The sequence below is a fragment of the Enterococcus sp. AMC1623 genome (assembly GCF_058216495.1).
This window is the reverse complement of the sequence record NZ_CM177096.1, coordinates 1,737,501-1,852,843: the sequence shown is the minus strand read 5'-3', so window position 1 is coordinate 1,852,843 and position 115,343 is coordinate 1,737,501. Positions and strand designations below refer to the sequence as shown.

99 protein-coding genes, 1 rRNA gene, 1 other RNA gene and 1 pseudogene (2 of these 102 cut by a window edge) are annotated in these 115,343 nt (G+C 35.9%); 78 read left to right on the top strand and 24 right to left on the bottom strand.

Features of this window, described 5'->3' with window-relative positions:
• The 8 genes from AC4BC7_RS09045 to AC4BC7_RS09010 form a co-directional block, all read left to right on the top strand.
• Nucleotides 1-1,027, top strand: the 3' portion of a protein-coding gene (locus tag AC4BC7_RS09045) for a PTS sugar transporter subunit IIC (protein ID WP_490502678.1). 266 nt of this gene lie to the left of the window's left edge; only the last 1,027 of its 1,293 coding nucleotides appear in the window; the start codon falls outside the window, past its left edge; the stop codon is at nt 1,025-1,027.
• Nucleotides 1,028-1,039: 12 nt separating this feature from the next.
• Nucleotides 1,040-2,458: a glycoside hydrolase family 1 protein gene (locus AC4BC7_RS09040; RefSeq protein ID WP_490502677.1), complete on the top strand. Its 1,419-nt coding sequence runs from the start codon at nt 1,040-1,042 to the stop codon at nt 2,456-2,458.
• A 116-nt stretch (nt 2,459-2,574) separates the two neighbouring features.
• The gene (locus tag AC4BC7_RS09035; protein ID WP_490502676.1) at nt 2,575-3,453 is read left to right on the top strand and encodes an SPFH domain-containing protein; all 879 of its coding nucleotides are present in this window, start codon (nt 2,575-2,577) and stop codon (nt 3,451-3,453) included.
• A gap of 11 nt (nt 3,454-3,464) precedes the next feature.
• Nucleotides 3,465-3,962, top strand: coding sequence for an LURP-one-related/scramblase family protein (locus tag AC4BC7_RS09030; RefSeq protein ID WP_207942409.1), 498 nt, complete (start codon nt 3,465-3,467; stop codon nt 3,960-3,962).
• A gap of 301 nt (nt 3,963-4,263) precedes the next feature.
• Nucleotides 4,264-5,358 carry a BMP family lipoprotein gene (locus AC4BC7_RS09025; RefSeq protein ID WP_207942408.1) on the top strand — a complete coding sequence of 365 codons (1,095 nt, stop codon included), beginning with the start codon at nt 4,264-4,266 and terminating at the stop codon, nt 5,356-5,358.
• A 68-nt stretch (nt 5,359-5,426) separates the two neighbouring features.
• Nucleotides 5,427-6,365, top strand: a complete 939-nt coding sequence (locus tag AC4BC7_RS09020) for a nucleoside hydrolase (protein ID WP_243430743.1) — start codon at nt 5,427-5,429, stop codon at nt 6,363-6,365.
• Between the two features lie 88 nt (nt 6,366-6,453).
• Nucleotides 6,454-7,329, top strand: coding sequence for a fructokinase ScrK (gene scrK / locus AC4BC7_RS09015; protein ID WP_207942407.1), 876 nt, complete (start codon nt 6,454-6,456; stop codon nt 7,327-7,329).
• A 21-nt stretch (nt 7,330-7,350) separates the two neighbouring features.
• Nucleotides 7,351-8,211, top strand: a complete 861-nt coding sequence (locus AC4BC7_RS09010; RefSeq protein WP_490502675.1) for an AraC family transcriptional regulator — start codon at nt 7,351-7,353, stop codon at nt 8,209-8,211.
• A 39-nt stretch (nt 8,212-8,250) separates the two neighbouring features.
• On the opposite strand, the gene AC4BC7_RS09005 is transcribed toward AC4BC7_RS09010, so the two are convergent.
• Both AC4BC7_RS09005 and AC4BC7_RS09000 read right to left on the bottom strand, forming a co-directional pair.
• Nucleotides 8,251-9,936, bottom strand: a complete 1,686-nt coding sequence (locus AC4BC7_RS09005; protein ID WP_207942405.1) for a sensor histidine kinase — start codon at nt 9,934-9,936, stop codon at nt 8,251-8,253.
• On the bottom strand, nt 9,926-11,422 hold the full coding sequence (locus AC4BC7_RS09000; RefSeq protein WP_490502674.1) for a response regulator: 1,497 nt from the start codon (nt 11,420-11,422) through the stop codon (nt 9,926-9,928). The genes AC4BC7_RS09005 and AC4BC7_RS09000 overlap by 11 nt, the downstream gene beginning before the upstream one ends.
• A 195-nt stretch (nt 11,423-11,617) precedes the next feature.
• Between AC4BC7_RS09000 and AC4BC7_RS08995 the strand changes: the two genes are divergently transcribed.
• The 5 genes from AC4BC7_RS08995 to AC4BC7_RS08975 all read left to right on the top strand — a co-directional run bounded on the left by AC4BC7_RS08995 (nt 11,618) and on the right by AC4BC7_RS08975 (nt 17,689).
• A complete protein-coding gene (locus AC4BC7_RS08995) occupies nt 11,618-13,288 on the top strand; it encodes an extracellular solute-binding protein (protein WP_490502673.1) in 1,671 nt (556 codons plus the stop codon).
• A gap of 166 nt (nt 13,289-13,454) precedes the next feature.
• A complete protein-coding gene (locus tag AC4BC7_RS08990) occupies nt 13,455-14,369 on the top strand; it encodes an ABC transporter permease (RefSeq protein ID WP_207942402.1) in 915 nt (304 codons plus the stop codon).
• 17 nt (nt 14,370-14,386) lie between these two features.
• Complete coding sequence (locus tag AC4BC7_RS08985; RefSeq protein WP_490502672.1) at nt 14,387-15,274, top strand: carbohydrate ABC transporter permease; 888 nt, start codon at nt 14,387-14,389, stop codon at nt 15,272-15,274.
• Nucleotides 15,275-15,278: 4 nt separating this feature from the next.
• Nucleotides 15,279-15,911 (top strand): DUF624 domain-containing protein, encoded by a 633-nt coding sequence (locus AC4BC7_RS08980; RefSeq protein WP_490502671.1) that lies wholly within the window; start codon nt 15,279-15,281, stop codon nt 15,909-15,911.
• 29 nt (nt 15,912-15,940) lie between these two features.
• Complete coding sequence (locus AC4BC7_RS08975) at nt 15,941-17,689, top strand: alpha-amylase family glycosyl hydrolase (protein ID WP_490502670.1); 1,749 nt, start codon at nt 15,941-15,943, stop codon at nt 17,687-17,689.
• Nucleotides 17,690-17,717: 28 nt separating this feature from the next.
• Here the strand turns inward: AC4BC7_RS08975 and AC4BC7_RS08970 are convergent, their stop codons facing one another.
• Together AC4BC7_RS08970 and AC4BC7_RS08965 are read right to left on the bottom strand one after the other, a co-directional pair.
• Nucleotides 17,718-18,701: a LacI family DNA-binding transcriptional regulator gene (locus AC4BC7_RS08970; RefSeq protein WP_490502669.1), complete on the bottom strand. Its 984-nt coding sequence runs from the start codon at nt 18,699-18,701 to the stop codon at nt 17,718-17,720.
• Between the two features lie 12 nt (nt 18,702-18,713).
• Nucleotides 18,714-20,201, bottom strand: a complete 1,488-nt coding sequence (locus tag AC4BC7_RS08965; RefSeq protein ID WP_490502668.1) for a sucrose-6-phosphate hydrolase — start codon at nt 20,199-20,201, stop codon at nt 18,714-18,716.
• A gap of 213 nt (nt 20,202-20,414) precedes the next feature.
• Here AC4BC7_RS08965 and AC4BC7_RS08960 point away from each other — a divergent pair, with 213 nt between their 5' ends.
• Entirely contained in the window at nt 20,415-22,358 is a 1,944-nt protein-coding gene (locus tag AC4BC7_RS08960) for a sucrose-specific PTS transporter subunit IIBC (RefSeq protein WP_490502667.1), read from the top strand.
• A gap of 127 nt (nt 22,359-22,485) precedes the next feature.
• Here AC4BC7_RS08960 and AC4BC7_RS08955 read toward each other — a convergent pair whose 3' ends face one another.
• Complete coding sequence (locus tag AC4BC7_RS08955; RefSeq protein WP_490502666.1) at nt 22,486-24,663, bottom strand: alpha-galactosidase; 2,178 nt, start codon at nt 24,661-24,663, stop codon at nt 22,486-22,488.
• Between the two features lie 56 nt (nt 24,664-24,719).
• Here AC4BC7_RS08955 and AC4BC7_RS08950 point away from each other — a divergent pair, with 56 nt between their 5' ends.
• The 12 genes from AC4BC7_RS08950 (at nt 24,720) to AC4BC7_RS08895 (ending at nt 35,571) form a co-directional block, all read left to right on the top strand.
• The gene (locus AC4BC7_RS08950; RefSeq protein ID WP_490502665.1) at nt 24,720-25,547 is read left to right on the top strand and encodes an AraC family transcriptional regulator; all 828 of its coding nucleotides are present in this window, start codon (nt 24,720-24,722) and stop codon (nt 25,545-25,547) included.
• 85 nt (nt 25,548-25,632) lie between these two features.
• The gene (locus AC4BC7_RS08945) at nt 25,633-26,331 is read left to right on the top strand and encodes a DsbA family oxidoreductase (RefSeq protein ID WP_490502664.1); all 699 of its coding nucleotides are present in this window, start codon (nt 25,633-25,635) and stop codon (nt 26,329-26,331) included.
• A 151-nt stretch (nt 26,332-26,482) separates the two neighbouring features.
• Complete coding sequence (locus AC4BC7_RS08940) at nt 26,483-27,556, top strand: Gfo/Idh/MocA family protein (protein ID WP_207942393.1); 1,074 nt, start codon at nt 26,483-26,485, stop codon at nt 27,554-27,556.
• A gap of 31 nt (nt 27,557-27,587) precedes the next feature.
• Nucleotides 27,588-28,334, top strand: a complete 747-nt coding sequence (locus AC4BC7_RS08935; protein ID WP_490502663.1) for a sugar phosphate isomerase/epimerase family protein — start codon at nt 27,588-27,590, stop codon at nt 28,332-28,334.
• Nucleotides 28,334-29,047: a ThuA domain-containing protein gene (locus AC4BC7_RS08930; protein WP_207942391.1), complete on the top strand. Its 714-nt coding sequence runs from the start codon at nt 28,334-28,336 to the stop codon at nt 29,045-29,047. The genes AC4BC7_RS08935 and AC4BC7_RS08930 overlap by 1 nt, the downstream gene beginning before the upstream one ends.
• Before the next feature lie 2 nt (nt 29,048-29,049).
• Nucleotides 29,050-30,018, top strand: coding sequence for a sugar phosphate isomerase/epimerase family protein (locus tag AC4BC7_RS08925; RefSeq protein WP_207942390.1), 969 nt, complete (start codon nt 29,050-29,052; stop codon nt 30,016-30,018).
• 14 nt (nt 30,019-30,032) lie between these two features.
• The gene (locus AC4BC7_RS08920; RefSeq protein WP_490502662.1) at nt 30,033-31,064 is read left to right on the top strand and encodes a Gfo/Idh/MocA family protein; all 1,032 of its coding nucleotides are present in this window, start codon (nt 30,033-30,035) and stop codon (nt 31,062-31,064) included.
• A gap of 171 nt (nt 31,065-31,235) precedes the next feature.
• Nucleotides 31,236-31,661, top strand: coding sequence for a PTS sugar transporter subunit IIA (locus AC4BC7_RS08915; RefSeq protein WP_243430737.1), 426 nt, complete (start codon nt 31,236-31,238; stop codon nt 31,659-31,661).
• Nucleotides 31,662-32,101: 440 nt separating this feature from the next.
• Nucleotides 32,102-33,187 carry a 3-phosphoserine/phosphohydroxythreonine transaminase gene (gene serC / locus AC4BC7_RS08910; RefSeq protein WP_207942387.1) on the top strand — a complete coding sequence of 362 codons (1,086 nt, stop codon included), beginning with the start codon at nt 32,102-32,104 and terminating at the stop codon, nt 33,185-33,187.
• A complete protein-coding gene (locus AC4BC7_RS08905; protein WP_207942386.1) occupies nt 33,188-34,372 on the top strand; it encodes a phosphoglycerate dehydrogenase in 1,185 nt (394 codons plus the stop codon).
• Nucleotides 34,373-34,481: 109 nt separating this feature from the next.
• Nucleotides 34,482-34,931, top strand: coding sequence for a DUF3290 family protein (locus AC4BC7_RS08900; protein WP_490502661.1), 450 nt, complete (start codon nt 34,482-34,484; stop codon nt 34,929-34,931).
• Between the two features lie 10 nt (nt 34,932-34,941).
• On the top strand, nt 34,942-35,571 hold the full coding sequence (locus AC4BC7_RS08895; protein ID WP_207942384.1) for a DUF421 domain-containing protein: 630 nt from the start codon (nt 34,942-34,944) through the stop codon (nt 35,569-35,571).
• 102 nt (nt 35,572-35,673) lie between these two features.
• Here the strand turns inward: AC4BC7_RS08895 and AC4BC7_RS08890 are convergent, their stop codons facing one another.
• Nucleotides 35,674-37,032: an Nramp family divalent metal transporter gene (locus AC4BC7_RS08890; RefSeq protein WP_207942383.1), complete on the bottom strand. Its 1,359-nt coding sequence runs from the start codon at nt 37,030-37,032 to the stop codon at nt 35,674-35,676.
• A 151-nt stretch (nt 37,033-37,183) separates the two neighbouring features.
• On the opposite strand from AC4BC7_RS08890, the pseudogene AC4BC7_RS08885 reads away from it, so the two are divergent.
• From AC4BC7_RS08885 to AC4BC7_RS08870, 4 genes and pseudogenes are all read left to right on the top strand, one after another.
• Nucleotides 37,184-37,370 (top strand): annotated as a pseudogene (locus tag AC4BC7_RS08885) (hypothetical protein).
• A 60-nt stretch (nt 37,371-37,430) separates the two neighbouring features.
• Nucleotides 37,431-39,005, top strand: coding sequence for a ribosomal protection-like ABC-F family protein (gene abc-f, locus AC4BC7_RS08880; RefSeq protein WP_207942381.1), 1,575 nt, complete (start codon nt 37,431-37,433; stop codon nt 39,003-39,005).
• Nucleotides 39,006-39,110: 105 nt separating this feature from the next.
• The gene (locus AC4BC7_RS08875; RefSeq protein WP_490502660.1) at nt 39,111-40,733 is read left to right on the top strand and encodes an alpha-glucosidase; all 1,623 of its coding nucleotides are present in this window, start codon (nt 39,111-39,113) and stop codon (nt 40,731-40,733) included.
• Nucleotides 40,734-40,890: 157 nt separating this feature from the next.
• Nucleotides 40,891-41,943 (top strand): bifunctional transcriptional activator/DNA repair enzyme AdaA, encoded by a 1,053-nt coding sequence (locus AC4BC7_RS08870; protein WP_207942379.1) that lies wholly within the window; start codon nt 40,891-40,893, stop codon nt 41,941-41,943.
• Nucleotides 41,944-41,980: 37 nt separating this feature from the next.
• Here the strand turns inward: AC4BC7_RS08870 and AC4BC7_RS08865 are convergent, their stop codons facing one another.
• Together AC4BC7_RS08865 and AC4BC7_RS08860 are read right to left on the bottom strand one after the other, a co-directional pair.
• Nucleotides 41,981-42,256, bottom strand: a complete 276-nt coding sequence (locus AC4BC7_RS08865; RefSeq protein WP_207942378.1) for an amphi-Trp domain-containing protein — start codon at nt 42,254-42,256, stop codon at nt 41,981-41,983.
• A 168-nt stretch (nt 42,257-42,424) separates the two neighbouring features.
• Entirely contained in the window at nt 42,425-44,764 is a 2,340-nt protein-coding gene (locus AC4BC7_RS08860) for an ABC transporter ATP-binding protein/permease (RefSeq protein ID WP_490502659.1), read from the bottom strand.
• Nucleotides 44,765-44,910: 146 nt separating this feature from the next.
• Between AC4BC7_RS08860 and AC4BC7_RS08855 the strand changes: the two genes are divergently transcribed.
• Both AC4BC7_RS08855 and AC4BC7_RS08850 read left to right on the top strand, forming a co-directional pair.
• Complete coding sequence (locus AC4BC7_RS08855) at nt 44,911-45,396, top strand: MarR family winged helix-turn-helix transcriptional regulator (protein WP_490502658.1); 486 nt, start codon at nt 44,911-44,913, stop codon at nt 45,394-45,396.
• Nucleotides 45,397-45,541: 145 nt separating this feature from the next.
• Nucleotides 45,542-47,275, top strand: coding sequence for a glycoside hydrolase family 13 protein (locus AC4BC7_RS08850; protein WP_490502657.1), 1,734 nt, complete (start codon nt 45,542-45,544; stop codon nt 47,273-47,275).
• Nucleotides 47,276-47,360: 85 nt separating this feature from the next.
• On the opposite strand, the gene AC4BC7_RS08845 is transcribed toward AC4BC7_RS08850, so the two are convergent.
• From AC4BC7_RS08845 to AC4BC7_RS08835, 3 genes are all read right to left on the bottom strand, one after another.
• Nucleotides 47,361-48,233 carry a sugar ABC transporter permease gene (locus tag AC4BC7_RS08845; protein WP_490502656.1) on the bottom strand — a complete coding sequence of 291 codons (873 nt, stop codon included), beginning with the start codon at nt 48,231-48,233 and terminating at the stop codon, nt 47,361-47,363.
• Between the two features lie 5 nt (nt 48,234-48,238).
• Nucleotides 48,239-49,588 (bottom strand): carbohydrate ABC transporter permease, encoded by a 1,350-nt coding sequence (locus tag AC4BC7_RS08840; protein WP_490502655.1) that lies wholly within the window; start codon nt 49,586-49,588, stop codon nt 48,239-48,241.
• 73 nt (nt 49,589-49,661) lie between these two features.
• A complete protein-coding gene (locus tag AC4BC7_RS08835; protein ID WP_490502654.1) occupies nt 49,662-50,915 on the bottom strand; it encodes an extracellular solute-binding protein in 1,254 nt (417 codons plus the stop codon).
• Nucleotides 50,916-51,212: 297 nt separating this feature from the next.
• Between AC4BC7_RS08835 and AC4BC7_RS08830 the strand changes: the two genes are divergently transcribed.
• Entirely contained in the window at nt 51,213-52,979 is a 1,767-nt protein-coding gene (locus AC4BC7_RS08830; protein ID WP_490502653.1) for a glycoside hydrolase family 13 protein, read from the top strand.
• A 438-nt stretch (nt 52,980-53,417) separates the two neighbouring features.
• The gene (locus AC4BC7_RS08825) at nt 53,418-54,470 is read left to right on the top strand and encodes an aspartate-semialdehyde dehydrogenase (protein ID WP_207942370.1); all 1,053 of its coding nucleotides are present in this window, start codon (nt 53,418-53,420) and stop codon (nt 54,468-54,470) included.
• 106 nt (nt 54,471-54,576) lie between these two features.
• On the opposite strand, the gene AC4BC7_RS08820 is transcribed toward AC4BC7_RS08825, so the two are convergent.
• Complete coding sequence (locus AC4BC7_RS08820) at nt 54,577-55,383, bottom strand: alpha/beta hydrolase (protein ID WP_490502652.1); 807 nt, start codon at nt 55,381-55,383, stop codon at nt 54,577-54,579.
• Nucleotides 55,383-56,954, bottom strand: coding sequence for a PucR family transcriptional regulator (locus AC4BC7_RS08815; protein WP_490502651.1), 1,572 nt, complete (start codon nt 56,952-56,954; stop codon nt 55,383-55,385). Before AC4BC7_RS08815 ends, AC4BC7_RS08820 begins: the two co-directional genes overlap by 1 nt.
• Nucleotides 56,955-57,074: 120 nt before the next feature.
• Here AC4BC7_RS08815 and AC4BC7_RS08810 point away from each other — a divergent pair, with 120 nt between their 5' ends.
• The 6 genes from AC4BC7_RS08810 to allD all read left to right on the top strand — a co-directional run bounded on the left by AC4BC7_RS08810 (nt 57,075) and on the right by allD (nt 65,138).
• Complete coding sequence (locus AC4BC7_RS08810; RefSeq protein ID WP_207942367.1) at nt 57,075-60,083, top strand: bifunctional FdrA/YlbE family protein; 3,009 nt, start codon at nt 57,075-57,077, stop codon at nt 60,081-60,083.
• Nucleotides 60,076-60,909 carry an oxamate carbamoyltransferase subunit AllH family protein gene (locus tag AC4BC7_RS08805; RefSeq protein ID WP_490502650.1) on the top strand — a complete coding sequence of 278 codons (834 nt, stop codon included), beginning with the start codon at nt 60,076-60,078 and terminating at the stop codon, nt 60,907-60,909. The genes AC4BC7_RS08810 and AC4BC7_RS08805 overlap by 8 nt, the downstream gene beginning before the upstream one ends.
• On the top strand, nt 60,906-61,841 hold the full coding sequence (gene arcC, locus AC4BC7_RS08800) for a carbamate kinase (RefSeq protein ID WP_490502649.1): 936 nt from the start codon (nt 60,906-60,908) through the stop codon (nt 61,839-61,841). Before AC4BC7_RS08805 ends, arcC begins: the two co-directional genes overlap by 4 nt.
• 174 nt (nt 61,842-62,015) lie before the next feature.
• The gene (gene allC / locus AC4BC7_RS08795; protein ID WP_490502648.1) at nt 62,016-63,245 is read left to right on the top strand and encodes an allantoate deiminase; all 1,230 of its coding nucleotides are present in this window, start codon (nt 62,016-62,018) and stop codon (nt 63,243-63,245) included.
• A gap of 22 nt (nt 63,246-63,267) precedes the next feature.
• Entirely contained in the window at nt 63,268-64,053 is a 786-nt protein-coding gene (gene allE / locus AC4BC7_RS08790) for a (S)-ureidoglycine aminohydrolase (RefSeq protein WP_490502647.1), read from the top strand.
• A gap of 17 nt (nt 64,054-64,070) precedes the next feature.
• Entirely contained in the window at nt 64,071-65,138 is a 1,068-nt protein-coding gene (allD, locus tag AC4BC7_RS08785; RefSeq protein ID WP_490502646.1) for an ureidoglycolate dehydrogenase, read from the top strand.
• Nucleotides 65,139-65,177: 39 nt separating this feature from the next.
• Here allD and AC4BC7_RS08780 read toward each other — a convergent pair whose 3' ends face one another.
• Entirely contained in the window at nt 65,178-66,815 is a 1,638-nt protein-coding gene (locus AC4BC7_RS08780) for a PucR family transcriptional regulator (RefSeq protein ID WP_490502645.1), read from the bottom strand.
• Between the two features lie 141 nt (nt 66,816-66,956).
• On the opposite strand from AC4BC7_RS08780, the gene AC4BC7_RS08775 reads away from it, so the two are divergent.
• The 5 genes from AC4BC7_RS08775 to AC4BC7_RS08755 all read left to right on the top strand — a co-directional run bounded on the left by AC4BC7_RS08775 (nt 66,957) and on the right by AC4BC7_RS08755 (nt 74,187).
• The gene (locus AC4BC7_RS08775; protein ID WP_490502644.1) at nt 66,957-68,171 is read left to right on the top strand and encodes a pyridoxal-phosphate-dependent aminotransferase family protein; all 1,215 of its coding nucleotides are present in this window, start codon (nt 66,957-66,959) and stop codon (nt 68,169-68,171) included.
• 38 nt (nt 68,172-68,209) lie between these two features.
• On the top strand, nt 68,210-69,463 hold the full coding sequence (locus tag AC4BC7_RS08770; RefSeq protein ID WP_207942359.1) for an MFS transporter: 1,254 nt from the start codon (nt 68,210-68,212) through the stop codon (nt 69,461-69,463).
• Between the two features lie 179 nt (nt 69,464-69,642).
• Nucleotides 69,643-70,890, top strand: coding sequence for an MFS transporter (locus AC4BC7_RS08765; RefSeq protein ID WP_207942358.1), 1,248 nt, complete (start codon nt 69,643-69,645; stop codon nt 70,888-70,890).
• A 126-nt stretch (nt 70,891-71,016) separates the two neighbouring features.
• Nucleotides 71,017-72,246 carry a dicarboxylate/amino acid:cation symporter gene (locus tag AC4BC7_RS08760; RefSeq protein ID WP_207942357.1) on the top strand — a complete coding sequence of 410 codons (1,230 nt, stop codon included), beginning with the start codon at nt 71,017-71,019 and terminating at the stop codon, nt 72,244-72,246.
• A gap of 261 nt (nt 72,247-72,507) precedes the next feature.
• Nucleotides 72,508-74,187, top strand: a complete 1,680-nt coding sequence (locus AC4BC7_RS08755; protein ID WP_207942356.1) for a ribonuclease J — start codon at nt 72,508-72,510, stop codon at nt 74,185-74,187.
• 197 nt (nt 74,188-74,384) lie between these two features.
• On the opposite strand, the gene AC4BC7_RS08750 is transcribed toward AC4BC7_RS08755, so the two are convergent.
• Nucleotides 74,385-74,552 carry a hypothetical protein gene (locus tag AC4BC7_RS08750; protein ID WP_490502643.1) on the bottom strand — a complete coding sequence of 56 codons (168 nt, stop codon included), beginning with the start codon at nt 74,550-74,552 and terminating at the stop codon, nt 74,385-74,387.
• A gap of 292 nt (nt 74,553-74,844) precedes the next feature.
• Between AC4BC7_RS08750 and AC4BC7_RS08745 the strand changes: the two genes are divergently transcribed.
• From AC4BC7_RS08745 to nagE, 9 genes are all read left to right on the top strand, one after another.
• On the top strand, nt 74,845-76,272 hold the full coding sequence (locus AC4BC7_RS08745) for a PTS mannitol transporter subunit IIBC (RefSeq protein WP_207942354.1): 1,428 nt from the start codon (nt 74,845-74,847) through the stop codon (nt 76,270-76,272).
• A 99-nt stretch (nt 76,273-76,371) separates the two neighbouring features.
• Nucleotides 76,372-78,438: a BglG family transcription antiterminator gene (locus AC4BC7_RS08740; protein WP_207942353.1), complete on the top strand. Its 2,067-nt coding sequence runs from the start codon at nt 76,372-76,374 to the stop codon at nt 78,436-78,438.
• On the top strand, nt 78,438-78,878 hold the full coding sequence (locus AC4BC7_RS08735) for a PTS mannitol transporter subunit IIA (RefSeq protein WP_207942352.1): 441 nt from the start codon (nt 78,438-78,440) through the stop codon (nt 78,876-78,878). Before AC4BC7_RS08740 ends, AC4BC7_RS08735 begins: the two co-directional genes overlap by 1 nt.
• 1 nt (nt 78,879) lies before the next feature.
• Nucleotides 78,880-80,025 carry a mannitol-1-phosphate 5-dehydrogenase gene (locus AC4BC7_RS08730; RefSeq protein ID WP_490502642.1) on the top strand — a complete coding sequence of 382 codons (1,146 nt, stop codon included), beginning with the start codon at nt 78,880-78,882 and terminating at the stop codon, nt 80,023-80,025.
• An 86-nt stretch (nt 80,026-80,111) separates the two neighbouring features.
• Nucleotides 80,112-80,813, top strand: a complete 702-nt coding sequence (gene nagB / locus AC4BC7_RS08725) for a glucosamine-6-phosphate deaminase (protein WP_490502641.1) — start codon at nt 80,112-80,114, stop codon at nt 80,811-80,813.
• 260 nt (nt 80,814-81,073) lie between these two features.
• On the top strand, nt 81,074-82,405 hold the full coding sequence (locus tag AC4BC7_RS08720) for a DRTGG domain-containing protein (protein ID WP_207942349.1): 1,332 nt from the start codon (nt 81,074-81,076) through the stop codon (nt 82,403-82,405).
• Nucleotides 82,406-82,419: 14 nt separating this feature from the next.
• Entirely contained in the window at nt 82,420-83,394 is a 975-nt protein-coding gene (locus AC4BC7_RS08715; RefSeq protein ID WP_490502640.1) for a DHH family phosphoesterase, read from the top strand.
• Between the two features lie 216 nt (nt 83,395-83,610).
• On the top strand, nt 83,611-84,456 hold the full coding sequence (locus AC4BC7_RS08710; RefSeq protein ID WP_490502639.1) for a PRD domain-containing protein: 846 nt from the start codon (nt 83,611-83,613) through the stop codon (nt 84,454-84,456).
• 2 nt (nt 84,457-84,458) lie between these two features.
• Complete coding sequence (nagE, locus tag AC4BC7_RS08705) at nt 84,459-86,435, top strand: N-acetylglucosamine-specific PTS transporter subunit IIBC (RefSeq protein WP_490502638.1); 1,977 nt, start codon at nt 84,459-84,461, stop codon at nt 86,433-86,435.
• 550 nt (nt 86,436-86,985) lie between these two features.
• Here the strand turns inward: nagE and AC4BC7_RS08700 are convergent.
• Entirely contained in the window at nt 86,986-87,324 is a 339-nt protein-coding gene (locus AC4BC7_RS08700) for a hypothetical protein (protein WP_490502637.1), read from the bottom strand.
• A 441-nt stretch (nt 87,325-87,765) separates the two neighbouring features.
• Nucleotides 87,766-89,550 carry an LTA synthase family protein gene (locus tag AC4BC7_RS08695; RefSeq protein ID WP_490502636.1) on the bottom strand — a complete coding sequence of 595 codons (1,785 nt, stop codon included), beginning with the start codon at nt 89,548-89,550 and terminating at the stop codon, nt 87,766-87,768.
• Nucleotides 89,551-89,876: 326 nt separating this feature from the next.
• Between AC4BC7_RS08695 and AC4BC7_RS08690 the strand changes: the two genes are divergently transcribed.
• Nucleotides 89,877-90,353, top strand: a complete 477-nt coding sequence (locus AC4BC7_RS08690) for a GNAT family N-acetyltransferase (RefSeq protein ID WP_490502635.1) — start codon at nt 89,877-89,879, stop codon at nt 90,351-90,353.
• Nucleotides 90,354-90,440: 87 nt separating this feature from the next.
• Nucleotides 90,441-91,469: a 3-deoxy-7-phosphoheptulonate synthase gene (locus tag AC4BC7_RS08685; RefSeq protein WP_207942342.1), complete on the top strand. Its 1,029-nt coding sequence runs from the start codon at nt 90,441-90,443 to the stop codon at nt 91,467-91,469.
• Nucleotides 91,470-91,537: 68 nt separating this feature from the next.
• On the opposite strand, the gene AC4BC7_RS08680 is transcribed toward AC4BC7_RS08685, so the two are convergent.
• On the bottom strand, nt 91,538-92,236 hold the full coding sequence (locus AC4BC7_RS08680; protein WP_490502634.1) for a MurR/RpiR family transcriptional regulator: 699 nt from the start codon (nt 92,234-92,236) through the stop codon (nt 91,538-91,540).
• A 228-nt stretch (nt 92,237-92,464) separates the two neighbouring features.
• Between AC4BC7_RS08680 and AC4BC7_RS08675 the strand changes: the two genes are divergently transcribed.
• A complete protein-coding gene (locus AC4BC7_RS08675) occupies nt 92,465-92,833 on the top strand; it encodes a YxeA family protein (protein ID WP_490502633.1) in 369 nt (122 codons plus the stop codon).
• Nucleotides 92,834-93,071: 238 nt separating this feature from the next.
• Here the strand turns inward: AC4BC7_RS08675 and AC4BC7_RS08670 are convergent, their stop codons facing one another.
• Nucleotides 93,072-93,764, bottom strand: coding sequence for a MurR/RpiR family transcriptional regulator (locus AC4BC7_RS08670; protein ID WP_207942339.1), 693 nt, complete (start codon nt 93,762-93,764; stop codon nt 93,072-93,074).
• Nucleotides 93,765-93,805: 41 nt separating this feature from the next.
• Here AC4BC7_RS08670 and AC4BC7_RS08665 point away from each other — a divergent pair, with 41 nt between their 5' ends.
• The 4 genes from AC4BC7_RS08665 (at nt 93,806) to AC4BC7_RS08650 (ending at nt 97,176) form a co-directional block, all read left to right on the top strand.
• Nucleotides 93,806-94,423 (top strand): AAA family ATPase, encoded by a 618-nt coding sequence (locus AC4BC7_RS08665; RefSeq protein WP_207942338.1) that lies wholly within the window; start codon nt 93,806-93,808, stop codon nt 94,421-94,423.
• Nucleotides 94,424-94,440: 17 nt separating this feature from the next.
• Nucleotides 94,441-95,730: a PTS sugar transporter subunit IIC gene (locus AC4BC7_RS08660; protein WP_490502632.1), complete on the top strand. Its 1,290-nt coding sequence runs from the start codon at nt 94,441-94,443 to the stop codon at nt 95,728-95,730.
• Between the two features lie 236 nt (nt 95,731-95,966).
• Nucleotides 95,967-96,092 carry a hypothetical protein gene (locus AC4BC7_RS08655; RefSeq protein ID WP_490502631.1) on the top strand — a complete coding sequence of 42 codons (126 nt, stop codon included), beginning with the start codon at nt 95,967-95,969 and terminating at the stop codon, nt 96,090-96,092.
• Nucleotides 96,093-96,174: 82 nt separating this feature from the next.
• Nucleotides 96,175-97,176, top strand: coding sequence for a Gfo/Idh/MocA family protein (locus AC4BC7_RS08650; protein ID WP_207942335.1), 1,002 nt, complete (start codon nt 96,175-96,177; stop codon nt 97,174-97,176).
• Between the two features lie 40 nt (nt 97,177-97,216).
• Here the strand turns inward: AC4BC7_RS08650 and dapB are convergent, their stop codons facing one another.
• Entirely contained in the window at nt 97,217-97,969 is a 753-nt protein-coding gene (gene dapB, locus AC4BC7_RS08645; RefSeq protein WP_490502630.1) for a 4-hydroxy-tetrahydrodipicolinate reductase, read from the bottom strand.
• Between the two features lie 10 nt (nt 97,970-97,979).
• Nucleotides 97,980-98,861 carry a 4-hydroxy-tetrahydrodipicolinate synthase gene (gene dapA, locus AC4BC7_RS08640; RefSeq protein ID WP_207942333.1) on the bottom strand — a complete coding sequence of 294 codons (882 nt, stop codon included), beginning with the start codon at nt 98,859-98,861 and terminating at the stop codon, nt 97,980-97,982.
• A gap of 255 nt (nt 98,862-99,116) precedes the next feature.
• On the opposite strand from dapA, the gene lysA reads away from it, so the two are divergent.
• From lysA to AC4BC7_RS08580, 12 genes are all read left to right on the top strand, one after another.
• Complete coding sequence (gene lysA, locus AC4BC7_RS08635; protein ID WP_490502629.1) at nt 99,117-100,415, top strand: diaminopimelate decarboxylase; 1,299 nt, start codon at nt 99,117-99,119, stop codon at nt 100,413-100,415.
• Between the two features lie 118 nt (nt 100,416-100,533).
• The gene (locus AC4BC7_RS08630) at nt 100,534-100,863 is read left to right on the top strand and encodes a zinc ribbon domain-containing protein YjdM (protein WP_207942331.1); all 330 of its coding nucleotides are present in this window, start codon (nt 100,534-100,536) and stop codon (nt 100,861-100,863) included.
• An 83-nt stretch (nt 100,864-100,946) separates the two neighbouring features.
• Nucleotides 100,947-101,642: a zinc metallopeptidase gene (locus AC4BC7_RS08625; protein ID WP_490502628.1), complete on the top strand. Its 696-nt coding sequence runs from the start codon at nt 100,947-100,949 to the stop codon at nt 101,640-101,642.
• A gap of 81 nt (nt 101,643-101,723) precedes the next feature.
• Nucleotides 101,724-102,371 (top strand): YczE/YyaS/YitT family protein, encoded by a 648-nt coding sequence (locus tag AC4BC7_RS08620; protein ID WP_490502627.1) that lies wholly within the window; start codon nt 101,724-101,726, stop codon nt 102,369-102,371.
• 111 nt (nt 102,372-102,482) lie between these two features.
• Nucleotides 102,483-102,818 carry a hypothetical protein gene (locus AC4BC7_RS08615; protein WP_207942328.1) on the top strand — a complete coding sequence of 112 codons (336 nt, stop codon included), beginning with the start codon at nt 102,483-102,485 and terminating at the stop codon, nt 102,816-102,818.
• 126 nt (nt 102,819-102,944) lie between these two features.
• A complete protein-coding gene (gene tadA, locus AC4BC7_RS08610; RefSeq protein WP_490504423.1) occupies nt 102,945-103,409 on the top strand; it encodes a tRNA adenosine(34) deaminase TadA in 465 nt (154 codons plus the stop codon).
• Between the two features lie 22 nt (nt 103,410-103,431).
• Nucleotides 103,432-103,527: signal recognition particle sRNA small type (ffs, locus tag AC4BC7_RS08605), an RNA gene on the top strand.
• A 218-nt stretch (nt 103,528-103,745) separates the two neighbouring features.
• Complete coding sequence (locus tag AC4BC7_RS08600) at nt 103,746-105,107, top strand: helix-turn-helix domain-containing protein (protein ID WP_490502626.1); 1,362 nt, start codon at nt 103,746-103,748, stop codon at nt 105,105-105,107.
• Between the two features lie 123 nt (nt 105,108-105,230).
• Nucleotides 105,231-106,616 (top strand): bifunctional metallophosphatase/5'-nucleotidase, encoded by a 1,386-nt coding sequence (locus AC4BC7_RS08595; RefSeq protein WP_490502625.1) that lies wholly within the window; start codon nt 105,231-105,233, stop codon nt 106,614-106,616.
• A gap of 63 nt (nt 106,617-106,679) precedes the next feature.
• On the top strand, nt 106,680-107,267 hold the full coding sequence (locus AC4BC7_RS08590; RefSeq protein ID WP_490502624.1) for a YutD family protein: 588 nt from the start codon (nt 106,680-106,682) through the stop codon (nt 107,265-107,267).
• The gene (locus AC4BC7_RS08585) at nt 107,268-108,041 is read left to right on the top strand and encodes a TIGR01457 family HAD-type hydrolase (RefSeq protein WP_490502623.1); all 774 of its coding nucleotides are present in this window, start codon (nt 107,268-107,270) and stop codon (nt 108,039-108,041) included.
• Nucleotides 108,034-108,681, top strand: coding sequence for a TIGR01906 family membrane protein (locus tag AC4BC7_RS08580; protein ID WP_490502622.1), 648 nt, complete (start codon nt 108,034-108,036; stop codon nt 108,679-108,681). The genes AC4BC7_RS08585 and AC4BC7_RS08580 overlap by 8 nt, the downstream gene beginning before the upstream one ends.
• Before the next feature lie 17 nt (nt 108,682-108,698).
• On the opposite strand, the gene AC4BC7_RS08575 is transcribed toward AC4BC7_RS08580, so the two are convergent.
• A complete protein-coding gene (locus tag AC4BC7_RS08575) occupies nt 108,699-109,208 on the bottom strand; it encodes a phosphatidylglycerophosphatase A family protein (RefSeq protein WP_207942322.1) in 510 nt (169 codons plus the stop codon).
• 92 nt (nt 109,209-109,300) lie between these two features.
• Between AC4BC7_RS08575 and AC4BC7_RS08570 the strand changes: the two genes are divergently transcribed.
• Nucleotides 109,301-109,543, top strand: coding sequence for a DUF1450 domain-containing protein (locus tag AC4BC7_RS08570; RefSeq protein WP_490502621.1), 243 nt, complete (start codon nt 109,301-109,303; stop codon nt 109,541-109,543).
• A gap of 40 nt (nt 109,544-109,583) precedes the next feature.
• On the opposite strand, the gene AC4BC7_RS08565 is transcribed toward AC4BC7_RS08570, so the two are convergent.
• Nucleotides 109,584-110,564: an NAD(P)/FAD-dependent oxidoreductase gene (locus tag AC4BC7_RS08565; protein ID WP_490502620.1), complete on the bottom strand. Its 981-nt coding sequence runs from the start codon at nt 110,562-110,564 to the stop codon at nt 109,584-109,586.
• Nucleotides 110,565-110,690: 126 nt separating this feature from the next.
• On the opposite strand from AC4BC7_RS08565, the gene AC4BC7_RS08560 reads away from it, so the two are divergent.
• Nucleotides 110,691-111,278 (top strand): peptidylprolyl isomerase, encoded by a 588-nt coding sequence (locus AC4BC7_RS08560; protein ID WP_207942319.1) that lies wholly within the window; start codon nt 110,691-110,693, stop codon nt 111,276-111,278.
• Nucleotides 111,279-111,361: 83 nt separating this feature from the next.
• Here AC4BC7_RS08560 and AC4BC7_RS08555 read toward each other — a convergent pair whose 3' ends face one another.
• A complete protein-coding gene (locus AC4BC7_RS08555; protein ID WP_490502619.1) occupies nt 111,362-112,522 on the bottom strand; it encodes a MalY/PatB family protein in 1,161 nt (386 codons plus the stop codon).
• Between the two features lie 89 nt (nt 112,523-112,611).
• Between AC4BC7_RS08555 and AC4BC7_RS08550 the strand changes: the two genes are divergently transcribed.
• From AC4BC7_RS08550 to AC4BC7_RS08540, 3 genes are all read left to right on the top strand, one after another.
• On the top strand, nt 112,612-112,986 hold the full coding sequence (locus tag AC4BC7_RS08550; protein WP_207942317.1) for a CvfD/Ygs/GSP13 family RNA-binding post-transcriptional regulator: 375 nt from the start codon (nt 112,612-112,614) through the stop codon (nt 112,984-112,986).
• 73 nt (nt 112,987-113,059) lie between these two features.
• Nucleotides 113,060-113,422 (top strand): hypothetical protein, encoded by a 363-nt coding sequence (locus AC4BC7_RS08545; RefSeq protein ID WP_207942316.1) that lies wholly within the window; start codon nt 113,060-113,062, stop codon nt 113,420-113,422.
• Nucleotides 113,423-114,078: 656 nt separating this feature from the next.
• Nucleotides 114,079-115,343 (top strand): 16S ribosomal RNA (locus tag AC4BC7_RS08540) (it continues 293 nt past the right edge of the window).

The following is a 115,343-nucleotide window of genomic DNA, read 5'->3' as shown; positions in this document are numbered from 1 at the left end:
AATTGGTATTGAGCTAGCGAAACTAAATAAAGTGGACGGTGTATTTTCTGGGATTGTTGCAGTGATGTCTTATTTATCAGTAAATCCAACAGTTTTTACGGTAGTGAATGAAGATATTTCGGTGGTGGCTGAAAATGTTTTGGCTAAACAATATACGGATACTAAAGGACTTTTCTTGGGAATGTTTATTGCGATTGTTTCAGTCGAATTATATTGTTGGTTGGGCAGACAAGAGAAGCTGCAGTTAAAAATGCCTGATACGGTACCGACGAACGTTGCATCAAGTTTTTCTGCATTATTTCCAACTGTTCTAACGGTAGTAACGATTGCAACAGCTGGTTTTATTGTGAAAGCTGTGACTGGAATGTATGCTTATGACATAATTTACAACATCGTTCAACGACCATTAGAAGGGATTGTCCAAGGTTTACCAGGAATTTTATTATTAATGTTTATTGCTCAAATTTTTTGGGTCATTGGAATTCATGGCAATCAAATGGTCAAACCAGTTAGAGAGCCACTTTTGTTAGCTGCTATTGCGGTAAATACCGAAGCTTTTGAAGCAGGAAAAGAGATACCGAATATCATTACGATGCCTTTTTGGGACATGCATATGAGCATGGGTGGTTCAGGAGTCACGATTGGGTTGTTGGTTGCTGTTTTAATTGCTGGAAAACGTGAGGATATGAAACAAATTACTAAATTATCGTTAGCGCCAGGTATTTTCAATATCAATGAACCAGTCATTTTTGGTATGCCAATTATGTTAAACCCAATATTGGCAATTCCTTTTATTCTAACACCACTGATTACCGGCACAATTGGTTATATTGCGACTTCGATTGGTTTTGCTGCAAAAGCCGTAGTGATGGTTCCCTGGCCAACGCCACCATTAATCAATGCTTATCTAGCCACAGCTGGGGATATTGGTGCTGTGATTACGCAAGCTTTTTGTATTATTCTTTCGATTTTAATTTATTTACCATTCGTGTTCACTACCAACCGGACAAAAAATGAAACACTTTAGAGGAGGAGAACTATGTTAGAGATACAAATTCCCAAAGATTTTATATTAGGTGCCGCTTCATCAGCTTGGCAGACAGAAGGATGGCAGGGCAAAAAAGCAGGACAAGACTCCTTTTTAGATAAGTGGTATCAAGAAGAATTTTTTGTTTGGCATGAAGGGTATGGCCCAGCGGTTGCAACTAATTTTATGGAAAGGTATCAAGACGATATTCAACTGATGAAAGAAATTCATTTGACACATTATCGTACATCGATTAATTGGGCTCGTTTTTTTACAGATTATGAACAGTTAATTGTGGATGAAGAATATGCACAACATATTGATAACGTTATTGATGCCTTAATCGAAGCAAATGTTGAACCCATGCTTTGTTTGGAACATTATGAGTTGCCTGCCTATTTACTGGAAAAATACGATGGTTGGTCTTCAAAAAAAGTAGTTGAACTTTACACAGAGTATGCGCGGATTGCATTTGAACGATATGGTAATCGCGTGAAACAATGGTTTACGTTCAATGAACCAATTGTTATTCAAACCCGTTGCTATCTAGATGCCATTCGTTGGCCACATGAACAAAATACTAAAAAATGGATGCTATGGAATTATCATAAAGTCTTAGCAAGTGCGAAAGCGATTAAGATTTTCCATGAAAATCAATATGAAGGACGCATTGGGTGTGTATTAAATCCAGAGATGGTTTATGCTCGCTCAACATCACCTGAAGATTGTCAGGCAAAAGAGATGTATGATTTATTTTACAATCGAATATTTTTTGACCCTATGATTAAAGGAGAATTTCCCCAAAAATTAATTGATTTATGCAAACAACATGCGATTTATTTTGATCCAACCGAAGAAGAGTTGCAAATTATTAAAACCAATCCCGTTGATTTTTTAGGCATTAATCAATATTATCCTAAACGTGTACAAGCACCGAAATATCAATGGAATCCAAATACACCATTTCATCCAGAAGCTTATTTTGATTCTTTTGAGTTGCCAGGCAGAAAAATGAATCATTCCAGAGGTTGGGAAATCTATCCTCAAATTATGTATGATTTAGCGATGTATCTTAAAGCTAATTATGGAGATATTCCTTGGTTAATCACGGAAAATGGTATGGGCTCTGAGAATGAGGAACATTACCTAAACGCAGACGGGACAGTACAAGATGATTATCGAATTGATTTTATTAGGAATCATTTACACTATTTATTAAAAGCTGTTGCAGAGGGAGCCAACTGTGAAGGGTACATGTTATGGGCTTTTACCGATTGCGTATCCCCAATGAATGCGTTTAAAAATCGTTATGGGTTAGTTCGGATTGATCTACAACGTAATCGTCAGCGTTCATTGAAGAAATCTGCTCATTGGTACCAGTCATTAATTGATAACAGGGTATTGCATGTAGAAGAAATGTCCTACCGATAATAAAAAAGATGGTCGTAGCCTTGAAAAAGTCGATGACCATCTTTTTAAATCCTTCTAACGCCTGATTTTCTTTTTTAAAAGTTATGCGATACTATAGAAGAAAGGGAGGTTATGTAATGAAAGAAAAGAATACATTTCATGTAAATGGCTATTTGGGTTTGTTTGTTTTAATTGGTTTAATGCTGGCAGGAATTTATGTGTTTTATGTGGGTGTAACCACAGACAGTGTTTTCCAGATTGTAGTTAGTATTGTTCTATGGATTATTTCTATCTTATTTATTAGTTCATTGACGATTGTTAGTCCTAACCAAGCCAAAGCGATTTTATTTTTTGGGAAATATTTAGGAACAATTAAATCAAATGGTTTGTTTATCACGACACCATTGACACAAAAAATTAATGTCTCATTAAAAGTTCGTAATTTTAATAGTTCTTTGTTAAAAGTAAATGATAATGATGGAAATCCTATAGAAATTTCAGCAGTCGTTGTATTTAAAGTAGTTGACACTGCTAAGGCCTTATTCGATGTTGATTATTATCAAAACTTTGTTGAAATTCAAAGTGAAACAGCTATTCGCCATATTGCGACCCAATATCCATATGATTCATTTAGTGATGATGATGTTACGTTACGAGGAAATACAGGGTTGGTTTCTGATGAACTAGCGAAAGAGTTGCAAGAACGTTTAGCAGTGGCTGGTGTTGAAGTAATCGAAACACGTCTGAATCACTTAGCCTATTCAACTGAAATTGCTAGCGCGATGTTACAGCGTCAACAAGCCAAGGCCATTTTAGCAGCACGACAAACAATTGTCGAAGGAGCAGTGACGATGACACAAATGGCATTGGAACAAATTGAAGAAGGCCAAGAAATTAATTTTACAGATGATCGCAAAGTACAGCTAATTAATAATTTACTTGTCTCCATCATTACCGATCGTGGCACTCAACCGGTTATTAATACAGGCGATGTCAAAGAAGTTAAAACAAGATAGGAGAGTAACGTATGAAAAAACTCTATATTAAACAAAAAGTTTTTAGCATTGGTGAAAAATTTACAATCACGGATGAAAATCAACAGCCACGCTATTCTGTAGAAGGTAGTTTCTTTAAAATTCCAAAAGAATTCAAAATTTTAGATGAAAATCATCATGAGATTGGCGTGATTACGAAAAAAATCTTTTCTTTACTTCCGAAATTTTTTGTCGAAGTTGATGGTGAAGAAATGATTACCATTACAAAGGAATTCACCTTTTTTAAACCCAAATATTCGATTGATTCTCAAGGGATAAGTGTTGAAGGGAACTGGTGGGATATGGACTTTGATGTACGTGCCCACGGTAAAAAAATTGCTGATATTAATAAAAAATGGTTTACGTGGGGCGACACATATGAAGTAACGATTTTAGATGAGTCAATGGAACAAGTCATCATTTCATTAGTAATCGCTATCGATTGTGTCAAAGCAGACGAAAGTGCAGCAAGTAGTGCTAGTAGTTCGTAGAGTGTAGTTTTTAGCTACACTCTTTTTTTGTTCGTGTTTTACTGTTTTGTAAGAGTTTTTATATAATTAATATTCGAATCTTGTTTACTGATAGGAATGTTTTTTGTTTTTTTAATCATTTTCTTTCGTTTTTTTGTAAAAAAAGTATTTACAATGAATAATTAACGTGTATAATAAACGAGTGCTTAGATATGAATGTACGTGTTTTATAGATTAAATGAATGTTTAAATTCTAATTACATTCGTTTTTATCTATAATTACGGAAAATACAGATGACTTTATTCGGAGGGAATACACAAAATGAAAAAAACAAAATTGATGAAATTAGCTTTAGCAACAGCAGGAATCGTTGCTGTATTAAGTGGTTGCGGAACTGGAGGAACAGATAGCTCAGATTCAAGTAGCAGTTCTTCTAGCAAAGCTAGTTCATCAGAAGTGTCACCAGTAGCCTTAATTACAGATGGTAATGGGGTAGATGACCGTTCATTTAACCAATCTGCTTGGGAAGGCATGGTTGCTTGGGGTGAAGAAAATGGCGTGGAACAAGGGGCCAATGGTTACCAATATTTCCAATCATCAGGTGAATCTGATTTTATTCCAAACATTGATCAAGCGTTAACTGCTGGATATCAAACAATTTTCGGGATTGGCTTTAAATTACAAGCAGCAATTCAAGAACAAGCAACAGCTAATCCAGAAGTAAACTTTGTTATTGTGGATGAAATTGTTGAAGGATTAGATAATACCGTTTCTGCTACATTCAAATCAAATGAATCAGCGTACTTAGCTGGTTTAGCAGCAGCTTATTCAACACAAACAAATACAGTTGGTTTCTTGGGTGGTATGCAAATTTCATTGATTGAAGCCTTTGAAGCTGGTTTCAAACAAGGTGTTGAAGATGGTGCGAAAGCGTTAGATAAAGATATTAAAGTGGTTAGCCAATACGCAGGTGATTTCTCAGCACCAGATAAAGGACGTACGATTGCTTCAGCGATTTATGCCCAAGGTGCAGATATTATCTACGGTGCAGCAGGAGCAACTGGGAATGGTTTATTCCAAGAAGCGAAATCATTAAATGAAACTCGTGATGATAAAGTTTGGGTTATCGGTGTTGACCGTGACCAAGTTGAAGAAGGTGCCTACAAAAAAGATGGCAAAGAAGATAACTTTACGTTAACTTCGACATTAAAAGAAGTTGGAGCAGCAGTAAAAGATTTAGCTGAAAAATCAAACAACGGTGAATTCCCTGGTGGTGAACACATTGTTTACGGTTTAGAAGAAAATGGAGTTGGTATAACAGATGGTCAACTTTCTGATGAAGCAAAAGCAGCAGTAAAAGAAGCTCGTGAACAAATCATTGCAGGTGACATTGTTGTGAAAGATACGTTAAAATAGAATAAATGATACGACACAGGTCAAGATTTCTCATTTGCCTGTGTCGTCTTTAATGAAAAGGAGAAATTATGAGAAAAGTTTATTTGAACCATGACGGTGGCGTGGATGATTTAGTGACTTTATTTTTAATGTTACAAATGGAAGAAGTAGAACTAGTGGGTGTCGGTGTTATTCCAGCCGATTGTTATTTAGAACCAGCTGTTTCTGCGAGTCGTAAAATTATTGATAAATTTGGTAAAGGACAACAACTTTCCGTTGCATCATCAAATTCTCGTCCTAAAAATCCTTTTCCAAAGGATTGGCGCATGCATGCCTTTACAGTTGATGCATTACCTATTTTAAATGAAAGCGGCAAAGTAGAAACACCCTTAGCTGATACGTATGCGCATCAACATTTAATTGATACTTTGCATGAGCAAGAAGAGAAAATTGATTTAGTTTTTGTGGGACCTTTAACGGATTTAGCGCGGGCATTAGAGCTTGACCCAACCATTCAAGAGAAAATTGGTAAATTATATTGGATGGGCGGGACGTTTTTAGAAAAAGGAAACGTCGAAGAGCCTGAACATGATGGAACGGCTGAATGGAATGCCTTTTGGGATCCTGAAGCGGTCGCTGTGGTTTGGGAGAGTACCATTGAAATTGTTTTAGTAGCTTTAGAAAGCACGAATATGGTGCCATTAACTAATGATATTCGTGACATGTGGGCAAGAAACCGTGCGGATGAAGGAATTGATTTCCTTGGACAAGCGTATGCGATTGTTCCACCGTTAGTTCATTTCCAAACCAATTCAACGTATTTCTTATGGGATGTATTGACTGCTGCAACATTCGGCAAAGAAGAAATGGTCAAAAAAGAAACCGTTTCGTCAATTGTCATTGCGGATGGCGTCAGTCAAGGAAAAACTGAACGCCATAGTGAAGGTCGTCCAGTCGAGTTAGTTTACCATGTAGAACATGATACATTCTTTGACTATATTACAAATCTTGCGCGTCAAGAAGAATAACAGAATAAATTTAGAAAAGGACTAGCTTTCTAGTCCTTTTCTATTTAAAATAAAAGAGAAACAACTAACAAAGGAAGTAGGTAAAATCATGTTATATGGATCAATTGAAGCAGGCGGTACAAAATTTGTCTGTGCAGTCGGCAATGAAGCATTAGAAATTGTGGAACGTGTCAGTTTTCCAACAACGGTACCAGAAGAAACAATGGCGTTAGTTATCGAATTTTTCAATAAACACAAAGAAGAATTGGTAGCAATCGGAGTAGGCTCATTTGGACCAATCGATATTCATCAAGATTCTGAAACATATGGGTACATTACATCAACACCTAAATTAGCATGGCAAAATTATGATTTTGTGGGTACATTAAAAGCAGCGTTTAACTTACCTGTGGCTTGGACAACAGATGTAAATGCAGCGGCTTATGGCGAGTATGTATTTGGTAATGGTAAAGGTTTATCAAGTGTCGTCTATTATACAATTGGTACGGGCGTTGGTGGAGGCGCTTTACAAGATGGTCGCTTTGTTGAAGGCTTTAGCCATCCTGAGATGGGCCATATGTTAGTAGTGCCACATCCAGATGATAAGTTTGAAGGCAGCTGCCCATTCCACGGCAACTGTTTAGAAGGAATGGCAGCAGGACCAGCTGTTGAAAAACGTAATGGTCGTAAAGGACAAGATATTCCAGAGGATGATCCATTCTGGGAAATTGAAGCGTATTATATTGCACAATGTGCCTACAATACAACTTTAATGTTATCACCGGATGTCATTATTTTTGGAGGCGGTGTCATGAAGCAACGCCACATGGTTGAAAAAGTTCACCAAGCATTTACCAAATTGTTAAACGGCTATGTGAAAACTCCTGAATTAGATAAATATATCGTCACTCCAGCACTAGAAGATAATGCAGGAACATTAGGTTGTTTGGCTTTAGCAAGAAACGCAGAATTACACGGACATTAATTTGATCTAAAGGGAGCTAGCATGAGTTTATATCTAGAAATTCCTGAACTAAATCAACAATTTCCTTATCGTTTTTTATTAAACGATGGCATGGCAATTGTTTATCCTCATTGGCACAAAGAAATTGAGTTAATCTATGCTAGTCGAGGAAAAATAAATATTGGCATTGGTCAAACGGTAGTTGTTTTAGAAGAAGGCGAGATGATTTTCTTTGCTAGTGGAGAACCCCATTATTTTCTGGCATCGCCCGATAGTGAACGCTATGTGTATCAATTTGATTTGAAATTATTTGACGAATCCAGCTTACGTAAAAATGAAGAGAGTCTGATTGCGTTATTTGAACAAGGGGAACGCCATAGCCGCTATTGGCCGTCAGAATTTAGTGAGACAATCAAAAATCTACTAGTGGAATTGTACGAATTGGAAACGACACAGCCGATGGGTGAAAACTATTTGATACTTGGATGTCTTTATCGTTTGATTGGTGAATTCTATCAATCACTTCCACGAAAGGCTGAGCAAGTAAAAGTTACACCGACTGCTGTACATCGGAAAGAAACGCTAGAACGATTGAATCAAGTGTTTGATTATATTGAAACGCGTTATCAAGAAGCAATTACGGTAGAAGAAGTTGCCAAATTTGTGGGATTTAGTCCCTATTATTTTACGCGTTTCTTTAAGAAAAATACCGGGCAAACATTTATCCAATTTTTGACAGAATATCGGGTGAACCAAGCGAAATTTATCTTGGCAAATGAAAAATTACCAATGGCAGAAGTCGCAGCACAGGCTGGTTTTTCGAGTGTAAAAACATTTCATCACGTGTTTAAAGAAGCTGTTGGACAATCTCCGTTACAATATCAAAAGAAGATGACTGAATAAAAAAAGGCTGAGCGAAGTTTACACTTTGCTCAGCCTTTTTTATGTTGTGTACTTAGGTAAAATAATACGTACAGTCGTTCCAACATTTAACTTGGACGTATAAACAATAGCCTCTTTAACTCCATAATATAAAGAGATTCGTTGTTTAACATTTTGAATCCCATAATGTTTTCCTTGGTGAGTTAAAATAGTGGCAGTTTGCTCAGCTGTCATTCCTCGCCCATTGTCGCTAATTTCAAATTGTAAATGATTATTTAAAACTTTGCCACGAATGGTCAATTTACCACGCCGGTCATCTTCAATATGATCAATTCCATGAAAGATGGCATTTTCAACAAATGGTTGAATCAATAAAGTAATAATTTCATATTGTTTAATTTCTTCGTCTACATCGATTGCTAAATCAAAAGAATGATTGTGCATTTTTAATTGGATTTTTGCGTAGGTAATCGTCAATTCTAATTCTTTAGCAACCGATAAGCGGCTTTTACCATTATTTAAGCTTAAACGATAAAATTGAGAAAGTAGCTGTGCCATCTCACTAATTTCTTGATTACCCGTCAATAAGGCTTTGTTATTAATTAAGGACAAAGAATTATAGAAAAAATGAGGATTAATTTGAGCTTGTAATGCACGTAGCTCGTGTTTTTGTTGTTTGATTTCAGATTTATAGACTCTATTGATAAGTTCTTGGATTTGCTGAATCATCTGGTAGAAACTTTGATAGAGTTTGCCTATTTCATCATTTGATTGATAGGTAGGTTTTAGATTCAAAGTATTCTCTGGTGAATCATTCATTTGATTCGCTAATTTTTGAATAGGTGCAACAACTGTCTTAGATAAACCAATGATGGATAAACTCAACATGATAATCGCAAATAAAAAAATCAAACATGCCACAGAAGCTAGCAGAAGTACACCATTATAAACAGAGTACATTGGTCGTGAAAAGGTAATTATCCAATCATTTTTTAATTGTTTTTGATTTTTAATTTGTGATTGGTTAAGCGTTTGCATCAAACGAGAAATAAAGCCTAATTGTTCAGGTTGTTCATTAGAGAATTGAAATAAGTTTTCTTTTTTTGCATTAGTGATTGTTAAAAGATAAGGTTCGTTGGATATATTATCTAGATTATCAAAAATAACTTCTGGTGATAGCTGGAAAACAATAATATTGGTGTCCGTGTTCTTAGCAGAAAACAGTTGACTGTATAAATAAATTTGATTCTGTTTATTATCAAAAAAATAAGAAATGTTGGTCGTATTATTTAATTTGAATTTTGAAGTAATATCACCAGGAACTATTTTTTTGACATATTTTCCATGATCGTACAAATTAATGGAAGTATATAAGGTAATATTAGCAATAGTATCTTGTTGTGAATAAATACTGCGAAATAAAGGGACAATTGTATTGGTATATAAGTCATATTGTTCAAAATTGCTTGGATTTTCAATGGATAATTCATCAATTAAAAATTGAGAACTTGTTAAAAAAGCAATGGCTTCTTCATAAGTAGTTAATCGCAAATTAATCTGTTGATACGTAGCTGTCAGATTATCTTGATTATTCGATTTTTCACGTTCAATAATAAAATGTTGAATCGTTCCTATACTGAAAAAAGTAAGCAAGAGTAATGGGAAAAGACTTGCTGCAAAAGAAATCACAATAATTTTTCTTTGAAAAGACAAGTTCTGGAAAAAAACTTTGAATTTAGTTTTCATTTTCAATTTTCCCCTTTATTTTTCGAAAGCGTTCTGGTGTCACTCCAGTATATTTTTGAAAACTTTTAATAAAATACGAATGACTGTTAAAACCTACTAATTGACTAATCTCACGAATACGATGATGAGAATGGATGAGTAACTCTTTTGCTTTTTCCATTCGTAGTTCATTTAAATATTTCGTAATTCCAATTTTTTCTTCTCGCTTGAACAAATCACTTAAATATTTAGGTGCAAGATGAACATTGTTAGCTAAAATTTCTAAATTTAAGTCTTCTTGATAATGATTCCACATATAGTTTTTTGTTTCACGAACATATTCGTTGGTCGTCTTATTCAAATCATTCAATCGTTTTTGTGCCAGTTGGAGCAATTTTGTGAATGCTTTTGGTATTTGTTCAAAGGTGGTGGCTTCCAGTATTAGTTCCAAACCAGCTCGAACTTCCATAGGGGAAATTGCTATAAGTTCGACAATATTACGATACACTGTAGCAAAGAAAAATTTTACAATACTGGGTGTTTCGCTAGCAGCTTGTTCATACTGTGAAAATAAAAAACTCATTTGCTTTTGAAGAGCTTCAAAATCTTGAAGATGGATAGTGTTTTTTATTTCATTTAAAATATTTTCCTCTTTGACAATATCTTTGGTAGGTAACGCTAATCCTAATGTAGGATGACTATCTATTTGATAGAATTTCTTAGTAATTTGTTCATTATGCTGTTGATAAACTTGGTAAATATCCACAGCTTTATGAATACGTTGGGATAATTCAAGAGTTACTTCAATTCCTAAGTCTTTTTGAAGCTGTTGTACCAACTCGCGTTTTTTTAAGACAGCCTCATGGAAAGTAGAAACGGAGAGTAAGTAAACAAAGCGTGTTAAACTTGTTCGAATCAATACAGCATCTTCTACATAGAGATAAAGAAAATTTTCCAACTTTGCTGCTTCATCATGGTTGCTGTCGATCGTTAGCAGATACGTCGTTTTTGTAAGTAGAGGAAAAGCAAGAGCCTGTTCTTCTACAGTTAATTTTTCAAAAGAAATCCCACTAAATAATTTGATTAATAAATCTTGCTGATTAATCCGTTGTTGTTGTGTGTTTTCAATTTTTGTTTTTTTGATAGACGTAACTAATTTATCTAGCTGTAAATAAAATTCTTCTGGATTAATAGGTTTTAGAAGATAATTGACTGCTTGTAAATCAAGTGCTTTTTTAGCGTAAGCAAAGTCATCGTAGCCACTAATAAATAATATGGGTAATTGTTGATGTTTTTTCCGAATTGTTTCAGCCAGTTCAATTCCTGTTGTAAAAGGCATTTGTACATCGGTAATCAATAAATCAATTTGTTGCTTAGCAAAAATATCAAGTGCTTCTTTGCCATTAATGGCTTCATAAATTATCCACTGGGTTGAATGTTTTTCTAAAAGAAAGTATAGTAGTTCACGTTGATCGAAATGATCATCCGCAATTAATACATGGTACATGTGAAAACCTCCTAAAAACTAGTTGAACAATTAAAAGTATAGTCTGAATTGCTTGTTCCTACAAATAAGAATGAAGATTCTTTTTGAAAGCGCTTCATGTTATGGAATTTGTTTTATAAAAATGGAAAATGTGCTATTTATGCGATGAAAACGATTGCGTATACTTGTATTATCAAATAACGGAGGGATACAAAAATGAAAAGTTGGAAAAAGAAAACTTTATTTTCACTTTTAGCAATTACACCGCTAGTTTTAACCGCTTGTGGTGGGGAAAAGGCAGAAGAAGCACCTACGAATCAAGATGGGGATATTATTATGACTGTAGGACAACAAACAGCTCCAAATTCAAAATTACCTCAAGGTGATAGTTACAGTGATAATGCCTATCGTCGTTTAGTTAAGGAAAAATTAGGTGTTGAATTAGAAAGTTCTTTTGAAGCGAATGGAGATGATTATAATCGTCAAGTTTCGTTGGCAATTGCTTCAGGAGATATTCCCGATATGATGGTAGTAGGACGAGATGAATTAGAAGAATTAGCCGATAACGATCTAATTGCTGATTTGACTGATATTTATGAAGAACATGCCAGTGAGTATATTAAAGAAATTTATCAATCATTTGATAATGTTCAACTCGATGCAGCGACGATTGATGATCGTTTGATGGCTTTACCTGGAACAGCAAATGATTTTGGACCAAACTTAGTATGGGTTCGCCAAGACTGGTTAGATAAATTAAACATCAAGTTGGATGAAGATGGGAACCAAGCTATTACTTTAGATGAATTAGAAGCAACAGCTAAAGCTTTTCAGGAAAAAGATGCGGGTGGCACTGGGCAAACTAAAGGAATTGCCTTTGCCAATTGGCTAACATCAGATAATCATGGTGGTTCAGGTTATACTGCTACGGCTATTTTAAATGCTTTTAATGCGTATCCTAAAACGTATTTAGAAAATGAAAAAGGCGAGTTAGTTTATGGTTCGAACACGTCTGAAATGAAAGAAGGGTTAACTCATTTAAAAAATTGGTTTGATGAAGGTGTATTAGATTCTCAATTTGGGACAAGAACATATGATGACATTAATGCAATGATGGTTAATGGTGAGTTAGGAATTATTCCTGGACCATGGCATATGCCAGACTGGGCTTTAGTTCAAGCTAGAACAACAAATTCAGAGGCAGAATTTACCCCTTTTGCAATTGAAGACAAAGATGGCAAAGTAAATGGTGTTGCTAAACCAGGTGTTGGCAATTTCGTAGTTGTACGCAAGGGATTTGAAAAACCAGAACTTGTTGTAGAAATGATTGATTTACTTTTTGATGAAGTAGCTAATTCAAAAGATATTGAAAATGAGTTTCCAGAAATTTATCAATACATGCAGCAAGCTGTGGATGGCTCTGTTCGTCCAGTCAATATTGAGATGTTTAAAAACTTAAGTGAAATCGATGATGCAGTGGCAGCCTCGGATGCTGCTTTAGGAGAAACTAATATTGAGGATATTGATAGTTTTACCGTTAGAAATAATGCCAATAAAATCAAATCCTATCTAGACAATCCGAAAGAAGCAGATCCAACTGATTGGGCAGTTTACGCTTCCCGTTTGCTAGCCGTAGATAATGTGATGAATGGTGTTCGACAAAATGGAAGTTTTAATGAAGTACATCCGATTGCTATCTTTGAAAAAATTAAAGCAAATGAACGAAATGGTGCTCAAGTAGCGAAGATAGAGGAAGAAACCTTTATCAAATTTGTTACTGGTGAAGAATCAATGGATAACTTTGATGGGTATGTAGAAAAATGGAATCAACAAGGTGGTCAGGCGATTTTAGATGAAATGAGTACAATTATCAAAGAAAATAACTAATTATGTCTGGAAGTGAGGCTGTAACATACGTCTAGTTAACAGTGAACTATCCGAACTACGTAGAACATAGCGACTCTATTTTTCGCTTCGTATTATTCGGTTACTTTATCTTGTTGTGACTTATGTCTCAGTCTCTTCTTTATCAAAACAAGTAGAGGAGAAAACTATGAAGAGAAAAAAAGAAAATAAAACTTGGTTTGCGAAAGACCAATGGCTATTTTTAGCAATGATTACTCCTGGATTGATTTTTTTAGCTGTTTTTTCATATGCACCAATGTTTGGGTTGGTTATGGCCTTTCAAGATTTTGTACCTGCACGAGGTTTTTTAAATTCTGAATTTGTGTGGTTTGATAATTTTAAATACATACTCAATCTTCCTGATATTTGGCAAGTTACCTATAATACAGTTTTTATTGCAGTAGGAAAAATTATTTTTAATACGATTATCCCAATCGTATTTGCTATTTTATTAAATGAAATTCGTGTGAAGTGGATGAAAAAATCTATGCAAACGATTGTCTATCTCCCACATTTTCTATCTTGGGTTATTTTGGCATCTGTCGTAGTGAATTTATTTAATTTGGATGGCACTGTCAATCAAATTTTAACCAATTTAGGGTTGGATTCTATAAATTTTTTAGGAAGCAACAAAGTGTTTCCTCATTTGTTAATTTGGACGGATGTTTGGAAAGGATTTGGCTATAATTCAATTATTTTCTTAGCAGCGATTACGTCGATTGATCCAGGTTTATATGAAGCAGCTACAATGGATGGGGCAAATTGGGGTCAAAAAGTGCGTCACGTCACATTACCAGGAATGATGCCCTTTATCATTTTAATGACAATTTTAGCTTTGCCAAATATTTTAAGTGCAGGATTTGATCAAGTATACAATCTATACTCCCCTCCTGTTTATGCAAGTGGTGATGTTTTAGATACGTATATCTATCGAATCGGTCTAATTGGTAGAGACTATAGTTTAGGAGCAGCAGTCGGATTAATTCGTTCAATTATTGGGTTAGTATTAATTTTAACTTCTAATAAGATTGCAGAAAAAGCGACTAATCGTGTGATGTTCTAATTAAAGGAGGGTGTTTTATGAAGGAAAAATTTGGTGTACGCCAATTGATTATTTACACTATTGTCATTTTATTAACATTATCTTGCTTGATTCCGTTATTAAATGTTTTAGCGTTGTCGTTGAGTAGCTCACAAGCAGTAGCAGGAAATCGTGTCGGATTATGGCCGGTAGAATTGACATGGGCAGCCTATGAAAGAATTGTGAATGATACCCAATTTTGGCGTTCTTTTGGGATTTCTGTGTTTCGTGTACTGGTTACGTTGGTACTGAATATCATTTTAATTGTTACATTGGCTTATCCATTATCTAAATCAGCAAAAGTATTTTATTCTAGAAAATTTTTTATGAGTCTGATTATTTTTGCGATGTTATTTAATGGTGGAATGATTCCGACCTATTTAATTGTACGTAATCTAGGCTTAATTAACAGTATTTGGTCTTTGATTTTACCAGGTGCAGTTCCAATAGGGAGTATGATTTTAGTCATGAATTTTTTCCGTGGTGTGCCTAAATCATTGGAAGAATCAGCTTTGTTAGATGGCGCCAATGCTTGGGATGTTTTATTAAAGATTTATATTCCCATTTCCTTGCCTTCATTAGCGACAGTTTCCTTGTTTAGTATTGTAGGTAGTTGGAATGATTTCTTTGGTGGATTAATTTATATGACAAAGATTGAAAACTATCCTCTTATGACCTATATTCAATCGTTATCAGTCAACATTGCAGAAACACTTCAAAATGCAGCTGGATTATCTACAGAACAACTACAAAGCTTGTTAGTTGTTTCTGATCGTAACTTAAATGCAGCTAAAATAGTGGTAGCAATTGTGCCATTGTTAGTTATTTATCCGTTTTTACAAAAATATTTTGTGCAAGGAATTGTTGTTGGAGCAGTGAAGGAGTAGAGAGATGATAGAAAATATATTTCGAATAGATGGGTTATTTTATCGAGTGATGATGAAAATTTGGCATTTATTACTACTAAACTTTTTGATTCTGATTTTTAGTTTGCCACTGGTTACCATTGGTGCTGCGCAAACAGCAGGTTTTACAGTAACTACACGAATGATTACCAAAAATGAAACACATCTTACAACTACGTTTATCTCGTCTTTTAAAAAGAATTTTAAACAAAGTACGATGGTGTGGGGAATATTATTAGTCATTAGTAGCATTTTAATTATCAATTGGAATTACGTCGTTCATTTTCAGCAATTGCATAGTTGGCTTATAGTCGGTCTAGGTTTGGTAACCTTGTTAGTAATGAATATTTCTCAATATGCTTTTTTTTATCTTTCTCGTTTTGATGATTCATTGAAGCAAATGCTACGTAATTTGTTGAAATTACTGTTGCGTTATCCAATTAGTAGTTTATTTTTAATAGGCGTTTGGCTGGCACCAATTTTTGTGATGGTGTTGTCTCCGTATGCGTTTGTTTTTGGAATGTATATGAGTTGCTTTCTTGGTATTAGTTTTATTCATTTTTTAAGAACCTATTTATTGTTGGCTATTTTTGATAAAGTTGTAAAACAAACAAATTAGATTATTTATTACGAGAAGGAGTTTTTTCAATGACTATAGTAGATACCCCGGATTATTTGAAGCATTTAGTTATTTATGAAATTGCTACTAAAAATTTTACGTCGCCTAATGGACCACAATCAGGAACATTTGCTTCTTTAACAAAGAAAATATCATATTTAAAAGAGTTAGGTATTAATGCTATTTGGTTGTCTGGACATCAGTGGTGTGATGAGAAACACTTTTTTAATATATGGACGGAATATGCTTGTATTCGACCTGATCGATTAGATGAAAGTTTAGGAAGTGAAGTTGAATTCAGAACATTCATTGAAACAGCGCACGAAGCAGGAATCAAAGTTTTTCTAGACGTTATCACACATGGTGTAATGAAAACAAGTCCACTTGTAATGGAACACCCAAATTGGTTTAATGCTGAATCTTGGGGAATGTTTGATTATGACTGGTATGGAGATCATCCTGATTTAGATGAATGGTGGATTGAAACCTGGTTTCGCTATGTGAGAGATTTTGATGTAGATGGTTTTCGTTTAGATGTTGCCCATTACCGCAATGATTTATGGGCAAAAATTCGTCATAAGTCTAAAGCGATTGGTAAGGACATTGCGATTATTGCAGAAAATGGTCCTGCAATTCGAGGAGTTGTAGACATGTTGCAACACGGTGAAGCTATTTCTCATAATTATGGGTTAAATAAGTCCTCTAGAATTCTTCATGATCCAATTGGTTATTTTAAGGATAGACAACAACGTTTAGGAGAGAATTATACGCTAAAAATTTTTTATAAAGATGGAACGGTTCAAGATAGTCAAGAGAATCATTGGTATGAAAAAGAACGTGTTCCCGAAATATTTTGGGAAGGATATGAAAGGCAGACGTGTGTTATCGGAGACGTTATGTATGAAAATCAAATTGGCAAACTAACAATAAAAAACTATTTTGAAGAAAAGAAAATTGAAAATATTCAACTAAAGGATACTATTGGTCAATTGTGGAACAGCAATATAGAATTAGAGGGAATTATTGAAGTGGATTTCCGAATCACAGTAAAAAAAGATAAAAATGAATTACAGCTAGAGTTTCCAATAAGAATTCAAGACGGACAACTTTTATCGACACAAATCAGTTGTCATGACGGTGGCTGGATTGGTTTTCCTAGTAATGAAAATCCTTATTGTGCCCAAGGTAGTCGCTATTTGATGGGATATGTGGGATTACTTTCACCTGGAGTGCCCGTTTTCATGGCGGGAGAAGAATTCAATGCAGACTATCGACCATTGCCAAATTTGTCGCCCAATTTATTTGGTGATGGTGTAACTACAGGTGCTCGCTGGTTATATGGAAATTGGTTGGATTGGGAACAACTAAATGATTCCTTAAAAAATGCGATGTTTCAGGATGTAAAACGACTCATTGCTATTCGACATAAATATTCTCATTTAATACATGGTTATAGGATGAAAGAAGCGATAATGCCGTATGCAACGATTGATTATTCTAGCGAAGAGATTTTACCAACGCCCTATTATTATCAAGACGAGCAACGGATAATTGTAGTAGCGGCTAATCCAAATATCGACCGAGCAGTTACTATTACCTTTGATTTTAGTCAAGTTCTTTCTACGAATAAGAATCAAGTAACCGTTCTTTTTGGAAATAAAACAATAAATCAACAACAGGAATTTAGTATCCATGAGCTAAACAAGACACAATGGATGATTGAAAAAGATCAGACTGTACAAGGCGGTGTATTAATTTTGGAAATACAAAAAGGATGAGCAAAGTGTAAACTTCGCTCATCCTTTTTTATGTTGTTTGACTGGGTAAGACTTTAACCGGTAATTTATAGGCAGATTCGAGTTGTTTATCTGGATAGTTGATGCGCTGAATCAATAATTCCACAAGTAATTCAGCTAATTCATCAATGGGTTGTCCAACAGTTGTTAATTGGGGAAAGTAATTCTGTATAAAGCGGGTACCATCATAACCAATTAATTTTAATTCTTTTGGAATATCTCGTTGCATTTCTTGACACAGATTATAAACAAGAATTGCCGTTAAATCATCTGTACAAAATAAGCTATCAACATCTTCTTCTTCCAAGATTCGTTTAAGGCGCATCGTTTTTAAGGCGAGAGAGTGTTCAAATGATTCAAAACGATAGACATGCTCGGTTAAATTTTTTGTTTTGAGAAAATCACGATAGCCATGGAGTCGATTATTTGTGGGGGAATCAGACGCGTTGCTACCAGTAATAATCCCAATTTTTTTAGCCCCTTGTGAAAATAGGTATTCTGTTGCCAAATAACCGCCTTGATAATTATCGCCACCCACAATGGGAATGCTGTCTGCTAAGGCTCGGTCAAAAGAAACAATCGGCAAATCGACTTGTTCATATTCTTTGATACCTAGATTATGAGCCCCAGCGATAATTCCATCGACTTTATTCGCTGCAAGCATATTTAAATAGGCTTGTTCTTTTTCTTTATTATTGGCACTGTCACATAAAATGGATTTGTAGCCGCGCTCAAAAAATTTAGTTTCAAGCTTTTCAACTAATTCACCAAAAAAGGGGTTTGCAACGGTTGGAAAGATTAATCCAATTAGTTGGGTATTTTTCCCTTGAAGTGAACGTGCTAATGAATTTGGTTGATAATTTAACTCTTTCATTGCCGCATGGACTTTATCAATTGTTTTTTGGCTTAATGAACCGTAGTTATTAATCACACGTGAAACAGTTGTTGGTGAAACACCTGCTTTTTTTGCAACATCTGTGAGTTTAATTGCCATCGTTTGGACTCCTTAATTTTGTGATGATGACCGTAACTCCCAGTAATTACCAGTATATTCACCTTGAGTGCCTTCGATAAAGAGCTGTGTTTCGCCTGTTTGTGGGAAAACACGTGAGGTTAAGGCATATTCACCATCATTAACGAAAATTTCGCAAATAGATTGATCGGCAAATACTTGTAATTTCAATGCACGGCTTTGAGTAAGTTCAACTGTGCGTGTTGTACCAAATTTTTCGTTTAAAGGTAAGCTCATTTGGGAACGGTCTAAGGTTATCTTACCATTTTTTGTGTCAAAATGAAGCGCTAACTGGTAGTTATTTTGTTCATCTGTAAAGAAAGAAAGAACCCCTTCACTATTTGCTGGTAAAGTTATTTCTAATTCATAGCAATTAGTTGTATTTTCAACAAGTGCTTGTTGGAGACCGATTGTGCCTTTTAAGGCTGTTTGCTTTTGACGTAACTCTTTGTGTTCTGCTACAGGTAATTGATACAAATGATTGTCTTTAATTGTTAATTCACGTACGAGACTTAAGCAATGTGCCCAGCCTTCTTCATCTGTTGGATACTCTAATTCGGGTAAACCGGCCCAACCAACACTTAATACACGTCCATCAGGAGCGTTAAACGCTTGAGTAGCATAGATATCAAATCCATAATCTAAGTTTTGTAACGGTTGTGGATTGATGAGTTTTACATCGTCACTATCAAAAGCATCGCCAATGACTACCATATTTGGATAAATATTATCATAAGGTGTCACAGATTGCGCCATTCCTTGAGGACAAAACAGTAACACAGGTCGTTCGTCAATAAAAACTAAGTTGGGACATTCAACCATAAAACCCATTGATTCTTTGGTAAAGTCTAGTTCTCCTAATAAGCACCAATCTGTTAAATCAGCACTTTGGTAGACCAATACTTTCCCTTCTTCTTGATCATTTTGTGCACCAATCACTAATAAATAGCCTTTTTCATAGGGAATGACTTGTGGGTCACGAAAATGAGTCGTGTAGCCTTTAGGCGGAGCTGGAATGAAAGGTTGTTCAATCTTTGTCACTTGATTATTTTTGTCCATCCAAGCACCCATTTGATAAGAAGCGCGTTCCCAATTTTCTCCACGAACATTTCCAGTGTAGGCTAGTAGTAATTGATCGCCAACAGGTAAAGCTGTTCCTGAATAAACGCCATGACTGTCATACGGATTATCTGGAAGTAAACCATATCCTTCATCTTTCCAATCTACTAAATTAGTGGAAGAAAGGTGATACCAAGACTTTAACCCATGAACTGGACCGAATGGATATAGCTGGTAAAACAAATGCCAACGACCATTAAAATAAGAAAAACCATTTGGATCATTTAATAATCCAGAGTTTGGTTGGATATGATAGTTCATATGCCAGGGAGAATTTTTTTTAGCTGTAATTAATTTTTGTGAATAATCTTTATCCCATTGTCCATATGGGCGATACCTCATTTCAGTTGTCCATTCATTCATTATCAATAAGCTCCTTTTAATTATTCTTGCTTTAAAGATAGCTTTTTTTGTTCATTTTGTCAAACGGATGACAATTCAATTAACATTTATAAATCAATAAAGATTGCGTTTTCTAAAAAAACATAAAATTTATTTTGATAAACGTTTGACAATTCTGGTTAATGCGTTATAATAAAAATCAGAAAAAGCGATTACATTCGAGGAGGAAATAAAATGGATCACAAAAAAGTTGCGTTAGAAGTGATTGAAGCAGTCGGAGAAGATAATCTGGTTGCAGCGGCCCATTGTGCAACGCGCCTGCGTTTAGTTTTGAGAGATTCAAGTAAAATCGATCAAAATGCACTGGATAACAACGATGATGTGAAAGGAACGTTTGAAACAAATGGACAGTATCAAATCATTATTGGACCTGGTGATGTAAACAAAGTGTATGCAGAAATCGTCCAAGCTACTGGTGTCAAAGAAGCATCAACGGATGATTTGAAAGAAATCGCTAGCAGCGGGAAAAAATCGAATCCGATCATGGCGATGGCTAAAGTATTATCAGATATTTTTGTCCCATTAATTCCAGCTTTAGTTGCTGGCGGTTTGTTAATGGCGATTAACAATGTATTAACGTCACAAGGTTTATTTGGACCCCAATCAGTTGTAGAAATGTTTCCGGCATTTAACGATTTTGCAAGTATTATTAATTTATTAGCGTCGGCACCATTTGCTTTCTTACCAATATTAGTAGGATTTTCAGCAACACAACGTTTTGGTGGGAATGGATATTTAGGAGCAGCCATGGCCATGGCTATGGTTATGCCAGATTTGGTAAACGGTTATGGCGTAGCAAATGCAATTGCTGAAGGAACCATGCCTTATTGGAATATCTTCGGTTTACAAGTTGCACAAGCTGGTTATCAAGGTTCTGTTTTACCAGTTCTAGCAGTTTCTTACATTTTGGCTAATTTGGAAAACTTCTTTCATAAAAGAATTCCTAAAGTATTTGACTTTACCTTTACGCCAATGCTAGCAGTAATTATTACTGGATTTTTAACTTTTACCATTGTTGGACCTGTAATGCGGACCGTTTCTGATGGTTTAACAGATGCATTGGTTTGGTTATATAGTACAACTGGTGCAGTTGGTTTAGGATTGTTTGGTACCTTCTATTCTTCAATTGTTATTACTGGTTTACACCAAAGTTTCCCGGCGATTGAGACAACATTGTTAGCAGACGTTGCTAAAACAGGTGGATCGTTTATCTTCCCAATTGCAGCAATGGCAAATATCGCACAAGGTGCCGCAACATTTGCGATATTCTTTATTACAAAGAATGAAAAACAAAAAAGTTTAGCATCTTCTGCGGGAATCTCAGCAATGTTAGGAATTACTGAACCGGCAATTTTTGGGGTTAACTTGAAGTTAAAATATCCATTTGTTTGTGCGATGATTGCTTCAGGAATTGCAAGTGTGTTCATTGGTTTGTTCCATGTATTATCAGTATCAATGGGACCTGCTGGTATTATTGGATTCATCTCAATCGCAGCTAAATCTGTACCAAGTTTCTTGATTTGTGCCGTGATTAGTTTTGTTTTAGCATTTGTCTTAACATTTGTTTACGGTAAAAAGAAAATGTCTGAATCAGAAGTAGCAGTAGTAACTGAAGGAACAACAGTAGTGACACCAGAAGCTCCAGTAACATCAGAAATGACTGTCAAAGCAGAAAAAGTAAGCTCTCCAGTGAAAGGTCAAGTAGTCGCATTATCGACAGTTAATGATCCTGTTTTTTCAAGCGAAATGATGGGCAAAGGAATTGCAGTAAAACCTGTGAGTGGCGAAGTTTTCGCACCAGTTGATGGTACCTTGACAGTAGTTTATGAGACAAAACATGCGTACGGTATTGAATCAGATAATGGCGCTGAAATTTTAATTCACATTGGAATTGACACTGTCAATTTAGCAGGTGAGCATTTCACAACAGCCAAACAAAGTGGCGATAAAGTCAAAAAAGGTGATTTGCTAGGTACGTTTGACCGTGAAGCTATTCAAAAAGCAGGTTACGATGACACAGTAATGGTCATTGTGACTAATACAGCAAATTATGCTGACATCACTCCTTTAGGAAAAACAGGCGTAGATGCAGGCGAAGAAATTTTGGAAGTTAGATAATAGAAAGCGACTTGAAAGAATGTATTCTTTCAAGTCGCTTTTTCTAACAATCAGACTGAAATTCATAACGTTTAGAATGGAATAAGAAAAACTAGTTCATCAAGCTTACTGATAAACTAGTTTACTATTATTCTATTTTTTTCCAATGAAACACATGTGTATGAAAATCTTCTTTGACACGAGGAATCAACACACCAGCTTGATTTAATTCTGCTCCGCTGTATTGTTGGTTCGTGTGAATATCTTCGTAAATTGCTTCTGCCTCAAGATAGTGCATTTTTAAATAGTTAGTTGGTAACGCCGGTCTAGATAGACCATTAAAATAAATAGCAATGGCTTCTTCGTCATTCATAAACAACCAACCACTAGCAAAATAGGTATCTGGTGCTTGCAAGCGATAAAACTTACCAAATTGGAATAAGTGTCGATGGGCTTGATAAAAAGCAATCTGTTGTTGGACTTCTTGAATATCTTCTTTGGACAATGACTGTAAATCCAACTCGTAACCCAAATTGCCACTCATTGCTAACCAGCCACGTGTTTCCAGTGGTGTGTTTCTTCCGACTTGATGATTGGGAGTAGTTGACACATGCGCACCCATCATAATGGGTGGATATAAGTAGCTATAACCATATTGAATGACGCTACGACAAAGTGCGTCAGAATTATCACTGGTCCAAGTTTGAGGCATATAATACATCATACCAGGGTCAAAACGTCCGCCACCACTTGAACAATTTTCAAATAAACAATCGGGAAATTTTTTGGTTAAGACATCTAATATGCGATACAACCCAAGTACATAGCGATGCCCAATTTCTTTTTGTTGATTAGTTGCAAAAAATGAACTACCGACTTCGGTTAAATGCCGATTCATATCCCACTTAATATAATCAATGTCGCCAGTTTTTAAATAATTAGTTAAAGTTATAATTAAATAATCTTGTACATCCGTACGACTAAGGTCAAGTACTAATTGTTGTCGTCCTTCTGTTAAAGGATAGTTAGGAACTTGAAGAGCCCATTCAGGATGTTGTTGGAACAATTGACTTTGTTTGGAAAGCATTTCAGGCTCGAACCATAGACCAAACTGCATGTCTAAGCGATGCACTTCTTTTGCTAATCCATGAATCCCATTAGGTAACTTATTTTGATTGACAAACCAATCCCCCAAAGAAGAATCGTCAGAATGGCGTTCACCAAACCAACCATCATCTAAAACAAATAATTCAATGCCAACTTCGGCTGCTTTGTGTGCTTGATTAATTAATTCTTGTTCAGATAACTCGAAATAATTTGCTTCCCATGTGTTTAAGAGAATCGGACGTTCTTTCTGCGCCCAATTAGTAGGAACTAAATGCTCTTGATATAACTGATGAAAGGTTTGGGACATGCCATTTAAGCCTTGATTTGAATAATTTAAGACAACTTCTGGTGTGTAAAAAGCATCGTTTGATTTTAATTGCCACTCAAAGTGGTCAGGATGAATCCCAAATTGGACACGAGTCGTGCCATATTGTTCTAGCTCTACTTGAGCAATGAAATTACCACTATAAACGAAATGAAAAGCAAAAACTTCTCCTTGAAATTCGGACGTATAAGGAGCAGTTAATGCCACAAACGGTTGATGTTGAGGACTACTTGTCCCACGAGTGCTTTCGATTCGATGAATGCCTGAACGTATCGGTTGGCGTGTAATGTTTGCTTCATTCGTATGGGAGCCATCCAAAGTAATTAAATCAAACTGACTTTCAGCTAAATCAATAGACATTGATCCCGCATTTTCCAAAGCGACAGTCGTCTCACTTAAATTAATGTAGACAGCTCGACGCGTGATGATGGGATAATTTTCAAATAAAGTATAAATTAAACGCATTTCTAGTTGTTGTACAGCATCTTTTAAAATAATTTCTAGTGTCGTTACATCAGCAGTGGCATGTAAGCTTGGTAAACCTGGAATTGCTGATTTACTTTCTGAAATCGAATAAGAGTCATAGCGGAAATCAGTAACATCATGCCCGTCTTGTGAACGGATTTGATAATTTGCAATGCGGTGATCGCCGTTTCCTTGCGTACTTGTTTCTAAGGGCAAAGTATTTAGTGAAAAGGTACGTTCTTCTGGAAACGGATTTGTCGCAAAGCCACGATCAATAAATTGCAATTGATTACTACCAGCATAAGAGGGCAAAGCTTTCCCCCAATAACGATGTGTAAGATAGCATTCTTTTTCAATTCCAATGACATAGCTCATTTGTTTGTTGCTTAGATGAAAGCAATGTGTTTTTTCATCAAATTTTATTGGCATAATGGTTCTCCTTTTTAGTTGAAATTCGTTATACTAAGCATAGAGGAGGGGAAAATATGACACAAGACGAAATTATTGAGGAAGATAGGACAAAATTGCGTCCCTTTTTCTCCCATCGATTTTTTTCCCCAACAACAGAACAGTTACCTTATTTAAAAGGTTTTGGATTAGATTATTCGCCTAAAGAGTATTATTGGGATGCCAAAGAACGACAAGACTCTTTCGTCGTTTTTCAATATACATTAAGCGGTACAGGGTATTTAGCAACAAAAAATAAAATTTATGAATTAAACGAACAAACTTTCTTTTTAGCAGAACTGCCGAATCAGTTTACTTATTATCGTGGTGAAGAGGAATGGAGTTTTGTTTATATTGAATTTTCTAAAGAATTTTTGCAGTGGTTATCATTGCCAATACAAATTGGCACCTGCTCAAAAGAACGTGTCGAACAAATGTTGGTACAACTTAATAAATTGGTAATTGAAGAACCATCGTTATATGTAAATTCGCGATGTGCGTATGATTTATTTTTAACTATTAAAGAAGTTTTACTAACAAAAACTGCTATCACAGAGCAAATCAAAGACTATTTAGAGACACATTACAAAGATAGCCTTTCTTTGGATGATTTAGAAGAAACTTTTCAAATTTCCAAATACAAAATTATTCGGGATTTTGAGAAGGAGTATCAGCAAACGCCGATTAATTATTTGAATAACTACCGAATGATACAGTCTTTACGTTATTTGCAAGAAGAGATGACAGTCAAAGAAATTGCTGAAGCAGTGGGTTTTTCTGATTATAATTATTTTTCTCGGGTATTTAAAAGGATTATGGGATTTACTCCCAGTAGGTATCGCAAAGAAATACTAGGGAAATTATAATGTGTGAGCTAGTCTATATGAGCGGTAAAGTTGACTACTAATTTAAAGTAAGCTATTTTGAATAAAAATAATTGGAGGTGTATCTATGAAAATTGAATTTTTTCATGATGTTATTTGTAGTTTTTGTTTTCCTATGTCTGATAGGATGCGTAGTATTAAAAAAGAGTTGCCAGAACTAACAATTATCCATAAATCATATGCTTTGGGATGGGAACCAGAAGATTTTATCGCTATGTTTGGATCAAGAGAGGCGGTCAAATCAGAAGTATTGACTCACTGGAGTCATGCTAACGAAAATGATGAACGTCATCGTTTTAACATTGAAGGAATGAAGCAAACCTCATTTGATTTTCCTACATCTAAAAATGGGTTACTAGCTGCTAAGGCTGCTGGTATGATTGGAAATCAAGAGGATTACTGGGAAGTTTTTGACAAATTACAAGAGGGATTGTTTATTAGAAGCTTAGATATTGAAGAATGTGCGGTCATTGAAACGCTAATCAAAGAAACTTCTATTGATTTTGAAAAATGGTTCGCACAATTTAATAATCCAGAAACAGAAGAAGCTGTTCGTCAAGATTTAGCTTTAGCAGCTGCTTATGGACTACAAGGAGTACCTGCGTTAGTGGTGAATGGAAAATATTTAATTAGCGGCGCCCAACCAAAAGAGGTAATTATCCAAACATTAGTATCGTTAATGGAAAAAGAGAGCGCACCATTAGAGGAAATAAATACAAATGCTGAGGCGTGTCACTTTGACAATGATAAATGGACATGTGATTAAGTAAAAATAACTTCTGAAACAGTAATTTGTTTCAGAAGTTATTTTTTAGCGCAAAATTCGGGAATTTTTTGGATGAAATCTGGGAAGAATATGGAATCGTTCTCAGTTATAATAAATTTATCAAATTAAAAACGTTTTCAGGAGGAAAGTAATGACAGTAAAAGTTGGAATTATCGGATGTGGCGGAATCGCTAAAGGAAAACATTTGCCTGCATTAGCAAATGTAGCTGAAGTAGAAATGGTGGCATTTTGCGATATTATTGTTGCACGTGCCAAAGAAGCCAAAGAAAAATATGGTACAGCAGATGCAAAGGTTTATGCAGACTATAAAGAATTACTAGCTGATAACGAGTTGGATGTCGTTCATGTGCTAACACCAAACTCATCACATGCCGAATTATCAATTGCAGCGATGGAAGCTGGTAGTCATGTAATGTGCGAAAAACCAATGGCAAAAACATCAGAAGAAGCTCGCGAAATGATTGCAGCTTCAAAACGTACTGGTAAAAAATTAACAATCGGTTATCAAAATCGTTTCCGTACAGATTCTCAACATCTACACACAGTATGTGAAGAAGGTGAATTAGGAGAAATTTATTCAGCAAAAGCGCATGCGATTCGTCGTCGTGCCGTACCAACTTGGGGTGTATTTTTAGATGAAGAAGCACAAGGTGGCGGACCGTTAATTGATATCGGTACACATGCGTTAGACTTAACGTTATGGATGATGGACAATTACAAACCAAAATATGTGGTAGGGAATACTTATCATAAATTAGCAGAAACAAAAAATGCTGCCAATGCTTGGGGACCATGGGATCCTGAAAAATTCACTGTAGAAGATTCCGCCTTTGGTTTTGTTGTGATGGAAAATGGTGCTACCATTTATCTAGAAGCCAGCTGGGCATTAAATAGCTTAGATGTTAAAGAAGCGAAAACGACGCTATTTGGAACAAAAGGTGGTGCGGATATGAATGATGGGTTAACAATCAACGGTGAAGCACACGGCTTGTTATTTGATAAAAAAGTGGAATTAGAAACAGGCGGCGTTGATTTTTACGATGGTGCTGGGGAAGACCCTGCAACATTGGAAGCTCAATCATGGATTGATGCTGTTATCAATGATACAGAACCTGTCGTAAAACCAGAGGAAGCTTTGGTCGTAACCGAAATTTTAGAAGCGATTTACAAGTCAGCAGAAACAGGACAACCTGTCTTTTTATAAGCAGAAATGAGCAGAGACTAGGAGGGAAATGATGAAACCAAAAGTTGCTTTACAGCTTTGGAGTATCCAAGAAGACTGCGCAAATGATTTTGTAGGTTCTTTAGAACAAGTCAAAGCGTTTGGTTATGATGGCGTCGAATTTGCTGGTTATTATGACAAAACGGCTACAGAAATTAATGCATTGGTAGCTGAATTGGGATTAGAAATTGCAGGATCTCATGTTCCTTATGAACAATTACGAGATAATTTGGAAGTAACCTTAGACTTTGAACAAGCCATTGGCAATCGTCGCGTAATTGTGCCGTATGCAAGTTTTTCAACTTTAGCAGAATGGGAAGAATTCATTGTGACGATGCAGACTATTTCTCAAGCAGTCACTGCTCGTGGCATGAATGTGTATTATCACAATCATGCTCATGAATTTTTAGAAATTGCAGGGACAGATGTTGTCGATTTGTTAGCTCGTAAAATTGAAAACTTGCAATTAGAAGTAGATTTATATTGGTTAGCACATGCTGGCGTCGATGTTGCTGCATGGATTAAAGCCCACAAAACAGCCATTGGTTTATTTCATATGAAAGATAAACAGGCAGTTCTCGAAGAAAGTACCGAATTGGGTGCGGGTGTACTACCATTAAAAGAGTATGTCGCCTATGCCAAAGAATTGGCATTGCCGTGGTTAGTGGTTGAACAAGAAGCTTTCCAAAATTATTCGCCACTAGAAGCTGCACAACTAAATGTGAAAACACTAAAACAACTTATTGAGGAGGTCTATTGATGACCCAAGTAACTGTGTGGAATGAATTTCGCCACGAAAAAACAGATGCAGAAGTCCGTGAAATGTACCCAGAAGGTATTCATGGACAACTAGCAGCGTTTATTAAAGAAGAATTTACTGTTCAGACAGCTACCTTAGATGAACCTGAACATGGGTTAACAGAAGCTGTATTGTCAGAAACAGATGTCCTTGTTTGGTGGGGACACATGGCACATGATGAAGTGTCTGATGAAATCGTCAATCGTGTTCATCAACGTGTTTTAGAAGGAATGGGACTAATCGTGTTACATTCGGGTCACTTTTCTAAAATTTTCAAAAAATTAATGGGGACTTCCTGTGATTTGAAATGGCGTGAAGATGGGCAACATTGCCGTATTTGGAACGTTAATCCGAGTCATCCAATTGTTGAAGGTGTCGGAGAATTTATTGAATTAGAGCAAGAAGAAATGTATGGCGAACACTTTGATATTCCTGCACCGGATGAGTTAGTTTTTGTAAGCTGGTTCCCAGGTGGAGAGGTTTTCCGTAGTGGTTGTACGTATCGTCGAGGAAATGGTAAAATCTTCTATTTCCAACCAGGTCACGAAACGTATCCAAGTTATTACAATGAAAAAGTTCAACGCGTGATTAAAAACGGTATTCGTTGGTGCGCACCAACAGAAAATAATTATCCAACTTATGGTCATTATCAAGCAAGAGAAGGAGCGAAATAAAGATGAAATTAGGCGTATTTACCCCATTATTTAACAATTTAACTTTTGATGAAATGATAGAAAAAGTAGCAGAAAAAGGCTTGCAAACAGTGGAAATCGGTACAGGCGGTTCTCCAGGTAGCGCGCATTTAGATATTGATAAATTATTAGCAAGTAGCGATGAACGAAAAGAATATTTGCATAAATTATCGGATAAAGGCTTAGAGATTTCAGCGTTGAGTGCGCATCATAATCCTATTTCGCCCATTAAAGAAGTAGCGCAAGAAGCCGATGAATTGTTACGTAAAACTATTAAACTAGCGAATTTAATGAACGTTCCAGTGGTGAACGGTTTCTCTGGTGTAGCTGGTGGAAATGCTACAGACACTCAAGTGAACTGGCCGGTCTTACCTTGGCCAACAGAATACAGTGATAGTTATGAATACCAATGGGAACAAAAATTAATTCCTTACTGGAAAGACATCAACACTGTAGCTGAAGCAGCAGGTGTGAAGATTGGGATTGAATTACATGGTGGTTTCTTAGCACATACACCATATACTATGTTGCGTTTACGTGATGCGACTGGTAAAGCAATTGGTTGTAACTTAGACCCAAGTCATTTATGGTGGCAAGGAATTGATCCTGTTGCCGCAGTGAAGATTTTAGGGAATGAACATGCGATTCATCATTTCCATGCGAAAGATACGTATTTAGATCAAGACAATATCAATATGCATGGACTAACAGATATGCAACCTTATGGAAATGTAAAAACGCGTGCATGGACTTTCCGTTCCGTTGGTTGTGGACATGACTTAAAAGTCTGGTCAGACATTATTTCTGCTTTACGAATTCAAGGCTATGACTATGTTTTAAGTATCGAACATGAAGATCCAATCATGTCAATTGATGAAGGCTTAAACCGCGCAATTACGAATTTACGAACAATTATGATTAATGACCAACCAACAGATATGTGGTGGGCGTAAAAGGAGTAAAGACAATGTCAGCAATTAATTTTGTCATTATTGGTTATGGTGGGATGGGTTCTTACCATGCCCATACATTAATGCCAACTGAAAAAGAAAAAATCAATTTATTAGGTGTATACGATGTGTTAGAAGAACGTCGTCAAGCCGCAGCTGAAAAAGGCTTAACTGCTTACGCTAGCTTTGAAGCCGTGCTAACAGACGAAAACGTAGAAGCAATTCTAATCGCAACACCTAATGACAGCCATAAAGAATTGGCGATTCGTGGTCTACAAGCAGGGAAAAAAGTTATCTGTGAAAAACCAGTTGCAATGAATGTGGCAGAACTAGATGAAATTTTAGCAGTTGCCAAAGAAACTGGTCAAACCTTTATGGTCCATCAGAATCGTCGTTGGGACCCTGACTTTTTAGTGGTTCGTGACCTTTATCAAAACCAACAAATTGGAGAAGTGTTTCAATTAGAATCACGTGTACAAGGAGCAAATGGGATTCCAGGTGACTGGCGTCATTTACCTGAGCATGGAGGCGGAATGTTATTGGACTGGGGCGTTCATTTATTGGACCAAATTTTATGGTTAGTAGATAGTCCTGTTAAAAAATTCGTCGTTGATTTTAGCTATGTTTTAGGCGATCAAGTGGACGATGGCTTTATTAGTTATCTAACATTTGAAAATGGCGTAAAAGCATTAATTGAAGTCGGAACTAGTAATTACACAACGTTACCTCGTTGGTATGTTAAAGGATTTGAAGGCACAGCACGAATCGATGACTGGGATCTTTCAGGAGAAATTATTCGTGCAACTCACGATGAGGATGCTTCAGCACCAAAACCAATTCAAGCAGGTGTAGGTTTGACGAAAACGATGGCCCCTCCTTCAGAAGAAGCAACGGAGCAAGTCGAATTCCCAGAAGCAAAAGCCGAATATCAACCATTTTATGCAAACTTCTATTCTGTTGTACGTGATGGCGCAGAACCAATCGTTAAAAACAATGAAGTTCGTGATGTATTAGAATTGATTGAGCAAATGTTTGCAGCAGCTAAATAAAAGATTGCACAGATGAGAAGTTCTTATCTGTGCTTTTTTTACAACTAATATTCCAAAGTAACAAAAAATATGCTACATTTATGTTAGCGTTTACATTTAAAAAGATGAAGAAGGGGGAAGCTACGATTACGTAAACGTGTAGCGAGAAAAAACATGGTGAAAAAAGAGATAATGTATCAAACAAACTTTCAAACAAAAGAAGAATTATTTCAAGGAGTCACGAAATTTTTAGTAGATAAAGACTGGGCAACGATGGAATTCGAAGCGGCGTTAAGAGAACGAGAAGAACGTTTTCCTACAGGTTTACCAAGTGATCCACCCGTAGCAATACCGCATAGTGATGGAACATATGCCAAAGAAGACGTGATTGTAGGTATTTTAAATGAACAGCCGCTAGAGTTCTATCAAATGGGAACCAATAAAACAACATTGTTAACACCACGCATTATTTTTGTCCTGTTAGTAAGAGATAAAGTGACCCACCTAGACCAACTCCAACGAATTATTGAAAAAGCTAAAAACCATGAGTTTCTAACGCGTTTACAAGCAGCTTCTGATGAAGCACAGTTCAAAGCGATGATCCAAGAAGAATTATAATATTTTGCAAAAACTTTGTTTGGAATAGTAGCATAAAAAATGAGGCAGCTATCTGTTTTAGTCGCTTTTTATGTCGAAATAGACAGTTTTCGTGAAGAGTTGCGCAAAAGATGTAGCCATTCTTATCTATTTAAATATGAATTCAATGCTGAAATCCAAGAATTTCAGATTCTTGATTTGTCTCGTCACAACGAAAGAGAGAGCAATCTCTCTTTTTCTCATTTTATCACCATTTTTAAGTGGAAAATAGGTTGTATTTAGAAATATGTTTGTGAAAAACGATTGTTCTAGACAAAATTATCGTTAAAAAATCGGATATTTAATGAAAATACGAACTTTTTCAGAAAAAATGAAAATAATTTTGGTTAAATCTTTTTAATTTAACGGCTATCTGCTATAATAAAAATCACATCTTATTGTTAGAAGGAGAGAAAAAAAGAATGACTGTTTATAACTTTTCTGCCGGCCCTGCCGTATTACCAAAACCTGTATTAGAAAAAGCACAAGCTGAACTTGTGAATTACCAAGGTAGTGAAATGTCCGTGATGGAAATGAGTCATCGTTCCTCCTTGTTTGATAACATCATTAAAGAGGCAGAAAAACTGTTAAGAGAAATTATGGGTATCCCTGATAATTATAAAGTATTATTCTTACAAGGTGGCGCAAGCTTACAATTTTCAATGATTCCATTAAATTTAGCTGTTGGCAAAAAAGCCTTATACGTAAATACTGGTGCTTGGGCTAAAAAAGCTATTAGTGCAGCAAAAGCAATTGATGGTGTAAAAGTAGAAGTAATTGCATCAAGTGAAGATAAGAATTTTACTTATGTGCCAGAAATCACTAAAGATATGGTGGATCAAGAGGCAGCATATCTTCATATTACTACGAATGAAACCATTGGTGGGATTTCGTATCAAACAATTCCCGATGTGGGCGATGTGCCGATTGTGGCGGATATGTCTTCAAATATTTTAGCCAATGATTATAAAGTAGAAGATTTTGGTTTGATTTATGCTGGTGCTCAAAAAAATATTGGACCATCTGGATTAACCGTCGTAATTATTCGTGAGGATTTATTAAATAAAGAAGCAATCTTTTCACCAATGTTAGATTTTGCTGTTCAAGCAGCTAATGATTCGTTATATAATACACCACCAACATATGCCATTTACATTGCGAAATTAGTCTTTGAATGGATTCAAGAGTTAGGTGGATTATCAGAAATCTTGAAACTTGATCAAGAAAAAGCGGCATTATTATATGATACGATTGAAGCATCTACGTTATTTACCAGCCCCGTAGATCAAAACTATCGCTCATTGACGAATATTCCTTTTGTAACGGGTGACGCTGACTTAGATAAAAAATTCAACCAAGAAGCATTAGCTCAAGGCTTCCAAAACTTGAAAGGTCACCGCTCGGTAGGTGGTATGCGTGCGAGTCTATATAACGCATTTCCAAAAGAAGGCGTTGAAGCGCTAGTTGCTTTTATGAAAAAATTCGAAGATGAGAATGGAGAGAAATAAATGTTTCAGATTAAAACATTCAACGCAATTGCTCAAGAAGGTATGAGTCGTTTCGATGAAGACAATTATCAAGTCAATCAAAGTGAAACTCCAGATGGTATTATTTTACGTAGTCAAAAATTACATGACTACGAATTTCCAGAATCAGTTCTAGGCGTTGCTCGCGCGGGTGCTGGGACGAACAACATTCCTGTAGAAGAATGTACTGAAAAAGGAATCGTGGTGTTTAACACACCAGGAGCCAATGCGAATGCTGTCAAAGAATTAGTGATTGCGAGCTTATTATTAAGTGTTCGTCCAATTATTCAAGGCGCTATTTGGGTTCAAGATTTAACTGGTTCAAACATTGAAGAACAAGTAGAAGCAAATAAAAAACAATTTGCTGGTAACGAACTGGAAGGTAAAAAATTAGGAGTTATTGGTTTGGGTTCAATTGGGGCGATGGTTGCTAATGATGCCTATCGTTTAGGTATGGAAGTAATCGGGTATGACCCACACGTTTCAGTTGATACAGCTTGGAGTATTTCACGTCGTGTGAAACGTGCAACTGAAATTAATGAAATTTTTTCAACATGTGATTTTATTACAGTTCACGTACCATTGCTTGAGCAAACACGTAATTTAATCAGTGACAAAGAATTAGCAATGATGAAACCAACGACCAAATTATTTAACTTTTCTCGTGGTGAAATTGTTGATCCTGAAGCAATTTTAAAAGCTGTTAACGATGGATACCTTGCTGGTTTTACTACTGATTTTGCAGATGAACGTTTATTAAATAATGAAAAAATCTTAGTGTTACCACATTTAGGTGCATCAACTGAAGAAGCAGAAATTAATTGTGCGAAAATGGCAGCCCGTACGTTGAAAAAATTCTTAGAAACTGGAACGATTAAACGTTCAGTGAATTTTCCAACTGTTGAAATGGCGTTCTACTCACCTTATCGCATTACAATCATTAACCGAAACGTTCCAAATATGTTAGGTCAAATTTCTTCAACAATTGCTGCGGCAGAAATTAATATCGATAACATGATTAATCGTGGACGTGGCGATTACGCCTATACTTTGGTAGATATTAATGAAACTGACGAAGATAAATTAGCTAACGTTGTTTCTCTTTTAGAACAAAATTCTGATGTCATTCGTGTTCGTACTATTAAAAACACAGAGACATCTTATTAATGTGAATACTATCTAAAAAACATCTGAATGAATTTTCATTCAGATGTTTTTTGTTTTGAAAAAAGACCAATTCAAGTAAACTAAAGAAAACAATTATGGGGGGAAAAACATGTCAATCAATTTTTATGGTCTCAATTATCTTGAAAACAGGGGGAGTATTAATGATGTGATTAAATATGTTATTATTTTTGGTATTTTAATTTTCTTTATATTTGTCTTTATTCGTTATTTGCGTTCACGAATTCAAACAAAATATCGTGACTTGAGTTTGATTTTATTTTTAAGTTTATTGTTTGTTTTAGGAACACAATATACGGAATATCAACAAGAAGAAGCGCAAGATGAGAATTCTTCCCAAATGGCAGGTTTCTTACATACGGTGGCGGAGCAATTAAATGTACCTGTTGAGAAAATTTATGTTAATAATTTAACGCTTAGCGATGAAACATTATTTTTAGTCGATGAGAAATATTATGTTTTACATCTAAGTAATGATCGTAATTCATTTCGTTTAGAACCAACATATCTCGCAAATACCAATGTCACGATTGTAGATTAGGAGGAAGAAGATGAGTTTATATAGTCCAATTATTATCAAATTAGCGTTAGGTATTTTATGTTTGATTGTTCAAATCAATATTATGGGAAAAGGGAACTTAGCACCCTCTTCTGCGATGGATCAGGTACAAAATTACGTACTTGGGGGAATTATTGGCGGAGTGATTTACAATGATGCGATTAGTGTATTACAGTTCGTTTTAGTATTAATTGTCTGGACGACCTTGGTTTTAATCGTAAAATTTGCAAAAGAGCATAACCGTTTTGTGAAAAATATTATTGATGGTAAACCTACAACCTTGATTCATAACGGGACAGTTGATATTGCGACGTGCCTCCAACATGGCATTTCAGCGAATGATTTAATGTTTAAGCTACGTAGTAATGGTATTTATGAAGTATCAAAAGTTAAACGTGCTGTCTTAGAGCAAAATGGTCAACTAACGATTATTGAGCAAGGGGATGAAAATATCCGCTATCCAATTATTATGGATGGACAAATTAATGAAGACCTCTTGGATATCGTCAATAAAGATGAAGCATGGCTAATCAATAAAGTCCATGAGTTATCAGGCAAAGAAGTTTCAGCGATTTATTTGGGTGAATATATTTCAGGAGAGATTAAGTTATATGAGTATTAAAAAGAGACAAGTGTAAGTGGGAGGTCTCTTTAACAGTCAACTATCCGAATAAGCTAGAACGATCCACTATTCATTCTAGCTTATTTGGTGTTGTCTTGTTTTTTAGAAAAACTGAGCGCATGTTTCAATAATTAATTCGATGTTTAAAAGAGTCAAAATAATCGTACAGCCCCAACCTAATCCAGCAACCAGTTTATTGTTTTTGAAACGTTTGCCCATGATTTTTTCAGAACTTGTAAAATAAACTAAAGGAATCATAGAAATTGGCAAAGCTAAGCTCAAAAAAACTTGCGAATAAATCAATAAATTATCTAATGCTTGTTCATTTGCTCCAAAATAAATCGTACATACTAAGACAGGGATTACTGAAAGACCACGAGTAATGATTCGGCGAGCCCAAGTGGGAATCTTCATGTTAATAAAACCTTCCATCACGACTTGTCCAGTGAGTGTACCAGTAATCGTTGAATTTTGTCCAGAAGCCAATAATGCTACTGCGAACAGCGTACTTAATACGGGGCTAGCCACTGCACCAGCAATCGAAGAATCTTGCAAGGCATTGTATAAAGCAGAAAAGGTTCCTAATTCATCGCCATGACCAAAAAATAGAGCACTTCCTAGAATTAATAATAAGCAATTGACAAAAAAAGCTGCGGATAATTGAATATTTGAATCCCAAGTTGAAAATCGCAAGGCGTTGGCAATCTGTTCTTCGTCATTACGGTTGTATTTACGTGATTGAGAAATGGAAGAGCCTAAATATAAATTATGAGGCATGACAGTGGCACCAACAATCCCCAATGCCATGGTTAATTCACCATGATGTAAGACTTGTTTTTGGGGAATTAAACCTTTCAACACATCCGGCATGTAGGGTTGAGCAATGATGACTTCATATAGAAATACCACTAAGATAACAAGAATTAAGGTCATTACAATTGCTTCAATTTTTCGAAAACCTAAACGTGTTAAAACTAATAAAAGCAATACATCAAAGATAGTTAATACAACGCCCATTAATAAAGGAATGCCAAATAATAAATTTAAAGCAATGGCGCCGCCAATGACTTCAGCAATATCAGTTGCCATAATTGCTAACTCTGTGACAATCCAAAGTACAACGCCTAATTTTCTACCTGTGAATTTTCTAGTGGCTTGGGCTAAATCCATGTGCGTGACGATTCCTAGTTTTGCGGCCATATATTGCAATAACATCGCAATTAAACTGGAAACGAGAATGACCGACATTAATAAATAGCCATACTTAGCTCCACCACCAATGGAAGTAATCCAGTTTCCGGGGTCCATATATCCTACTGCAACGAGCGCGCCAGGACCTGAGAAGGCAACTAAATTTTTCCAAAAATTCCCAGATTGAGGGACCGTGACTGTACCGTTAATTTCTTCTAAGCTCGGACCATTTGCATAGGAGACGAGTTTTTTTGTTTGTTCATTTTCCATCATCAAAACCTCGCTAAATTTTAGGTAACCCTAAATTCGTATCTATCGTACTCCTAATATTTGAAAAAAACAAGTAAAAAATAATCCGATTTGCACTAGAATTATAAATTCGCTATAATAAATAAGAACAACAAAGGAGGGAACGTATTCGATGGTATGCTTGACTAAAATAACAGCGACTGAAAATTATCAACGCTATCATATCAGCTTTAGTCACGCGATTGGTTTTACAATGGCCGTTTACGGGAGCAGTGTGTCCAAAAACAGTCAAAATAAAACAAAAATCAATGACCATTCAGTATGTTTACCCTAATTATCAACGAATTATGGATGAATAAAATAACGACAGGTCATGGATTTTCCATGGCCTTTTTGAGTGGTCTTAAAGGAGCAAGAGTATGTATATTCAAGCAAATAAGATCAGTAAAAATTTTAGTGGGACACCACTATTTGAAAACTTAACACTTCAGATTAATGAAAATGAAAAAATTGGTTTAGTGGGACAAAATGGTACGGGGAAAACGACCTTGTTTCAACTTTTATTAGGAATAGAAGGCATTGAAGAGGGCGTAATCAGCCGTAAAAAAGGGGTGTCAATCGGCTGGGTTCCGCAACAGCTAACGATGAGCGATAGAACAGCGTTTGAGTATATTAGTCACAGTTTTGTTGGATTACATGAATTACAAGCACAACTTCACCATTATGAAGCAAAAATGATGGAAACAACCGCCGATTTGGAACGTATTTTAGCGTATTATGGTCGCTTACAGCAGCAGTTTGAAGAACAAGGCGGTTATCAATTAAATGATCGAATTGTAACAACTCTAAAAGGCTTAGGTTTAGCAGAACAAATCCAGACACCGTTGCATCAACTGAGTGGTGGCGAACGTGTTCGTGTAGAGTTAGCTAAGATTTTAATTCAAGAAAATGATGTGTTACTTTTAGATGAACCAACCAATCATTTGGATTTAGCAGGGATTCAGTGGTTAGAAAATTATCTGAAGACCACGAAATCTTCGTTTATCGTGATTTCTCATGACCGAGCATTTTTGGATGCAGTTACTAAGCGGATCATTGAAATTGAAGACGGTCAGCTGATAAATTATCCAGGTAATTATAGTCGTTATATCGAATTGAAAAATGCTCGAATGGTTGAATTAAGTAAGAATTACGAGTTGCAACAAAAAGAAATTCAGCGAATCAAACGGATGATTCATCGGTATCGTCAATGGGGGAATGAAGGCGATAACGAAGCCTTCTTTAAAAAAGCCAAAGAATTAGAACGACGTTTAGAAAAAATGATCTTAGTTAAAGCGCCTGATGTCCCTAAAAAGCGTTTGCGAGCCATTGATCAAGCCTCGCGTTCTGGAAAAGAAGTTATTATCGCGCAGCAAATTGGGAAGATTATGGGTGAAAAATTACTTTTTACAGAAAGTGATTTTGCGATTTATCGTGGTGAACGCGTCGCTATTGTCGGTGAAAATGGTTCTGGTAAAACGACGTTGTTACGTTTAATTATGAATCAAGAAATAGTAGATGAAGGACAAATCAAATATGGCGCTAGTTTGAAATTGGGGTATTTACCACAACAGCTAACTTTTCCCGATACAAATCAGCGCATATTATCGTACACGAAAATGTTTATTGGTGAGGAACAAAAAGCCAGACAGATGTTGGCACAGCACGGCTTTTTTAGGGAAGATGTCACCAAACGTATTGGTGATTTATCTGGTGGTGAGCAGGTGCGTCTGTATTTAATGCGGTTATTACAACAAAAAATCAACTTTTTGATTTTAGATGAGCCAACGAATCACTTAGATATTTATGTTCGTGAAGAGATTGAAGCGTTACTTGCAAGTTTTACTGGAACGATTTTAGCTGTAACACATGATCGCTATTTTCTAAAGAAAAATTTCGAGACACGTTTACAAATTGCTGACGAACAGATTCAAAAATTACCATTGGATGACTGAACGAAATGATTGGTATCGCAAAGGTGCCAATCATTTTTTAGAGAAAATAATTACATTTTAGAAACCGTTTCCGTATAATAAGAGTAAATGGAAGGAGAGGAACAAATGAGCAAATGGTGGCAAGAAGCAATTGGCTATCAAATATATCCAAGAAGCTTTAAAGATACCAATCATGACGGTTTAGGAGATATTAATGGTATCCGTGAAAAATTAAGTTATTTAAAAGAATTAGGGGTAGATTTTATTTGGATTACGCCAATTTATGAATCCCCAAATGTCGATAATGGGTATGATATTTCGGATTATTGTGCCATTTCTGCCGATTTTGGCACGATGGCAGAATTTCAATGCTTAGTCCAAGAAGCCCATGACTTAGACATTAAAATTATTATGGATTTGGTGATTAATCATACATCAAATCAACATTATTGGTTCCAAGAGTCACGAAAAGGTGGCGATAATGATTATCGTGATTTTTATATTTGGCATCCACCGGTTGATGGTAAAGAACCAAATGATTGGCATGCTATTTTTGGTGGTTCGGTTTGGGAATATGATGACCTGCGAGGCGAATATTATTTCCATGCCTTTGCTAAAGAGCAGCCAGACTTGAATTGGGATTCACCAGCAATGCGTCAAAAAATCTTCGAGATGATTGAATGGTGGATTGAACAAGGCATAGATGGATTCCGAATTGATGCAATTTCACATATTAAAAAAGATGACTGGCATCGCCCGTTTGATTTTGCTGATGTGAATGGCAATTATAAAAATATAGAAGGTATCGATGTTTACCTGAAAGAATTAAGTGCGCTATTGAAAAAACATCAAGTGATGTCAGTAGGAGAAGCCAACGGAGTCAAAGCCGAAGAAGCTACCGCTTGGGTCGGAGAACACGGCTATTTTGATATGATTTTTGAGTTTGAACATATTGATTTGTGGCGAACACGCAACGATGAAGGCATCGATTTATTGTCATTTAAAAATGCCTTGATTCGTTGGCAAGAAGCATTAGCTGACGGTCGTGGATGGAATGCGTTATATATGGAAAATCATGATGTTCCTCGCAGTATTTCTGCTTTTGGGAATGATTCACTCGCATATCGTACGCTTTCTGGTAAGGCATTGGCAATGACCTTTATGTTATTGCAAGGAACGCCATTTATTTATCAAGGACAAGAAATTGGGATGATTAATAACCAATTTGAAAGCATTGCGCAAATTGATGCTGTTGATTCTATAAATCTCTATGAAAGTTTAATTGAAACTGGAGCAACAATCGAAGAAGCCATGCAAGTCATTTCAGGAACTACTCGCGATAATGCCCGTACTCCGATGCAATGGGATGCCTCTACTTTTGCAGGTTTCTCGGAAAAAGAACCATGGTTAGCTATTAATGAAAATAAAAACTGGTTGAATGTCGTCGAAGAACAACGGAATTCAGCATCTATTTATCATTTTTACAAGCAATTAATTGCTTTACGTAAGGAAAATCCAACATTTATCAATGGAAAATTCCATTATATTGAACTGAATAGTGCCCATCTTTTCTGTTATGAAAGAAAAGATGACCAAGCGTGCTTTACAATTGTGGTTAATTTAGGGGAAACGGAACAAACGTGCGATTATTTAAGCGCATTACAAAATCAAGAAATTATTTTAGCAAATTATGAGGAGGACGTAACCGATTGTTTACGCCCATATGAAGCCCGGTTGTATAGAAAATAAGACAGAGATGGAAGAGAATTAGTTTTCTTCCATTTTTTCTTATACTCTCTGCAATAGGTGATGGTAGACTGAAATTAAAAAATAGTTGTTCATTTTTCGAGAGAAGATTGCCCGTTTTTTTCTTATAATTAAATAAAACAATAAAGGAGTCTTTGGATTGATTACAGCAATGGATACCCGAAAAGAATATTATGAAGCACTTGTGAGGAAGGATTCTACGTATGATGGTATTTTTTTCGCAGCCATTAAAACAACCGGCGTGTTTTGCCATGCGACATGTACTGCCAAAAAACCAAAGTTTGAAAACTGTGAATTTTATCTTTCAGCTGAAGAAGCGTTATTAGCTGGATATCGACCTTGTAAGCGATGCACGCCGCTCTCTTTTCCTAAATCTTTACCCGATGAAGTGAGCGAATTAGTGGCAGCCATTGAAGCAAATCCAAACAAGCACTGGCGAGAAGCTGATTTTGCGCAATTAGGGATGACATCAGCAACTGCTAGAAGAAAATTCAAACAGATTTATCATATGACCTTTGTTCAATATGCCAGAGCTCGACGTATGGGAATGGCTTTTAAAGAAATTAAGAGTGGCAGCAAAGTGATTGAGCAGCAGCTGAATTCAGGCTACCAATCGTCTAGTGGATTTAATGATGCATTTACTAAAATTATGGGGAATCCACCCAAAAAAGGTGTCGTAAAAATTTTGTACGCTTCATTTATTTCAACGCCTATTGGTCGGATGATTAGCCTTTCAGATGATTCTTATCTATATTTATTGGAATTCTTGGATCGTCGGGGATTAGAAAAAGAAATTGAAAAAATGCGGAGAAAATACAACGCGAGAATTATTCACGGAGAGACTGTCATTACGCAAAATTTAGCCAACGAATTAGCGTTGTATTTTAAAGAAGAACTTACTCATTTTACAATTCCAATTCATACTGAAGGTTCAGCATTTCAAGAAAAAGTATGGCAGCTTTTATGTGACATTCCGATTGGGGCGACAGTGAATTATAAAGACATTGCCATCCAATTAGGGGATAAAAATAAAGTTCGAGCAGTGGGCAATGCGAATGGTGCCAATCAATTAGCTATTCTCATTCCTTGTCACCGTGTCATTAATACTAATGGAGAACTAGGCGGATATGGTGGGGGTATCGCTCGTAAAAAATATCTGTTAGATTTAGAGCGAAGAATGCGTGCTGACTAAAAAACGGACAAAGCATTAACATTGTCCGAAAAAAGCTTTATTCAATTGACATTGAAGGCATTTCTTTTTGTCCTTCAGACCAGTCGAATTCTATTTCAAAAGAATGTTTATCCGCTTTTTTTGTATAGCTGTATTCAACTTTTAGCTGTTCACTTGGCGTAATAGAAATTGCTTTGGTTCCTTGAACAAATTGAAAGCTACCTTGTTCTTTTAATTTTTTAGCAATGGTTTCTAATGTCGTAGCAAAGGCAACAAGTGACTGTTTCTCTTCATGGTCAATCAATATTTCTGTCATTGGTTTTGGTTCACGCATGGCAAAAACCTCCTTGTGTATTAGTTACTTCTAGTATAACTGAATAACACTTGTCATATCCTGTATAAAAAGAAAAATACCTGAACAATCGTAGAGAAGTGCCATAAAATATGGAGCTAGCTCTCGTTTATTCAGGTATTTATATTGTCATATTACAGGAATGTTTGACTAGTCCGCACGTAAAGCGATAGCGGCATCTTTTTTAGCTGCCATGCGTGCAGGAATATGTCCACCAATCATCGTTAATACTGTGCTGATGATAATTAAAATTAATCCATGAACTGGGTTTAAGGTTGCGACATTTTCTAGTTCAGTCAAGTTGTATAAGACAGCATTGATTGGGAAAGTTGCTAGGTAAGCAATTGCTACCCCTAATGACCCAGATGCTACTCCTAAAATAGCTGTTTCGGCGTCAAATACTCGTGTAATATCTTTTTTACGTGCTCCTAAGGCTTTTAGAACCCCAATTTCTTTGGTACGTTCTAGCACAGAAGTATAAGTGATAATACCAATCATAATCATACTTGTTACAAGTGAAATACCCGCAAAAGCAATTAAAACGTAGGTAATAGCGTCCATTAAGCCACCAGTTAATTGCGTCATCGTTCCAGCTAAATCACTGTAAATGATTGTATCTTCTTTACTTTTACCTTTGTTATACGCATCTAAATAATCTAATACTTGATCTTTTGATTTAAAGTCATTTGGATATAACATAATGCTAGATGGTGTAGTACTTGCTCCAAGATAATTCAAAAAATTATCTTTAGCTGTGTCATCTAATTGCTCATTGGTCATGACATTTATATCGCTGTCTTTTTGTGCCTTAACAATCGCAGAGTCACTGTTTTTTTCAATGATTTTTTGAGCTAGCGTATCGCTGTAGGCAATACCAGGTGCTAATAGATCCATTGTTGATGAATCTTTAATTCGTAACACGCCTGAAATTGTCAATTCTTCATTGTCGCTGTTATCATAGACCGCTTCTAAATCTTGATTTGGAATAAAGTTGCCTGTGGGTAATTCAGTGTAAAATGCATCATTATACGCTAAGGTAACGTTGGTACCAATGATATCTGAAAAGGCAATTTTTTCACCATCTTTAACGTCAAACCCTAAGTTTTTCAAAGAGTTAATGTTTGTGGTGTTGTTTTTATCAATAATTAAGACTACATCATTCGCGTTTTCAGGATAACTTCCTTCAAGTAATGAGTAGTTATCTTTCAAAAAGTTCCCTTTGTCTGGATCTAATTGTTGTGGGAATGAAGAAATCCCGACGCCAGTTTGGGCTGCCATCATGGCCATCATCGAACCAGTTTGGCTATCAGCTGCTTCGTTAGAGAATTTCACCATTTCTGGTTTACCATCGATTTCACGTAATAAATTCATATTGACTAAACGTGTATAACCAATATTATTACTCAAATCAGGATTGATATTTTCAATGTAATCGATATATTCTTGATCGATTTTATTGGTATGTTGTGCGCGGTCGGCATCACTGATTTTGGCAGTCACTTCTTTTTCAGTAGGGAAGGTTCCTTTTGACGTACTGTTTTGGAAGTTTTCGGGATCTTGTTCAGTTGTCACTTGAGAAATAGTAATTGGAAACTGTGATAACGTCTCGGACTGTGTATTATCAATTTGTTTTTGGAAGCCCGTTGATAGCGACAAGACAATCGCGATACTGATGATACCGATACTAGATGCAAAGGAAGTTAAAAAAGTTCGTCCTTTTTTAGTACGGATATTATTGAAAGATAAACGCAAGGCTGTCGTGAACTTCATTTTTGTATGTGTTAAATGAAATTCGTCTTTCTTTTCACCTTCAATGTGTGGATGGGTATCATTTTGGATGCGACCATCAGAAAATTCAATAATACGATCAGCATATTGGTTGGCTAATTCTGGATTATGGGTCACCATAACAACTAATTTTTCTTTGGATAATTCTTGAATTAACTCCATAATTTGAACACTTGTTTCTGAATCCAACGCCCCTGTTGGTTCATCACAAAGTAAAATATCTGGATCATTGGCTAATGCGCGAGCGATTGCCACACGTTGCATTTGTCCACCAGATAATTGATTGGGTCTTTTGTTCATATGATCGCCTAAACCAACTCGACGTAACGCATCTTCGGCTTTTTCGCGACGCTCTGATTTTGAAATACCACTCAACGTCATCCCTAATTCGACGTTATCAATAATTCCTTGATGGCTAATCAAGTTATAACTTTGGAAGATAAAGCCAATCGAGTTATTTCGATAAGCATCCCAATCACGATCTTTGAAAGTTTTGGTTGATTTCCCATTGATGATCATATCACCAGAATCATATTTATCCAAACCACCAATGACATTTAACATTGTGGTCTTACCAGAACCACTTGGCCCTAAAATGGCAACAAATTCCTGCTTACGAAAAGCGACCGAAACGCCATCTAAGGCTTTTGTTGTGGTTGAACCAACCGTGTAATGTTTCTTAATATCTTTTAATTCTAACATTGTGACACTCTTCTCTGTTTAAATTTACCAACAACTCTAACTAAATTCATGTTTAACGGTATCATAATAGTTAACAAAAATCAACAATCATCATTTGATAATTTTTTTAAAATCATTTAAACTAAAGGAGAAATGAGGGAACAAGGATGAAGCAACCATCAGAATTAGATATTTCGGTATTTACGGATATTTTTTCTTTTATGAGTCAGTTGATTTTTCAAGATTTAGAAGTAGATTTAGCAGATTTAAAACTAACTAAAATGGAAATAATAATAATTTTAATTGTAGCAACAAATGAAGGCATTTCTATGACAGAATTAGCCCAACAAGTGGGAACTTCTAAAGTTCAGATTAGTCGTTCCATTACTAATTTGGAAAATCGTCAAATTGTTCAACGGAAACATAATCAAACAAATCGTCGCATCGTGAATGTTTTTACCACGAAAGAGGGCAAGGCGTTATTTGCACAAAAAGAAAAGCAAGTGAAACATAAATTAGCCGAGACGTTTTCTATATTAACGCCAGAAGATTATCAAACGGTTACGAATCATTTGACAGGGGCGTTGGAAGTATTAGCGAAGTACAAACAAATGAATGTTTCAAGATGTGTGCCTACAGAGCTGTTAGAATAATAACGGCTTTCCTTTTTATCTTTTTTTGCAATCGGTTGCTTTGTTTATCTTATGTTTTTTTGAAAATACATTGTTTAACTGTTGATTATAACTGCAATCGATTGCATAATAGAGATATGCTTAATGAAAATTTAGGAGGAATAACATGGAGAAACAAGCAATTTTACACAAAACTAAAAGCAATTATGCCTATGCGTATGATGCACAAACGCTTCATTTTCGTCTGAGAAGTAAACGTGATGATTTACTCTCTGTCACTCTATTAATTGATCATGAAGATGGTTGGTTACCCAATGAAAAAGGGGTCTGGATGTGGCAGAAAAAACAAGTAACCATGCGTAAAGAATTTTCAACGGAGTTATTTGATTATTGGTTTGCAGAAATACAACCACATAATTTGAAAGCTAGATATGGTTTTTTGTTAGACGATGGACAAACACAAGTCCTATTTGTAGAGCGTGGTTTCTTTTCACCGGATGATGAATTTATTCAAAATGACATTAATAGTTATTTTTCGTTTCCGTACATCCATGAGAACGATTTGTTTGTAGCACCAGCATGGGTCAAAGAGACGGTCTGGTATCAGATTTTTCCAGAACGTTTTGCGAATGGCGATGTGACAAACGATCCGCAAAAAACACATGCTTGGTCAAGTGCATCGTCAGCGGTGTTAGGAGAATTCGAATTTTATGGAGGAGATTTGCGTGGAATCATCAATAAATTACCCTACTTGGCTGATTTAGGAATCTCGGGAATTTATCTTACGCCTATTTTTAAATCACCAACCTCTCATAAATACGATACAGAAGATTATTTTGAGATTGATCCACATTTTGGAACGAAAGAAGATTTACGAGAATTAGTAGATAAAGCACATCAATTAGGGATACGTATTATGTTAGATGCGGTCTTCAATCATATTGGCTGGACTTCTTATCAATTTAAAGATGCGCAAACCAAAGGCAAAGCATCTAAGTATTACGATTGGTTCTATTTTGAAGAAGATTCTTATTTGAATTTTTCTTATCATATGCCCAAGCTAAATACTAGTCATCCAGAAGTCATTGACTATTTGATTCGAGTAGCGAGTTATTGGATCCTCGAAGCAGATATTGATGGTTGGCGCTTGGATGTCGCTAATGAGGTAGATCATCAATTTTGGAAGAAATTTAGAGCAGCAGTCAAATCCATTAAGCCAGATGTCTATATTTGTGGAGAACTGTGGCACGATAGTCAAGCATGGCTCAATGGCGATCAATTTGATGGGGTGATGAATTATCCTTTAGCTAAGCCTATCCAAGAATGGCTTGCGACTGAACGACTGAATGGTTATGAATTTCTTGAACAGTTTGTTCATGCGTATACTCGTTATCCTAAAAATCAAAATCTGGGTATGATGACTTTGTTAGATAGTCATGATACCCCAAGAATTATCACCAGTGCGCAAAACGATTATCGTAAAGTTGATATGTGTTTTGCTTTATTGGCAACGACGCCAGGGTCCATTTGTTTTTATTATGGAAGTGAAATTTATCTCCAAGGCGAAGACGATCCGGATAATCGTCGCTGCATGAATTGGGAAGTCACGCCAACGAGCAATATTGCTCAATTAACCCAATTACGAAAAAATTATCCAACGATTGGTTATGCAGGCGAATATGACTTTTTAAGTGTCACAGACCATACGATTATCTTTAAGAAATATTCCATTGGCGAAACGATTTATTTTGTCTTTCATACAAAAGGGAAAGAGACAGTGGATGTACCTAAAGAAATGCAAGGACAAACATTTGTTGAGTTGATTCACTCTCAACTGATTCCTTTAAGCGAACAACTTCAACTAGACGAATATAGTTATTTGATTTTGAAGAAATCCTAAGAAAAAGGTATGTGCAGCGAATGGCACATACCTTTTTAAATCTAAAAAAGTAGTAGTGAAACAATTGTCTCACTACTACAAAAGATTATTCTTTTACAGAACCAGAAGTGATTCCGGCAACATAGAAGCGTTGCATGAAGATAAATAAAATCGTAATTGGGATAGCGATTAAGACACAGCCAGCGGTAAACGCCATAAACAATGAGTTGGCTGTTGTTTTTGTCATCATTGAGAACAGCCCAATCGCTACAGTATAGTTTTCAACTTTATCACCCATAATTACTTTGGCAAAGATGAAGTCCATCCAAGGTCCCATAAATGCCATTAAAGAGGTATAAACAATCATTGGTTTAGATAAAGGCAACGTAATTTTTGTGAAGATTTGCCATTTATTCGCACCATCAATCATAGCTGATTCATCCAGAGCCATTGGAATTGTATCAAAGAATCCTTTGGCAATGTAAAATCCAAGGGCTGCACCAGCAGAATAAACTAAAATTAACGCAAATTTTGTTTGAGTTAAATCCAAAGCTTTTAAAATGTAATAAATCGCAAACATGCTCATAAATCCTGGGAACATGTTCAATACTAACGCGATTTTCAAAATTGGTTTACGCATTCTAAAACGTAAACGAGAAAGCGCATAAGCCATTGCGATGGTAATAAAAGTGGATAAAATACAACTAATTGTTGCCACAAACAACGTGTTTAAGAACCAACGGACAAATGGGAAACTACCTGTTGTATTGCTTAATAAGATTTTATAGTTATCTAATGTGAACGATTTAGGGAGGATATAAGGAACAAACGCGCCACCTTCTGCACGAAAACTCGATAATATAATCCAAACAATCGGGAACATCCAGACAATAGACATGACGATTAATAAGATATAACTTCCAGTTAAGGAAATTCGTTGACTTGATTTATAGCTTTTATTTTTCTTTTTTGCTTCCATAGTCGTTAGCCCTCCTTAAATGAATTTGTTCGAGTATAGGCAATTAAACTAAATACTGCAGAGAGGATAAAGATTAAGATACCGATAACTGAAGCCAAGTTGTAGTCCATCGTATTCAAGGTTAAGTTATATAACCAAGTTACCAGTAAATCGGTTGATCCTGCTCCATAAAAATCAGAATTTGTTGGTCCACCGCCTGTTAATAGGAAAATAACATTAAAGTTATTGATATTTCCAATAAACTGTTGAATTAGAGCAGGGGTCATAACGAACAAAATTTGTGGGAACGTAATGTTTCTAAAAATTTGGAAGGCATTTGCACCATCAATGCGCGCTGCTTCAATTTGATCTTCCGGTAGATTTTGAATAATCCCTGTAGAAACTAACATTGTTGCTGGTAAACCAATCCACATGTTTACAAAAATAACAGAAATTTTCGCCCATAATGGGTCAGTTAAAAAAGGAATCGCTGTATCAATTAATCCCCAACTCATCAATGTGGCATTAATCGGGCCAGCACCGTTTAATAAGTTACGCATAATTAACAATGAAACGAATTGTGGTACAGCTAAGGTAATCACAAAAATTGTTCGCCAAAGCCCTTTAAATTTAATGCCTTTTCGATTGATTAATAATGCTAATAAGACACCAAAGAAGAAACAAGTAGCTGTTGCAATGACTGCCCAAATTAATGTCCAACTAAGAACAGGGAAGAAGGTTGCTGCCATTTTTCCATTTAAAACATTGGCAAAGTTTGAAAAACCAACCCATGTGAATAGATTCTTCGGTGGTAGATGGTTATGATCGTAGTTTGTAAATGCGATAGAAATCATATAAATTAACGGTAAAATAGTAAAGAATAAAACACCTAATAATGGAATGGTCATCAAAGTTGCATGGAAACGTTCATTTAACAAACTAGACAAATCTTCCATTGTTGTAGGTGCTTTTTGACCTGCTTGTTTTAATTCATAAAGATGACGTGCACTTTTTAGATTTACGATATAAAGAACAATCATTAAAATACAAAGTAAAAGAGCTGCAATACCGAAAAGTAAAATGAGCATCGAGTTGTCGCCTTCTTGAAGCACAGGAATTCCTAACTTCTTATCCATGACTAACCCTTGTTCTTTTGTTCCTAATGTTGATAGCATACTTAATGCTGTTAATCCGTTGCGAATTAACCAAAAAAGAAAAGCAACTTGTGTCCCTAGGAAAATCAATCCTTTAAGCCATTGTTTATTGGCAAAGTTTGCAGATCCCATAATAACAAATGACAATTTTGTCATTGCATCGCCTTTTTTGAATAACTCACGAAAGGTTGTTTTCTGTACATATTTTTTTCTTGTAAACATAGCCTTCCACTCTCTTTCATTATTTTACAAAGGAAGGCGAAAGAAGGGCTCTTTCGCCTTAAATGTTCGGTTGTTATTCTGCTGGAGTACCTACATCATTGATTAGTTTGTCTAATTTTGATTGATAATCAGCTGGTTTGATTTTTCCTTTGTAAGTATCGTTGATTACGGCATCCATCGCTGGCCAGAATGATACGATTTCAGGAATTTTAGGCATTACAACGGTGTGTGTTGGTTGAGTCATTTCAACTACAGCAGTAGAGACAGCATCTGCTTTGACAGTGTCACTTTCTTGAGCTGCTTTGTTTGAAGGAACGATTCCGTTACTTTCAAAGACAGTAAGTTGTGAGCTTTCATTACTGATATAGTCAGCTAACGCCATTGCTGCTAAAGGAGCTTCTGTTTGTTGGTTTACAGCAAATAGTTTTACACCCATGAAGGCTTTTTGTTGTACTGGACCATTACCAAAGTCAACAGTTGGGTAAGCAGCTACTGCCATATCATCGCCAATGGCTTTGATAACGTCATTTTTAGACCAAGGACCAGATAAGAAGGCATCAATTTTACCAGATTGTAAGCTTGCTAAAGTTTCAGCGTTTGATTGAACAACACCAGGATTATTTTTTTGATCAGCAATCCATTGCATAACTTGAATACCAGGTTCTGTATTAAAGTCTGTTCCTTTTGAATCTTCACCATTTTCACCGTATAAGTGTAAACCGTTACTCATAAACAATGGAGCGAAGACATAATTGGCACCAGCTTCTCCAAAGTTTGCGCCTAATTTACCTTTAGATGTTAGGCTTTCCCAAGTTTTCACATCATCTTCAGATAATTTTGATTTATTGTAGTAAAGGAATTGTGATTCCACACCATAAGGATAGCCGTAAAGTTCACCTTTCCAAGAAGCACCTTCAATGGCTGATTCAACGTTATTCTCTTTGACATCATCTGCGTATTTAGTGTTTGGATAAATTAAGCCAGCTTCAGCCATTTGTCCTAATTGATCGTGTGGCATCATAAATACGTCGGCTGCTGCTTTAGGGTCTTTGGATACATCTTTTTGAGCATCAGTAGAAGTACCTTCTGTCAATTCAACTTTTACATCTGGATATTCTTTCTCAAAATCAGCAATGATTTCTTTATATGCAGGAAGGAAGTCACGGTCTACCCAAAGTTTTACATTTCCTTCAACTTTAGGTTCTTCATTTGATGAAGCGTTTGCATCCTCTTGTGTATCAGAGTTACCTCCACCGCAAGCTGCTAATAATAACGCGCTACCTAACATTAAGCCAGTTGTCACATATTTTTTCCAATTTGTCTTCATTTTGTTGTCCTCCATAAATAATATTTCTTCTACACATGTGATTATGCAACCGTTTGCTGAAATAGTCAAGCTTTAAGTTGCAAAAAAATAAAAAAAGTATAAATAGCTGATAACTCTAGTGTTTATAGGATTACGACAAAATGAGAAAATTCAGAAACTTTCTAATAATTAAAAGGAAAGAAACAGCAATTGTTCAGTTTGAAAAATTAAATGCAACCGATTGCTGTAAAATCGTTGCAACCGTTTTTCTTATGTGTCATAATAATAGTGAAAAATTGAAAAGGAGAAATGAATTTTATGAATACAGCAGCTATTTATCATCGCCCAGAAAGTGAATTTGCTTATCTATATGATGAAAAAACAATGCACGTCCGTTTAAGAACCGCTAGAGGAGATGTTCGCGAGGTTTCTTTATTACATGGAGATCCGTACTTATTGAATAAGGAAAAATGGCATAAAAAACCATTACGTATGACGTTGTTAATGTCGACGGATTTATATGATTATTGGTTTGTTGAGGTGACGGCACCTTATAAACGTTTGTCTTATGCATTCTCATTAGTAGGTGTAGATGGCTTGCCAGTCTTTTATGGCGACCATGGGGTTTATCCATTAACAGATAAATTTTTAGAAATGCCCAATAATTATTTCAGAATGCCATTTTATCAAGAAATTGACCGCTTTAAAGCACCAGAATGGGTGAAAGAAACGGTCTGGTATCAAATTTTCCCAGAACGTTTTGCAAATGGAGATAAGAGTAATGATCCAGAAGAGACATTACCGTGGGGGTCTAAAGATCCTAGCTACAAAGATTTCTTTGGCGGCGATTTACAAGGTGTAATTGATCATTTGGATTATTTAGAAGACTTAGGTATTAATGGTTTGTATTTCTGTCCGATTTTTGAAGCGTATTCAAATCATAAATATGATACAATTGATTATTTAAAAATTGACCCAGCATTTGGCGATGCAGAGACATTTAAAAATTTGGTAGAAGAATGTCATAAACGTGGTATTAAAATTATGTTGGATGCAGTGTTCAATCATATGGGAGACACGTCGCCTCAATGGCAAGACGTCTTGAAAAATGGCGAAAAATCTAAGTATGCTGATTGGTTCCATGTAAATGAATTTCCAGCAAGTTATCAAGAAGGATCATTCTTTGAAGAAGCAACAGATATTACGTATGATGTGTTTGCTTTTACGCCCCATATGCCGAAATTAAATACAGCTAATCCAGAAGTACAAGAACATCTCTTGGCTATTGCTCGTTATTGGATTGAAGAATTTGATATTGATGCTTGGCGTTTAGATGTTGCCAATGAAGTCGATCATGCGTTTTGGAAAAAGTTCCGTCAAGTTTGTGATGAGGCCAAGGATGATTTCTATATTTTAGGTGAAATTTGGCATTCTTCTCAAAGCTGGTTGCAAGGCGATGAATTCCATGCTGTGATGAATTATGCTTTCACAGATGCCATTATGGGATATTTTGTTAAAAACGAATTAAGCATGAGTAAAATGGTTTCTGAAATGAACAATCAATTGATGTTGTACCGCGATCAAACCAATCAAATACAATTTAATGTTTTAGACTCACATGACACACCACGTCTGTTAACTGAAACAAAAGAAGATAAAGAGTTAATGAAACAAGTTTTAGCCTTTACCTATATTCAACCTGGTGTTCCTTGCCTGTATTATGGGGATGAAGTAGGGATGACTGGGGAAATGGATCCTGATTGTCGTAAATGTATGATTTGGGAGGAAAAAGAACAAGATTTGAATTTACATCAATTTACCAAAGAGCTAATTAGCGTACGTAAAACAAATCAAAAAATTCTTTCAGAAGGAACCATTCATTGGAAACAAGTGTCGGAAGATTCAGGGGTCATTGTTTTTGAACGAAAATTAGATGGCGTGGTTCTAACAGGAATTTTCAACACAGGAACGAAAGAAGTTCGCGCTGAAAAAGCTGGTGATATTCTTTTAAGTAATTTAGTGGAAGCATCTGACACAACTGTGGAAGTTGCTCCAAGAGGTTTTGCATTATTTATCCAAGAATAAAAAAGACAAAGGAAACAAGGCGAAGTCGCTCTTGTTTCCTTTGTCTTTGATTATTAAATAGGAAGTTTTTCCTATACACGTTGCGAAGAATCTTCCCCAAAATTCTTCTTAACTCAATTATAGAACAAAGTTAGTGTTTTTCACAAATAAAAACATTTTGCTAGGTACTCTTTATTCTTTACAAGGGTAGTTTCCCTTTCGTTATTTAATGAGAAAATTCTCATATATTTGATGCGTTGGAAACAAGAGGTATAACGTTTCTTAAGGAAAAACACTAAAGTTATTTTCCTTGAATTATAAAGGTTTTTATAGATAATTATCTTTTTATCACAGGGGTTTTAAATGAGAAGTATAAAAATTTTCAGACAGAACGCTAGAAATTTCTAAGAAGTATGATAAAATAATGAAAATGTTGAATTAATTAAAGGAGTGTTTTAGATGGAGTCAGGATATCGTATTGCGGTGGTAGGAGCTACTGGTGCAGTAGGAACAAAAATGATTGAAATGTTGGAGCAAACTGTGCTACCTATTAAAGAGGTAAAATTATTAGCATCTAAGCGCTCTGCGGGAAAAAAAGCTACTTTCAAAGGAGAAGAACTGGTTATTGAAGAATTAGTGCCAGAATCGTTTGAGAATGTTGACATCGCTTTGTTCAGTGCTGGCGGCGGCATTTCGAAACAATTCGCCCCAGAAGCTGTTAAACGTGGTGCAGTTGTTGTTGATAATACTAGCCATTTTCGTATGGACCCAGAAGTGCCATTAGTGGTGCCTGAAGTAAATAAAGAAGCCTTGAAAAATCATAAAGGAATTATCGCTAATCCAAACTGCTCAACAATTCAAATGATGGTTGCTTTAGAACCGATTCGCCAAAAAGCTGGTTTAGATCGCGTGATTGTGTCTACATATCAAGCAGTCTCTGGTGCTGGAGCGAGTGCTATTCGCGAATTAGAAGAACAAACACAAGCGTATTTAAATGATACACCAGTTGAAGAATTGAAAGCTGAAATTTTACCTTGTGGCGGAGATAAAAAACATTATCCATTAGCATTTAATGCCTTACCACAAATTGATGTATTTGCTGAAGAAGGATACACTTATGAAGAATGGAAAATGATTCGCGAAACGAAAAAAATCATGGAAGACGACACAATCAAAGTATCAGCAACTTGTGTACGTATCCCAGTCGCTAGTGGTCATTCAGAATCTGTTTATATTGAGACAAAAGATGAATTAACTGTCGCTGATATTCGTGCATTAATGGAAGCTGCACCAGGTGTTGTTTTAGAAGATGATCCAAGTCAACAAATCTATCCGCAAGCATTAAATAGTATTGGCAAAAAAGAAACTTTTGTCGGACGTATTCGTAAAGATGTTGATGTGGATAATGGTTTCCATTTATGGGTAGTTTCAGACAACTTGTTAAAAGGTGCTGCATGGAATTCTGTCCAAATTGCAGAAACATTGCATGAGATGGACTTAGTACGTGTATAATCAAAACGACTAAGTGGTCACGCAAAATATCCGAACTATATAACAAAACCCTGTGCAAATGCAGGAGGATGTTCTATATAGTTCGGATATTTTTATTTGGCTTGTGTTAGTTTAACCAAGTAGCTAGTTGGTTAAATACTTTTTGCACTTGTTCATCTTCAGGTTGCTTTAAAAAGTCATGTTCTAAATCATAAACAGGAACAAATTTGCAGTCGGGAATCAAACGTTTTAATGATTTACTATATTTAAAAGGAACTTCTGCATCAGAAGTACTGGCTGTGCTAAAAGTAGGCGGAAATTGTTTCAATAATTCTGCAGAAATAGTAAAATCATCGATTGTTTGTTCAGACACTTGATAAAAATCATTTAATTGTTGTTGCTGCACACCATACATATATAATACATAACGTTGTAATAGCGGGTCGTCCCAAACGGTCTGGGTTTGATCGATACCTGCAATCATTTCTGGTGTAATTGTAGTGCTTGTTAATTGGCGTTTTGTATGGATAAATTTCAAATCGTAATAACCATAAAAATTAATTAGACATTCTGGTAAAGTCGCATTTGTTTGTAACAAATGAGCAGTTAAAGATAACAGTGCATAACCGCCTGCCGAGCGTCCGCAAAAACTAAAGGGGGCATCTTTAATTATCGTCTCTTTTATTTCAGCAAAAGAATCATAAATACCTGTTAAAATGTCTTTTAATGAATGATTGGGCGCTAATAAATAGTCCATCGCTAAAATCGTATATCCAGCATCCAAGAATTGCTGTGCCAATGCTTGGGGTAAGTCATTTTTACTTCCGTATACAAAACCACCCCCATGTAAATACACCATATATTTTCCATTGGTTGTAACTGGTGTATTTACGGCGATTTGACAGCCGTTATTTAACGTGAGAATTTCAGTCATTATTTGTCTCTCCTTTTTGTTTTCAATAAATACGTCCCAATCTCATAATTAACCAATTGAATTGGATTTGTCAAATCGATGTTTAACAAATGTTCAATTTTATTAAGACGATAACGAATCGTTTTTGAATGCAAAAAGAGCGTCTCAGCTGTTTTTTTGTAATTTCTTCCTACTTGGAAAAAGGTATATAACGTAAGAAATAGCTCTTCGTGTTTTTCCCATAGAAGATGCAACTGCGGTGGCACTAGTTTTTCTAGTTGTTCAGCTTGGTTTTCCCTCATGAAATAACGAAAGATTCCTAAATCATTAATCGACACAATCGGATCAATATGAAAATGTTGATTGAAACGAATGGCATCAAGGCATTCCAGCAAGATTTCTTTTAATTCCCCTTTTTCTTTAACCAAACTGAAAGAAATAGTGATTTCTTCCGATTCAAGAGTTGTTGCATCGATAATTTTTTTGATTTCTTCTTTTTTAATTTCTTGTTCCATTTTTTCAAGATTGTACAAAATAACCGTATAGTTGTAATGTTCAAAGAAAATTGTGTTTGAACGCAACGCATAGAGTCGTGTTAAGATTTCAGAATTATGAGGATATGTTTCTCCAGCTTTAGCGGAAAAAGTAATCCCTTGATAATAACGAAAATTATTCATTTTTGCTTCTTCTAATAAACTATTTAATTCATCCAAACTTGTGGGGGTATTTTGTAAAATAGCATCTGCCAAATTATTCATCCGGGCATAACGTTCTTTTTTCAAAAGATATTCCATTTGAAGACGTTCATGAATAATATCAATGACATTTTCGATAATCATCATATGCGAGGCTTCAATTGTTTGCTTCAATTGATAAACAATCAGCGTACAAGGGCTACCAAACCGTGTCGTAATTTCAGTTTGTAAAGCAGTTGCTTGTTGTGAACCATCTAAAGAAAATAAATTCAGGCGTTCATAATAATTTTTGGTAAACTCGTTGGTTTCGATATAATCTTTTTTTTGCACAATGTATTGTTCAAAAGAAGGGCCTTTGTGTATATCGAGTGACAGAGCTGGAATGCTAAGTGTGCAAGGCAATTGAATTAATTGATAAAAAGTTTCCATAATTTGTTCAAATGAATGCAGATTACGTTCGACTTTGGTAAAACGCTGACGAACATCATAATACGTTCGCAATAAGTGCCCTTGATGATTTAATAATGGTTCATAGATAGTTAACATGATTTTTTCGTAACTAATTTCTTGTTCCACTTTAATTAAAGGAATTTGATGTTCAAAACAAAGTGTGACAAGCCAATCGGGCAAAACCGTAATCAAACGATCCATTTTAACGACTAAACCACTAACTCCTAAATTTTTCATCTTTTGGAAAAAATTAATTAAATCAGTTGTCGGCAAATCTTTGAAAGCATACAGTGAAGTTAAAATTAATTGATTTTTTTTGCTCCAATTTTCAATATCTAAAGCTTCTAATACCATGGCAGAATCAACTTCATTGGTTAATCCAATATCTCCAGTTAAAAGTTTGCAGGTTTTAAAAAGTTCTAAAGACATAAGTTCTTTAATTGTCATAGTTGTCTCCTTTTGCGCTTTTTGGATAAAAAATGTAAAATAAATTTAGACTTTTGTCCAGTGTAAACGCAAACAACAAAAATTACAATAAGGATGTAAGCAATAAAAGGAGGAAATATAATGTTAAATACTGTTATTTTGAAAAATAACTACCAAGATTCAATCAATTTGATGCTTTTGACGAACAAGATCAATGAATTTGAGAACGTTACAATGAGCCAAATTATGATGGGGACAGATGCAAACAAAGACATTTTGCGCAATACTAATCTATTATCAACAGAAGCTGAAGCAGCATCAGCAAACGATTTGATGATTGTTGTAGACAGTGAAGATGATAATATTATGGACGAAGTATTACCGGCTGTCGATGAATTTCTAAGCGATTTATCTTCTAAAGGTGGATCAGAAGCCAAAGCTGCATCAACTTCTTGGGCAGAAGCTTTAGAAGCATTACCTGATGCAAATGTGGCATTGTTTAGTATTCCAGGTGAATACGGTGCACCTGAAATGGAAAAGGCTTTAAAAAATGATTTACACGTCTTTTCATTTACAGACAACATTGCAATTGAAGATGAAGTACGCTTGAAAAAATTAGCTCACGAAAAAGGTCTTTTAATGATGGGACCTGACTGTGGAACAGGGATTATCTCTAGTATTCCAGTTGCCTTTACTAACGTAGTATCACCAGGAAACATCGGTGTTGTTGGTGCATCAGGTACAGGAATCCAAGAAGTAACAACTATCGTTGACCGTTTAGGCGGCGGTGTGGTTCACGCAATTGGAACTGGTGGTCGTGACTTAAGCGATAAAGTTGGCGCAATTACAATGAAAGATGCCATCGTTGCTTTAGAAAACCACGAACCAACAGATGTGATTTGTGTTATCTCTAAACCACCTGCAAAAGAAGTACGTGATGAAGTGGTTCAATTATTACAAAGTATTTCTAAACCAGTTGTTGCTATTTTCTTAGGTGAAAAACCAACTGCCCATGAAGGAAAAGTTTATTTAGCACACACATTAGAAGAAACAGCTCGTATTGCGGTTGATTTAGCGAACGAAGAAGCTATTAAAGCTAACTATTTAGAAGCAATTGCTAAACCAGATGCACCTGTTTTACCAGAAGATAAAGTGGTTAAAGGGTTGTATTCAGGCGGAACACTGGCTTCTGAAGCAGGTATGTTAATTTCTGAGGCATTAGGTTTGGAAGGCTTAGTGAAAAAAGAAGGCTTTGTCTTGAAATCACATGGTTATGAAGTAATGGACTTAGGGGATGATATCTATACACAAGGTAAACCACATCCAATGATTGATCCAGAAGTTCGTATTCAAAAAATCAGAGAATATGCAACCGATAAAGATACAGGCATCATCTTATTCGATGTTGTGTTAGGTTACGGTGCACATGCAGATATGGCAAGTGCGTTATTACCAGCGATTGAAGAAGCGCGCCAAACAGCAAAAGCTGATGGACGTGAATTACACTTTGTAGCAACTGTATGTGGAACAACTAAAGATCCACAAAATTATCATGAGACAGTAAAACGACTAAAAGATGCAGGGGTATTTGTTGAAGAAAGCAATGCTAAAGCAGTTCGCTTAGCGTTATTACTAAAAGGCATTGAATTTACTGAAGAAGATAAATCAGTAGTTGCATACGAAGGCGAAACAGTTGAAATTCCTGAAGTTAGCGAAAAAGTGATGGAATTATTGAATACAAAACCACGTATTATTAACGTTGGCTTACAAAGCTTCAACGAATCAATCGTTGAATATGGCGGAAAATCTGAGCAATTTAACTGGCGCCCACGTGCGAATGGAAACAAAAAAATGATTCGCATTTTAGATGCTCTTGAAGATTATGAAGAACAAATTGCAACAGAAAACCAAAAAGTAATTGATAAAATGCAAAATTCACAACCATTCTTAGTGGATGTCGTTCCAGCGAAAACAGTTATTCCAGAGTTAAACGAAGAGAAGAAAACCTTACTTCATGCCGGACCGCCAATTAAATGGGAAGATATGACAAAACCTATGCAAGGTGCCTGTCTAGGGGCAGCATTATTTGAAGGTTGGGCAACAACTGAAGAAGATGCTTTGAAACTGTTTGAAAATGATGAAGTTCGCTTCATTCCTTGTCACCATGTTCAAGCCGTTGGACCAATGGGTGGTATTTCTTCAGCAAACATGCCAATGTCTGTGATTGAAAACCGTTCAGAAGGAAACCGCGCATTCTGTATCTTAAATGAAGGTATCGGAAAAGTGTTACGTTTCGGCGCTTATTCAAAAGAAGTAGTTGACCGTTTAATCTGGATTCAAGATGTTTTAGGACCAACTTTATCTAAAGCATTACAAAAAACAGAAGAAGGCTTGAACTTAAACGTATTGATTGCTCGTTCAATTACAATGGGAGATGAATTCCACCAACGTAATATTGCAGCATCATTAAACTTCTTAAAAGAAATGGCACCATTAATTACAACCTTAGATATTTCTGAAGAAGAAAAATATGAAGTAATTAAATTCTTATCAGACACTGATCAATTCTTCCTAAACATCATGATGGCAGCAAGTAAAGCTATTGTTGATGGTGCACGTAAAGGCACAAAAGGAACTGTTGTAACAACAATGGCACGTAACGGTGTTGACTTCGGTGTACGTATTGCAGAAACAGGTGATACTTGGCACATTGCTCCAGTAAATACGCCTAAAGGCTTGTACTTCACTGGCTTCTCAGAAGAAGACGGTAATCCAGATATTGGTGATAGTGCAATTACTGAAACAATTGGTGTAGGTGGAATGGCTATGGTTGCTGCTCCAGGTGTTACACGTTTCGTTGGTGCTGGTGGATTCCAAGATGCCTTAGATATTTCAAACGAAATGGCAAAAATTTGTATTACCCACAATCCAACATTCACAATTCCAACTTGGGACTTTAAAGGAACTTGTCTAGGTATTGACATCCGTAAAGTAGTTGAAACTGGTATTACACCATTAATCAATACAGGTATTGCGCACAAAGAAGCAGGGCGTGGTCAAGTAGGTGCTGGTACAGTTCGCGCACCTCTAGGATGTTTTGAAAATGCTTTAGAAGCTTATGCGAAGGAATTAGGCATTGACGTTGAATAACGTAAAAATTAGCGACGGTATTTTTCCCATCGACCAATTCGGTAAGATGGGAAAAATCCATAGCGCTTTTGATCGTTCCTTTAATCTTAAAGTGGGCGATCGTTTAGTAAATGTGGCTAATTATGCAGGTTACCTATCAAGTTTTGGAATTTATTTACCAGATGATCTTTTTCAAGCGATTACTCCTTATGTGCAACAAGATAATCTCGTGAAAATTTTTGCGAATGGTTTGACGTTGTATAGTCGCAATGGAATCAAAAAAATTACATGGTCAGAATATGAAGTTGTCAGCCTTCAAGTTAAACAGTTTCAATTAACAACTGTACAACGACAATTGTTAAGAAAAGTTTTATTGGAAGCAAACTTAGAACAGCAAATTGGTTTACCCTTAGAAGAAAAAGAACAAATTATTTTCCAAAAAATGCGCCAAAGGAAACAACAGACATTACGTGAGTGGCAAGAAATTGTTGCCTATCTTGTTGGTAGAGGAAAAGGATTAACACCTAGTGGGGATGATATTCTAGTTGCTTATTTAGTTATGCTACATGTCATGAAAGATACCCGAGCAAAAGAAGTTCTCACTGCTTTGCAACAACCACTTTCAACTACTGATATCAGTAAGGAATACATTTGGTACTCCATTAAAGGCTATGTTAATTCGCTTGTTTATCAATTATATGTAGATTTAGAAGCGAATAAAGAAAAAACTGTTATTAAAAAAGATGTACAGCACGTAATGCGAATTGGGCATTCTTCAGGAAAAGATTTAAGTTATGGCTTATTATTGGCGCTCGATAATGACGAGAAAAAGGAGAGAATAACGTGAGTTTAAATGTTATTGCATTAGGTGGAAACGCTATCTTAGATACGGATCCTACAGATGTCGGTCAAAAAGAATTTATTAAAAAAGCTGCAAAATATATTGTTGATTTTGTAGAAAAAGGCGAAGATGTTGTCATTTGTCACGGAAATGGTCCTCAAGTAGGGAATTTATTATTACAGCAAAAAGCTGGTGAAAGTGAAAAAAATCCAGCATTGCAATTAGATTCTTGTGTCGCTATGACACAAGGTAGTATTGGCTATTGGTTACAAAATGCGTTGAATAATGAATTTTCTAAGCGTAATGTATCAAAACCAGTAGTATCAGTTGTAACACAAGTAGAAGTTGATGCAAATGATCCTTCATTTAAAAATCCAACAAAACCAATTGGTCCTTTCTTCACAGAAGAAGAATCAAAAATCGAAGCAGCAAAAGATAATTCAACTTTTGTTGAAGATTCAGGTCGAGGCTATCGCAAAGTGGTTCCTTCACCACAACCACAAAGTATTGTTGAAAAAGATGCCATTCGCACAATGACTCAAGGCGGTGTGGTAACAATTAGCGCTGGTGGTGGCGGGATTCCAGTTGTTGCTCAAGATGGTGGTTATGTGGGTGTTGAGGCAGTTATTGACAAAGACTTTACGTCAAAAGTCTTAGCAGAAAATGTCAAAGCAGATCGTTTAATTTTATTAACGGGTGTTGATAACATTTATATCAACTATAACAAACCAGATCAAAAAGCGTTAGAAACAATCAGCATTGCTGAAGCAGAAGGATATATTGCAGAAGGGCATTTTGCTGCTGGCAGTATGCTACCAAAAATTGAAGCAGCATTGGACTTTGTTAAAGCGGCAAGCAACCGTAAAGCAGTAATTACTTCAATCGAGAATTTAGAAAATATTCAGGATGATGCTGGCACAACGATTGTTTCAGATTAGCAAAATGAAAAAATAGATGGGAAGAACTTGGATATTTTCAAGTTCTTTTTTTTATAACATAAATTATATGGCAAGTTAGCACAAAAAGTCATTTGATTTTGTTACAAATGTACAATGATAATTCGTTTAAAAACGATTACAATAGATATAACAAACAAAGGAGATGTTTAATATATGGATTTAGAGAAAGTATTAGCAGATAATATCGAAAATCTATCAGCGATTGGCAGCGATCCAACTGGAGGGATGACGCGCCTTCTTTATACTGATTCTTGGTTAGAAGCGCAAAAATTTGTAGAAACACAATTAACCAATGCAGGACTAACAGCTTCATTTGATGAAGTAGGAAATTTATTTGGTCGTGTAGAAGGAACAAAATACCCAGAAGAAACCATCTTATCTGGTTCACATATTGATACAGTTGTGAATGGTGGAAATTTAGATGGACAATTTGGTGTGATTGCAGCATATGTGGCGATTCAATACTTATTAGAAACTTATGGCAAACCATTACGTTCTTTAGAAGTGATTTCAATGGCTGAAGAAGAAGGTAGTCGTTTCCCAACTGTTTTCTGGGGCAGTAAAAACTTCGTCCGTGAAGCAAAACGTGCTGATGTAGAAGAAATTGCTGATTTTGAAGGGAAAAAATTTGTCGATGAAATGCATCGCCAAGGATTTGATTTCCGCGATGAGAGCACACCGAAAAGAGAAGACATCCGTGCTTTTGTTGAAATCCATATTGAGCAAGGAAATGTTTTAGAAAATGAAGAATTACAAATTGGTGTAGTCAACAACATTGCAGGACAACGTCGCTACACGATTGTATTAAAAGGTGAAGCAAACCACGCTGGAACGACACCTATGGGCTATCGTAAGGATGCTGTATACGGTTTTTCTAAGATTTGCTCAGAGATTATCGATCGTGCGTTAGTCGTCGGAGATCCGCTTGTAGTGACGTTTGGGAAGGTTGAACCAAAACCGAATACGGTAAACGTTGTTCCAGGAGAAGTATTATTCACCATGGACTGTCGTCATACAGACAAAGATGTGTTAAAGAACTTCACAGAAGAAGCCGAAGCGTTAATGAAAGAAGTTGCTGAAAAACATCAGTTAGATATTGATATTGATTTATGGATGGATGAAACACCTGTACCTATGAATGAAGAAATTGTAGTGACTGTAGAAAAAGCAGCCAAAGAAGAAAACATGAAATACAAAGTGATGCATAGTGGTGCAGGACATGATTCTCAAATTATTGCGCCTCATTATCCATCAGCAATGATTTTTGTTCCAAGTATTAAGGGGATTAGTCATAATCCAGCAGAAGCAACCAACCATGAAGATTTAGTTGCAGGTGTAAAAGTGTTAGCAAGAGCCCTATATGAATTAGCATATAAAGAATAAACGTAGAAAGCAGGGAATAGGCATGGGTTACAAAAACAACAACACAGGGTACTTAGATGGATTATTACAATCTAGAGCAGTGATCAAGAAGAATAATTTTGCTATTCTTCCTCATGATGGCTTAGTTAATAATGTGATACCAGGATTTGAAAACTGTGATTGCTCAATTTTAGGTTCCAAACAAATTGGAGCAAATTTTGTTGATTATATTATCACAATGAAAAAAGATGGCGAAAACAGTCGCGGTTTTGGCGGAGAAGGTGTGGAAACACTAGTCTACGTGATTGAAGGAGCATTGGAAGTTCGTGATGATAAAGAAACACATAAACTTACAAGCGGTGGTTATGCGTATTTTCCTGCAAGTCAATTAATGTACTTGAAAAATGCTCAAGAAAAACCAACAGAAATTTTCCTTTACAAAAAACGTTATCAACCATTAGAAGGTTACGAAGCTCATAAAGTGGTAGGTAACATTGAAGATATTGAACCCGTTCAATACGAAGGTATGGAAGATGTTTTATTATGGGACTTTTTACCAAAAGACCTTGGTTTTGATATGAATTTCCATATCTTATCATTTGAACCTGGTGCAAGCCACGGTTATGTTGAAACACATTATCAAGAACATGGTGCTTACTTGCTTTCAGGACAAGGTATGTACAATTTAGATAATGAATGGTATCCCGTTGAAAAAGGAGATTATATTTTTATGAGCTCTTATGTCCAACAAGCAGCCTATGCTGTTGGTCGAGGAGAACCATTATCTTACGTGTACTCAAAAGATTGCAATCGCGATCCTGAAATTTAAGGCAGAGGAGCATATAAATGGAAGAAACAGTTATTGTACAACCAAATGAATTACATCAATTAATCCAAACAAAATTAGAAAAAGCTGGGCTAAAATCAGAACATGCCAATGAAGTTGCCAATCATCTTGTGTTTGCAGATGCAAATGGCATTCACTCACATGGCGCTGTTCGTGTAGATTATTACGCTGAACGAATTGCTAAAGGCGGTGTCAATCTTGACCCGGAGATTAATTTTGAAAAAACTGGGCCAAGCACAGGAATTGTTCACGGAGAAAATGGTGTAGGACAATTTGTTGCGTTGAAGAGCTTAGAATATGCAATGGATGTAGCGAAAGAATCCGGAGTGGCGGTTGTTGGGATTCGTAGAATGAGCCACAGCGGCGCACTATCTTATTATGTAAAAAAAGCAGCAGAGCAAGATTTAATTGCCATTTCAATGTGTCAATCAGATCCGATGGTTGTACCATTTGGTGGTAAAGAAAATTATTTTGGAACAAACCCAATTGCTTTTGCCGCTCCACGAAAAGTAGGTGATCCGGTAGTCTTTGATATGGCCACTACGGTACAAGCATGGGGCAAAATTTTAGATGCACGTTCTAAAAATAAAGATATCCCAGATACCTGGGCAGTTGATAGTGAAGGAAAACCAACAACAAATCCTCATGACGTGCATGGGTTATTACCAATTGCCGGACCTAAAGGGTTTGGCTTAATGATGATGGTGGATATTTTATCAGGAATGTTATTAGGTTTACCGTTTGGGAAAAATGTGTCATCAATGTACAACGATTTAACAAAAGGACGTGATTTAGGACAAATCTTTATTTTAATCGATCCAAAACGCTTCACTGATTTAGAACAATTCAAAGAAAATATCGAAACCATGGTAAGTGATTTACATGCCATTCCTGTGGCAGAAGGTTTTAAACAAGTGTACTATCCGGGTGAAATCAATCAATTGAACTTCGAAAACTACATGGAAAATGGTATTCCTGTTGCTGCGAATATTTATGATTATTTGAAGAGTGACACGGTTCATTTCAATCAATATGGTGGTTCAAACGCTTTTGCAGAAAAAGAGTAAGAAAAAAGGAGAACAAGATTTCTCTTGTTCTCCTGACACTTATTGATCCAAAGTCTCTTCTGATAATTCCAACGCAAGTCGAATATCAAGACTAGTGACTGAATCATGAATGTCTTTTCCAAGGAGTTGTGAACAACGCTCAATACGATATTTAATCGTATTTCGATGGACAAACAATGCTTTGGCTGTCTGAGCAATTTCACATTGAAAGTCTAAATAACATTTGAGTGTTTTCCGTAATTCGATAAAAGAGTCTTCTGAAGGATAAGCCAATTCTTTCAAAGTACTCTCGCAAAAATAGTGGATATCCGTCATATTAATTTTTTCAAATAAATTTCGCATCCCACGTGGTTGATAATGAGCAATTGGTTTCTCTAAGTCAATCGTTGTCGTCAACATTTCATTATAAGCATTCTCTGCTTCAATAAATGATTTGGCAACTTGTTGAATCGTATCATAAATATTTCCCATGCCAAATACTAATTGAATGCCACTAATTATTTTTAATTCATTTGCGGCATTTAGTAAAACCTCTTCAACGTGATCTAATTTATGTTGAATGAGCAAGGCAAAATGATTGGTATTTTTGATTTTGAATAAGCTCATATCTTTAATTTGAGAATCAAGTGATTCTTGTAACCATTGAAAAGCAAGTTGGCTTTCCTCTTCTTGATAGCGAATTTTTTTTGAATTATTACTATGACAAGCAATATAAATAATACGATAATGTCGTGCTTTAACTAATCCGTAATTGATGCCCAAATCAAGCCAGTCACGTTCCTTAGGGGAAGATGATTGTTGGTATTCTATCATTCGTGTTAAAAAATCAGTTTTTAAATGGTCCAAGGATTCTTGAATCTTTTGATTTTTATAAAGCATAAATGACAAGACCAATTTTGCTTGATCGATTGCAAAATCAGATACTGGATAAGGAATCTGCTCAGGATTCAAAATCACAAGATAATGTGGAAAATAGCTATTAATCTCCACTGGATAATACGCTACTTGCAATTTTTTATTAGTTGAATCTTCAATCAACAACGAGGTAGCTTTTTTCTGAGCAAATGCAAAGTTTCGTTGTGACAATTGCTCGACATAATAATCTGCAGGTGTGGTAATTTTTGTAAAATGTTTCGAACAAGCAAGTATCTTTTTATACGGATTTAATAAGATAACTGGTGCATTGACCAGTTCGCCAAAACTATCAATGAAGCGTTCGTAACTCACATCATTTACCAACATGTCAGAAAATTGCTTTTGAATATCTAATGCGTAACTGAGTTGCTCAGTTTTTGTATACCATAATAAATTCAGCAATTGATGTAACAAATTACCTAATGGAATGGTGCTAGGTATTTGAACAATTGGCAATTTTTTTTGGTTCGCATAGGCGATAACAGAAGGATCAATCGCTTCGATAAAACGTCCCACTTTAATTCCTAAGCCGATAGCCTGTTTCTCTTTTAATGAGTCGATGAGAGTAAAAAGCGCTTGTTGATTATCTTTATAAATCATCGCTGTCGTTAAAATAAACGTTTTTTCAGGAATATAGTGAGCAATATCTGGCGTTTCTGTAATCTCAACGCTCTCTATTTCGCAAGTTGCATCTACCGAATCGGTAAGCAATGTTAAATTTGTAAAGCGAGGAATCGCTAACAAATCGATTAAGGTTTTCACAAAAACATCTCCTTTTTGCTATTATATAAAAAAAGGAGAATAGACTCAAATCATTTTTTGTATAAACTGGCTTAAATTAGTCATAAGTTGTGCTGAAGTGATAACTCTATTTTTCAAAAAAAAAGAAAAGGATGAGATAGTATGTTTTCAGAATTAGTAATTCCACACAGAACCATCATGACACCTGGACCCGTTGAGGCAAATCCTGTTGCGTTAAAAGCAATGAGTTCACGAATTTTGGGTCAGTTTGATCCAGCTTTCTTGACAATTATGGATAATGTCAAAGAAATGATTAAATTACCATTTGGGACCCAAAATAAAGAAGCCTTTGCTGTTGATGGCACTTCTCGTTCTGGTTTAGAGGCAGCTATGATTGCACTCATTGAACCAGGAGATAAAGTGTTGATTCCGGCATATGGACGTTTTGCTTATTTATTAGGTGAAATTGCTGAACGTGCCAAAGCAGAGATTATGTATCTGGAAAAAGAGTGGACATCAACATTTGATCAACAAGTAGTGATCGATGCCATCGATGAATTCCAACCAAAAATTGTAGCGATGGTTCACGGTGAAACAGCCAATGGTCAAATGCAATCAATTGATAAAATTGGTCAACATTGCCGTGAAAATGACATGTTCTTTGTAGTTGATATGGTTGCTACGTATGGTGGTGTTCCTCTACAAGTTGATGATTGGTGTGTTGATATTGCGGTTGGTGGAACACAAAAATGTTTAAGTGTACCAGCTGGAATGTCATTAGTGACTTACAATGACCGTGTTGAAGCAGTTTTAGATGCTCGTTACCAAAAAGAATTAGGTTTGAGTAAAGATGATCGTAACGAAAATCATATTTCTAGTAATTACCTAGATTTAAGTCAATTGCAACGTTATTGGAGTTCAGAACGTATTAATCATCATACTGAGGCAACAAGTATGATTTATGCGTTACATGAAGGATTACGTTCAATTATTAATGAAGGTCTAGAAAATGTTTATGTACGTCATGCATTAAATGACCAAGCAATTGTTGCTGGAATTAAAGCGATGGGGCTGGGCTTTTATGGTGATTTAACAACAAAAATGCCAACAGTTACGCCTGTAATGATTCCAGATGGTGTTGGTGATGGCGAGCAAGTTCGTGAATTATTATTGAATCAATTTGGTGTGGAGATTGCCTCTTCATTTGGTGATTTAAAAGGAAAATTATGGCGTATTGGTAACATGGGTTACAGTAGTCGTCATGAAAATGTTTTACAAGTATTAACCGCTTTAGAAGGTGCCTTAACATATTATGGAGCACCAATCAAACACGGTGAAGCGGTGAAAGCTGCTTTAGCGATTTATGAGAATAATTAATTGTAAAGTTATTACTTTGCACACATGGAGGAAATAGAATGGAAACAAAAAAAGTTAATGCTGGTATGGAATACTGGAAAAAAATAATCATCTTGCTTTGTTCAGGCTGGGTAACAATTTGGATTTATCGCTCAGCGTTAGCGCCAGTATATCCACAAATTAACGATTCATTAGGAGGCGGCATTTCAGACAGCGCCTTAGGTTCAATTTCAAGTTTTTACTTTTTAGGATATGTTATCATGCAGATTCCTGCTGGCTTTTTAGTTGATAAAATTGGTAAGAAACAAGTCTTGCTTCCAGGATTTATTTTATTTGGAATTGCTGCGTTCTTAATCTCACAAGCATCAAGTATTGGAATGATTTATGCAGGAAGCTTCTTAGCCGGAATTGGTTGTGGATCATTTTATGGAGCTGCGTATTCATTGACTTCACAAAATATTCCACAAGCAAAAAGAAGTTTCTCAACAGCGATTGTTAATAGTGGTTCGGCGATTGGTTCAGGATTTGGTTTGATTCTTTCTAGTTTACTAGTTGTTCAAATGCAAATGCCTTGGCAAACTATGATGTACATTTCAGTAGCCTTAATCGTTTGTATGTTAATCGCATTTGCTTTAGTAATCCGCGGAAACAAAGATGACGTAGCATTTATTGAAAAAGCAAAATTAGAAGAGAAAAAGAAAGCTGCGCCTGAAAAAGTTAAAGAAGATGTATCGTTCAAGAGTTTATTTGCACCAAGAATGTTGTTCACATATATCTTATATTTTGCAACATGTTACGCGTATTATATGACAGTTACTTGGTTACCAAACTTCTTGGGAACAGAACGTGGCTTCAAAGGTGTAGCGATTGGATTTTCTGCTTCATTAGTTGCCTTTGCATCAATTCCAGGAGCTTTATTATTCAGTCGTTTAGCTGATAAATACATGAACAAAAAAATTCAATTTATCGTTGTTTTAGAATTACTAGCTGCGGCAATGTTATTGATTACAGTACAATCAACCAACCAAGTCTTCTTATTGATTGCATTAATCTTATATGGATTCTTAGGAAAATTAGCGGTAGAACCAATTATCATTTCTTGGTTAGGTGAAAATGCACCAAAAGTTGGTGTTGGAACAACATTAGGTGTATTTAATTTCTTTGGAATGATGTCATCGGTTATTGCACCACGTTTAACCGGTTCAATTTCAGATATGACTGGTTCAAAAGAAATGGGCTTTTACATTTCAGTCGTTCTATTAGTTGTCGGAACGTTGCTATTCTTATCAGCAAACTTGAAAAAAGCAAAATAATTTTAATCAAAGCATGTGAGAATAACTTATTCTCACATGCTTTTTCGCTTTAAGGATAAAAAAGAACACTAAAATTTGGACATTTTTCTATTGTAAGCGTATTCTCCTAACCTTTAAGATAAAGGCAATAAAACAACATCATATTGTTTTAAAAAAAAGAGTAGAAAAGAGGGGAAAATATGAAGAGAACAAGCGAACCATCAGGAGTAAAAGTTAGTAATAACTACTGGATTAAAGTTGTAGCTATCTTTTTTGTTGGTTGGGTATTGATGTATGCAACAAGAACAATCTTTAATCCAATCATGGGCGTTGTTGGTGAAGAATTTGGTTTGAGTAACACACAATTAGGTTTAGCGAATAGTATGTTCTTCTTAACTTACGCAATTGCTCAGATACCATTTGGTGTTATTGGTGATAAAATCGGAAGGAAATTGGTTATTACCATCGGATTTATTGTCTTAGCTATTATGACTTATTTAACAGGAATAGCAACAACATTTGTTTTATTCTTAATGATTCGAGCATTTGCTGGGATTGGTCAAGGCGCATATTATGGTCCGCAATATGCGTTATCTACTGAAGCAATTCCTGATAACAAACGAACAGTCGGAAACGCAATCATCAATAGTGGGATGGCGTTTGGTACCTCAGGAGGGTATTTACTATCAAGTAAATTAGTTTTAGAAAATGGGGAACATTGGAGCAAACCATTTTATATTATGGCTGTACCAACGCTGATTGTCGGCATTTTATTTTTTATTGTTTTGAAAGAAAAAGTTATTCGACCAGAAGATGTGAATAAAACTGCTCAAGAAGCACCTGTAAAACAAAAAGGATCTTTAATTGCAATTTTTAGTAATCGTAATTTATTAGCTGCGTTTATTTTATGTTTTACAAGTATCTATGCAAACTTTGTAATTATTACCTGGTTGCCTCAATTTTTAATTGCTGAGCGAGGCTTCGAAGGTTCAAGTGTTGGATTTATTTCTTCTTTAGTTCCATGGGCATCAATACCTGGAGCGTTATTATTTGCACGCATTAACGATAAATTAGGGAAAGCGAAACCGCTTGTTTTCACTTTGGTTCCATTAGCAATCCTTTCTGTTTTTGCGATTGCCTTTGTCCAAGATAGAACAATCTTAATCGCGATGTTGGTTTTATATGGATTAACAGGTAAATTAGCTCTAGATCCGATTGTAGTAACTTATGTAACAAGAAATGCACCAGCTAATGCGTTAGGTACAACCTTGAGTGCGTATAACTTTATTGGTATGTCTGGTTCAATCTTAGCACCTTATGTAACAGGGTATTTAGCTGATACATTAGGATCAATGCAAGTAGGTTTTTATTTAGCTAGTATCTTATTAATTATTGGTGTCATTTTATTTGCACTATTGGCTAAAGAAAAAAGTGCGACTCCTAATTAAAGGCATGAATATTTTCTTTGTTTAAATTTAGTGTATACTATAAACTGACTATCTTTATTTATTAAGATAGTCAGTTTGCATGTAAAGAAAAAGTTTTAAAATTCTGAAATTGAAAAAGGAGAGAATATGAAAAAGAAAATTTCGATGACGAGTCAAATTGTCATTGCTGTGGTTATTGGTATATTGGTTGGTATACTAGTTCCATCAATGGCACAACATTTAAAAATTGTAGGTGATTTGTTCTTACGATTAATGCAAATGGCTATTCCGGTTTTAATTTTAGGCCAAATTATTCAAGCGGTTGCAAGTATTGAATCAAAAGAACTAACGAATTTAGGTGGACGCACAATTTTTGTGTTTGGTTGTTCTTCGCTTTTAGCAGCTACTTGGGGCATTTTGATGGCAGTCGTATTTAATGCTGGTAGCGGAACGGATCTGTCGAATGTGCAAGAGACAGCTATTGAAGCACAAGAAATATCCTTTTCCGAAACCTTTTTAGGCTTTATCCCTACGAACATTTTTGCGTCACTTTCAAGTGGTACCATTGTTCAAATTATTGTTTTTGCGCTATTTTTCGGGATTGCATTAAATAAGTTTATGAGCAAACATCCTGAATCAGGGCTTGCTCAAATCATTGTTGATTTTAATGAAGTTATTTTGATGATTATTCGCTATGTGATGATTATTGCACCACTAGGTATTTTTGCTCTTATTGCATCAACAATTAGTAATTTAGGCCCAGAAATTATTTTGTCCTTGCTTTCTTATTTGGGCGTGTATGGTTTAGCTACATTGTTATTCTTGGGATTATGGATTACCTTCATTACATTATATGTAGGTGTCAACCCACTACGTTTAATCAAAAATATGAAAAACATGACTATCATGGCTTTGGCGACAACTTCCTCAGCCATTACTTTGCCAACTGCAATGGAGGAAACGCAAAATAAATTAGGTGTAAGTGATCGTATCACCAACTTAGTCTTACCTCTAGGAATGTCGTTAAATAGTAACGGTTCAGCGATGCATATGGCCATTACGGTAATGACCATTTCCCAAATGTATCAAATCGATTTTAGTATCTCGCAAATGATTTATGTCGCTATTGCTGCAACAGTAATTTCTTTAGCCAATGCAGTAGTACCAGGTGCAGGCTTAGTTTCTTTAGCGATTATTGTCCCACAAATGGGTCTGCCAATTGAAAGTATTGCGATTTTTGCTGGTGTCGAGTGGTTTGTCGGTATGTTACGAACCATCTTAAATGTAAATTCCGATGTTTATTCAGCGATTGTTGTTGCTAAATCAGTTAATGAAATTGACTATGATGTTTTTAACGGCAAAAAAGTAATTGGATAATAAATGAACAGCTAGTTTCTTTAGAGAAATTAGCTGTTTTTTTAATAAATCGCTGATAGAATCATTGGAATCTTCTTTTTAAGAATGAAGTTATGTTATACTGTAGAAGAATATTTTCGTGTAGGTAGAAGATATAACACTGCGATTTTCGTAAAATGTGTTGTATAATGAATAGGATAATAATGAACGTGTTTCTTATTTAAAAATAAATATACATACTTATAAGAAGTAGTAAATATAAACAATTGAGAGGTGAAAATTTTGAGTAAAATCAAAATTATTCCCCTTAGTGGTGTGCGAGAAAATGGTAAAAACTTGTACATTGCTGAAGTGGGAGAGGATATATTTGTGCTAGACTGTGGTCTACGCTATCCAGAAAATGAGTTATTAGGAATCGATACGGTCATTCCTGATTTCACGTATTTAGAAGACAATGCCGAGCGTGTGGCGGGTGTATTTTTAACACATGGACATGCTGATGCAATTGGCGCATTACCATACTTTTTAGAAAAAATCCAAGCGCCAGTATTTGGGACAAAATTAACAATTGAATTAGCTAAATTAACCGTACAACGTTACGAACCAACAAAAAAATTTAAAGAATTCCACGTCATTGATGTGCATTCTGAAATTGACTTTGGTTCTGCAACTGTTAGCTTCTTTCCAACAACTCATTCGATTCCAGATTCAGTCGGAATCAGTTTGAAAACACCAGCTGGCAATATCGTTTATACAGGAGACTTTAAATTTGATCAGGCAGCTGTTCCGATGTATCAAACAGATTTTGCTCGTCTAGCGGAGATTGGTAAAGAAGGCGTGTTGGCTTTATTAAGTACTTCAAGCAACGCTGAAAATCCTGCCACAGTAGCTTCAGAAGCTCAGATTGCAGATGAAGTCTATGATACTATTCGTTATTGGGAAGGTCGCATTATTGTTGCTTGTGTTGCTAGTAACTTACAACGTGTACAACAAGTGATGGATGCTGCTTATCGTTCGGGCCGCAAAGTGGCATTGACGGGACAAGACTTTGGTAAAATTATTCGTACGGCGATGAAGTTAGGTAAATTAGAAATTCCTGATGAAGCTATTTTAATTACTCAAAAAGAAATGAAAAACTATGATGACGACCAATTAGTTATTTTAGAAACTGGTCGAATGGGTGAACCAATCAAAGCTTTACAACGAATGGCAAGTGGTGCTCACCGTACATTACGGATTAAAGAGGGCGATCTGGTTTATATTACTACAACGCCAACGATTGCGATGGAAACCTTTGTAGCAAAAACAGAAGATATTATTTATCGTGCCGGTGCTACTGTGAAAAATATCTCGGATAACTTACGTGTATCCGGGCATGCAAGTCCAAATGATTTGCAGTTAATGTTGAACCTAATGAAACCAAAATATTTCATTCCAGTACAAGGAGAATATCGTTTGCTTTCAGCCCATGCCAGTTTAGCGCAAGAAGTAGGTTTGCCATTAAACCGTATCTTTATTACTGCGCGTGGGGACGTCTTGGAATACGACAAAGGCGAGCTAACAACGGCCGGTTCAGTTCCCGCAGAAAATGTTATGGTTGATGGAATTGGTGTCGGTGATATTGGTAATATTGTCTTAAAAGACCGTAAAGTGTTATCAGAAGATGGTATCTTTGTCGCTGTTGTGACCATTAATCGCCGAGAAAAACGAATTGTATCGAAACCACAGATTACTTCTAGAGGTTTTGTTTATGTCAAAGCAAGTCGTGACTTGATTCGTGAAGGTGGCGAAATGGTTGAGCAAATTGTTGACAAACATCTCCATGAAGACGATTTTGAATGGAGTAAATTAAAACAAGATATTCGTGACCAATTAAGTCGTTATTTGTTTGAACAAACAAAACGTCGACCAGTGATTTTACCGGTCATCATGGAAGCTAGTCAACGAAATAGAAGAAGATAAGCGCTACGATAGTGACAACAGTCGTTAACATTGAATGAAAATAAATAGAGCAACAAGGAAATCAACGTGATTTGCTTGTTGCTCTATTTTTCATTTGCCAACAAATTAGGGGGCTAAAGGACCACCTGATAAAGCTATAATGAAAAGTACAACGATAAAAATCAAAGGACTTAAACTAATTATAAATGAAAAAATATCTATTTTTTATAGGCTCCGACTGTACTTATACATAACAGCAAAGAAAGAATACCCACTATAGGCGTTCCAAAATCGACATCGGTTAAAAAAATTCTTGTGGGAGGAAACCACACCATTAATAGAATTATTAGGGCACCAATAAAATTAACTAGAGATATTTTTTTCATAGAATGCCTCCTGCTTGTAAAACGCTTTCTTTAATTGTAACATAATTTTAAGTATGGTTTTATGAAAATCTATCTTTGAGCTAAATGCTAGTTGCAAACGATGTTACTAGGTATTTATAAAGCAGTTCAACGTAGTGATTATATTCATTTGTTATTGTTATTTTTCACATACAATGATGGCACAAAGAAGTGTGCCAAAACTCCATATAGAAACAATTGAAAACCCTACCAAAATAATTTAGACTAAGTGTGTAAAGAAAAATAATTTATTTATTGGGAGGAGAGAAATGACATGGCGGAAGAGAAAAAAGGAATGAAAGCCAAGGTTCAACGTTTCGGAAGTTATTTAAGCGGAATGGTGATGCCAAACATTGGTGCCTTTATTGCGTGGGGTGTTATTACAGCATTATTTATTGGAACAGGTTGGTGGCCAAATGAACAGTTAGCAACAATGGTTGACCCAATGATCAAGTATTTATTGCCATTATTAATTGGATATACAGGCGGAAGCATGGTTCATGGTCAACGTGGTGCAGTGGTTGGGGCAATTGCTACGATGGGGGTAATCGTCGGATCAGAAGTGCCAATGTTTATTGGGGCAATGATTATGGGCCCAATTGGTGGTTGGTGTATTAAGAAATTTGATGACTTATTCTCAGATAAAATTCGTGCCGGATTTGAAATGTTAGTCAATAACTTTTCAGCAGGGTTAATTGGTTTTGCGTTAGCAATTTTAGGATTTTATGGTATTGGACCTGTAGTTAGTTCATTAACAACAATGATGGGAAATGGCGTAGAAGCTATTGTCAATGCGAATTTATTACCATTAGCGAATATCTTTATTGAACCAGCAAAAATTTTATTCTTAAATAATGCAATTAATCATGGTATTTTAACACCGTTAGGAACAGAACAATCTCTTGAAACAGGAAAATCAATTCTATTCTTATTAGAAGCGAACCCTGGTCCAGGTTTGGGCATATTGTTAGCGTATACATTGTTTGGTAAAGGTTCAGCGAAGTCTTCTGCACCAGGCGCAGTAGTTATCCAATTCTTAGGTGGGATTCATGAAATTTATTTCCCATATGTAATGATGAAACCAGTTTTATTCTTAGCCGTTATTGGTGGTGGGGTTTCAGGAACATTCGTTTTCCAATTGTTAAATGCAGGCTTGCAGGCAGCCGCTTCACCAGGATCAATTATTGCAATCTTAGGTATGGCACCTAAAGGCGGCCATCTACCAGTAATTGCTGGTGTGGTTGTTGCAGCCGTTGTTTCTTTCTTGATTTCGATGGTTATCTTGAAATCTGATCGTTCAACAGAAGATGAATTTGCAGCAACACAAGAAGCCGTTGCAGCTGCGAAAGCCGAAAGTAAAGGTCAAGCACAAACAGCGGTAGTAGAAGAAACAGTTGTTGAAGCACCAACAGCAGATAAACAAATTGATAAAATTATCTTTGCTTGTGATGCTGGAATGGGTTCAAGTGCGATGGGCGCATCGGTCTTACGTAACATGATTAAAAAAGCTGGCGTTGATGTTCCAGTAACCAATTCAGCAATTAACAATCTAAAAGACGAACCAAACACTTTAATCGTCACACAAGTTGAGTTATATGAACGTGCAAAACAAAAAGCACCATCTTCTGATTTTGTGACAGTTGAAAACTTTATGAATAGTCCACGTTATGAAGAAGTTGTTAATCGAATGAAAGAACAATAAGCATCATAGCTAGCTGTTTGCTCGCTACTTGATTGAACATGGGGCGAAAAGCAGGGAGATTACTCACTGCTTTTTGCCATTTTAGAGGAGGTGAATAACTTGTATTTCTCGAATCGGGAAAAACAAATTCTAAAACTATTAGTTGAATATACCGAGGGGATTACTCCGCAAGAATTATTAGATATATTACAAATCAGCAAGCGAACATTATATCGTGAAATATCTAGTATTGAAAAAAGCTTGAAACCGATGGAAGTTCAAGTTGTGAAACCACGTGGCAAAGGGTATCGGTTAGTTGGCGAAGTTGAAAAGTTAACGGAAATTAAACAAGTGATACAAGAGGATGAAAAAGCACCTCTTGATACTATTCATCGTCAGAGTGCCTTAGTATCCAGTTTACTTTTGGCAGATGAAGAACAAACGATTGAAGGTTTGGCAATTGATTTTGAAGTGAGTCCCAGTACAATCCATGCAGATTTACAAGTAGTAGAAGAAAGCTTAACTGAATATTCTCTAGCGCTGGAACGTCGGAAAGCAAGAGGCATTATCATTGTTGGTGGTGAATATGAACGCCGTCAAATCTTGGGAAATACTATTTATAGTGGTGTGAGTGAGTATGAATTTTTTCATTATCTTTCCTTACTGACACCAACGACAACCGAACAAGTAACATCAAATTTCTTCTTGAATCTAATTACATCGCAGGCTTTTTACATTGCTAAAACAGTTATTTTAGATAAGCGTAACAAACTATTTTTAGAAGTGACGGATAATCAAGTCCAACAAGTGGTAACTATTTTGGCGTTGTCGATTGATCGAGTAAAATCGAATCACTTATTAATCTCACCGATTGATGATAGTCAAATTTCATCTGATATTTATGCGTTGGCTGAACAAATTATGGAAAATGTAGAAGAACATGATTTAGTAATGCCGATAGAAGAAACTATTTTCTTTGCCCGACAGTTAGAAGGAGTCAACTATAAGAAACCACAAAACATCTTTTTAGAAAGCTTTGACGTAGAGTTGTCTTACCAAATTCGGGAAGTCATCCGTTTTGTTTCAGAAATGACCCATATTGATTTTCGAGCAGATGACACCTTGTATTACGATCTGTTAACCCATTTATCAGCAGCGTTTAAACGGATGGATAACCTTGTCCAGTTAGCAAATAATCCACTGCTAGATAAAGTGATGGTGCAATACGATGATTTGACACGAGCGATTCAATTAGCACTTGCCAAACAGTTTCCTAAAGAGCATTTTTCAAATGATGAATTAGCATATATTGTGATTCATTTTGCGGCATCTTTGGAGCGTAACCCGACAAAAAAAGCTATTTCCACCTTAGTCTTATGTTCCAGTGGTATTGGCACAGCGAAGATTTTAGAAAGTCGCTTACGCAAATACATTCCTGAAATCGATCATATTCAAGTGATTAAAATTTCACAGATGAGTCATGTGAATTACAAAGAATTTGATTTGATTCTATCAACCATTTTCTTACCTGATTTTACATTACCGTATAAATTAATTTCACCATTATTATTGGACGATGAAATACAAAAAATCAAACAAGAAATTCACGAAAAACGATTTGAGTCAAAAAGTGCTAAACCAACTATTCTGTCAAAAGAATCTGAAGGTTCTTTTGATCAGGTATATGAAATTATGAAAGTAGGCAATGATTTACTGACACAATTTGATGTTAAAACTATTCAAACTGATAAAAATCTGGACGCTACCATTCAACAGATTATCAATGAATTGGAAGGTGTCATTGTAGAAGATGCGCAAAAAGTTAGTGAGCGGGTGTTAAAACGCCACCAAACGGCACCTATTGGCATTCCGGGCACGAATTTAGCGTTGTTCCATAGTGCGAATTCGAATGTGAAAGGACCTTATTTCAGTATTTTTGATTTAACTTCCCCTATTCCTGTATTAGGAATGGATCGAAAACCAATGGCGCTTACACGAGTATTGTTAATGTTGGCTCCCGAACCAATGACTACTGCTGAAGAAAAGTTATTAGGTTTAATTAGTGCTTCAATCATTGAAAGTGATTTAAACATGGATATCTATCAACATGAAACCAAAGAAATTATTTATGAATTAATTAGTTCTCTCTTTGTAAATGAAATAAGAGAGGTAGAGGAGGAAAAATAATGCAATTAGAAAAAGACATGATTTTATTAAACAAGGAATTTGCTACAAAAGAAGAGGCGATTCGTGAAAGTGGTCGTTTATTAGTGGAAGCTGGTTGTGTTGATGAAGCTTATGTGGATGCGATGATTGACCGAAATAATTTAGTATCTACTTATATGGGAAATTTCATTGCAATTCCTCACGGTACAGATGAAGCTAAAAAATTCGTGAAAAAAAGCGGCATTTCAATTATTCAAGTTCCTCAAGGAATTGATTTTAGTACTGATTCTGATGAAGAAAAATTAGCAATGGTTGTATTTGGCATTGCGGGTGTAGATAACGAGCATTTAGATATCTTACAAAAGATTGCGATTTTCTGTTCAGATGTAGATAATGTGGTGAAATTGGTGAGTGCATCTTCTGTGGAAGAAATTATTAGCTTGCTTGAGGAGGTTGAATAGAATGAAAGCTGTTCACTTTGGTGCAGGAAATATCGGTCGTGGTTTTATCGGAGAAATTTTATTCAATAATGGCTTTTCGATTGATTTTGTTGATATTAATGCCACAATTATTGATGCGTTAAAAGCGCGAAATGCCTATGAAATTGAGTTAGCAAGTGAAGCAAAAGAACGCATTGCGGTAACGAATGTGAATGGGTTAAATAACCAAACAGAACCTGAAGCAGTAGTCGATGCTATCGCAGAAGCGGACATTGTGACAACTGCAATTGGACCAAATATCTTGCCTTTTATTGCTGAATTAATTGCAAAAGGCATCCAAAAACGCCGTGAGGCACAAAAAACGACACCTGTTGATGTAATTGCTTGTGAAAACATGATTGGTGGTAGTCAGTTCTTGTTCTCAAAAGTAAAAGAATATTTAACCGATGAGGACTTAGCTTATGTGGAAGAATTTGTGGGCTTCCCCAATGCAGCAGTTGACCGAATTGTGCCGATTCAACATCATGAAGATCCCTTATTTGTATCGGTTGAACCGTTCAGCGAATGGGTAGTTGACGCGACACAACGCAAAAACCAAGAGCTTAAGTTAGAAAACGTTTTGTATGTAGAAGATTTAGAACCATATATTGAACGGAAATTATTTTCTGTTAATACGGGACATGCAACAACAGCGTATACTGGTAGTTTCTACGGCTATCAAACAATTGGAGAAGCCATTGCCGATGAACGTGTATTGATGCAATTAAAGAATGTGTTACAAGAAACAGGAGATTTATTGATTGCTAAATGGGGATTTGACCGTGAGGCACATGAAAAATACGCAGAGAAAATCATTCATCGTTTTGAAAATCCGTACATTTCAGATGATATCACACGCGTGGCTCGGACACCTATTCGTAAACTGGGCTTTGATGAACGTTTTATTCGTCCAATTCGTGAAGCAAAAGAGCGTGATCTTTCTTACCAACATTTATTGGAAGTCGTGGCGATGATTTTAAACTATCGTGATGCCGCAGATCAAGAAAGCGAACAGCTAGCGCAATTATTGGCAGAAAAACCACTACGCGAAGTGATTCAAAGTGTTACCAAACTAGAAGATGACGCGTTGGTTGAAGAAATCGAAAAAGCTTATCAGAAAAACAAGTAGATTTTTCATGAGGATTCTTGCTTTTACAATAAAAGAATGTTAAAATTGGCATATACCAAAATACAAATTGTAAGGGAGAGTTTTTCATGAAGGTTATTCGTGTAAAAAATGCGGACGAAGGCGGAAAAAAAGCGTTTGAAATTATTAAAGAAGGTATTGAAAATGGCGCGGAAGTTTTCGGATTAGCGACAGGTAGCACACCAGAAACAATGTACAGCTATATGATTGCAAGTGATTTAGATTTTTCAGATAAAGTATCTATTAACTTAGACGAGTATGTTGGCTTAAGTGGTGATGACGAACAAAGTTACCGCTATTTTATGAATAAACACCTATTTAATGAAAAACCATTTAAAGAAACGTTTGTACCAAACGGCAAAGCAGAAGATTTAGAAGCTGAGTGCAAACATTACGATGAAATCATTGCAACACATCCAATTGATATTCAAGTATTAGGAATTGGTCAAAATGGCCATATCGGTTTTAATGAACCTGGCACTCCATTTGATGCAACTACTCAAGTTGTGGAATTAACAGAATCAACCATCAATGCGAATAAACGTTACTTTGATAAAGTTGAAGATGTTCCAACACACGCATTATCAATGGGGATTGGTTCAATTCTAAAAAGTAAAAAAATCATCTTAATAGCATTCGGCGAAGCAAAAGCAGAAGCTGTAAAAGGCATGATTGATGGGGAAGTAACAACGGATCTTCCTGCAAGTGTTTTACAAAAGCATGATGACGTTATTGTGATTGTTGACGAAGCTGCAGCAAGCAAATTATAAAATACACGCAAAAATCCTTAGACGATAACTTGTCTAAGGATTTTTTTCTGTTATTTTGTAGAGTTCTTTGTTTATTTTATCTGTTATTATCTGTTACAATATAAGTGTTACACTGTATTAACTTTTATAGTGAAAAAACAGTGAAAGTAAATAAAAGATAAACATACAGAAGTGATATAGCGAAGAAGGTATTAATCAAAGTAATTGAATTATTTTAATCTGATAATAGACTAAAATAACAAAAAATTGAGGTGTAAAAAATGGCAACAAAACATGATTTGATTTTAGCGCATATTGAGAGTTTACCTGTTGGCGAAAGGATTTCTGTTCGCGGAATTGCCAAAGAATTAGAAGTCAGCGAAGGAACTGCGTATCGTGCAATCAAAGATGCCGAAAATATTGGGTTGGTTTCAACCATTCAACGTGTTGGAACAATTCGGATTGAACGAAAATTAAAAAAACATATTGAAAAGTTAACCTTCAGTGAAGTGGTTCGAATTATTGAAGGAGATGTCTTGGGTGGTTCAGCAGGTTTAGACAAAGATTTGAACCGATTTGTCATCGGAGCAATGAAAGAAAATGCTATGGAACGTTATATAACGCCCGGTTCGTTAATGATTGTCGGAAACCGTGAAAATGTACAAGAACTTGCGCTTAAGCAAGGAGCAGCTGTCTTAATCACTGGTGGGTTTGATACAACCGCTGAAATTCAGCAATTGGCAGATGAACTTGAGCTACCAATTTTACGAACAACCTATGATACTTTTACAGTTGCGACAATGATTAATCGTGCGTTAAGTGACCAATTAATCAAAAAAGATATTTTATTAGTTAGCGATATTTATATGCCACTAGACAAGACCAAATATTTAACGATTACAGACACCGTGAAAGACTACAAGCGATTATCTGAAGAAACCCATCATTCTCGCTATCCTGTGGTCAATCGTAACATGCGTGTAGTTGGAATTGTGACAGCAAAAGATGTTTTTGAAAAATCAAGCAGTCAACTAATTGAACGGGTGATGACTAGAGATCCACGCATGGTGAAAAAAGAAATGAGTGTAGCATCGGTCAGTCATCAGATGATTTGGGATGGCTTGGAAGTGATGCCTGTTGTAGCAGATGATTTATCTTTAATAGGGATTGTGACGCGTCAAGATGTCATGAAAGCTATGCAATTAGTTCAACGTCAACCCCAAGTTTCTGATACAATTTCTGATCAAATTACCGATCAAGTACGTATTATTGAACAAGATTTTGAAGGGCATAAATTAGACCAACCACATTTTAGTTTTACTGTTTCGCCACAAATGGTTGATGAACTAGGAACCATTTCATTTGGTGCATTGAATGAAGTGATTGCGAATGCCACAAAACGTACGATGATTGCTAATCAACGACGTAATACTTGGATTGAGCAAGTGAATTTACATTATTTCCGTTTAATTCAGTTAGAAAGTGAAATTATTTTACAACCAAAAATTCTCGAATTAGGTCGACGTTCAGCGAAACTAGATATTGAAATCTTTATTGAGAATTCATTAGTTGGTAAAGCGATTGTAGTTTGCCAAGTAATGGAGCGTCCATAGAAAGGAGAGTTTCAATGAGCATACAAAATGAAATTTTAAATGAAATCAAACAATATGACACAATTATTATTCATCGTCATCAACGTCCTGACCCAGATGCGTTAGGTTCACAAGTTGGTTTAGCTGAAATTTTACGTCAAAGTTTTCCTGAAAAAGCCATTTATCAAGTAGGCGGACCGGTAGAAGGCTTAGAATATTTAGCTACCATGGAAGAAATTCCAGAAGAGACTTATCAAGGAGCTTTAGTCATTGTGACAGATACAGCGAATGCACCAAGAATTAGTGATTCGCGTTACGATTTAGGCGATAAGTTAATTAAAATTGATCATCATCCAAATGATGAACCATACGGCGATTTAGTTTGGGTCAATACCCATGCAAGTAGTTGTAGTGAAATGATTGCTGATTTTTGGCAGTTATTCCCTGATGAATTAGTGATGAATGAAGCAGCAGCACGTCTATTGTACGGCGGTATTGTAGGGGATACGGGAAGATTTTTGTATCCAGCGACGTCTGCACACACATTAGCAATTGCTTCAAAATTAGTTGAATATGGATTTGATGCAACGAAATTAAATCGCCAATTGGAACAAGTTTCACGAGATGTCGCTAGACTTTCAGGGTATGTGTATCAAAATCTGGAGATCGATGAACATGGCGCTGGGCGTATTATTTTTACCAAAGAATTGATGGAAGAATTTTCAGTCACCGACGCTCAAACAGCTGGTGTAGTACCGTTGCCAGGCGTGATTGAGGATGTTCTAGCCTGGGGGATTTTTGTCGAACAACCACAAGGCTATTACCGTGTGCGATTACGTTCAAAAGGCCCAGTAATTAATGAATTAGCGAAACAACATCATGGTGGTGGGCATCCCTTAGCTAGTGGAGCAAATGCCTATAGTTTAGAAGAAGCGCAAGAAATCTATGAAGAAATTCAGCGTTTATGTCATGAATTTGTTGAAAATGACGCAAAAGATACCGAAAAATAGCAGAGTATCTCTTGACAAAATACAAATAGGTCTATACAATTGGAAATTGTTAACATACTTGTTTTCATGTGACTAGGATAGACTAGGCATGGGAAATTCCGCAAAGGGTGTTTTTTACACTTTTTAGGGGATTTTTCCATGCTTTTTTTGTTTGTTGGCCGCAAACATTTCTAGTAAAATGAAACACACTATTCTGCAGAAGAGGAATTATTCGCAATGAAAATCAAAAAAATCTTAAATCAAAATGCTGTATTAGTTGAAGATGATGGCGAAGAGAAAGTAGCAATTGGCAAAGGAATTGGGTTTGAGAAAAAAAGAAATGACTTATTGTTTTCACGTGAGATTGAACGAATTTTCGTCATGGAACCAGAAGGACAAATGAAGTTGCAAAGTTTATTAAATCAAATTGACGAACAATTTTTATTTGCCGCGGAACATATTATTGATTATGCGGAAACCGTCTTAATGGAAAAATTAAATGAGCATATAGTTATTGCACTGACGGATCACATCGCATTTGCTGCATCGAACATTCGCAATGGAATTATCATTCGTAATAAATTACTTCGAGAAATCGAAGTGTTATACAGTGATGAATTTAGTATCGCACAATGGGCAGTGGATTATTTAAACAAAGAGTTAGGTGTTCCTTACACATATGATGAAGCGGGGTATATCGCCATTCACTTGCATAGCGCTAGAAGTGGACATAACAGTAATCATCAAAGTATTCGGGAAGTCACTATTATTTCAGATATTATTCGCTTAATAGAAAAAGAACTGTCCGTCGATATTCACGGAGAACAAATGGCATTAAATTATTCTCGTTTAGCCAATCACTTGCGTTTGCTTTTACAACGTTATCACAATCAACAATACGCAGTGTTAGATGATGAGATTGTCGAGATGGTGAAACGGAAATATCCGGAAAGCTATGAAGTTGCGAAAAAAATACGAGTATTGCTAATTAAAAATTATCAAGTATCAACAACAAGTGAAGAATTAGGCTACCTGGCGATTCATATTGAACGCTTGCGTATCGCCAAACAAATGGAGGAATAAAGATGAAAGCATATATGCAACGAATGGGTCGTTCGTTAATGTTACCAGTAGCTGTATTACCAGCTGCCGCAATTTTAATGGGGATTGCTAACTGGGTAGGAAATGGTGATCCAAATATCAATGTATTTACAATTTTTATGTTTAATGCAGGGGATGCGATTTTAAGTCATTTGGCAGTGTTATTTGCAGTCGGTTTAGCATTAGGGATGTCAAAAGATAAAGATGGTGCCGCAGCTTTGGCTGGTTTAGTTGCGTACCTTGTGCCAGAAAAATTATTGTCACCGGCTTCTATTCAGACAATTCAAGGATTGGATGATGTAAGTGCAGTAGCCGCAGCATTTACTAAAACACAAAATAACGTATTAATCGGGATTATTGCTGGTTTGGTTGCTGCTGCAATGTACAATCGCTTTAGTAATGTAAAATTACCGATGGCGTTGTCTTTCTTTAGTGGGAAACGTTTAGTCCCAATTATGTCAGCTGTCTCAATGGTTGTTGCCTCAGCTATTTTATATTTTGCTTGGCCAGTCATTTATGATGTGTTAGTGACATTTGGTACAGGAATTTCGAACTTAGGATTTGTCGGTGCTGGATTGTATGGATTCTTTAACCGTTTATTAATTCCAACTGGATTACATCACGCGTTAAACTCTGTATTTTGGTTTGATGTAGCGGGCATTAATGATATTGGGAATTTCTTAGGTGGACAAAAAGCTATTGATTCAGGTTTAGCTATCGTTGGTAAAACAGGCATGTATCAAGCTGGTTTCTTCCCAGTTATGATGTTTGGCTTACCAGCAGGGGCATTTGCGATGTATCGTGCTGCACGTCCGGAGAAGAAAAAAGTAACTGCGTCATTAATGATGGCTGCAGGGTTTGCATCATTCTTTACAGGTGTGACTGAACCACTAGAATTTTCATTTATGTTTGTTGCATGGCCATTGTATGTTTTACATGCCGTATTTACAGGTTTATCTTTAGCAATCAGTGCGTTCTTCCAATGGACAGCTGGTTTTGCATTTAGTGCTGGTTTTGTAGATTTCTTCTTAGCATTGAAAAATCCCGTTGCCAATCAACCATTAATGTTGGTTGTACAAGGTCTTGTTTTTGCCGCAATTTACTACTTTGGTTTTACTTTTGCTATTAAAAAATTCAATTTAATGACACCAGGTCGTGAAGAAGGCGAAAGTGAAGTAACTGAAGATGTCGCATCATCAACTGGTGGTAAACATGCAGTAATGGCGGAACGTATTTATGAAGGTTTAGGTGGTAGTCAAAACGTAACAACAATTGATAATTGTACAACTCGTTTACGTTTGCAAGTAAAAGATACTGACATCGTAGATCAAACGAAGATAAAAGCAACAGGCGTTCCAGGAATCAAAGTGATTGATAAAAATAATATTCAAGTGATTGTTGGTACTGAAGTGCAATTTGTAGCAGATGAAATGTCCCGTATGCATACAGGTGCACCAAAAGCAGCAGCCGTTGAAACAGGAAAAGAAACGGTCATCGAAGTACCAAAAATCCAAGATGTTTATGCAGTTGCCAATGGACAAGTAGTCTCAATTACTGAAGTATCTGATGAAGTATTTTCTCAAAAAATGATGGGTGATGGGTTTGCAGTCGTACCAACTACAGGAGAAATCTTTGCGCCAGTTGCTGGAACGATTTTAAATATTTTCCCAACAAAACATGCGATGGGGATTCAAACAGCTTCAGGTGTAGAAGTATTACTACACATGGGCATTGATACAGTTAGCTTAAAAGGTGAACCATTTGAATTGTATGTTGCAGAAGGGCAGAATGTCGCACGTGGTCAATTGATTGCAAAAGTTGACCTAGACATGATTAAAGACGCTGGTCGTCATACAGACATGATTGTGGTCTTTACGAATCCAGATAACATTGCTTCTTTAGCAATTGAAACAGGAAATAATGAAGCGAATGCTGTTATCGGTTCTATTGAAAGTAACTAATTTTAAACCATCGAGTATTATGCTCGATGGTTTTTTTGTTTATATGGGAAGATTGGAATCAATAATATGTTAAAATAAAGCCTAAAAAGGAGTAAAGATTCAAATGATTAATCAGAAACAAGCCGTTAAACGTCGCATTCAACGGCGAGTGAAAGCTGTTCGGATAGTTCTGTATATAAGCTTATTGATAGTCAGCATCGGCTGGATGATTCAACCTCGAAACTGGTATCTTATTATCGGATTGAGTGGACTAATACTTACTCTTTATCAATGGCGTAAGGTCGAGTGTGCAATAGCAACTATTCAAATAACAGATGAAAAAATGTAAACAATAAAGGCCTTTGCCTTTTCTAAGTAATCTAAAATTGAAAGGTTGTATGAAGAAATTTATAATTTATACAAGTGGAAAATTCAACTAATTTTAAAACGGTACCTAGGTATACTTACTGCAGATGAAATGTGAGTAAGCATACCTAGGTACCGTTTTTTATTTTTGATTTAAACATTTTTTCAGAGAGTTCTTGTATAAGAGAAGGATTCGTAAACGGAACTAATTTTCTATTTCTGTCAAAGAATTAAGAATTAAATGCGTAACATCTTCAACGTTTCCTGTATAAATATTCTGGTAAGGAATACACAGTCCATTTTCTTTAATTTTCTCTGGAATATACCTTGAATCCAAATCATTAAAAATAATTAAATCCGCTGATGGTAGCACGTTGCACGTAGTATCGTAACTAATAAATTGAAGGTCAATGTCGGATGGTAATTCTTCTTTAAGTTTTTCCTTAAAATGTTTTGCACCTCTTCCCGATGTATTGGGACCATAGCCGAATGGTGGACCACCATCTTGAACATTTATGGAATAGATCCATAGTACTTTTTTCATGCTATCTCTCCTCATAATTTATATTTCAAAGTATATCGTTTTACTTTGATTTCATTAATTTATTTATAATATAGTCTTTTTTATCTAAAGTTACGTAGTTTACTTGAATAGTTATTTTTTTGAATGATTTTATTCTCTTTATGAAACGTAGCTTGATAGTTATATGTTTTTTATTCTGCTATTTCTGAATGCTCATAAAAGTGAACGAATGTTTTTATTTAGTATCGTTACGCTAGTCTCACCAGTCCTTAGATTTCACAATATAACTATAAATGATCTCATCATTTCTATTATATCAGTATTGATAGGTATCATTGGATATAAGCTAAATGTGTATACACTTAAAAAATAAGCTTCTCTTACAATCAATTCCGACTATAAGAGAAGCTTATTTTTAAGTTTTTTGCAACTAATTTTAATGATAAATGATGACCGTTTTTATCATGGTGTAACTAACTCTTGATTGTAAAACTTACTTTTTTTTGCGAGCTCTAAATTGACTTTTTTTAAACCATCTCTTTCAATTAGGGTGGGCGTTGTTGAGGTTAAATCAGTTCCTAAGCCTAACCGGTTATTAGGGATAGTGACACCCATACTAGCTAAAATTGTTGGAAAATAATCAAAAGAAGCATAGGCACGTTGGGGCGTTTTGGCAGGCGTAGCACTATTTAAAATTAGATTGAATGTTGAACGCTGATAATCAGCAGGAATGTTATCAAAATAGTCTTTATCCATGCTTAAATGATCGCCTGTTAGCACGACAGTTGTATCTTTATAAAACGGTTGTGTTTGCATCCAACGTACAAATTCAGTCACTTGTTTTTGCGAATGAACAATCACATTGGCGTACTGGTTTTCATAAAGCTTCGGTGTTTCATTACTTACATAGCCATTTGGAAAGTGCGTATCAATTGTTTGCATCGTCAAAGCAAAAGGTTCTTGACTTGCTGCCAAACGTGTTAATTCTTCTTTGGCAAAGCTAAATAATTTTTGATCTTCAAAGCCCCACCAAACGTAATAGTCTTCAGGAAGACGGTTGCTTTCTTTCGCTTGTTGATAATCGACTAAATGTGTATTGCCATGCGTTTGATAATAAGTTGCCATGCCACTAAAATTGGCAGGAGAGCCCATTAGTAATGTTTGTTGATAGTCTGCTTCGGCTAAAATATCACTCATGGTAGTTGCACCAGGTAAAAAGTAATCTTTTTTACCATAGGCATGGCTATCTGTTGCAATTTTGACTGGCAAACCGGCTGTCATATTTACAACAGCCGCCATTGTCCAACCTGAGCCATATGTTTGATAAGGTCCGCCAAATAATTCATCCTGAGAAAAATGCATGCCTTCTTGGGACAAAGCTGTTAAATCTGGCAGGAGGTTTTCTTCTGAATCCCCACCTAAAGAAGAATCTAAATAAGAGTTTTCCATAGATTCTAAGTAGATGTGTACCAAATTTCGTTTTTGTTTAGGAAAAGTCAATTTAACTGAATCAGGTGCAACATAATTATCCTCAATATAAGATGATTTCGAAGTTAGCGAATGGATAACTTCATCTAAGCGCAAGGTCGAAATGGCATAAATACTAGAGATAAATAATAGAAATGCGGCGATAACACCGCCAATTTTACGAATACGTCCATTTGGTAACGGCGTACGATATTTGTTTACGACATTGACAGGTGCCCATAAAAAAGTTAAAAAAATAACAGCACCAGTCACATATAATAAAATTTGTGTATCTACAACATCAATTAAAAGCTCATTGGCGGCACCATTTACAGGCGAGGTAAAATTAAACATAAACTGTTCCGGTGCAATGGAACCAAAGAAATGATGAAACCAATCGGTACCAATTAGCAAGAACCATCCAATCAAAAACATCGCTGAATCAATAATTAGCCAGTTTCGTTCAGCTTTGGTCCGTGGTTTTTTACATTCCTTCAAATGAGCGGAATGATAAATTTGATATTTCATAAATAAAAAAACTAACCCAATTACCATTGCAAATAAGACGTATTTCAAGCTAAAGGGGATTGTGTAAGTCTCATTTAGAAATAAATGATTTTTTTGTAAGATAAAACGTAATAAAAAGAGCGAAAATAAATTAATATATACGGTGTTTTGTAAAAATATGAATGTCTTATTTTTCCCATGCAAAGTGCTAGAACAACGTAATTCAGCTAAGGTTGTCAACGTACCTACAAGAAGAAAATTGATGAACATCATGATGTTGTAGATCCTTTCTAAAATGTATTGCTTTTGCTCCAAGAAATCTCTTTGAATTTTGATGAAACTGACCCGATTATATCAAGTTTTTTCTTTTTGTACAGTCTTTCTTTCAAAAATGAGAAAAAAGTAAGAAGATTATCAAAAAAATAGAAAAAAACATTGATTGGTAGCGATTTCCAAGTGTTTTTGTCAAAAAATAAAAGGAAGCTGTAAAAGATGGTGGCTTGTTTTGAACTAAAAACAAGCTATTTAACGACTTGTTTTTTTTCATAAAAAATGGGTTAATAAGAAGATAGAAATTGTATCGATATAAAGGAGAAAACATGGAGATTACACTTGCACCATTTGTAGAAGAAGATAGTGAAGGATTGTGGTTGCTGGAAAAAATTTGGGATGAAACCAATACACCAGCTCCGCTTCATACAGAAGACTATGAGACGTTTAAGAAAAAATTAGCTGACCAACAGCTATTAGTTGCACACAAAGGTCAAGAAGTGGTAGGATCATTGTCGTATCACGTGATTGATACGATTCCTTCTCGCAATAAACAATGGATTTTTGGTATTGCAGTTAGTCCAACTGCACAAGGCCAAGGTGTGGGACGTTTATTAATTGAAGAGCTATTTCGTTTGGCAAGAAAAGCAGGAATCGCTAAACTTTCTTTACGAGTAATGGCGACGAATCCTGGGGCAATTACCTTTTATAAAAAAATGGGGTTTGAGCAAGAAGCGCATTACAAAAAAGAATTTTGGATAAATGATACTTGGGTTGATGATTTTCAATTTGCGTATTATCTATAAAAGAATTCGTAAGAAAGTATTCAAAATATTCACACTATTATCTTGAAATCTGTTACTATAAGAGAAATAGCAAAGGAGAGAAAGAATTTGAGTTTTAAAGCGTTAAGCCAACATATTAATTTAGATACAGTTAAATCAATTTCAAAACTAACTGAAGAGGAAGCAGCCAAAAAAGCTGCACGCGATGCAGAATTAAAAGCAGTCATGGAAGGAACAGACGACCGCTTTTTATTAGTTATTGGACCTTGTTCTGCAGATAATGAAGAAGCAGTTTTAGAATATGCAAGAAGATTAGCAAAATTACAAGAAGAAGTAAAAGATAAAATTTTCATCGTACAACGTGTGTATACAAATAAACCACGTACCAATGGCGATGGTTACAAAGGATTATTACACCAACAAGACCCATCAGGTGAAATTAACTTGGTTCGCGGAATGGTTGCAGTACGTAAAATGCACAAACGCGTCTTAACAGAAACAGGGTTAACAACTGCTGATGAAATGTTATATCCTGAAAATTTAGAGTTTATTGAAGACCTTGTTAGTTATCATGCAGTAGGAGCACGTTCAGTAGAAGACCAACAGCATCGTTTTGTAGCAAGTGGTATTGACCATCCAACCGGGTTAAAAAACCCAACAAGTGGCAATATTAACGTTTTATTCAATGCGTTGTATGCGAGCCAACAAAAACAAGAATTAATGTACAATGGGATGGAAGTAGAAACTAGTTCAAACCCATTAGCTCACGTTATTTTGCGTGGTGCTTTAAAAGAAAATGGAAGTGTTGTACCAAACTACCACTATGAAGATTTATTAAAAGTGATTGAAGCCTACAAAAAAGGCAATTACAAAAATCCATTTATTATGGTCGATACAAATCACGATAATTCTGGTAAAAAATATAATGAACAAATTCGTATTGTTCAAGAAGTTTTAACTAATCGTCAATGGAATGAAGAAATTAAACAATATGTTCGTGGGTTTATGATTGAAAGTTACCTAGAAGATGGTCGTCAAGAACCTGGTGAAGGAATCTTTGGTCAATCTATTACCGATCCTTGTCTAGGATGGGAAAAAACAGAAAAACTTGTACGCTATATTGCTGAAAATGTTTAAAATAAAACAACCAGTCCAAAAATTTGGCTGGTTGTTTTTTGATAGAAAAACTCCACATAGTTAAACGTTTAATTGGAAAGTGATTTAAGTGTTTCACTCATTAATAATTCAAACTGACTCAGTGTGTTTCCAAAAAATAAACTAGGCGCAAATTCTTGAAAGGAACGGATCGAAGAGGAGTCACTGCTAATCGTTAGACGGGCAGATGAACTAACTAAAGAGTACCGAGCGTTTACAAAAGCAATCACCTCTAGATTACGTTCGGTAACCGTCTGCATCAATTCAATCAAGTGATGTATCTCTCCAGAATTAGAAATAACAATAAGTAACGTCTCATTTTCAACGGCTGTTTTCACAAGTTCTAAAGAATTGTGAGCGGATGCTTGAAATCCAGATGAATTTAAAGATTCCGCAAAGTAGTCCGCCAAATTTTGAGAAAAGCCAAAACCTAAAATTAAAATACGTTTGTCTTTATATGTAGTTAATAAATGGGTGAACTGTTGAATTTCACTTTCTGACACAAGTTGAAAAGAAGGCGGTGTTGGTGGTGTCAGCTCGTTTTGAAAGGAAAAAACTAAGTCATTGTAGCTGGCAAAACCAATTTTTTCTAACATATCTACAATAATTGCCGTGGAAGCATAGGCGTGCTCAGCGACCTCATGAATTCCTAGCTGGTTTAATCTTTGTTTATTTTCTTGCATATAACGCAAAACTTGCGCTTCTATTGGGGTTAATTGATATTTTTCAATCAGTATTTCAATATTCATTGTACGATCACCTTTATCTTGTTTGATAGGAGTATAATATAGAAAAACATAAAAAGAAATAGAACAGCATATTACATCTTCTTTAAAAAATGATTAAAGCTGTTTTAAACGGGCATAAAACTAGTTTTTAACATCGTATGACAATACTGTAAGTAAAATGTCAGCTCATTCACTCGCTAAAATTTTTCAAACCAACTACAATAAAGTTAGAAAGAGAGGCAAAGAGTCATGAGTAAATTAGCTAAATCACTTATTAGTTTCTTTGTATTATTGGTTGTGGCAGGTGGTGGATTCTTCTATTATATGATGGTACCAACTGCTTATTATACACAAATCAATGATAAAGGGACAGAAATCAAAGGTAGCTTTGATAATAAAGAAGAATATGTGCAATATGAATACAGTCAAGCAGGATATGATAAAGAAGGAAATGAAAAAACATTAAATTTCATGACGCATCCTGATTTAGGCAGACCTTTTAAGCAAGATGCTTACTTAAAAATTAACGTGACCCGCTTTAAAGGAGAAAATAGCTACGAAGAAGTACAAAAAGCAGAAGTTCCCCAAAAAGCCTTAGAAAAACTTGATGGAAAATAAGTTTAGAGTGAATCTAAACTTATTTTTTTTTGTTCCTACATAAAAAGTCTTTACGACAACTCAATTAAAACTAAACCTCAGATAGAAACGAGAGGTTTTTTTATTCAATTAACTTTTAAATGTTCGTGTTTTGTGGATAAACATGTTTTAAAATGACTAAACATGTTTAATAATCTTTGTAAACACATATAAAAGAAAAGAGATGCCGTATAATAAAGCCAAAGTTGTCAATCAGCTTTTAAGTGAAAATGGATTTGAGTGCCGCACTCATGAGTAACTCAAACTGATTAAGTGCAGTACCAAAAAATAAATTAGGCGCAAATTCTTGAAAGGAACGGGGCGAATACGTATCACTGCTAATTGTTAAAGGCGCTATAGAGCCAATTGAAGAGCAACGTTCACCTACAAAAGCAATGACTTCTAAACGATGGTCTACCGCAAGACGGGTGAGTTCAATCAAGCGACGAGTTTCTCCAGAATTGGAAATAACAATAACTAACATTTCGTTTTCAACCGATACACGCAAAAATTCTAAATGGCCATTAGCTGTAGCGCGAAACCCGTATAAATTTAGAAATTCTGCAAAATAATTAGCTAAATTTTGAGAGAAACCAAACCCTAAAATCATAATACGTTTGTCTTTGTAGTTAGTTAATAATTGGGTAAATTGTTGGCTTTCGCTGTCTGAGATGACCTGAAAAGTAGGTGCTGGAGTAGGTTCATTTTGAAAGAAGAAAACTAACTCACTGTATCCAGAAAACCCAATTTTTTTCGACATATTAACAATTGTTGCGGTAGAAACAAAGGACTGTTTTGCGACTTCGCGAATCCCCATTTGTTTTAAGCTTTGTTTATTTTCTTGCATGTAACGCAAAACTTGCGCTTCTGCATTGTTCAATTGATATTTCTCAATGAGCATTTCAATATTCATTTCACAATCACCTTTATATTATTTGATAGGAGCATTATATCATGGAAAAAGAAAAAATTATTCAAGATCCTTGGGCAAGAACAACAACTAGAAATGGGTTAGCAGGCGATGAAGTTATTTCTGCTTTACAAAAATCAATTCGTCGTGGTTACGAAAAAGCCGCATGTGAATTTGCCTATGAAATGTACATTACTTCTCCTCAATATGAAGAAAAATTATGGCGTCGTTTGTTAGCCATTTCTGTAGAAGATATTGGTATGGGAAATCCACAAGCAGCAATTATGGTCAATAATTTTAATCAAATGCGCAAAGAATTTCAATACAATGAATCGGACCGTTTAATGTTTATTATTCATGCAATTCGCTATCTATGTGCATCAGAAAAAGATCGTTCATCCGATTTATTAAAAAATATTGTGATTAAAAGTTTTGCGATGGGCTATGTTCCTGAAATTCCGGACTATGCTTTAGACAAACATACGACCCGTGGATTAGAGATGGGCCGTGATTCGCATCATTTTTTACACGAAGCAAGTAAAGTAATTCCTCAAGCCGAAGTAGACAATGACTATAAAGAACAATACGATGAAATTTTGAAAAAGTATGATCCAACGAAACAGGTGGAAAATGCGTTTCAATTTAATTCGTGGCAAGTCTAAGGTAAGGAGGAGAAAAAATGGGAAATGAATCTATGGTGGATAAACTAAATGGGGTATTAAGTCCCTTAGCAGCAAAATTAGGCAATCAGCGACATTTGAGAGCAATCTCTACAGGGATGATGTTTAGTTTGCCCTTTATCGTGATTGGCTCCTTCTTTTTAATCTTTGCCAATCCGTCAATTAATATGGAGCAATACAATCCTGAAACAGCAAATGTTTTCATGCGCTTTTTAGCAGCCTGGAAAGAATTTGCAGTTGTCAATTATGATTTGATTACCGCACCTTATAATTTAACAATGGGGATTATTGGGTTAATTAGTGCATTTGGAATTGCATATTCATTAGCCAATGAATACAAATTGAATGCGGCGATGACAGGGATGATTGCGACTGTGGTCTACGCAATGATTTGTACGCCTGTAGTTGACGGTAAAATTGATTTGAATTATTTAGGAACGAATGGGTTATTTGTTGCCATTATTGTTGGATTATTAGTGGTTGAAATTTGTCGCTGGTTTGAAATAAAAGACATTAAGATTTCTTTGCCCGACAGTGTTCCGCCAATGGTCGCAACCTTTATTAATACGTTGATTCCATTGTTGGTAACTATTATTTTATTTTACGGAATCAATATTATCTTCGTCGTGACAACCGATCAAATTTTTCCAGAAGCGGTCATGCAGATTTTAACACCTGCAACGAATATTGCAGGTAGTTTAGGTGGCTTTTTACTAATTGTGACTTTAGGAAATATTTTGTGGTTATTTGGTATTAATGGTTCGTCGATTATTTTTCCAATTGTTTTTACTTTAGGGATTACGCAAACAGGTTATAATGCAGAACAAATGGCATCAAATGAAGCAATGACTCACTTAATGAATTTACAAATGTTTCGTATTTCGGTGATGGGTGGTGCTGGTGCAACACTGGGCTTAATTTTATTAATGATGCGCAGTAAAGTACGGGAGTTTCGAACAATTGGTAAATTATCCTTGATTCCAGGTATTTGTTCAATTAACGAACCAGTTATTTTTGGTTTACCGATTGTCTTAAATCCTATTTTAGCTATCCCGTTTTTAACAGCGCCAATTGTTAATTTGTTACTGACATATTTTGCGCAAAAATTTCATGTAATTGGTTATGGATTTATTATTGATCCGTCATTTACGCCATTTTTTGCACAAGCTTACTTATCTAGTATGGATTGGCGCAATGTGGTCTTTACGTTTGGTTTGGTTTTTGTCAGTGCAGCAATTTATTATCCATTTTTCAAAGTAATGGAAAAAAATCGTTTGGCAGAAAGATAATTCAAGCTATCAATGTAAAATACTAAAAAAATGAGTGAATTGAAAAAAACGTGCTAAAGTGAAGCAGGAATTCTACAGACTTTTACCACTAAAATTAAACCTTTCTTAGGAGAGCATCCGTTTTATAATAATTCAGTAAGAAATTCTATCAAAGGGTCGTCTTTTATTCTAGATTTTGTACAATAACCTCGAGAAAAAGATTTGGAACACGAAAGACGAAACGAGGAGACCTTTAAATGGATTTGAAAATGAAGTTTGCGCTAGTTTGTTTAGGAATGTTGACGATTTATTCTTTGCCCTTATTTTCTTTAGTTGTTGGAGCTATGTATGTTATTTATTTAAACCGAAAAAAAATCAGTTAATATGAAGGAAGGAAAACGAATCCTCGTTTTTCTTCTTTTTTTTCATGCTATACTAAAAGAAAAAAAGGAAGTAGGAAAAAGCATGAAAGTAGCGTTAATTTCTGCATGGCATGTGCATACGAAAAAATTTATGGCGCGTTTACTAGCGAAAAAAGTAGACTGTGTTTATGTGTGGGACTTTGATGAGCTTCGCGGAAAGCAAGCAGCAGATGAATATCACGCACAATTTGAAGCAGATTATCGAGTGATTTTAGCCGATGAAACAATTGATGCGGTAATTGTTGAAGCACCGACAACGATGCACAAAGAGTTAATCATTTTAGCAGCACAAGCGAAGAAGCATATTTTTTCAGAGAAAATTTTAGCTTTAACTTCTCAAGATTGCTTAGAAATTGAAGCAGTGATTCGGGAAAATAATGTAAAATTTATGATTTCTCTCGAATCATTAGCCAACAATGCCTATCATTATGCGTTTCAATTAGTGCATGATGGCGCATTAGGAGAAGTGACGTCAGCCTATTTTCGTCGTTCGCATGGTGCGGTTATCCAGAATCATTTGCCAAGTTATTGGTTTGATGTCAGTCAATCTGGCGGAGGTGTCACGCTAGATTTAGGCTCACATGGTTTTACATTGTTGCCGTTAATTTGTGGCAAACCGAAAAGTGTCAGTTGCACGATGAATGAACAATGGGGGAGCGGCGTGGATGAGCGTTCGACTACGGTTATTGAATTTGCGTCGGGTGCCATTGGGACAGCAGCAACTTCATTTCTGGCATCTACTTTGGATAATTATCTCGAAATTATCGGGACTCAAGGTTCTTTACAAATTGTTGGTAATGAACACGAACCACAAGCCATTTTTATTCAAAGTAATTTAAAAGCTGAATATCAACGAAAAACATTGATTTCATCGGAAGGCATTAGTAAATTAACAGAGTATCCAATAGAATTATTTGTTGATTTAGTTAATGATTCTGAGAAGAAAGAACTGCCGTATTATGACTTAGAGGCAGCTAAGATGTTAACACGATTAGTAGAATGTGCCTATGAATCGGCGCAAACAGGTCGTACGGTAATATATTAAAAAAATAAGAACATCGAGAATTTCTCGATGTTCTTATTTTTTAAGCTAGTAGGTCTGACATATTGTAAAAACCAACAGGCTGGTCTGCTAAGAAAACACCCGCTTTTAACGCACCATTGGCAAAAATATCACGTGATAAAGCTGTGTGTTTTAGTTCGATGATTTCATCATCGCCAGCATAAATCACAATATGCTCACCAGGGATGGTACCGCCACGGACCGCGTGAATGCCCATTTCGCTTAATTTGTTTTCGTTATCATTACCTGAACGTCCAAAAATATAGTCTTTTTTCGGTTCACAAACATCATTGATTGCATCTGCTAAAAGCAAAGCTGTGCCGCTGGGCGCATCTTTCTTTTGATTGTGATGTTTTTCAATGATTTCAATGTTAAAGTCACTTTCTAAAGCTGGCGTAATAGCTTGTAACGCTTTAGCTAAAACGTTAATTCCTAATGACATGTTTGCAGAGTAGAAGACAGGAATTTTTTCTGAGGCTTCTTTTAATAAATTTTTGGTGTCTTCTTCTAGTCCAGTTGTTGCTACAACAACTGGTAATTTTTTAGTAACAGCAAATTCAATTAGCTGAGGAACAGCTGTATAATGTGAAAAATCAATAATCACATCAGCCTCTTCTTGGACGTCTTTTGCTGTCGCATAAACAGGGAAATCAGCGTTTTGTTGTGGATTATGATCGATTCCCGCGACAACGACTAGTTCATCATTTGCTTTAATCGATGTTTGCAATACTTGTCCCATACGGCCATTGCAGCCACTTAATATAATTCGTTTCATATGCTTCCTCCTACAAGATTCCGTAAGCAGTCATCTCACGTTTTAATGTTTCGACTGTGTCTTCTTCAGGTGCACCTAGTGGTAAACGATAGCTTAAATTGCATTTTCCAAGTAAAGAAACAGCAGCTTTTACAGGAACTGGATTCACTTCTGAGAAAATCGCTTGAATTAATGGTATTTGTGTTAATTGTGTTTCTTTTGCTGCTTCAAAATTGCCAGACAGATAATTATGCACCATTTCAGATGTTTGTTTTGGTGCAATATTTGCAATCGTTGAAATAACTCCTGAACCGCCAACTGAAAGTAACGGGAGCACTTGATCGTCATTACCAGAATAAAGTGCGAAATTCTCATCAACTAAGCGACTAATTTCCACGATTTGTGAAATGTCACCGCTGGCTTCTTTAATACCTTGAACATTTGGAATTTTTTTCAACTCAGCAACTGTGGCAGCGTCTAAGTTCATTCCTGTACGTGATGCAACAGAGTACAAAATAACAGGAATAGACACTTGGCTACAAATTGCTTCATAATGAGCTATTAAGCTTTTTTTCGTAGCTTTGTTATAGTAAGGAGTAACGACTAGCAGCGCATCGGCACCTACACGTTCTGCTTCAGTAGATAAATGAATCCCATGTTGTGTATTATTAGAGCCTGTTCCGCCAATTACTGGAATTCGTCCATTGACTTGTTTTACAACTGCTTCGATTACTGCAATATGTTCTTCATCGTCTAAAGTAGATGCTTCTCCGGTTGTGCCACAAGCAATAATTGCGTCTGTACCTTGCTCAACATGCCACTCTGTCAATTCCTTCAACTTATCGAAATCCACCGAACCATCATTATGCATTGGAGTGACAAGCGCAACGCCTGACCCTTTAAATATTGCCATTTTTTACACATCCTCTCGAATTTTATATATCCGTTCTATTTAATCTACTGGCAAAAAAACTTAAAAATGCGAAGTTTTTATGTAGATTATTGAAATTATATACTATATTATTAGAATAATTCAATGGTTAGAAAGATTTTCCTAATAAATTGATGAGGAAAATTCGTTTTTGTCCTCAAATAGTAAATTTTTATACGAAAATAGCTTTCAAATTCGCATGAATGTAACAATTAATTTTAATAAAGGAGTCGTTCGATGATTAAAGAAGTAAAAAATAACCATTTATTTTGGGATGGCTGTGATACAGTCGAATTAGCAAAAACATATGGTACACCTTTGTATGTAGTCTCTGAAACAGCAGTCGTGAATGAATGCCAAGCTTTTCAACAAGATTTCATTCAAAAATACGATAATGTCCGAGTGGCATATGCGTCCAAAGCGTTCAATACATTAGCCATGTTGAAAATTATTGAGCGTGAGGGTCTTTGTTTAGATGTTGTCAGTGGTGGAGAATTATTTACAGCGATTCAAGCTGATTTTCCAGCAGAGCATATTGAGTTTAATGGTAACAATAAATCAATTGAAGAATTGGAGATGGCCATTGATTATGGTGTCGGCAGAATTATTGTTGATGGTATTCAAGAAATTGAGTTGATTCAAACTTTGTGCCGTGAAAAAGGCAAAACAGCCAATATTCTTTTCAGAATTACACCAGAAGTAAATGTGTCCACACACGAATTTATTTCAACAGGGCAAAAAGATTCTAAATTTGGCATTCCTTTAGATGAAGAGATTTTATTCCCAGTAATTGAGCAAGCGATTCATGCACCAGAAATTAATTTTTATGGTATTCATTTCCATATTGGTAGCCAATTATCAGACAATAGCACTCATTTAGCAGCTGCACGAGTAGCTTTAGGTTTGCTTTTAGAAATTAAAAAACGTTTTGCTTACGATGTCAAAGAGTTAAATTACGGTGGCGGATTTGGGGTTACTTATACCAAAGAAGATATTCGTCAACCGTATAGTTATTTCTTAGATCCGTTAATGGAGCTAACGGAAGCTTTTTGCCAAGAAAATGACTTGGTTCGTCCAGCAATTGTTATTGAACCTGGACGCAGCGTGGTAGCTGAAGCGGGAATCAGTTTGCATACAATCGGTGCAATTAAAGATTTACCAGGTATTCGCAAATACGCATCCATCGATGGAGGAATGACCGATAATATTCGTCCGGGATTGTATCAAGCACAATATGAAGGAATCCTTGCCAACAAAGCGGAAGAAACAGTAACTGAAATAGTAACTATTTCGGGTAAAGCGTGCGAAAGTACCGATATTCTAGTGAAAGATATTCAAGTACCAGCTATTGAATCGGGCGATATTTTTGCCACCTTTGCAACAGGTGCGTATGGTTATGCGATGGCTAGTAATTATAATAAATTACCCATTCCAGCCGTTGTGTTAGTTAAAGAGGGCCAAGCAGAGATTATCGTTGAGCGTCAAACGTATGAACAAATTATTCAAAACGAGCGTATTCCTGATTCTTTAAAATAATTCTTGAATAAGAAAATACTCACAAAACACAATCAAGCGAGAAATTTTTGTAAATATTAGTATAATAGAGGGAAGGGAGCTTTCCCTCTTTTTAGTTGAAATCAAGGAGGAAATAACAATGACTGAAACACCAAATTGTCCAGAATGTGGGTCAACATATGCGTATGAGGACCGTGGATTATTTATTTGTCCAGAATGCGGGCATGAATGGGATACAACCGAAGTAGCAGAAGGACTTGTGGTACATGATGCGAATGGCAATCTGTTAGCTGATGGCGACGCGGTTACTGTAATTAAAGACTTAAAAGTCAAAGGGTCATCAAACGCATTGAAACAAGGAACAAAAGTAAAAAATATTCGTTTGGTTGAAGGAGACCACAATATCGATTGTAAGATTGATGGTTTTGGTCCAATGAAATTAAAATCAGAATTTGTGAAGAAATTATAAGGAATTTTTTTCAGGTTCTCTTCATGGAAAATTCAAGATAACTTGCTATACTAATAAAAAACGAATAAAGGAGGAAATCTAAAATGCCTTATGGGATGTTTTTTGATCCAACGTATATCTTAGTAATTCTCGGAATGGCACTATCGATGGCAGCCTCGGCTTATGTAAATAGTACGTTCCGTAAATATGACAAAGTACGTAGTCAAAATAATGTGACAGGTACTCAAGCAGCACAATTTATTTTGCAAAATCAGCAAATTCATAATGTAGGCGTGCAAGGAATCGCTGGAAATCTGACAGATAATTATAATTCTGGTACAAAAGTATTAAGCTTATCACAAGCAACAGCGCAATCAACTTCGGTAGCAGCTATTGGCGTTGCAGCCCATGAATGTGGCCATGCTGTACAAGATGCACAAAGTTATTTTCCTTTGCGTTTAAGAGCGGCGATTGTTCCGGTTGCCAATATTGGTTCAAGTATTTCCATTCCATTGATTTTAATTGGTGTGCTATTACAAGGTCCCGTATTAATTAACCTTGGAATAATTGCTTTTGCAATGGCATTAGTCTTTCAACTAGTGACGTTACCTGTAGAATTTGATGCATCACGTCGAGCGTTGAATATTTTAAGTGAGGGTGGACTTCTAACAGAAGCAGAAGTTCCAATGGCACGCAAAGTATTGACAGCTGCCGCGTTGACTTATGTGGCAGCCGCCGTGAGTACCTTTTTACAATTACTTCGTCTCGTTTTACTTTTTGGTAACAACAATCGCGATTAACGAAAATCCTTCTTGTGACACAATCATAAGAAGGATTTTATTATGAAACTAGCACATGTTTGCTGTTTAAAGGAGCCCATCATGAAAAACATGAATATAAAAGAAATGATTATTCGTTCAATTTATGCCCTAATCGGAGTTTTAATTCTCGCTTTCGGAGTAACTATTATGCGAATTGGCAATGTTGGTTTAGACCCATTTACTAGTGCTAATATTGCTTTAGGACAACTTTTTGGTTTGTCGTTAGGTGTTTACCAACTTGGAGTGAATCTTGGTATTTTGCTTCTCATTTTTTTGTTTGGCCGTAAGTACATTGGTACAGGAACAGTCATTAACATGGTATTGACAGGATTTTTTATTGATATGTATACCACACTTTTTGCTCATTTAAACATAATGGCTAATGGACTGATTGAACAAACAATATGTTTGATTATCGGGGTCTTATTTTTTACTTTTGGTGCTTCCTTTTATATGTCAGCAAATGTTGGGGCTGCTCCTTATGATTCCATTGCACCCACAATTGTGGATAAAACTGGTTGGGACTACAAAAAAGTCCGGATGGTACAAGACATTATTTTTGCGCTGATTGGTTTTTGTTTCAAAGGACCAATTGGCATAGGAACGTTCATCAATGCTTTTCTGACAGGTCCATTTATTAAATTCTGGGATGGAAAAATTTCGCAACCTCTTATTACAAAAAGTGTAGAAAAAACGATGAATCAATAATCTATATTGTTATTGAAAACGATGCCGTCTTGAGCGAAATCTATTCATATTACTGTTTTTCTATTTCTCAACGTGTTATCATAGTAAAAAAGAAGAGGGAGATGTCGTATTATGAAAACATCAACAAAAGTAACTATTGGTTTAAGCGTGGCAGCAATTGCAGGAATCGCAACCGCTGCAGTTGTATCAGAGAAAGTCATTAGCAAAGTACATTCTATGTCGAACCGACGTAAAGTGAAACGTTTTGTCGATGACAAATTTAATGGAAATGAAACATTATTGGGTTTTGTTGACAATTTAGAAGATAAAGACATCGATTCATTTATGAAAGTTGCTAAAAAAGTCAACAATGGTCGTGACCAAATTGTAGAATATGGTCATAATGTTAAAGACGCTACAGAAAATGTTAAAGATAAAATTACAAATTTTGTAGACAGTAAATTCTAAACCATAAACTACCTCTAACATTTAGGGGTAGTTTTTATTTGCTTTTTCTTCGTTCCATGCTAAAGTGAGGGCGAGGTGAAGTGAGTGAAGACAAGTTCCTTAACACAAGAACAAAAAGAATATTTTATGCGAGAAGCTATCATAGAAGCTAAAAAAGCCGAAGCTATTCGAGAAGTCCCGATAGGCGCAGTGGTTGTATTAGAAGGTGAAATTATTGGTCGCGGACACAATTTAAGAGAGACGACACAAAATGCCACTGCTCATGCAGAAATGATTGCCATTCAGCAAGCCTGTGAGAACAGTGGGAGTTGGCGCCTAGAGAATGCCCAATTATTTGTTACCTTAGAACCATGTCCAATGTGTAGCGGCGCATTGCTGTTATCCCGAGTGGAAGAGGTGTATTTTGGTGCCTTTGATCCAAAAGGTGGAACGGCAGGGAGCCTTTTAAATTTATTAGTAGATGAACGTTTTAACCATTGGAGCTACGTTGAATCAGGAATTTTAGCCGAAGAATGTGGTCAATTACTAACAGATTTCTTTCGGGAACTACGTCGTTTAAAAAAACAAGCAAAAAAAGAAAAAAAGAACTAGCCAAACTCTAAAAAATACGTTATACTGTTTTTTGGGCAATGGGAATATTGTGAAGCGTGTCAGATCTGGAAGGAAGCAGCACTAAGCAGTGATTCTCATGTGCCCGTACATAGAACTAAGAAGACTTAGGATAAACAATCCTAAGTCTTTTTTTCTGTGTTTTTACAATTATCGTTGTGTAAAAAGACACAGATCTTGCTAAAAGCAGTCTAGGGAGTATTGACGTTTCGGATTTGAACACAATATACTGTATGTAATTTCTAAAAAAGAATACATATAAAATGAGAAATTGACGTATTTATTACTGACGAGGGAAACTAGGTAGGAGGGGTTAAGATGTTTGGATTATCAAAAGATGTATTGTTAAAGCGTGATATTTTACTTTACTTGGAACAACAAACGAAACCAATTAGTAGTCAAAAAATTGCAGACGATTTAAACAAAGTCACGATTCAAACATTACTAAAAGTAATCAAAGAATTAGCTGAACAATTAGACAGCTGTTATGATAGAGAAGAAGTACGTTTAGAAATCAATCGTCATTATGGAGTCTATTTAGTACGTAATGGGGTAAATTTCAATCGTATTTTTGAAAAAATATTGTCCGAAACAATCAATTATTATCTGTTGAAACAATTAGTTTTATATCGAACGTTTTCAGCGGGAGAATTTTGTAAAAAATATCAGATTAGTTTATCGACACTGCGACGTAATATTAATCGAGTGAATCATTTTTTGAGCGCATATCAGGTAGTTCTCAAAATTGGGACAAAAGTTACGATTGTAGGCAAAGAGTCTCAAATTCGTGTACTGTTTTTTTCTTTTTTGAGAATGACGCATTGTGAGATTTCTCGTGTTTCTTGGATCGATGCTACAGAGTATCTTTTTTTGGCAAAACGTGTGACACTGGCATGCTCTTCTGAAGAGCAGCGAAATATAGAAGTGCTTGCCATGTGGTTGTTTGTCAATTTACAAGCAAGTAAACAAAATTATGCCTTGGAGAATAACCTTTCACTTGAAACATTTGATTTGATTTTACCTGCAAGCGATATTTTGCCCCAAGATTGGGAATATATTTTAACAGTGGCCTTTGTGTTATCTCTGTTAACGATTGAACCTCAATGGGATTTTGAGCGCTTGTATGAGTCACAAGAAGCTGATTTGTCGCGCTTTAGTTTTGATTTGTTTGAAAAATATTTTCGTAAACTAACCGTTCAAGAAAAACAAAAAATTGCTAAACAACTGTATCGACACTATTTAGGGAAACAATTAGGCGTAGAACAATTACTTTTTACAGCGATTGATCAGTCAGTGATTAGTGATCATCATCCTTTGTTAAATAAAAAATTCGAACAATTATGGCAAGAATGGTCCGCTAAAGCCCCTGAATTAACCAGTGAAGCATTGCAGCAAGAATATTTTCATTTATGTTATCGATACGCCGATTCAGAAACTCTTTTTCCAATCGTTCGGGTGAAAATGCAATCCAGTTTGCCTAAAGAAACCGTTAATCATATACAACTGCAGATTAGTCATTATTTAAAAAACAGTGCCACAGTCGTATTTGGAGCAGAACCTGCAGATTTTAGCATGACAACAGAGGAAAATGCACAAGGCATTCAAATCAATTCTGTTTTATCGATGAAAGACTTAGAATATATTCGTCAACATGTGTTAGACTGTATAAAAAAACAATAACTAGTAAGAAGCTCAGAGTTCTTTCTTTGAGCTTTTTTGTTGTTCAGAAAGAATTCTTGTTAGAATCTTTCTTTTTTTGGTAAACTGGGACCAGAAACAATTACTGAGAATAGAGGGAACGAAATGGAAAAAATTAGAATCCTACATACGAATGACTTGCATTCACATTTTGAAAATTGGCCTAAAATTCGTCGCTTTATTCAAGAACGTCAAAAAGCCTTAGCAGGCGAGTCTGTGATCACAATCGATTTAGGAGATTTTTCTGATCGTTGGCATCCTTTAACCGAAGCAAGTGACGGACAAGCTAATATTGCCTTAATGAATCAAGTGCATTATGATGCAGTCACGATTGGCAATAATGAAGGGATTGGCAATGCTAAAGCTATTTTAAATCAGCTGTACAATGAAGCAGATTTTGATATTGTTTTAGCTAATCTTTTTGATAAGCAAACTCTGCAACTACCAGATTGGGCAAGCTCTTATAAAATTATAACAAGTCAACAAGGAACTAAAGTCGGTTTGATTGGGGTAACTGCGCCGTTTCCATTAACTTATACACCCAATGGTTGGGATATTCGTCAATGGATGGATATTTTGCCAGAATTAGTGCAACAGCTCCGTCAACAAGTTGATGTGATTGTATTATTAAGTCATTTAGGAATTGCAGATGATTATTTGATCGCCGAAGAATTACCAGAAATTGATGTGGTTTTGGGCTCACACACCCATCATTTGTTTGCATCAGGCGAACGAGTAAACAATACTCAGCTAGCAGCAGCGGGCAAATTTGGGTATTATGTAGGAGAAGTGACGCTATCTTTAAATGACGACCATCATATTTTAAAAACGACAGCGCAAACCTTCTCAACTGCTGAAATGCTGGAATTGCCAGAAGATAATGAGGAAATCTTTCATTACATGGAGCAAGGACAAAAATTATTAGCTGCTAATAAAGTCGCGTGGTTACCACAGGCGCTAACGCTTAATCAGTATGATGATTACTCCTTAGTCCGTGAAACACTAACCGCTGTACGTAAAAGAGGAGATACTGAAGTCGCTTTGTTAAATACTGGGTTGTTTTTAGGTGAATTACCAGAAGGATTAGTCAATCAAGAACAACTGCATACCATTTTACCTCATCCGATGCGTTTGATTCGGGTGACCTTATTAGGTCGAGACATTGTTCGAATGGTCTTAGAGATTGAAAAAAATCGGATGTTTTTACGCAATTATCCCATTGTAGGTATGGGATTTCGGGGAAAAATTTTTGGTGAGATTATTTACGATGGACTAACGTATGATGCGGCTAATCATACCGTTTTATGGAAAGGAAAACCCTTAGAATCAGAGAAAAACTACGCTTTTACGACAGTCGATCATTTAATGTTTGTTCCGTTCATTCCAACTATTGAAATTGCTGGTCAACATGAGTTTTTATTTCCAGAATTTATTCGAACCGTTTTAGGAGAACATCTTGCTCAGAAGTATTCTTTAGCAACCTTAGAATAAAATAAGTGACAGACTACACACATTATCTAAAAGAAGGTATAATGATGAATAGGTGGTGAAGAAATGACCGAAGAAAAAACAAATATTACAGATGAAATGACAGCAGTCTTAGAAGAAATTGTTGAAACGACAGAAAAAGAACAACCGACAAAAGGCGAGCTTGTCCTACCAATTAGCGATACAGAGTTTATGATTGGTAATCGTCAATATAAATTAGTGATGAACTATCGTGAAGGGTTTGATGCCCAACGTTTAGGAGAACGCTATAGTGAAGTATTAGCACGTTATGATTATATCGTTGGTGATTGGGGCTATGAACAGTTACGTTTGAAAGGCTTTTTTGAAGTAACTAATCGTAAAGCACTACCTGATCAGCGTATTGATATGTTAGAAGATTATTTATACGAATATTGCAATTTTGGGTGTGCTTATTTTGTTATCCAACGTGTAGGAGGGAAACGAGATAAGGTGAATAGTCGTCGACGAAAAAAACGTCAACCATCCGCACAAGCCCATATTTCTGAAAAGAAAGAGACTGTCTCAAATAAGGCGAAACCAGTGATTAAAACTCGTCAACCAAAAGAAAAACAAGAGAAACAGAAACAGTCGCAAGATAAAAAAAGTTTTACGATTCGAAAGAGAGAAGAATAAATGACTTATAAAGGATACTTAATAGACTTAGATGGAACGATTTATTTAGGCAATGCACCTATTCCTGCTGGTAAACGTTTCGTTGAAGAACTACAACGTCGTAATTTACCATTTTTATTTGTTACAAACAATACAACAAAGAGTCCTGAAACAGTGGCTCAACGCCTAGCAAATGAATTTGATATTCATGTGGCGGCTGAAAAGATTTATACGGCTAGTTTAGCAACAATTGATTATATGCATGATGATCAAAAGGGCAATAAAGTGTATGTTGTGGGCGAAACCGGTTTAATTGATTTAATTTTATCTGCTGGTTTTGAATGGGATGAAAAAAAACCCGATTACGTAGTCGTTGGGTTAGATTCTCATGTTACTTATGAAAAACTAACAATTGCGACATTAGCAATCCAAAATGGCGCAACCTTTATTGGAACCAATCCAGATAAAAATATTCCGACTGAACGAGGTTTACTTCCAGGCGCTGGAGCGATAATCAGCTTATTGGAAACAGCAACTCGTGTTCGTCCAATTTTTATTGGGAAACCAGAAGCAATCATTATGGAAAAAGCTTTAGATCATATTGGCTTAACGAAAGAAGAAGTCATTATGGTAGGCGATAATTACGAAACAGACATTCGTTCTGGAATCAACAATGGAATGGATAGTTTATTGGTCTTATCAGGTTTTACACCTAAAGCAGCAGTGCCTACGTTGCCTGTTGCCCCTACGTATGTCTTAGATAGTTTAGACGAATGGAATTTTGATAATGAATAAAAAATGGCAATGCTTAGAGCGATTAGGAATGGTGGCTTTCTTTTTAACAGCTATTAGTTTAGCTATCACGTTAACGATTAATTTTCTGCCTTTGTACAGTTGGTCAGTCGATCAATTTGATTTACTAAACTACACCACTTTATCTAAAAAAGAATTGTTGGAGAATTACCATTTATTGTTAAATTTTTTGAATAATCCGTGGAATCAAACATTAGCATTACCCGATTTTCCCATGTCTGAAGCAGGTGCGGGTCATTTTTACGATGTGAAAAAACTATTTCTACTTAATTATACTGTTTTAGCAGTAACAATTATTCCAACAGGTATATTTTTAGGTTATTTACAAAAAAATCGTCGGTTTTGGCGGATGCTGTTACCTACTCAAATTGGAATGTTAGCGCCAGTGGTTTTTGGCTTTTTCATGTTTGTTGGTTTTGATGCCTTTTTCATTAAATTCCATGAATTGTTTTTTAGTAATGATGATTGGTTATTCAACCCAGCAACGGATCCAATTATTAACGTTTTGCCGGAACAATTTTTTATGTATTGTTTTATTCTATTTTTTATTTTAATAGAAATCTTTTTCTTAGTTCCTTTTTTATTAGGGCGCAGAGAATTAAAAAGAAGTTCGCACAACTAAATCATGCGAACTTCTTTTTATTGTGTAATATCATGGGCTCTATCTGGGTATTGATGTGCTAAACGACTCGCAGCAGATGCCGCAATTGCGCCCACAATATCATCCAAAAAGGTATGGACGCGTGGACCATCATGACTATTTAGTTCAGCTAAAATTCCTGGTTTTACTTTATCAATGTATCCATAATTTGTGAAACCAATCGAACCATAAACGTTAACAATCGATAGTGCCAGAATTTCATCGATTCCGTACAGTCCTTCATCTTCAGCAACAATTTCTTGTAGCGGTTGGAGTAATTTATCTTCTTCAGCTAAAATATCTAATTGAATACCCGTTAAAATGGCGTTGTGCACTTCACGTTTACTTAAAACAGAGTTGACACTATCGACACATTCTTCCAAAGCTAAATCCGGCAAATATTTCTTTTGCAAATGCATCACCAAATTGGCAATATCGACAATCGAAACACCACGATCGCCTAATAATTGGCGTGCTTTTTGTTCTAACGCACTTGTTTGTAAGACCATAAAAAAATCCTCCTATCAGATTTTCGATTATTCTATTCTTTCATGGTATACTATTGCACGATTGGAATCAAATAAAGAAAAGCGGTGAAGGTATGTTTCCTCTGGTAGAATTTTGTGAAACAAATTTAGCAGAAGGCAGTCAAGTAGTGATAGATGCCTTAGAATCCCTGGAAGATGTGGATGTTATGACGTATTCCTGTTTAAGTGAGTGTACGCTTTGTGCTCAAAAACCTTTTTGCTTTCTTGAAGGTGAGCGTCTAGCTGCCGAGACACCAGCGCAACTACTTCATTTAGTTAAAGATAAATTAGTCGAATGGCATGAAGAATATTTATAGATAAAAGAAGGAAAGTTCAATCAGAACTTTCCTCTTTTGTTTATTCTTGGAAGAGACTGGTACTATGCGCAGGTTGTGTGCGATTTTTCGGATTAATGTAATGTAGCGCATTGTTTACGGCAGTCGGCGCTTCGCCAAATCCTGTCGCAATTAAATTGACTTTGCCGTCATACAACGTGATATCCCCACAACAATAAACACCTTCCATCGAGCTACGCATATCCGAACGAACCGGAATCCCTTGACGAGAACTCGTAATGCCCCAGTCTTTTAAATTTAACGAAGAGGAGAAACCGTAATTCACGATTAAATAATCCACAGATAAACGAACGGTCTCGTCACTTTTCGGTTCTTGAAGGTAAATCTCTTCTAACATTCGTTCTCCCGCGACATCTTTAATGATATAAGGGGTCATAATGTTAACAGAGGATTGTTTTAATTGATTAACGCTATGTTCATGCGCGCGAAACTCAGAGCGACGATGAATCAAAGAGACCTCGGCAGCAATTGGGGCTAACATCAACGCCCAATCAATCGCAGAATCACCGCCACCAGCAATGGCGACTTTTTTCCCAGCGTATTTCATCAAATCCGGGACATAATAATCAATGCCGTAGTTTTCAAAATTTTCAGCATTCGGTACGGTTAATTTTCGTGGTTGGAACGAGCCGTTGCCTAAGGCTAAAATAACCGCACGTGAATAATGCGTTCGTTTATTCGTTGTTACTTCAATGATGCCGTCTTCTTGGCGCTCAATTTTTAAGACTTGTTCTTCTAAGCAATAGCGTTGATTAAACGTAGTAATTTGTTTTTCCAATTTTTGTACCAAATCACCCGCTTTAATTTTAGGGTATCCCGGAATATCATAAATATATTTTTCAGGATACAAGGTGGACAGTTGACCACCGAGTTGCGGTAAGGTGTCAATAATTTTCGTTTTGGCATTGCGCATTCCGGCATAAAAGGCAGCGAACATCCCCGCCGGACCTGCGCCGACAATTGTAATATCGTAAATGGTCATAAGTATAAGCTCCTTTATAAACTGAACATTGTTTTGCAGTTACCATTATAGCAAAGAATATTGTGCGTGGCATTTTTATTTTTTTCTGCTATTATTAGACTATCAAACCGTAAGGAGGAGATTTTTTTGTCTCAATTTCCACAATTAGACTTAGCAAATCAAAAGGGTGTCAAAGCACTCGTTAAAACAAACCGTGGGGATATTACTATTCAATTATTCCCAGAACACGCACCAAAAACAGTTGAAAATTTTGTTCAATTAGCCAAAAAAGGTTACTATGATGGCATTATTTTCCACCGCGTGATTCCTGATTTTATGATTCAAGGTGGCGATCCAACTGGTACAGGTATGGGTGGCGAAAGTATTTATGGTTCAAGCTTTGAAGATGAATTTTCACAAGAATTATTCAACTTACGTGGTGCCTTATCAATGGCAAATGCTGGTCCAAACACAAATGGTAGTCAATTCTTTATCGTAAACAACCAAAATGTACCTGCCAACATGATTGGTCAAATGGAAAGTGCGGGCTACCCGTCTGAAATCATTGATGTCTATAAAAAAGGCGGTACACCTTGGTTAGACTTCCGTCATACAGTATTTGGTCAAGTGACAGAAGGCATGGATGTTGTGGATGAAATTGGTGGTGTACAACGCGGTCCTCAAGATCGACCTGTACATGATGTAGTTATTGAAACAATCGAAATTAGTGAATAGCATTTAAAAAGAAAAACTGAAATCCGAATGATACGATTTTGCTGGTACAAAGCAAAATCGTATCATTCGGTTTTTTTGTGAAATTAAAATACTTGAGCAATTCGCTGCAAGGCAGTTTCTAGGATGCTTCGTGGGCAAGCCACATTTAAACGCATGTGTTGATCGCCTCTTGAACCAAATGGAATACCCGAGTTCAAAACAACTCCCGCTTCTTCAATCATTTTTTTATTCAGCTGACTATTTGTTAACTGGTAAGCTGAAAAATCAAGCCATATCAGATAAGTCGCTTCAGGTTTCATATAGTAGATATTTGGAAGGTGCTGATCTAAAAAATTTAAAGTAAATTGTATGTTTTCTTCTATATAAGCTAATAAATCCCTTAGCCATTGTTCACCATGTTGATAAGCTGCTTGTGTACCGATCATGCCAAATGTGTTAATTTCATTCTGGCAAAGTTGTTTTTGGACGGTCTTAAATCGCTGACGTAAATCGGGATTTTTAATAAAAACCATCGATTGTTTTATACCAGCTAAATTGAAGGTTTTAGTTGCAGAAGTTAATACGATTGAATGCTCCTTAAAAATTGTATCGACATTATGATAAGTTGTAAATACATGGGGTGCAAAAACTAAATCTTGATGAATTTCATCGCTAATCACAAGGACCTGGTGTTTTTGACAAATCAAACCAATTTGGTACAATTCTTCTTGCTTCCATACACGTCCACCAGGATTATGAGGATTACATAAGATAAATAGCTTCACATTTTCTTCTATAATAAGTTTTTCAAAAAGCTCAAAATCAATTTGGAATGTTTGACTGCCAGTTAATTGATTACGAATAAGTTTTCGTTGATTAGCTTTAATCACAGCAGCAAACGGAGGATAGACAGGATCGTGAATTAAAATGGCATCATTGGGTTTTGTAAAAGCTTGGATTGCTAAGGCAATACTTGGGACAACACCACTATGAAAAAAAATCTCTTCTTTTTTTAGGGTGTACTGATGTTGTTTAGCTTGCCAATTGATAATTGATTCATATAATTCATTTGGGAAAGTTGCATAACCAAAAATACCTTGATTGACATATTCGCAGAAAGCAGTTTGTACAGCTGGTAAAGCAGGGAAATCCATATCGGCAATCCAGAGTGGCAGCAATGAGTCTTTTTCGTAGTTCTTTATAGGAGTGTCCCATTTGACACTGTTCGTATTTTTTCGTGGAATGACTGTATCGAATTCATTCATAATAAATCCTCCCTTATAAAGCAAGTGAATCTCTGCTTCATTTTTTGATTAGTTATAGTATAATAAAAGATGCGAAGAGAGGGAACGATATGACATATAAAATTGGGGATATTTTAGAAGGAACAGTGACCGGAATTCAACCATATGGTGCATTCGTTTCATTAGATGGTGAAACGCAAGGGTTGATTCATGTGTCGGAAATACAGTCAGGTTTTACAAAAAACATTCATGAAGTCCTGCAAATAGGTGATGCAGTAAACGTACAAGTAATTGATATCGATGAATATACAAAAAAAATTAGTTTGTCACGTCGAACGTTAGAAACAAAATTTGTACATACCGTACATCGTAAAAAACGTTACTTCACGAATAAAAATAAACGCATTGGTTTTCGAACTATTGATGAACATTTACCGCTTTGGATTAAAGAAGCACTGGAAATGCTTTCTTCAGAAAAATGCTGAAAATCAACTGTATCTGTTGATAAATTGTGTTATCATATAGGAATAGAAGAGAATACCGATCGAGGTGAGTATGTTGAAAAACAAAAGAGTTGCCGGAACAGTCATGCTTCATTTGGAAGATGGCTCGAAGAAATTTTTGATGCGCATAGTTGATGAGAAATTAGAATTAGCATCTACAGCTTTTTCAGAAGAACGTACAGGATTAGCAAATATCTTACAGTTATTAAAAGAAACAGTACACCTTGATATTTCCTGCATTGAGTTAGTTGAACTAACGAATGGTTATGCAGATAATATGAGCATTCCACTGTTTGTGTTTGAAACACAAGAAAAAGATCAAAGTAATTCATTACCAGAAGAATATGCTTGGAAAGAAGCAAAAGATTTTCGTCAAATTATTCAAGATTATGATATTGATGGAATGCCTTTTTTCTAAAAAAATGATATTAAGCCGATTTTCGGCTTTTTTTTACCGATATTTTCAGGAAATGTAGAACTACAATGTTCGAATTTTCGGATAATAAAAGTGATGAATAAATAGTTATAGCTTTATTCTTTTTGAAATACGAACAAACATAGATATAGTCGGCATTTTGACTCGAAATACTGATTGTTTTTTTAGTTGACGCTATGGATAAAACGTGATAAATTAATCAACGTTGGTTGAATGACTAACTACAAATAAAACTTTTGAAATTTTTGAAAAAAAGAGTTGACGAAGTAAATGACAGATGATATTATAACGAAGTCGCAAAAATTTAATCGATTATGAACGTTGTAAATACAACGAAAATAATTAAAAATGTTGTTGACAAATAACGATTCATTTGTTAACTTTATAAAGTCGCTGTGAAGAAGTTAATTACTTCTTGAAAAAAACTTTTTGAAAAATATAGTTGACATTCACTTGTTAAACTGATATGATATAAAAGTTGCTAACACAGCAAGGTAGACCTTTGAAAACTGAACAAAGCAAGCAAACGAACCAATTGTGTAGGACACTTCTATTAGATAGAAGTAACACAAAACAAGCAAGCAGTAATGCTAGCAAACGTTATTTATGAGCTTAACAATCGAAAGATTGTTTCAACTTTTTATGAGAGTTTGATCCTGGCTCAGGACGAACGCTGGCGGCGTGCCTAATACATGCAAGTCGAACGCTTCTTTTCCGCCGAACTTCGGTTCACTGGAAAAGAAGAGTGGCGAACGGGTGAGTAACACGTGGGTAACCTGCCCATCAGAGGGGGATAACACTTGGAAACAGGTGCTAATACCGCATAATGCTTTTTCTCGCATGAGAGAAAGCTGAAAGGCGCTTTTGCGTCACTGATGGATGGACCCGCGGTGCATTAGCTAGTTGGTGAGGTAACGGCTCACCAAGGCAACGATGCATAGCCGACCTGAGAGGGTGATCGGCCACACTGGGACTGAGACACGGCCCAGACTCCTACGGGAGGCAGCAGTAGGGAATCTTCGGCAATGGACGAAAGTCTGACCGAGCAACGCCGCGTGAGTGAAGAAGGTTTTCGGATCGTAAAACTCTGTTGTTAGAGAAGAACAAGGATGAGAAGAGAATGTTCATCCCTTGACGGTATCTAACCAGAAAGCCACGGCTAACTACGTGCCAGCAGCCGCGGTAATACGTAGGTGGCAAGCGTTGTCCGGATTTATTGGGCGTAAAGCGAGCGCAGGCGGTTTCTTAAGTCTGATGTGAAAGCCCCCGGCTTAACCGGGGAGGGTCATTGGAAACTGGGAGACTTGAGTGCAGAAGAGGAGAGTGGAATTCCATGTGTAGCGGTGAAATGCGTAGATATATGGAGGAACACCAGTGGCGAAGGCGGCTCTCTGGTCTGTAACTGACGCTGAGGCTCGAAAGCGTGGGGAGCGAACAGGATTAGATACCCTGGTAGTCCACGCCGTAAACGATGAGTGCTAAGTGTTGGAGGGTTTCCGCCCTTCAGTGCTGCAGCAAACGCATTAAGCACTCCGCCTGGGGAGTACGACCGCAAGGTTGAAACTCAAAGGAATTGACGGGGGCCCGCACAAGCGGTGGAGCATGTGGTTTAATTCGAAGCAACGCGAAGAACCTTACCAGGTCTTGACATCCTTTGACCACTCTAGAGATAGAGCTTTCCCTTCGGGGACAAAGTGACAGGTGGTGCATGGTTGTCGTCAGCTCGTGTCGTGAGATGTTGGGTTAAGTCCCGCAACGAGCGCAACCCTTATTGTTAGTTGCCATCATTTAGTTGGGCACTCTAGCGAGACTGCCGGTGACAAACCGGAGGAAGGTGGGGATGACGTCAAATCATCATGCCCCTTATGACCTGGGCTACACACGTGCTACAATGGGAAGTACA

What these genes read in the sequence shown, in the direction of transcription:
- AC4BC7_RS09040 (WP_490502677.1), top strand. Translation starts at nt 1,040, where the DNA reads ATGTTAGAGATACAAATTCCCAAAGATTTTATATTAGGTGCCGCTTCA.
- AC4BC7_RS09035 (WP_490502676.1), top strand. Translation starts at nt 2,575, where the DNA reads ATGAAAGAAAAGAATACATTTCATGTAAATGGCTATTTGGGTTTGTTT.
- AC4BC7_RS09030 (WP_207942409.1), top strand. Translation starts at nt 3,465, where the DNA reads ATGAAAAAACTCTATATTAAACAAAAAGTTTTTAGCATTGGTGAAAAA.
- AC4BC7_RS09025 (WP_207942408.1), top strand. Translation starts at nt 4,264, where the DNA reads ATGAAAAAAACAAAATTGATGAAATTAGCTTTAGCAACAGCAGGAATC.
- AC4BC7_RS09020 (WP_243430743.1), top strand. Translation starts at nt 5,427, where the DNA reads ATGAGAAAAGTTTATTTGAACCATGACGGTGGCGTGGATGATTTAGTG.
- scrK (WP_207942407.1), top strand. Translation starts at nt 6,454, where the DNA reads ATGTTATATGGATCAATTGAAGCAGGCGGTACAAAATTTGTCTGTGCA.
- AC4BC7_RS09010 (WP_490502675.1), top strand. Translation starts at nt 7,351, where the DNA reads ATGAGTTTATATCTAGAAATTCCTGAACTAAATCAACAATTTCCTTAT.
- AC4BC7_RS09005 (WP_207942405.1), bottom strand. Translation starts at nt 9,936, where the DNA reads ATGAAAACTAAATTCAAAGTTTTTTTCCAGAACTTGTCTTTTCAAAGA.
- AC4BC7_RS09000 (WP_490502674.1), bottom strand. Translation starts at nt 11,422, where the DNA reads ATGTACCATGTATTAATTGCGGATGATCATTTCGATCAACGTGAACTA.
- AC4BC7_RS08995 (WP_490502673.1), top strand. Translation starts at nt 11,618, where the DNA reads ATGAAAAGTTGGAAAAAGAAAACTTTATTTTCACTTTTAGCAATTACA.
- AC4BC7_RS08990 (WP_207942402.1), top strand. Translation starts at nt 13,455, where the DNA reads ATGAAGAGAAAAAAAGAAAATAAAACTTGGTTTGCGAAAGACCAATGG.
- AC4BC7_RS08985 (WP_490502672.1), top strand. Translation starts at nt 14,387, where the DNA reads ATGAAGGAAAAATTTGGTGTACGCCAATTGATTATTTACACTATTGTC.
- AC4BC7_RS08980 (WP_490502671.1), top strand. Translation starts at nt 15,279, where the DNA reads ATGATAGAAAATATATTTCGAATAGATGGGTTATTTTATCGAGTGATG.
- AC4BC7_RS08975 (WP_490502670.1), top strand. Translation starts at nt 15,941, where the DNA reads ATGACTATAGTAGATACCCCGGATTATTTGAAGCATTTAGTTATTTAT.
- AC4BC7_RS08970 (WP_490502669.1), bottom strand. Translation starts at nt 18,701, where the DNA reads ATGGCAATTAAACTCACAGATGTTGCAAAAAAAGCAGGTGTTTCACCA.
- AC4BC7_RS08965 (WP_490502668.1), bottom strand. Translation starts at nt 20,201, where the DNA reads ATGAATGAATGGACAACTGAAATGAGGTATCGCCCATATGGACAATGG.
- AC4BC7_RS08960 (WP_490502667.1), top strand. Translation starts at nt 20,415, where the DNA reads ATGGATCACAAAAAAGTTGCGTTAGAAGTGATTGAAGCAGTCGGAGAA.
- AC4BC7_RS08955 (WP_490502666.1), bottom strand. Translation starts at nt 24,663, where the DNA reads ATGCCAATAAAATTTGATGAAAAAACACATTGCTTTCATCTAAGCAAC.
- AC4BC7_RS08950 (WP_490502665.1), top strand. Translation starts at nt 24,720, where the DNA reads ATGACACAAGACGAAATTATTGAGGAAGATAGGACAAAATTGCGTCCC.
- AC4BC7_RS08945 (WP_490502664.1), top strand. Translation starts at nt 25,633, where the DNA reads ATGAAAATTGAATTTTTTCATGATGTTATTTGTAGTTTTTGTTTTCCT.
- AC4BC7_RS08940 (WP_207942393.1), top strand. Translation starts at nt 26,483, where the DNA reads ATGACAGTAAAAGTTGGAATTATCGGATGTGGCGGAATCGCTAAAGGA.
- AC4BC7_RS08935 (WP_490502663.1), top strand. Translation starts at nt 27,588, where the DNA reads ATGAAACCAAAAGTTGCTTTACAGCTTTGGAGTATCCAAGAAGACTGC.
- AC4BC7_RS08930 (WP_207942391.1), top strand. Translation starts at nt 28,334, where the DNA reads ATGACCCAAGTAACTGTGTGGAATGAATTTCGCCACGAAAAAACAGAT.
- AC4BC7_RS08925 (WP_207942390.1), top strand. Translation starts at nt 29,050, where the DNA reads ATGAAATTAGGCGTATTTACCCCATTATTTAACAATTTAACTTTTGAT.
- AC4BC7_RS08920 (WP_490502662.1), top strand. Translation starts at nt 30,033, where the DNA reads ATGTCAGCAATTAATTTTGTCATTATTGGTTATGGTGGGATGGGTTCT.
- AC4BC7_RS08915 (WP_243430737.1), top strand. Translation starts at nt 31,236, where the DNA reads ATGTATCAAACAAACTTTCAAACAAAAGAAGAATTATTTCAAGGAGTC.
- serC (WP_207942387.1), top strand. Translation starts at nt 32,102, where the DNA reads ATGACTGTTTATAACTTTTCTGCCGGCCCTGCCGTATTACCAAAACCT.
- AC4BC7_RS08905 (WP_207942386.1), top strand. Translation starts at nt 33,188, where the DNA reads ATGTTTCAGATTAAAACATTCAACGCAATTGCTCAAGAAGGTATGAGT.
- AC4BC7_RS08900 (WP_490502661.1), top strand. Translation starts at nt 34,482, where the DNA reads ATGTCAATCAATTTTTATGGTCTCAATTATCTTGAAAACAGGGGGAGT.
- AC4BC7_RS08895 (WP_207942384.1), top strand. Translation starts at nt 34,942, where the DNA reads ATGAGTTTATATAGTCCAATTATTATCAAATTAGCGTTAGGTATTTTA.
- AC4BC7_RS08890 (WP_207942383.1), bottom strand. Translation starts at nt 37,032, where the DNA reads ATGGAAAATGAACAAACAAAAAAACTCGTCTCCTATGCAAATGGTCCG.
- abc-f (WP_207942381.1), top strand. Translation starts at nt 37,431, where the DNA reads ATGTATATTCAAGCAAATAAGATCAGTAAAAATTTTAGTGGGACACCA.
- AC4BC7_RS08875 (WP_490502660.1), top strand. Translation starts at nt 39,111, where the DNA reads ATGAGCAAATGGTGGCAAGAAGCAATTGGCTATCAAATATATCCAAGA.
- AC4BC7_RS08865 (WP_207942378.1), bottom strand. Translation starts at nt 42,256, where the DNA reads ATGCGTGAACCAAAACCAATGACAGAAATATTGATTGACCATGAAGAG.
- AC4BC7_RS08860 (WP_490502659.1), bottom strand. Translation starts at nt 44,764, where the DNA reads ATGTTAGAATTAAAAGATATTAAGAAACATTACACGGTTGGTTCAACC.
- AC4BC7_RS08855 (WP_490502658.1), top strand. Translation starts at nt 44,911, where the DNA reads ATGAAGCAACCATCAGAATTAGATATTTCGGTATTTACGGATATTTTT.
- AC4BC7_RS08850 (WP_490502657.1), top strand. Translation starts at nt 45,542, where the DNA reads ATGGAGAAACAAGCAATTTTACACAAAACTAAAAGCAATTATGCCTAT.
- AC4BC7_RS08845 (WP_490502656.1), bottom strand. Translation starts at nt 48,233, where the DNA reads ATGGAAGCAAAAAAGAAAAATAAAAGCTATAAATCAAGTCAACGAATT.
- AC4BC7_RS08840 (WP_490502655.1), bottom strand. Translation starts at nt 49,588, where the DNA reads ATGTTTACAAGAAAAAAATATGTACAGAAAACAACCTTTCGTGAGTTA.
- AC4BC7_RS08835 (WP_490502654.1), bottom strand. Translation starts at nt 50,915, where the DNA reads ATGAAGACAAATTGGAAAAAATATGTGACAACTGGCTTAATGTTAGGT.
- AC4BC7_RS08830 (WP_490502653.1), top strand. Translation starts at nt 51,213, where the DNA reads ATGAATACAGCAGCTATTTATCATCGCCCAGAAAGTGAATTTGCTTAT.
- AC4BC7_RS08825 (WP_207942370.1), top strand. Translation starts at nt 53,418, where the DNA reads ATGGAGTCAGGATATCGTATTGCGGTGGTAGGAGCTACTGGTGCAGTA.
- AC4BC7_RS08820 (WP_490502652.1), bottom strand. Translation starts at nt 55,383, where the DNA reads ATGACTGAAATTCTCACGTTAAATAACGGCTGTCAAATCGCCGTAAAT.
- AC4BC7_RS08815 (WP_490502651.1), bottom strand. Translation starts at nt 56,954, where the DNA reads ATGACAATTAAAGAACTTATGTCTTTAGAACTTTTTAAAACCTGCAAA.
- AC4BC7_RS08810 (WP_207942367.1), top strand. Translation starts at nt 57,075, where the DNA reads ATGTTAAATACTGTTATTTTGAAAAATAACTACCAAGATTCAATCAAT.
- allC (WP_490502648.1), top strand. Translation starts at nt 62,016, where the DNA reads ATGGATTTAGAGAAAGTATTAGCAGATAATATCGAAAATCTATCAGCG.
- allE (WP_490502647.1), top strand. Translation starts at nt 63,268, where the DNA reads ATGGGTTACAAAAACAACAACACAGGGTACTTAGATGGATTATTACAA.
- allD (WP_490502646.1), top strand. Translation starts at nt 64,071, where the DNA reads ATGGAAGAAACAGTTATTGTACAACCAAATGAATTACATCAATTAATC.
- AC4BC7_RS08775 (WP_490502644.1), top strand. Translation starts at nt 66,957, where the DNA reads ATGTTTTCAGAATTAGTAATTCCACACAGAACCATCATGACACCTGGA.
- AC4BC7_RS08770 (WP_207942359.1), top strand. Translation starts at nt 68,210, where the DNA reads ATGGAAACAAAAAAAGTTAATGCTGGTATGGAATACTGGAAAAAAATA.
- AC4BC7_RS08765 (WP_207942358.1), top strand. Translation starts at nt 69,643, where the DNA reads ATGAAGAGAACAAGCGAACCATCAGGAGTAAAAGTTAGTAATAACTAC.
- AC4BC7_RS08760 (WP_207942357.1), top strand. Translation starts at nt 71,017, where the DNA reads ATGAAAAAGAAAATTTCGATGACGAGTCAAATTGTCATTGCTGTGGTT.
- AC4BC7_RS08750 (WP_490502643.1), bottom strand. Translation starts at nt 74,552, where the DNA reads ATGAAAAAAATATCTCTAGTTAATTTTATTGGTGCCCTAATAATTCTA.
- AC4BC7_RS08745 (WP_207942354.1), top strand. Translation starts at nt 74,845, where the DNA reads ATGGCGGAAGAGAAAAAAGGAATGAAAGCCAAGGTTCAACGTTTCGGA.
- AC4BC7_RS08735 (WP_207942352.1), top strand. Translation starts at nt 78,438, where the DNA reads ATGCAATTAGAAAAAGACATGATTTTATTAAACAAGGAATTTGCTACA.
- AC4BC7_RS08730 (WP_490502642.1), top strand. Translation starts at nt 78,880, where the DNA reads ATGAAAGCTGTTCACTTTGGTGCAGGAAATATCGGTCGTGGTTTTATC.
- nagB (WP_490502641.1), top strand. Translation starts at nt 80,112, where the DNA reads ATGAAGGTTATTCGTGTAAAAAATGCGGACGAAGGCGGAAAAAAAGCG.
- AC4BC7_RS08720 (WP_207942349.1), top strand. Translation starts at nt 81,074, where the DNA reads ATGGCAACAAAACATGATTTGATTTTAGCGCATATTGAGAGTTTACCT.
- AC4BC7_RS08715 (WP_490502640.1), top strand. Translation starts at nt 82,420, where the DNA reads ATGAGCATACAAAATGAAATTTTAAATGAAATCAAACAATATGACACA.
- AC4BC7_RS08710 (WP_490502639.1), top strand. Translation starts at nt 83,611, where the DNA reads ATGAAAATCAAAAAAATCTTAAATCAAAATGCTGTATTAGTTGAAGAT.
- nagE (WP_490502638.1), top strand. Translation starts at nt 84,459, where the DNA reads ATGAAAGCATATATGCAACGAATGGGTCGTTCGTTAATGTTACCAGTA.
- AC4BC7_RS08700 (WP_490502637.1), bottom strand. Translation starts at nt 87,324, where the DNA reads ATGAAAAAAGTACTATGGATCTATTCCATAAATGTTCAAGATGGTGGT.
- AC4BC7_RS08695 (WP_490502636.1), bottom strand. Translation starts at nt 89,550, where the DNA reads ATGATGTTCATCAATTTTCTTCTTGTAGGTACGTTGACAACCTTAGCT.
- AC4BC7_RS08690 (WP_490502635.1), top strand. Translation starts at nt 89,877, where the DNA reads ATGGAGATTACACTTGCACCATTTGTAGAAGAAGATAGTGAAGGATTG.
- AC4BC7_RS08680 (WP_490502634.1), bottom strand. Translation starts at nt 92,236, where the DNA reads ATGAATATTGAAATACTGATTGAAAAATATCAATTAACCCCAATAGAA.
- AC4BC7_RS08675 (WP_490502633.1), top strand. Translation starts at nt 92,465, where the DNA reads ATGAGTAAATTAGCTAAATCACTTATTAGTTTCTTTGTATTATTGGTT.
- AC4BC7_RS08670 (WP_207942339.1), bottom strand. Translation starts at nt 93,764, where the DNA reads ATGAATATTGAAATGCTCATTGAGAAATATCAATTGAACAATGCAGAA.
- AC4BC7_RS08665 (WP_207942338.1), top strand. Translation starts at nt 93,806, where the DNA reads ATGGAAAAAGAAAAAATTATTCAAGATCCTTGGGCAAGAACAACAACT.
- AC4BC7_RS08660 (WP_490502632.1), top strand. Translation starts at nt 94,441, where the DNA reads ATGGGAAATGAATCTATGGTGGATAAACTAAATGGGGTATTAAGTCCC.
- AC4BC7_RS08655 (WP_490502631.1), top strand. Translation starts at nt 95,967, where the DNA reads ATGGATTTGAAAATGAAGTTTGCGCTAGTTTGTTTAGGAATGTTGACG.
- AC4BC7_RS08650 (WP_207942335.1), top strand. Translation starts at nt 96,175, where the DNA reads ATGAAAGTAGCGTTAATTTCTGCATGGCATGTGCATACGAAAAAATTT.
- dapB (WP_490502630.1), bottom strand. Translation starts at nt 97,969, where the DNA reads ATGAAACGAATTATATTAAGTGGCTGCAATGGCCGTATGGGACAAGTA.
- dapA (WP_207942333.1), bottom strand. Translation starts at nt 98,861, where the DNA reads ATGGCAATATTTAAAGGGTCAGGCGTTGCGCTTGTCACTCCAATGCAT.
- lysA (WP_490502629.1), top strand. Translation starts at nt 99,117, where the DNA reads ATGATTAAAGAAGTAAAAAATAACCATTTATTTTGGGATGGCTGTGAT.
- AC4BC7_RS08630 (WP_207942331.1), top strand. Translation starts at nt 100,534, where the DNA reads ATGACTGAAACACCAAATTGTCCAGAATGTGGGTCAACATATGCGTAT.
- AC4BC7_RS08625 (WP_490502628.1), top strand. Translation starts at nt 100,947, where the DNA reads ATGCCTTATGGGATGTTTTTTGATCCAACGTATATCTTAGTAATTCTC.
- AC4BC7_RS08620 (WP_490502627.1), top strand. Translation starts at nt 101,724, where the DNA reads ATGAAAAACATGAATATAAAAGAAATGATTATTCGTTCAATTTATGCC.
- AC4BC7_RS08615 (WP_207942328.1), top strand. Translation starts at nt 102,483, where the DNA reads ATGAAAACATCAACAAAAGTAACTATTGGTTTAAGCGTGGCAGCAATT.
- tadA (WP_490504423.1), top strand. Translation starts at nt 102,945, where the DNA reads ATGCGAGAAGCTATCATAGAAGCTAAAAAAGCCGAAGCTATTCGAGAA.
- AC4BC7_RS08600 (WP_490502626.1), top strand. Translation starts at nt 103,746, where the DNA reads ATGTTTGGATTATCAAAAGATGTATTGTTAAAGCGTGATATTTTACTT.
- AC4BC7_RS08595 (WP_490502625.1), top strand. Translation starts at nt 105,231, where the DNA reads ATGGAAAAAATTAGAATCCTACATACGAATGACTTGCATTCACATTTT.
- AC4BC7_RS08590 (WP_490502624.1), top strand. Translation starts at nt 106,680, where the DNA reads ATGACCGAAGAAAAAACAAATATTACAGATGAAATGACAGCAGTCTTA.
- AC4BC7_RS08585 (WP_490502623.1), top strand. Translation starts at nt 107,268, where the DNA reads ATGACTTATAAAGGATACTTAATAGACTTAGATGGAACGATTTATTTA.
- AC4BC7_RS08580 (WP_490502622.1), top strand. Translation starts at nt 108,034, where the DNA reads ATGAATAAAAAATGGCAATGCTTAGAGCGATTAGGAATGGTGGCTTTC.
- AC4BC7_RS08575 (WP_207942322.1), bottom strand. Translation starts at nt 109,208, where the DNA reads ATGGTCTTACAAACAAGTGCGTTAGAACAAAAAGCACGCCAATTATTA.
- AC4BC7_RS08570 (WP_490502621.1), top strand. Translation starts at nt 109,301, where the DNA reads ATGTTTCCTCTGGTAGAATTTTGTGAAACAAATTTAGCAGAAGGCAGT.
- AC4BC7_RS08565 (WP_490502620.1), bottom strand. Translation starts at nt 110,564, where the DNA reads ATGACCATTTACGATATTACAATTGTCGGCGCAGGTCCGGCGGGGATG.
- AC4BC7_RS08555 (WP_490502619.1), bottom strand. Translation starts at nt 112,522, where the DNA reads ATGAATGAATTCGATACAGTCATTCCACGAAAAAATACGAACAGTGTC.
- AC4BC7_RS08550 (WP_207942317.1), top strand. Translation starts at nt 112,612, where the DNA reads ATGACATATAAAATTGGGGATATTTTAGAAGGAACAGTGACCGGAATT.